The organism is Rickettsiella endosymbiont of Xylota segnis (assembly GCF_964019545.1).
Lineage (GTDB): Bacteria > Pseudomonadota > Gammaproteobacteria > Diplorickettsiales > Diplorickettsiaceae > Aquirickettsiella.
In genome coordinates this window covers 519043-634385 of sequence record NZ_OZ026451.1, presented here as the reverse complement: position 1 = coordinate 634385, position 115343 = coordinate 519043, and the positions used below count along the sequence as shown (strand labels likewise).

The 115343-nt window shown below is 34.7% G+C and carries 110 protein-coding genes and 1 other RNA gene (1 of these 111 running past the window's edge); 29 read left to right on the top strand and 82 right to left on the bottom strand.

Annotation, left to right across the window (positions count from 1 at the left end):
• The 4 genes in view from AACL18_RS02935 to AACL18_RS02920 are tightly spaced (at most 34 nt apart) and all read left to right on the top strand, a layout consistent with a single transcriptional unit that may run on beyond the window.
• Positions 1 to 27 carry the end of a cysteine desulfurase gene (locus AACL18_RS02935; RefSeq protein WP_339051305.1) on the top strand. 1221 nt of this gene lie to the left of the window's left edge, so only the last 27 of its 1248 coding nucleotides appear in the window; its start codon lies beyond the left edge, outside the window; it ends in the stop codon at positions 25 to 27.
• An 11-nt stretch (positions 28 to 38) separates the two neighbouring features.
• Positions 39 to 500, top strand: a complete 462-nt coding sequence (gene sufU, locus AACL18_RS02930) for a Fe-S cluster assembly sulfur transfer protein SufU (RefSeq protein ID WP_339051303.1) — start codon at positions 39 to 41, stop codon at positions 498 to 500.
• Between the two features lie 11 nt (positions 501 to 511).
• Positions 512 to 856: an SUF system Fe-S cluster assembly protein gene (locus AACL18_RS02925; protein ID WP_422395893.1), complete on the top strand. Its 345-nt coding sequence runs from the start codon at positions 512 to 514 to the stop codon at positions 854 to 856.
• Between the two features lie 34 nt (positions 857 to 890).
• A complete protein-coding gene (locus AACL18_RS02920) occupies positions 891 to 1205 on the top strand; it encodes a Rieske 2Fe-2S domain-containing protein (protein ID WP_339051302.1) in 315 nt (104 codons plus the stop codon).
• A 117-nt stretch (positions 1206 to 1322) separates the two neighbouring features.
• On the opposite strand, the gene AACL18_RS02915 is transcribed toward AACL18_RS02920, so the two are convergent.
• The 3 genes from AACL18_RS02915 to AACL18_RS02905 form a co-directional block, all read right to left on the bottom strand.
• Positions 1323 to 1574 (bottom strand): hypothetical protein, encoded by a 252-nt coding sequence (locus AACL18_RS02915; protein WP_339051300.1) that lies wholly within the window; start codon positions 1572 to 1574, stop codon positions 1323 to 1325.
• Between the two features lie 8 nt (positions 1575 to 1582).
• The gene (locus AACL18_RS02910) at positions 1583 to 1879 is read right to left on the bottom strand and encodes a hypothetical protein (RefSeq protein WP_339051298.1); all 297 of its coding nucleotides are present in this window, start codon (positions 1877 to 1879) and stop codon (positions 1583 to 1585) included.
• A gap of 217 nt (positions 1880 to 2096) precedes the next feature.
• On the bottom strand, positions 2097 to 2654 hold the full coding sequence (locus tag AACL18_RS02905; protein ID WP_339051296.1) for a hypothetical protein: 558 nt from the start codon (positions 2652 to 2654) through the stop codon (positions 2097 to 2099).
• Positions 2655 to 2837: 183 nt separating this feature from the next.
• Here AACL18_RS02905 and AACL18_RS02900 point away from each other — a divergent pair, with 183 nt between their 5' ends.
• Positions 2838 to 3728, top strand: a complete 891-nt coding sequence (locus AACL18_RS02900) for a class I SAM-dependent methyltransferase (RefSeq protein WP_339051295.1) — start codon at positions 2838 to 2840, stop codon at positions 3726 to 3728.
• A 144-nt stretch (positions 3729 to 3872) separates the two neighbouring features.
• Here AACL18_RS02900 and AACL18_RS02895 read toward each other — a convergent pair whose 3' ends face one another.
• The 5 genes from AACL18_RS02895 to AACL18_RS02875 all read right to left on the bottom strand — a co-directional run bounded on the left by AACL18_RS02895 (position 3873) and on the right by AACL18_RS02875 (position 8874).
• The gene (locus AACL18_RS02895) at positions 3873 to 4733 is read right to left on the bottom strand and encodes a DoxX family protein (protein WP_339051293.1); all 861 of its coding nucleotides are present in this window, start codon (positions 4731 to 4733) and stop codon (positions 3873 to 3875) included.
• A gap of 25 nt (positions 4734 to 4758) precedes the next feature.
• Positions 4759 to 5580 carry an NAD(P)H-hydrate dehydratase gene (locus AACL18_RS02890; protein ID WP_339051291.1) on the bottom strand — a complete coding sequence of 274 codons (822 nt, stop codon included), beginning with the start codon at positions 5578 to 5580 and terminating at the stop codon, positions 4759 to 4761.
• A 120-nt stretch (positions 5581 to 5700) separates the two neighbouring features.
• Entirely contained in the window at positions 5701 to 6645 is a 945-nt protein-coding gene (gshB, locus tag AACL18_RS02885) for a glutathione synthase (protein WP_339051289.1), read from the bottom strand.
• A 3-nt stretch (positions 6646 to 6648) separates the two neighbouring features.
• On the bottom strand, positions 6649 to 7959 hold the full coding sequence (gene gshA, locus AACL18_RS02880) for a glutamate--cysteine ligase (RefSeq protein ID WP_339051287.1): 1311 nt from the start codon (positions 7957 to 7959) through the stop codon (positions 6649 to 6651).
• Positions 7960 to 8082: 123 nt separating this feature from the next.
• Positions 8083 to 8874, bottom strand: coding sequence for an ankyrin repeat domain-containing protein (locus AACL18_RS02875; protein ID WP_339051286.1), 792 nt, complete (start codon positions 8872 to 8874; stop codon positions 8083 to 8085).
• A 159-nt stretch (positions 8875 to 9033) separates the two neighbouring features.
• Here AACL18_RS02875 and AACL18_RS02870 point away from each other — a divergent pair, with 159 nt between their 5' ends.
• Both AACL18_RS02870 and AACL18_RS02865 read left to right on the top strand, forming a co-directional pair.
• Positions 9034 to 10992, top strand: coding sequence for an APC family permease (locus AACL18_RS02870; RefSeq protein WP_339051283.1), 1959 nt, complete (start codon positions 9034 to 9036; stop codon positions 10990 to 10992).
• A gap of 1 nt (position 10993) precedes the next feature.
• The gene (locus tag AACL18_RS02865; protein WP_339051282.1) at positions 10994 to 11452 is read left to right on the top strand and encodes a DUF721 domain-containing protein; all 459 of its coding nucleotides are present in this window, start codon (positions 10994 to 10996) and stop codon (positions 11450 to 11452) included.
• 129 nt (positions 11453 to 11581) lie between these two features.
• On the opposite strand, the gene AACL18_RS02860 is transcribed toward AACL18_RS02865, so the two are convergent.
• The 6 genes from AACL18_RS02860 to AACL18_RS02835 all read right to left on the bottom strand — a co-directional run bounded on the left by AACL18_RS02860 (position 11582) and on the right by AACL18_RS02835 (position 17783).
• Complete coding sequence (locus AACL18_RS02860; RefSeq protein WP_339051281.1) at positions 11582 to 12226, bottom strand: hydrolase; 645 nt, start codon at positions 12224 to 12226, stop codon at positions 11582 to 11584.
• Positions 12227 to 12472: 246 nt separating this feature from the next.
• Entirely contained in the window at positions 12473 to 13351 is an 879-nt protein-coding gene (gene era, locus AACL18_RS02855; protein WP_339051278.1) for a GTPase Era, read from the bottom strand.
• Positions 13352 to 13479: 128 nt separating this feature from the next.
• Positions 13480 to 14169 carry a ribonuclease III gene (gene rnc, locus AACL18_RS02850; RefSeq protein ID WP_339051277.1) on the bottom strand — a complete coding sequence of 230 codons (690 nt, stop codon included), beginning with the start codon at positions 14167 to 14169 and terminating at the stop codon, positions 13480 to 13482.
• A gap of 29 nt (positions 14170 to 14198) precedes the next feature.
• Entirely contained in the window at positions 14199 to 14975 is a 777-nt protein-coding gene (gene lepB / locus AACL18_RS02845; RefSeq protein ID WP_339051589.1) for a signal peptidase I, read from the bottom strand.
• Positions 14976 to 14998: 23 nt separating this feature from the next.
• Positions 14999 to 16792, bottom strand: a complete 1794-nt coding sequence (lepA, locus tag AACL18_RS02840; RefSeq protein WP_339051276.1) for a translation elongation factor 4 — start codon at positions 16790 to 16792, stop codon at positions 14999 to 15001.
• Between the two features lie 319 nt (positions 16793 to 17111).
• Entirely contained in the window at positions 17112 to 17783 is a 672-nt protein-coding gene (locus tag AACL18_RS02835; protein ID WP_339051274.1) for an alpha/beta fold hydrolase, read from the bottom strand.
• 485 nt (positions 17784 to 18268) lie between these two features.
• On the opposite strand from AACL18_RS02835, the gene AACL18_RS02830 reads away from it, so the two are divergent.
• The 4 genes from AACL18_RS02830 to dapF all read left to right on the top strand — a co-directional run bounded on the left by AACL18_RS02830 (position 18269) and on the right by dapF (position 21414).
• On the top strand, positions 18269 to 18772 hold the full coding sequence (locus AACL18_RS02830; protein WP_339051272.1) for a DM13 domain-containing protein: 504 nt from the start codon (positions 18269 to 18271) through the stop codon (positions 18770 to 18772).
• A 400-nt stretch (positions 18773 to 19172) separates the two neighbouring features.
• The gene (gene lptM, locus AACL18_RS08120; RefSeq protein WP_422395892.1) at positions 19173 to 19316 is read left to right on the top strand and encodes an LPS translocon maturation chaperone LptM; all 144 of its coding nucleotides are present in this window, start codon (positions 19173 to 19175) and stop codon (positions 19314 to 19316) included.
• Positions 19316 to 20569, top strand: a complete 1254-nt coding sequence (gene lysA, locus AACL18_RS02825; RefSeq protein ID WP_339051271.1) for a diaminopimelate decarboxylase — start codon at positions 19316 to 19318, stop codon at positions 20567 to 20569. Before lptM ends, lysA begins: the two co-directional genes overlap by 1 nt.
• Positions 20570 to 20580: 11 nt before the next feature.
• Positions 20581 to 21414 carry a diaminopimelate epimerase gene (gene dapF / locus AACL18_RS02820; RefSeq protein WP_339051269.1) on the top strand — a complete coding sequence of 278 codons (834 nt, stop codon included), beginning with the start codon at positions 20581 to 20583 and terminating at the stop codon, positions 21412 to 21414.
• 43 nt (positions 21415 to 21457) lie between these two features.
• On the opposite strand, the gene AACL18_RS02815 is transcribed toward dapF, so the two are convergent.
• The 10 genes from AACL18_RS02815 to rnpB form a co-directional block, all read right to left on the bottom strand.
• The gene (locus tag AACL18_RS02815) at positions 21458 to 22237 is read right to left on the bottom strand and encodes an N-acetylmuramoyl-L-alanine amidase (protein WP_339051267.1); all 780 of its coding nucleotides are present in this window, start codon (positions 22235 to 22237) and stop codon (positions 21458 to 21460) included.
• A gap of 410 nt (positions 22238 to 22647) precedes the next feature.
• Complete coding sequence (fumC, locus tag AACL18_RS02810) at positions 22648 to 24045, bottom strand: class II fumarate hydratase (RefSeq protein ID WP_339051588.1); 1398 nt, start codon at positions 24043 to 24045, stop codon at positions 22648 to 22650.
• Between the two features lie 136 nt (positions 24046 to 24181).
• Complete coding sequence (gene epmB / locus AACL18_RS02805) at positions 24182 to 25165, bottom strand: EF-P beta-lysylation protein EpmB (protein ID WP_339051265.1); 984 nt, start codon at positions 25163 to 25165, stop codon at positions 24182 to 24184.
• 127 nt (positions 25166 to 25292) lie between these two features.
• Positions 25293 to 27095: a hypothetical protein gene (locus AACL18_RS02800; protein WP_339051264.1), complete on the bottom strand. Its 1803-nt coding sequence runs from the start codon at positions 27093 to 27095 to the stop codon at positions 25293 to 25295.
• Positions 27096 to 27634: 539 nt separating this feature from the next.
• Positions 27635 to 28048, bottom strand: a complete 414-nt coding sequence (locus AACL18_RS02795; protein ID WP_339051263.1) for a DUF807 family protein — start codon at positions 28046 to 28048, stop codon at positions 27635 to 27637.
• A 276-nt stretch (positions 28049 to 28324) separates the two neighbouring features.
• The gene (locus AACL18_RS02790; RefSeq protein ID WP_339051261.1) at positions 28325 to 30079 is read right to left on the bottom strand and encodes a penicillin-binding protein 2; all 1755 of its coding nucleotides are present in this window, start codon (positions 30077 to 30079) and stop codon (positions 28325 to 28327) included.
• 65 nt (positions 30080 to 30144) lie between these two features.
• Complete coding sequence (gene ftsL, locus AACL18_RS02785) at positions 30145 to 30486, bottom strand: cell division protein FtsL (RefSeq protein WP_339051260.1); 342 nt, start codon at positions 30484 to 30486, stop codon at positions 30145 to 30147.
• Positions 30483 to 31418 (bottom strand): 16S rRNA (cytosine(1402)-N(4))-methyltransferase RsmH, encoded by a 936-nt coding sequence (gene rsmH / locus AACL18_RS02780; protein ID WP_339051259.1) that lies wholly within the window; start codon positions 31416 to 31418, stop codon positions 30483 to 30485. Before rsmH ends, ftsL begins: the two co-directional genes overlap by 4 nt.
• 10 nt (positions 31419 to 31428) lie before the next feature.
• Positions 31429 to 31884 carry a division/cell wall cluster transcriptional repressor MraZ gene (gene mraZ, locus AACL18_RS02775; RefSeq protein WP_339051258.1) on the bottom strand — a complete coding sequence of 152 codons (456 nt, stop codon included), beginning with the start codon at positions 31882 to 31884 and terminating at the stop codon, positions 31429 to 31431.
• 182 nt (positions 31885 to 32066) lie between these two features.
• Positions 32067 to 32432: RNase P RNA component class A (rnpB, locus tag AACL18_RS02770), an RNA gene on the bottom strand.
• 165 nt (positions 32433 to 32597) lie between these two features.
• On the opposite strand from rnpB, the gene AACL18_RS02765 reads away from it, so the two are divergent.
• Positions 32598 to 33716: an anhydro-N-acetylmuramic acid kinase gene (locus AACL18_RS02765; protein WP_339051257.1), complete on the top strand. Its 1119-nt coding sequence runs from the start codon at positions 32598 to 32600 to the stop codon at positions 33714 to 33716.
• On the opposite strand, the gene erpA is transcribed toward AACL18_RS02765, so the two are convergent.
• From erpA to AACL18_RS02735, 6 genes are all read right to left on the bottom strand, one after another.
• The gene (gene erpA, locus AACL18_RS02760; protein ID WP_339051256.1) at positions 33713 to 34132 is read right to left on the bottom strand and encodes an iron-sulfur cluster insertion protein ErpA; all 420 of its coding nucleotides are present in this window, start codon (positions 34130 to 34132) and stop codon (positions 33713 to 33715) included. The genes AACL18_RS02765 and erpA overlap by 4 nt on opposite strands.
• Positions 34133 to 34250: 118 nt before the next feature.
• A complete protein-coding gene (locus AACL18_RS02755; protein WP_339051255.1) occupies positions 34251 to 34676 on the bottom strand; it encodes a protein YgfX in 426 nt (141 codons plus the stop codon).
• Entirely contained in the window at positions 34666 to 34914 is a 249-nt protein-coding gene (locus tag AACL18_RS02750; RefSeq protein ID WP_339051252.1) for a succinate dehydrogenase assembly factor 2, read from the bottom strand. The genes AACL18_RS02755 and AACL18_RS02750 overlap by 11 nt, the downstream gene beginning before the upstream one ends.
• 29 nt (positions 34915 to 34943) lie before the next feature.
• Positions 34944 to 35489 (bottom strand): hypothetical protein, encoded by a 546-nt coding sequence (locus tag AACL18_RS02745; protein WP_339051251.1) that lies wholly within the window; start codon positions 35487 to 35489, stop codon positions 34944 to 34946.
• A gap of 37 nt (positions 35490 to 35526) precedes the next feature.
• A complete protein-coding gene (ccmE, locus tag AACL18_RS02740; protein WP_339051250.1) occupies positions 35527 to 35925 on the bottom strand; it encodes a cytochrome c maturation protein CcmE in 399 nt (132 codons plus the stop codon).
• Positions 35926 to 35993: 68 nt separating this feature from the next.
• Positions 35994 to 37058, bottom strand: coding sequence for a GMP reductase (locus AACL18_RS02735; RefSeq protein WP_339051249.1), 1065 nt, complete (start codon positions 37056 to 37058; stop codon positions 35994 to 35996).
• 95 nt (positions 37059 to 37153) lie between these two features.
• Here AACL18_RS02735 and polA point away from each other — a divergent pair, with 95 nt between their 5' ends.
• The 6 genes from polA (at position 37154) to AACL18_RS02705 (ending at position 45307) form a co-directional block, all read left to right on the top strand.
• On the top strand, positions 37154 to 39853 hold the full coding sequence (gene polA, locus AACL18_RS02730; RefSeq protein ID WP_339051248.1) for a DNA polymerase I: 2700 nt from the start codon (positions 37154 to 37156) through the stop codon (positions 39851 to 39853).
• A gap of 321 nt (positions 39854 to 40174) precedes the next feature.
• Positions 40175 to 40456: an RNA chaperone Hfq gene (gene hfq, locus AACL18_RS02725; RefSeq protein WP_339051247.1), complete on the top strand. Its 282-nt coding sequence runs from the start codon at positions 40175 to 40177 to the stop codon at positions 40454 to 40456.
• Positions 40449 to 41630, top strand: coding sequence for a ribosome rescue GTPase HflX (gene hflX, locus AACL18_RS02720; protein ID WP_339051245.1), 1182 nt, complete (start codon positions 40449 to 40451; stop codon positions 41628 to 41630). The genes hfq and hflX overlap by 8 nt, the downstream gene beginning before the upstream one ends.
• A 226-nt stretch (positions 41631 to 41856) precedes the next feature.
• Positions 41857 to 43026 (top strand): FtsH protease activity modulator HflK, encoded by a 1170-nt coding sequence (hflK, locus tag AACL18_RS02715; protein ID WP_339051244.1) that lies wholly within the window; start codon positions 41857 to 41859, stop codon positions 43024 to 43026.
• A complete protein-coding gene (locus AACL18_RS02710) occupies positions 43023 to 43940 on the top strand; it encodes a protease modulator HflC (RefSeq protein ID WP_339051243.1) in 918 nt (305 codons plus the stop codon). The genes hflK and AACL18_RS02710 overlap by 4 nt, the downstream gene beginning before the upstream one ends.
• An 80-nt stretch (positions 43941 to 44020) precedes the next feature.
• A complete protein-coding gene (locus AACL18_RS02705; protein ID WP_339051242.1) occupies positions 44021 to 45307 on the top strand; it encodes an adenylosuccinate synthase in 1287 nt (428 codons plus the stop codon).
• Here AACL18_RS02705 and AACL18_RS02700 read toward each other — a convergent pair.
• From AACL18_RS02700 to AACL18_RS02650, 11 genes are all read right to left on the bottom strand, one after another.
• Positions 45304 to 47172, bottom strand: a complete 1869-nt coding sequence (locus tag AACL18_RS02700; RefSeq protein ID WP_339051241.1) for a thiamine pyrophosphate-binding protein — start codon at positions 47170 to 47172, stop codon at positions 45304 to 45306. The two genes, AACL18_RS02705 and AACL18_RS02700, sit on opposite strands and share 4 nt — an antisense overlap.
• A gap of 67 nt (positions 47173 to 47239) precedes the next feature.
• Positions 47240 to 48250: a 4-hydroxy-2-oxovalerate aldolase gene (dmpG, locus tag AACL18_RS02695; protein ID WP_339051239.1), complete on the bottom strand. Its 1011-nt coding sequence runs from the start codon at positions 48248 to 48250 to the stop codon at positions 47240 to 47242.
• Positions 48235 to 49119 (bottom strand): acetaldehyde dehydrogenase (acetylating), encoded by an 885-nt coding sequence (locus AACL18_RS02690; protein WP_339051237.1) that lies wholly within the window; start codon positions 49117 to 49119, stop codon positions 48235 to 48237. Before AACL18_RS02690 ends, dmpG begins: the two co-directional genes overlap by 16 nt.
• Positions 49120 to 49143: 24 nt before the next feature.
• Positions 49144 to 50073: a glycosyltransferase family 2 protein gene (locus tag AACL18_RS02685; protein WP_339051236.1), complete on the bottom strand. Its 930-nt coding sequence runs from the start codon at positions 50071 to 50073 to the stop codon at positions 49144 to 49146.
• Between the two features lie 10 nt (positions 50074 to 50083).
• Positions 50084 to 51007, bottom strand: a complete 924-nt coding sequence (locus AACL18_RS02680; RefSeq protein WP_339051235.1) for an FkbM family methyltransferase — start codon at positions 51005 to 51007, stop codon at positions 50084 to 50086.
• Positions 50982 to 52049: an NAD-dependent epimerase/dehydratase family protein gene (locus tag AACL18_RS02675; protein ID WP_339051233.1), complete on the bottom strand. Its 1068-nt coding sequence runs from the start codon at positions 52047 to 52049 to the stop codon at positions 50982 to 50984. The genes AACL18_RS02680 and AACL18_RS02675 overlap by 26 nt, the downstream gene beginning before the upstream one ends.
• Before the next feature lie 33 nt (positions 52050 to 52082).
• The gene (locus AACL18_RS02670) at positions 52083 to 52502 is read right to left on the bottom strand and encodes a GtrA family protein (protein WP_339051232.1); all 420 of its coding nucleotides are present in this window, start codon (positions 52500 to 52502) and stop codon (positions 52083 to 52085) included.
• 4 nt (positions 52503 to 52506) lie between these two features.
• Positions 52507 to 53724, bottom strand: coding sequence for an aminotransferase class I/II-fold pyridoxal phosphate-dependent enzyme (locus tag AACL18_RS02665; RefSeq protein WP_339051231.1), 1218 nt, complete (start codon positions 53722 to 53724; stop codon positions 52507 to 52509).
• Complete coding sequence (gene rfbG, locus AACL18_RS02660) at positions 53717 to 54808, bottom strand: CDP-glucose 4,6-dehydratase (RefSeq protein WP_339051230.1); 1092 nt, start codon at positions 54806 to 54808, stop codon at positions 53717 to 53719. The genes AACL18_RS02665 and rfbG overlap by 8 nt, the downstream gene beginning before the upstream one ends.
• Positions 54809 to 54820: 12 nt before the next feature.
• On the bottom strand, positions 54821 to 55627 hold the full coding sequence (gene rfbF / locus AACL18_RS02655) for a glucose-1-phosphate cytidylyltransferase (RefSeq protein ID WP_339051229.1): 807 nt from the start codon (positions 55625 to 55627) through the stop codon (positions 54821 to 54823).
• A gap of 50 nt (positions 55628 to 55677) precedes the next feature.
• On the bottom strand, positions 55678 to 57486 hold the full coding sequence (locus AACL18_RS02650; RefSeq protein ID WP_339051227.1) for a glycosyltransferase 87 family protein: 1809 nt from the start codon (positions 57484 to 57486) through the stop codon (positions 55678 to 55680).
• A gap of 312 nt (positions 57487 to 57798) precedes the next feature.
• On the opposite strand from AACL18_RS02650, the gene AACL18_RS02645 reads away from it, so the two are divergent.
• On the top strand, positions 57799 to 58524 hold the full coding sequence (locus tag AACL18_RS02645; RefSeq protein WP_339051225.1) for a class I SAM-dependent methyltransferase: 726 nt from the start codon (positions 57799 to 57801) through the stop codon (positions 58522 to 58524).
• A 54-nt stretch (positions 58525 to 58578) separates the two neighbouring features.
• Here the strand turns inward: AACL18_RS02645 and rfbB are convergent, their stop codons facing one another.
• From rfbB to AACL18_RS02625, 4 genes are read right to left on the bottom strand one after another with little or no spacing between them, the layout of a single operon-like run.
• Positions 58579 to 59580, bottom strand: a complete 1002-nt coding sequence (gene rfbB / locus AACL18_RS02640) for a dTDP-glucose 4,6-dehydratase (RefSeq protein WP_339051223.1) — start codon at positions 59578 to 59580, stop codon at positions 58579 to 58581.
• Positions 59577 to 60461 carry a dTDP-4-dehydrorhamnose reductase gene (gene rfbD / locus AACL18_RS02635; protein WP_339051222.1) on the bottom strand — a complete coding sequence of 295 codons (885 nt, stop codon included), beginning with the start codon at positions 60459 to 60461 and terminating at the stop codon, positions 59577 to 59579. The genes rfbB and rfbD overlap by 4 nt, the downstream gene beginning before the upstream one ends.
• Positions 60462 to 60488: 27 nt before the next feature.
• Positions 60489 to 61391 carry a glycosyltransferase gene (locus tag AACL18_RS02630; RefSeq protein ID WP_339051221.1) on the bottom strand — a complete coding sequence of 301 codons (903 nt, stop codon included), beginning with the start codon at positions 61389 to 61391 and terminating at the stop codon, positions 60489 to 60491.
• 37 nt (positions 61392 to 61428) lie between these two features.
• A complete protein-coding gene (locus tag AACL18_RS02625) occupies positions 61429 to 62298 on the bottom strand; it encodes a glycosyltransferase (protein ID WP_339051220.1) in 870 nt (289 codons plus the stop codon).
• Positions 62299 to 62405: 107 nt separating this feature from the next.
• On the opposite strand from AACL18_RS02625, the gene rfbA reads away from it, so the two are divergent.
• Together rfbA and rfbC are read left to right on the top strand one after the other, a co-directional pair.
• Positions 62406 to 63278: a glucose-1-phosphate thymidylyltransferase RfbA gene (gene rfbA / locus AACL18_RS02620; RefSeq protein ID WP_339051218.1), complete on the top strand. Its 873-nt coding sequence runs from the start codon at positions 62406 to 62408 to the stop codon at positions 63276 to 63278.
• A complete protein-coding gene (gene rfbC / locus AACL18_RS02615; protein ID WP_339051216.1) occupies positions 63275 to 63823 on the top strand; it encodes a dTDP-4-dehydrorhamnose 3,5-epimerase in 549 nt (182 codons plus the stop codon). The genes rfbA and rfbC overlap by 4 nt, the downstream gene beginning before the upstream one ends.
• Here rfbC and AACL18_RS02610 read toward each other — a convergent pair.
• Complete coding sequence (locus AACL18_RS02610) at positions 63815 to 64621, bottom strand: glycosyltransferase family 2 protein (RefSeq protein ID WP_339051214.1); 807 nt, start codon at positions 64619 to 64621, stop codon at positions 63815 to 63817. The two genes, rfbC and AACL18_RS02610, sit on opposite strands and share 9 nt — an antisense overlap.
• A 27-nt stretch (positions 64622 to 64648) precedes the next feature.
• A complete protein-coding gene (locus AACL18_RS02605; protein WP_339051212.1) occupies positions 64649 to 65785 on the bottom strand; it encodes a glycosyltransferase in 1137 nt (378 codons plus the stop codon).
• Between the two features lie 254 nt (positions 65786 to 66039).
• Between AACL18_RS02605 and AACL18_RS02600 the strand changes: the two genes are divergently transcribed.
• Positions 66040 to 67527, top strand: a complete 1488-nt coding sequence (locus AACL18_RS02600; RefSeq protein WP_339051211.1) for a mannose-1-phosphate guanylyltransferase/mannose-6-phosphate isomerase — start codon at positions 66040 to 66042, stop codon at positions 67525 to 67527.
• Positions 67528 to 67586: 59 nt separating this feature from the next.
• Complete coding sequence (locus AACL18_RS02595; RefSeq protein ID WP_339051210.1) at positions 67587 to 68309, top strand: class I SAM-dependent methyltransferase; 723 nt, start codon at positions 67587 to 67589, stop codon at positions 68307 to 68309.
• On the opposite strand, the gene AACL18_RS02590 is transcribed toward AACL18_RS02595, so the two are convergent.
• On the bottom strand, positions 68302 to 69456 hold the full coding sequence (locus AACL18_RS02590) for a glycosyltransferase family 1 protein (protein ID WP_339051209.1): 1155 nt from the start codon (positions 69454 to 69456) through the stop codon (positions 68302 to 68304). The genes AACL18_RS02595 and AACL18_RS02590 overlap by 8 nt on opposite strands.
• A gap of 113 nt (positions 69457 to 69569) precedes the next feature.
• Between AACL18_RS02590 and gmd the strand changes: the two genes are divergently transcribed.
• The 3 genes from gmd to AACL18_RS02575 all read left to right on the top strand — a co-directional run bounded on the left by gmd (position 69570) and on the right by AACL18_RS02575 (position 75162).
• Positions 69570 to 70535: a GDP-mannose 4,6-dehydratase gene (gene gmd, locus AACL18_RS02585; RefSeq protein ID WP_339051208.1), complete on the top strand. Its 966-nt coding sequence runs from the start codon at positions 69570 to 69572 to the stop codon at positions 70533 to 70535.
• 70 nt (positions 70536 to 70605) lie between these two features.
• A complete protein-coding gene (locus AACL18_RS02580) occupies positions 70606 to 71187 on the top strand; it encodes a hypothetical protein (RefSeq protein ID WP_339051206.1) in 582 nt (193 codons plus the stop codon).
• A 9-nt stretch (positions 71188 to 71196) separates the two neighbouring features.
• On the top strand, positions 71197 to 75162 hold the full coding sequence (locus AACL18_RS02575; protein ID WP_339051205.1) for an FkbM family methyltransferase: 3966 nt from the start codon (positions 71197 to 71199) through the stop codon (positions 75160 to 75162).
• Between the two features lie 203 nt (positions 75163 to 75365).
• On the opposite strand, the gene AACL18_RS02570 is transcribed toward AACL18_RS02575, so the two are convergent.
• The 4 genes from AACL18_RS02570 to AACL18_RS02555 form a co-directional block, all read right to left on the bottom strand.
• Positions 75366 to 77177 (bottom strand): hypothetical protein, encoded by a 1812-nt coding sequence (locus AACL18_RS02570; RefSeq protein ID WP_339051204.1) that lies wholly within the window; start codon positions 77175 to 77177, stop codon positions 75366 to 75368.
• 60 nt (positions 77178 to 77237) lie between these two features.
• Positions 77238 to 79193, bottom strand: coding sequence for a hypothetical protein (locus AACL18_RS02565; RefSeq protein ID WP_339051203.1), 1956 nt, complete (start codon positions 79191 to 79193; stop codon positions 77238 to 77240).
• 61 nt (positions 79194 to 79254) lie between these two features.
• Positions 79255 to 80001: an ABC transporter ATP-binding protein gene (locus tag AACL18_RS02560; RefSeq protein WP_339051202.1), complete on the bottom strand. Its 747-nt coding sequence runs from the start codon at positions 79999 to 80001 to the stop codon at positions 79255 to 79257.
• A 13-nt stretch (positions 80002 to 80014) separates the two neighbouring features.
• Positions 80015 to 80824 carry an ABC transporter permease gene (locus tag AACL18_RS02555; RefSeq protein WP_339051201.1) on the bottom strand — a complete coding sequence of 270 codons (810 nt, stop codon included), beginning with the start codon at positions 80822 to 80824 and terminating at the stop codon, positions 80015 to 80017.
• Between the two features lie 184 nt (positions 80825 to 81008).
• Between AACL18_RS02555 and AACL18_RS02550 the strand changes: the two genes are divergently transcribed.
• The gene (locus tag AACL18_RS02550; RefSeq protein WP_339051200.1) at positions 81009 to 81905 is read left to right on the top strand and encodes a class I SAM-dependent methyltransferase; all 897 of its coding nucleotides are present in this window, start codon (positions 81009 to 81011) and stop codon (positions 81903 to 81905) included.
• Between the two features lie 15 nt (positions 81906 to 81920).
• On the opposite strand, the gene AACL18_RS02545 is transcribed toward AACL18_RS02550, so the two are convergent.
• The 3 genes from AACL18_RS02545 to AACL18_RS02535 are packed head-to-tail and all read right to left on the bottom strand — an operon-like array spanning position 81921 to position 85188.
• The gene (locus AACL18_RS02545) at positions 81921 to 83585 is read right to left on the bottom strand and encodes a CTP synthase (protein WP_339051198.1); all 1665 of its coding nucleotides are present in this window, start codon (positions 83583 to 83585) and stop codon (positions 81921 to 81923) included.
• Complete coding sequence (locus AACL18_RS02540; protein ID WP_339051196.1) at positions 83586 to 84368, bottom strand: DNA-binding domain-containing protein; 783 nt, start codon at positions 84366 to 84368, stop codon at positions 83586 to 83588.
• Positions 84352 to 85188 (bottom strand): DUF692 domain-containing protein, encoded by an 837-nt coding sequence (locus tag AACL18_RS02535; RefSeq protein WP_339051194.1) that lies wholly within the window; start codon positions 85186 to 85188, stop codon positions 84352 to 84354. Before AACL18_RS02535 ends, AACL18_RS02540 begins: the two co-directional genes overlap by 17 nt.
• Before the next feature lie 201 nt (positions 85189 to 85389).
• On the opposite strand from AACL18_RS02535, the gene AACL18_RS02530 reads away from it, so the two are divergent.
• Positions 85390 to 85593: a hypothetical protein gene (locus AACL18_RS02530; RefSeq protein ID WP_339051193.1), complete on the top strand. Its 204-nt coding sequence runs from the start codon at positions 85390 to 85392 to the stop codon at positions 85591 to 85593.
• A 137-nt stretch (positions 85594 to 85730) separates the two neighbouring features.
• Here the strand turns inward: AACL18_RS02530 and AACL18_RS02525 are convergent, their stop codons facing one another.
• The 17 genes from AACL18_RS02525 to AACL18_RS02445 all read right to left on the bottom strand — a co-directional run bounded on the left by AACL18_RS02525 (position 85731) and on the right by AACL18_RS02445 (position 106097).
• Complete coding sequence (locus tag AACL18_RS02525) at positions 85731 to 86777, bottom strand: MraY family glycosyltransferase (RefSeq protein ID WP_339051192.1); 1047 nt, start codon at positions 86775 to 86777, stop codon at positions 85731 to 85733.
• A gap of 15 nt (positions 86778 to 86792) precedes the next feature.
• Complete coding sequence (locus AACL18_RS02520; RefSeq protein WP_339051191.1) at positions 86793 to 87506, bottom strand: transaldolase; 714 nt, start codon at positions 87504 to 87506, stop codon at positions 86793 to 86795.
• Between the two features lie 182 nt (positions 87507 to 87688).
• Positions 87689 to 88285, bottom strand: coding sequence for an SIS domain-containing protein (locus AACL18_RS02515; RefSeq protein ID WP_339051189.1), 597 nt, complete (start codon positions 88283 to 88285; stop codon positions 87689 to 87691).
• A gap of 12 nt (positions 88286 to 88297) precedes the next feature.
• Positions 88298 to 89056: a class I SAM-dependent methyltransferase gene (locus tag AACL18_RS02510; protein WP_339051188.1), complete on the bottom strand. Its 759-nt coding sequence runs from the start codon at positions 89054 to 89056 to the stop codon at positions 88298 to 88300.
• Positions 89057 to 89116: 60 nt separating this feature from the next.
• Positions 89117 to 89842, bottom strand: a complete 726-nt coding sequence (locus AACL18_RS02505; protein WP_339051186.1) for a class I SAM-dependent methyltransferase — start codon at positions 89840 to 89842, stop codon at positions 89117 to 89119.
• Positions 89827 to 90549 carry a sugar phosphate nucleotidyltransferase gene (locus AACL18_RS02500; RefSeq protein ID WP_339051184.1) on the bottom strand — a complete coding sequence of 241 codons (723 nt, stop codon included), beginning with the start codon at positions 90547 to 90549 and terminating at the stop codon, positions 89827 to 89829. Before AACL18_RS02500 ends, AACL18_RS02505 begins: the two co-directional genes overlap by 16 nt.
• Before the next feature lies 1 nt (position 90550).
• Positions 90551 to 91534, bottom strand: coding sequence for a hypothetical protein (locus AACL18_RS02495; protein WP_339051183.1), 984 nt, complete (start codon positions 91532 to 91534; stop codon positions 90551 to 90553).
• Positions 91518 to 92507: a Gfo/Idh/MocA family oxidoreductase gene (locus AACL18_RS02490; RefSeq protein ID WP_339051182.1), complete on the bottom strand. Its 990-nt coding sequence runs from the start codon at positions 92505 to 92507 to the stop codon at positions 91518 to 91520. The genes AACL18_RS02495 and AACL18_RS02490 overlap by 17 nt, the downstream gene beginning before the upstream one ends.
• On the bottom strand, positions 92504 to 93376 hold the full coding sequence (locus tag AACL18_RS02485) for an SDR family oxidoreductase (RefSeq protein ID WP_339051181.1): 873 nt from the start codon (positions 93374 to 93376) through the stop codon (positions 92504 to 92506). The genes AACL18_RS02490 and AACL18_RS02485 overlap by 4 nt, the downstream gene beginning before the upstream one ends.
• Positions 93360 to 94664 carry a nucleotide sugar dehydrogenase gene (locus AACL18_RS02480; protein WP_339051180.1) on the bottom strand — a complete coding sequence of 435 codons (1305 nt, stop codon included), beginning with the start codon at positions 94662 to 94664 and terminating at the stop codon, positions 93360 to 93362. Before AACL18_RS02480 ends, AACL18_RS02485 begins: the two co-directional genes overlap by 17 nt.
• Entirely contained in the window at positions 94661 to 95620 is a 960-nt protein-coding gene (locus tag AACL18_RS02475; RefSeq protein WP_339051179.1) for an NAD-dependent epimerase/dehydratase family protein, read from the bottom strand. Before AACL18_RS02475 ends, AACL18_RS02480 begins: the two co-directional genes overlap by 4 nt.
• A gap of 48 nt (positions 95621 to 95668) precedes the next feature.
• Positions 95669 to 96661, bottom strand: coding sequence for a glycosyltransferase family 2 protein (locus AACL18_RS02470; protein WP_339051178.1), 993 nt, complete (start codon positions 96659 to 96661; stop codon positions 95669 to 95671).
• A gap of 42 nt (positions 96662 to 96703) precedes the next feature.
• On the bottom strand, positions 96704 to 98824 hold the full coding sequence (locus tag AACL18_RS02465) for a DUF6311 domain-containing protein (protein WP_339051177.1): 2121 nt from the start codon (positions 98822 to 98824) through the stop codon (positions 96704 to 96706).
• A 63-nt stretch (positions 98825 to 98887) separates the two neighbouring features.
• Positions 98888 to 100636 (bottom strand): lipid A export permease/ATP-binding protein MsbA, encoded by a 1749-nt coding sequence (msbA, locus tag AACL18_RS02460; RefSeq protein ID WP_339051176.1) that lies wholly within the window; start codon positions 100634 to 100636, stop codon positions 98888 to 98890.
• A 13-nt stretch (positions 100637 to 100649) separates the two neighbouring features.
• Entirely contained in the window at positions 100650 to 102095 is a 1446-nt protein-coding gene (gene tldD, locus AACL18_RS02455) for a metalloprotease TldD (protein WP_339051587.1), read from the bottom strand.
• Between the two features lie 61 nt (positions 102096 to 102156).
• A complete protein-coding gene (locus tag AACL18_RS02450) occupies positions 102157 to 102966 on the bottom strand; it encodes a hypothetical protein (RefSeq protein WP_339051174.1) in 810 nt (269 codons plus the stop codon).
• A gap of 107 nt (positions 102967 to 103073) precedes the next feature.
• Positions 103074 to 106097: a YhdP family protein gene (locus AACL18_RS02445; protein ID WP_339051173.1), complete on the bottom strand. Its 3024-nt coding sequence runs from the start codon at positions 106095 to 106097 to the stop codon at positions 103074 to 103076.
• A gap of 225 nt (positions 106098 to 106322) precedes the next feature.
• Between AACL18_RS02445 and AACL18_RS02440 the strand changes: the two genes are divergently transcribed.
• On the top strand, positions 106323 to 107147 hold the full coding sequence (locus AACL18_RS02440) for a glycosyltransferase family 2 protein (RefSeq protein ID WP_339051172.1): 825 nt from the start codon (positions 106323 to 106325) through the stop codon (positions 107145 to 107147).
• Positions 107148 to 107152: 5 nt separating this feature from the next.
• On the opposite strand, the gene AACL18_RS02435 is transcribed toward AACL18_RS02440, so the two are convergent.
• The 10 genes from AACL18_RS02435 to AACL18_RS02390 form a co-directional block, all read right to left on the bottom strand.
• Positions 107153 to 108376, bottom strand: coding sequence for an O-antigen ligase family protein (locus AACL18_RS02435; RefSeq protein WP_339051171.1), 1224 nt, complete (start codon positions 108374 to 108376; stop codon positions 107153 to 107155).
• Positions 108377 to 108379: 3 nt separating this feature from the next.
• A complete protein-coding gene (locus AACL18_RS02430) occupies positions 108380 to 109135 on the bottom strand; it encodes a glycosyltransferase family 2 protein (RefSeq protein WP_339051170.1) in 756 nt (251 codons plus the stop codon).
• A 112-nt stretch (positions 109136 to 109247) separates the two neighbouring features.
• Positions 109248 to 110339, bottom strand: coding sequence for a glycosyltransferase family 9 protein (locus tag AACL18_RS02425; protein WP_339051168.1), 1092 nt, complete (start codon positions 110337 to 110339; stop codon positions 109248 to 109250).
• A 155-nt stretch (positions 110340 to 110494) separates the two neighbouring features.
• Positions 110495 to 110704, bottom strand: coding sequence for a hypothetical protein (locus AACL18_RS02420; RefSeq protein ID WP_339051167.1), 210 nt, complete (start codon positions 110702 to 110704; stop codon positions 110495 to 110497).
• Position 110705: 1 nt separating this feature from the next.
• The gene (locus AACL18_RS02415; RefSeq protein WP_339051166.1) at positions 110706 to 110957 is read right to left on the bottom strand and encodes a hypothetical protein; all 252 of its coding nucleotides are present in this window, start codon (positions 110955 to 110957) and stop codon (positions 110706 to 110708) included.
• Between the two features lie 621 nt (positions 110958 to 111578).
• Positions 111579 to 112472, bottom strand: coding sequence for a peptidoglycan-binding protein (locus AACL18_RS02410; protein WP_339051164.1), 894 nt, complete (start codon positions 112470 to 112472; stop codon positions 111579 to 111581).
• Between the two features lie 20 nt (positions 112473 to 112492).
• A complete protein-coding gene (locus AACL18_RS02405; protein WP_339051162.1) occupies positions 112493 to 112795 on the bottom strand; it encodes an N-acetylmuramoyl-L-alanine amidase in 303 nt (100 codons plus the stop codon).
• Positions 112796 to 112901: 106 nt separating this feature from the next.
• Positions 112902 to 113387, bottom strand: a complete 486-nt coding sequence (gene mreD / locus AACL18_RS02400) for a rod shape-determining protein MreD (protein WP_339051160.1) — start codon at positions 113385 to 113387, stop codon at positions 112902 to 112904.
• A 9-nt stretch (positions 113388 to 113396) separates the two neighbouring features.
• Complete coding sequence (mreC, locus tag AACL18_RS02395) at positions 113397 to 114194, bottom strand: rod shape-determining protein MreC (RefSeq protein WP_422395891.1); 798 nt, start codon at positions 114192 to 114194, stop codon at positions 113397 to 113399.
• 96 nt (positions 114195 to 114290) lie between these two features.
• A complete protein-coding gene (locus AACL18_RS02390; protein ID WP_339051158.1) occupies positions 114291 to 115331 on the bottom strand; it encodes a rod shape-determining protein in 1041 nt (346 codons plus the stop codon).
• Between the last annotated feature and the right edge of the window lie 12 nt (positions 115332 to 115343).

The window sequence follows — 115343 nt, the reverse complement described above, 5'->3', positions numbered from 1 at the left end:
CACACTTTAAAACAATTGTTTAAATAAGACTTAAGAAAATGATGTCAGATTTACGCGAACTATACCAAGAAATGATCCTAGACCATGGACGCAATCCTCGCCATCATCACACAATGCCGTTGGCGAATCGCTCAGCAAATGGTTTTAATCAGTTCTGTGGCGATCGCTTAACCGTATACCTTAAAATAGAACAGGAAAAAATTACAGGCATTAGCTTTGAAGGTTCAGGTTGCGCCATTTCTATGGCATCTGCTTCCTTGATGTCAGAGATATTATCGGGTAAAACACTTAAGCAAGCCGAAGCCTTATTTGCTAGCTTTCATCAGTTATTAACCAGTGCAGCCACCACATCTGAACAATTACAGGATCTAGAAAAATTAGCGGTATTTGCTGGTGTTAAAGCCTATCCAGCGCGCGTAAAATGCGCAACTTTGGCCTGGCATACCTTACAAGCCGCTTTGAAACAAAACAATGCATTAGTTTCTACCGAACAGCAATAATCGACATACCTATGATGACACTGACACCCTATCCACTGACCGAAGACGCATTAATCACTTTAAAAAATACTATTATCGAAGCACTTAAAGGCATCTATGACCCAGAAATTCCGGTCAACATTTATGATTTAGGACTTATTTATAATATTTTTATTGATCCACAAGCATTGGTAAAGATTGAAATGACTTTAACTTCGCCGGGTTGTCCTGTAGCGCAAACTTTTCCCGGCATAGTGGAAAATGCGATCAATAATGTGGCGGGTGTCAGTGCAACGCAAGTGGAATTAGTGTGGGATCCACCTTGGAGCACTGAAAATATGTCCGAAGCCGCTAAATTACAATTAGGTATGCTATAAAAGTCTTCTGCAATGCTATACTAAAGGAGAGAAAATGACTAATTGGGTTGATGTAATCGATGCTGCCAGTTTTCCAGTGGATACTTATCAAGTATTTGACTGGAATGGCTTATCTTTATTGATTTTCAATCTAAATGGCGAATTTTATGCCATAAAAAATCTCTGTACACACGAAGATCAATCACTTGAAGGCGGCGAGATAGAAGGAGAAGAAATTATTTGTCCTTGGCATGGCGCTGGTTTTTGTATTAAAACGGGCGCTGCAACCCGTGCCCCTGCTTTTACTGGTGTCAAAACCTTCCCTGCTCGATTAATCGATGGCAAAGTCCAAGTCGCCATAGATGTTTAAACTCTAATGTAAATTCGACTTAAATACGATTCTTGATCGCCTGAGTTTTTAATTCTGGTATGCAATTATCACTTTCTGCCTTACCATTAAAAAATAACTGTTTAGCGTGAATGGCTACTAAAGAAGTAACCTGATTGAATTTAGCTCTTTTAATATTTTTATTTTTTCTTTTATATTTTCCAATCGCGATTTATTTTTTGAATTCTCTTTTTCAAGTAATTGAATTTCTTGCTTAAGACATTCTTTTATTTGAAAATCTTCGCAAGAAGATTTACTGGGGTTCTTAAAGAATTCTTCAAAAACTCTCTTTAACGTATGTATAGCCAATTCTAAATTTTGAATAATTGGATGGGTTTCTTTTTCTTGCAATCTTAATTCTAACAAGCGTCTTTCGAAAAGTTCAGGTCTAAATGTATTTCTTTAGTTGATAGTACTTCTATTTTCACTTCTTTGGTTAATTTTATGTAACCATAGTAATGTACTTTTCGATTAATTAATTTAATCTCACCATCAATAAGTAAACGGATCATTTTTATCACTGCTATTTTTTTCATTGCATCTTTTGCCGCTATAAAAATCAGCAAGGAGGCTTTCAAATTATCAACCTCAGTTATAATTTTAACAATTTGTGCTTTTAATTTTAAAATTTTTTCAGCATAAAGTGGTCTCAGCAATTTTTGAGCTATCTTGCTCTAAACTAGGAAAAGATTGTGCTAACTGTTCACTGTTTGCTTGGATCCGGTATGCGACACATGCTCTACTTTTTTCATTTATTATTCCTTTAATAAACCTGCAGGAAAAATTTCTAGTTATTTTCTGTCAATTAGATAACATTTCACTTTAAATGCATATAAAGAATTCTTCTTTTCACTTACTTACATTTTTAATTGGCTAAGTCCTTTGGCCTTTTTCACTAGTAGATGAAGTTCCAGGTTTTAAAACCTCTTTGGAATCTTTTGAAAGTGCATCAAAAAAATCAGATAAATCGGCTGAGAAAAGTCCTAAGGAAGTGCTATTACTCGATTTATGTTTTTTTTGAAGTTCTTCTTGCTTTTTTTCTGCGTCGACATTAGTTTCAGAAATATCCGATAAATCTAATTTGCTTATATCTATTCCTTTTAATATTTCTTTTGACAAGGGTAGTTTTTCTAACTCAACATTGGAGGTATGACTTCCTGATATATAAGGCTTTTCATTTTTTTTAAAAGAAGATGGAATATATAATTCGTCATACTTTTTCCCATTAATATAATATGTTGTTGAACCACCATCTCTTAAAACTTCCCTATTATAAATGTTCACTGTTTCCCAATCGGTGGGCTCTTGCTTCATCCATAACTCTGGATCAGAATCAGTGATCAAAAAAAAAGCGTCGTTTTTGTTGTTAATGTTCGCTTTAAATAAATGAATTGGTTTAGGTTTTTTTTTATTTTCTGAAGATTTTAGCATTTTATTTACCTCTTTTTAATTTAATTTCTTTATCTATAAAAGCTTAACATAATTTATAAATTTCTATATTAACATTAAGTTAAAAATTTTATTTCAGTTGCAAATACAAAGATATTAATTGTTTTATATTTACAAATTTTTTAATTTATTTATAATTTGCTCTCATTTAAAAGGGATTTTAACATGATTAAAAAAGACTGGGATCCTGCCAAGTATACTCAATGTTCTGATTTCCAATATAATGCTGCGATAAAATTTTTAGAGACTTGCTCTTTTAAAAGCGGTGCTTCTATTCTGGATATTGGCTGTGGTAATGGAAAAACAACGCATTACATTGCATCACAGCTTACTTCTGGACAAGTAATCGGGATCGATAAATCCGCTGACATGATAAAATTTGCAAAAACACATTTTAAACGAGATAACCTAGATTTTCAGGTTACCGATATTAAACGATTAAATTCTACAGCTAAATATGATGCTGCAGTTAGTTTTTTTTGCATCCCCTGGGTTACTAATAAAGCATTAGCCTTTCAAAATATTGGAAAAGCGCTGAAAAATGGAGCCCCTATCTATATCCTCGCGGCCGTTTATGAAAAAAGCCAGGCGGAACTAATCACTCATTTGACACAAAAGTTACATTGGCATAAGTATTTTAAAAATTATCAATCCCCTTTTTGCTATTTGAATGATACAAATTATGCTCTTTATGCTGAATTTGTAGGGATCAATGTTAGCTCGGTAGAAAAATTGTATATTCCACATGCATTCAAAAATAGAATAGAATTCCATAATTTTTATTTAACACTGGTGCCGCAAATCTCTTACCTTGTTGACGAAAGTAAAAAAAATAAATTTGCTGACGAACTTTTAGAGGATTATTTTAAAATCAAAGGAAATAGGGAATATAGTGTCACTATTGAAACAATCAAATTTTGCGGACAAAAATCAACTTGCTCAGTGGGTTTAAACCGCTCTATTTCTAGATTAAGTTTTTTTACAACGCCCGTAGCTGATAATGAAGAATATGAACCTCATAATTATCCAAAATTTCTTAGATTAAATGGGGGATAAATTTTCATACCGCTTAATTTTTAAACAAACTTTACGACATCAGTCATATTAACGTGTTCAAAAGCTTTTACACATATTTTTACACAGCTTCATCACAGAAACTGTGAATTGCTCGTTTGGTTTTCTTTCTAATTTGCATGTTCATTAAAAGCTAATTTTTTTATATGAAAGTTTCTTATCCGATTCCATGACTCCCATTAATCTTTTTAGCCAAAAGGGTAAATTAAACTTCCTATCTAAAACACCATCGATAGAAAACTCATCGGCACCTAATACAACATAACTCAGAATAAAAACGCTCCACATAACTGGATATTCCCAGCCTCCACCGGGTAACGCCCAAATAAAGCCCTTTAAAAAATGATGTCCAATAATTGTTGCCATAATTAAATATAAGGAGGTGCCTAGCGCACCAACGCGGGTTAACAAGCCTAATCCTAATGAAATGACGCCTGCTAATTCGCATAAGCCTGAAAATCTGACGAAAAAACTAGGATCGACAACATTTAAGTGTGCGAAAGCGCTTACATCAGCTCGAAAAGGGATGCGTCCGGCAAATAATTTTTCAGCACAATGAGCAATGAGATCAAACCCTACGTATATTCGAATAAAACTAAGATGCCATTCATATGCAGACATATTAAACATTTCTTGAGGTTTCCCCTGCAAGATAATAGGTCGTTGTTTAACATCATGATAAGCAATATAAACAAATAAAATCACTAAACACAGTAGACTCATAATGACAGGGATCATAGGAATAAAACATTTATGTAAACCTAAAATCCGTAACACGGCTAGTACACTAAACGTTGCAAACAAAAAAGGAACGCATAAGTAACGATACATCATACACAATGCTATAATGCCGCATAAACTTAACATAACAATAAAAAAAATCGGATTAGCAGGAACTCCATGCGCAGTAAAAGCAAGTATGATTAAACTTAAAAAAAAGCCAATAATGGCAACTCTAACCAACGCTGAATAGTATTGCTTGTGCATAGTTGCTCCATAAATTAAATTAATCTCAATTGATAAGTTGATATAAATACGGTATTAAATCACTGGCTAATAAACCTCGTTCACCATTTTTTGCCGCCGCCCTATCACCTGCCAGTGCATGTAAATAAACACCACATTCTGCTGCTTGTTGTAAGGTAAAATGTTGTGCCAAAAGTCCACCGATCACGCCACTTAAAACATCCCCCATACCTCCACTGGCCATGCCTGGATTCCCAGCTAGACAAATTCGTAGTGATTTGTCTGTACAGATTAAACTACCCGCACCTTTGAGCACCACAACACCGCCATATTTTTTTTGTAATGCTTTAACTGCCTTAATTCGATTTGCTTGAATTACTTTTACAGTACAGTCCAATAAACGGGCGGCTTCCCCCGGGTGAGGCGTTAAAATCCAATTGTCTGATTTTTTACACTGTTTCGCCAATAAATTCAAAGCATCCGCATCCAATACTTTGACTTGTACAGCCGTTAAAATGCGCGACAATAATTGCTTTGACCAACTTTTTTGACCTAAGCCGGTTCCTAATACGATGACATTGACTTTTTGCATTAAAGGAATAAGGTCTTTGCCAGTTTTAACTGCATGTGCCATGATTTCAGGACGTTCACAGATTATGGCAGTAATCGATTCTGCTCGAGTGGCCACACTTACTAAACCTGCACCTACGCGTAATGCAGCTTCAGCCGCCAAACGCGCTGCTCCTGTCATGCCGTGATCACCACCCACTATCAGCGCATGGCCAAATAAACCTTTATGCGCGTCTCTGCGTCGTGGTTTTAATAGTTGCTTAAAATCTTCAAACTGTATACTTGGGGGTTGTATCAACTTAGGATCCTTTTACTGAATAATCTATTTTTATGCGTCATTACAAACAGCGAGGTACGCGACATCTAGACATTCGTTCGCCATATCAGTGATTTTTCTATACTAGGATAAAAAACAGGATTATGCGTTAGGAAAAATCGCATCGATAAATTGCGCACTGATATTAATATTACATTGCGCATCGATTTCACGCACACCGGTAGGGCTGGTAATATTAATTTCGGTTAAATAATCGCCAATCACATCTAAGCCAACAAGTATTAACCCTTTTTCTCGTAAACTAGGACCTACTTGTTGACAAATCCAAACATCGCGTTCGCTTAATTTAATGGCTTTACCTTTTCCACCTACGGCCAAATTTGCTCGCGTTTCACCGGGTGGCGCGATACGTGCCAAAGCATAAGGAATAGGTTCGCCATTGATCATAATAATACGTTTATCTCCAGCAAGCACTTCTGGAATATAGCGCTGTAACATCATATAAGATTGATTGTTAGTGGTTAAGGTTTCTAAGATGACATTGATATTGGGATCACTGGTACGCAATCTAAATACTGACTGACCACCCATACCATCCAAAGGTTTAGCGATAATATCTTGATATTCCAACAAAAATTCTTGTGCGGCATGAATAGTAGATGTCACTAAACTGGGAGGACAACATTGTGGAAAATTTAATGTAAATAATTTTTCATTAAAATCACGCAGACTTTGTGGACGATTAGCAATTAATACGCCTTGTTGCTCTGCTTTATCCAACAATTGAGTCACATAAATGTACTGCATATCTATTGGAGGATCCTTTCGCATTAATATCACTGATAAACTTGTGAGTGGAGCAATAGTTTCCTTATCATAAGAAAACCAACTTTTTTCATCATCCTTGACCTGCAATCTGCGCATACGCGCATAAGGCTTTTCATTAATCAAAAAAAGATCGGTAACTTCCATGTAAAAAATTGGCCAATGACGTTGTTGTGCCGCTAGCAATAAAGCCAATGTCGTATCTTTTTTTGGATTAATCCCGGCTATGGGATCCATAATCACGCCAAGTGCCTTAAGCATGGTTTACTCCGCTTGCTTTAAAACTTCAGCTTGTTCGCGTGCCGCCGCTAATAAAGCTAATCGTGCAATCACACCGTAAACATAGAACCGATTCGCGCATTTGCCTTTTTGTTGTCCGCTATGGTCTGGAATATTACAGGCTTGCACAAAAGGCAAAGGTTCAAATTGCATACCGGGTGTATTCAGATTATCGCTAACGCCACGACCGGTGTGAACACGATAAAATCCACCGACGACATATTGTCCGAGCATATAAACTACGGGCTCTGCCACTGCAGCATTCCATGTTTCAAATGTATATACCCCTTCTTGAATTATTACCTTATTGATCGGCCGGCTACCTTTAGAAACCATCATATCACTACGTTTTTTGCGGTTGAGTTGTTGGATTTCTTCTACTTCATGAATAGATAACACACCCATGCCATAAGTACCTGCATCCGCTTTAATAACCACATAAGGTTTTTCTTTAATATGATAGTGATCATATTTTTTTTGTGTTGCTTGTAATATTTGTTGGCTTTTTTCTAGCATGCAATCTTCACCTTCGCGTTGCATAAAGTCCACACCCGTACAATATGAAAAATAAGGTGTAATTAACCAAGGATCTATATTTAATAATTCTGAAAATTCTTTGGTCACTTGCTCATAGTGATGGAAATGATTTGATTTTAAACGACGATGCCAACCTAAATTAACATTTGGTAAAATAGATTGTTTTATTCCATGTAATATTTTAGGAATACCATTGGCTAAATCATTATTTAATAAAATAAAACAAGGCAAAAAATCATTAACTTTAATATGATCGCCCTGACGGTGGATGGGTTCTAATGTTATTGAGCCGCCTGACTCTAGCCTAATCTTTTTGTTTGCTTCGATGTCTTCTAATAAGGATCCGATTTTTACTTCAAAACCAGCTTTACTCAAAATATCTTGTAATGTGAAAAGATTTTCGAAATAAAAATTATTTCGAGTATGATTTTCAGGAATCAATAAAATACGTAAACATCCTGGTGCTAAGCGCTCTAAGGTTTCTTGTGCTGCTTGCACGGCCAATGGAATAAAATCTTCACTCAAATTATTAAACCCAGCAGGAAACAAATTTGTATCCACTGGCGCTAATTTAAATCCGGCATTGCGTAAATCGACGGAGGAATAAAAAGGAGCCGGTGTTTTACGCCATTGCTCACGTAACCAATTTTCTATCGCTGTTTGCGCAGTCAGTAAGCGCTGTTCTAACTGATGCAGCGGTTCTAAGCAATGTGAAGCCAGACATGGGATCTCATATCGATTATTTGACGATGTAGTCATCTAGTTAACCCCCGAAAGAAAAAGAACTTTTTTAGCCTATCTTAACTAAAGTACAAAAAAAGTCCTACCCAGGATTGCAAATTTATTTCTCTTTCTATCAATCAAGCCTACGAAAATCAATGTTTATTTGACTAAGTTTGCTATAACTGCTTCTTCTGGCTGCTGCTCATCGATTCGTGGTGAAGTCTTAGAAAAAAAGAATTGGGCAAGCTTTTTTACTTTTTTAGGACTGGGTACCCCTTCGACTGCTCCTTCTACAAAGCCTTGATTCATTGGCTTATTAGCCAGTTTTTGAATTCGTTCATCCCAATAATCAATAAGTACTTGCATAGTCAAGTCAGGTTTCTCAGCCTTTGGATCTAACACAGTCTCTATGAACGCTTTTCCCATAATAGCATCATTATTTTGATCAACAATCCATAAAGGTGTTTCACCTTTGTGATTCGAAATATTAGTTGAGGCACCTTTCTTTAAAAGTAAACTCACAATGGGAAAATAGTCTTTTCGCGTGGCAATATGCAGCACTGTATCACCAACAATATTTTTATTATTAATATTAGCGCCGTTATCTAAGCATTCTTTTACTCGCAATACACCGTTTGGATTAACTGCTTCATGTAATTGACTATCTTTGAATAAAGCATCTAGTTTTTCTAAAAGCTGATCTAGAGGTAATTTATTTATCGGTAATATGAAGACTTTACTCGCCTCTTTTGGATAAAGGATCGCCATAGTTCCGGTTTTAACATCATATTGAGATAAAAATATTTCGACATTATCTTTAATTTCATTAAATTCCTCAATACTTGATATATTTGGAAATTTAAGTTTATAAAATGACGTAAGATCATCCTCAAGATAACATTTTTGTTGAAATACTTTGGTTAATAATTTATTGATGTCCGTGATAAACATATTGATGTCCTTATTTAAAATAATTATTGCAGTAATCCAGATAAACAAGCAAAATTGTGCTCGCATAATTAGTATACACTGAATCAAGTTTTGAGAGAGCGACTTCAAAAACCATGCTTAACCGGCTATAGTAGCTTTTTATTCAGACTCTGCATGAGCATGACTTTTTTTCAACGTCTAGGTCGTTTTTTGCTCGGTAAACCCCGCAATCCTTTAAATCCAAACGCGCAACGCAATATTGCATTAGTAGCCTTTTTAGCCTGGGTAGGTCTCGGTGCAGACGGTTTATCATCTTCTTGTTATGGTCCTGAAGAAGCATTTATTGCTTTAGGCCCGCACTATAGTTCTTTAGGCCTGTACATTTCTATCGCTACGATATTAACCGTATTTATTATTGCGCTGGCTTATAATCAGGTCATTACATTATTTCCTAGCGGTGGCGGTGGTTATAAAGTAGCCACGCAGTTATTAGGCCCCCATGCCGGATTGGTTTCCGGTGCAGCACTCATTGTCGATTACGTCTTAACCATTACCATATCTGTAGCAAGTGGTATCGACGCCTTGTTTAGTTTACTGCCCCATTATTTCTTGAGTTATAAACTGTTATCTGCTGCGTGCGTTATTATCCTACTCATCGCACTTAATTTGCGCGGCATGAAAGAATCAATTAAGGTGCTAATGCCGATTTTTTTAGGATTTGTCGCTACACACTTTTTTTTAATTATTTATGGTGTCATTACGCATAAAAGCACTTTACCTAACGTGTTTTCTGACACCTTAAGTAACACCTTGGAAATGTCAAAGCAAACGGGTTGGCTATTTATTATTGCCCTTTTATTACGCGCATATTCTTTAGGAAGTGGTACCTATACTGGGATCGAAGCCGTTTCCAACAATGTGAATCGACTTATGGAACCGCGTGTACGAACCGGCAAATGGACCATGTTTTATATGGCGCTTTCCTTAAGTTTTACCGCGGGTGGAATTATATTGTTGTATTTACTCTGGCATGCACATCCTGTGCATGGTCAAACCCTGAATGCGGTGGTATTTCATAAGATATTAGGCGATTCTGCACTTGCAAAAGTGATGTTAACCGTAACTTTATTACTTGAAGCAGGTCTATTATTAGTCGGCGCGAATACGGGTTTTTTAGCCGGCCCGGGTGTGTTAGCAAACATGTCGATCGATAGTTGGTTACCAAATCGTTTTCGTCATCTTTCTAGCCGTTTAGTCACACAAAACGGCGTTATTGTGTTTGGTATTGCTGCACTCCTTATTCTTTGGCTGAGTGGTGGTCGTGTATCTTGGTTAGTCATTCTTTATAGTATGAATGTGTTCTTAACCTTTTCTCTTTCAATTTTAGGTCTGTGTGTATATTGGATAAAACACAGAAGTAATGCCTCACCGCATTGGTTAGGACGTTTATTTTTTTCAGCTTTTGCTTTTCTAGTCACCTTTAGCATATTGATCATCACACTGATATCAAAATTTACGTTTGGTGGCTGGGTAACCGTACTGATCACAAGTTTTGTTATTTTCATTTGTCTGTTAGTTAAAAAACATTACACGATGGTATTTAATAAATTACATGATATCGATTTACTGATGACCAGCACACCTTTAAAGGTGCCTAGTGTAGTCACGCCTTTGCAACCTAAAGAAGCTACCGCTGTGATTATGGTGGGTAGACACCGAGGTATTGGTTTGCATAATCTATTATGGATATTGCGCATGTTCCCTAATCATTTTAAAAATTTCGTGTTTGTTAACGTCGGCATTGTCGACGTAGAAAGTTTTAGTGCCAAAAAAGAATTGACCGCCATGCAAAAAAGCACCGACGAAATGTTGGATTATTTTGTAACCTATTGCCAAGAACAAGGCTTAGCGGCAAAGGGCTACACGGCTTACGGCACAGATCCAACCGAAAAATTAACCAATTTATCTAAAAAAATCATTAAAGAATTTCCTCATTCAATCTTTTTTGCCAGCAAATTGATTTTTAGTAAAGATAACTGGATAACTCGCTTATTGCATAATGAAACAGCGATCATGCTACAAAGACGTTTACACTTATTGGGTGTACAACTGGTTATTTTACCCATGAAAATAGATTAATATGATCAAAAAATCCGCTCCGGAAAAAACGCCCGTGAATATCTTGCAACAAGATCCCGAAAGCATTTTAGCGTTCATTCAAAACAAAGTGCAGCAGCTAACTCAACTGAATCAAATCTGGCAAGTTGAAATCCCTGCTGAGCTAAGCGAGCATACGCGTGTCGCTAATTTCCGTGACGGTTATTTAATCATCGAGTGTGATAGTGCAGCCTGGGCTACGCGTTTACGTTATATATTGCCAGATATAACCCAAAAATTACTTAAACATCCTAATTTTCGCGATTTAACGCATATTGAATGGAATATACAACCTTTGTTTCACGCACAGAATACACAATTAAGCCAGCTTCCTCCCACACTATCCAGTGCTAGCGCAGAATTATTAAAAAATGCTGCTGATACTATACCCGTTAAATCTTTACAAGAGGCTTTATTGCGTATTGCTCAGCATGAAAATTGATTTATTTTCTAAGCCTACTATTTTTGTCATTACGAACGCAGAAGGCGCGCAGCAATACATAGCTGGCCACAGCTTCACTGACGTTCTGCCTCCATGACGGTCTATTTTAGTTTTTCTATGCAGAGAAATTTATTTTGGGTTTTTACTAATGATAAGATTTCCGTAAGGAACTAAGCGTTCTTCGTATAAATCAGCTAAAGCTTTACCTTCTGCATGGCGCCAATCTCGCTGTAATTCTGCGGATAAAGCAAACCAACTGGTTAATATAGCCCCTGCATGTACCATGCGCGTTAGTGCAGCATCACGTACTGCCGTATTAAAAGTTCCTGATGCATCTACTACGACATATACGCTATAGCCTTCACTCAACGCAGAGAGGGTTGGAAACGCCACACAAACATCAGTGACAATTCCAGCTATGATAAGTTTTTTTCGTCCGGTTGCTTTAACCGCATCAACAAAATCTTTATTATCCCAAGCGTTAATTTCACCCGGTCTGGCGATGTAAGCAGATTTAGAGAATTTTTCTTTTAAATAAGGGAAAATTGGACCATTAGGACCTTGTTCTTGACTGGTAGTTAATACCACCGGCAACTTATACAATAGCGCAACGTCAGCTAAAGCTAAGACGTTATTCTTAAATTCGTCAAAATTATAATCTCGGACTAACTGAAATAAACCGGTTTGGTGATCAACCAACAATAATGCCGCATTATCCTTTGATAATCGATTATCTCCAGCTTGCTTTTTCGCACAGACATTAGCATCTTGCATTTTTACCTCCATGACAAAAACTTAATACTAGTCAGCTAACAAATGCGTTAAGACTCATTGTAAATGATAGGAGACTATAACACGATATAAAAAATTATCCTGAACTTACGCGAAAAATGAAATTTTGCCGGTAGGGCGAGGCGTCAACTTTTCGAGGAACAGAGTTTATTCAAGGATAAATGCGTACCGCAGATAAAGTTGACAACAAAGCCATACCGCAAAAGAGAGTTTTTCGCGTAAGTCCAGTTATAAACTCCCTTCTTCTTCTGACCATCCTGCTTTTACCTTTACCCAGAGCTCTAAATAAACTTTTTTGCCAAAACATGTTTCCATATCCATGCGTGCCTCAGTGCCAACTTTTTTGAGCAGCTCACCATTTTTACCGATAATAATGGCTTTCTGACTGGATCGTTCTGTCCAAATGATGGCTGAAATTTTAATGATTTTTTTTTGCTCAGCAAATTGTTCAATACTGACCGTTAACCAATAAGGTAACTCTTCGTATAAACTACGCATCAATTTTTCACGGATAAATTCTGCTGCTAAAAAACGTTGACTTCGATCCGTGAACTGATCCGCTGGATAAATAAATTCAGCGATGGGTAACGCAAGCGCTATCACTTTTTCTAATTCATCAATATTTTTATCTTTTTGTGCTGAAACAGGAACGATAGCTAAAAAAGACATTTTCTCAGAACAGGATTGTAAAAAAGGGAGTAAACGAGTCTTATCTTTTATTTTATCTATCTTATTAACAATTAGTATCACTGGATGTTCTTGTTGCTTTATACGTTCTAGAATAGCATCATCGTCAGCAGTCCAACGATTGGCTTCGACAACAAAACCAATAATATCGACATCGATTAAGGCATTAATAGCCGATCGTACCATCGCTCGACTTAAACGACGTTGAGTATTAGGATGTATTCCAGGCGTATCGATATAAATTGATTGCGTCTGCGCTTCAGTTTTAATTCCTAAAATTTGATGCCGAGTCGTTTGTGGTTTAGATGAAGTAATGGTTAATTTTTCACCTAAGATTTTATTCAGTAAAGTAGACTTACCGACATTTGGACGACCAATAATGGCTATGGTGCCACAATGAGTGTCTTCTAAGTGTTTCATACTCTTCGTACTTGAATTTTTGTCTGTGTTGCCGCTCAATTCGCAATCCTCATGGTTATTATATAAAGAATCTCGTTTAACAACGCAGCATTTACCAAAAATTCAATTGCTGTATGTATATCATTGTATTAGGCTTTATAGATTGATTCCAATTCAGCTAAAATTTTTTCTGCGGCTTTTTGCTCGGCGCGACGCCGACTACTGCCTATTCCTACGGCTTTATTAGGCAACCCATGCAGTTGACATTCTACTTTAAAGGATTGATTATGAGCAGGACCATCTAAGGCTAAAATAGTGTAAACAGGTAAAGCTAATTTTTTTGCTTGCAAATACTCTTGTAAACGAGTTTTAGGATCTTTAAGATCTGGAATGGTTTCGACATTTTCCAAGCGATTTTCATACCAACGTAGTATGCAGGTTTCACAAGCCTGAAAGCCACCATCAAGATAAATAGCACCGACAACCGCTTCCATACCATCGGCTAAAATAGACTTACGCTGCGCGCCTCCCGTTTTTAATTCTCCAGCGCCTAAACGTAAATAGTTTCCTAATTCAAATTCTTTTGCGAGATCGGTCAAGGTTTCGCCACGCACCAGATTAGCACGCAAACGGCTTAACTCACCTTCACGGGCTTTAATGTTTTGACGAAATAAAGCGGCGGCAATAACAAAATTAAGTACGGCATCGCCTAAATATTCTAATCGTTCATTATTTTTATTGCCACGAAAACTACGATGGCTAAGTGCATCTTCCAATAGTTCAGGATTCTTAAATCGATAATTTAATTTTTCACATAAGGTTTCTATTTCTGCTCTCACTATGGCCTCTTAAAATTAAAAAACTCCAACTAATGGATATGCATTCCCAATCGATTCCAACGTACCCGGTGCTGCTCGTTATCCCAACTAAAAAATACCCACATAGCTTTGCCGATAAGATCTTTTTCAGGGACAAAACCCCAATAACGGCTATCTAAACTATTGTCTCGATTATCACCCATAACAAAATAATTGCCTGGTGGTACATATACTGAAAAATCCGTCGCTAATTGGTCAGGACGTAAATAAATATCATGTTGCACACCTAATAAATTTTCACGCTTTAACAACACCGACCATTTTTCATTCGCACCATCTTGATCGGTTTGCTTTCCGAGTAAGGTTTGTGGAGCAAGCTGACCATTGATGGTTAAGACTTTATCTTTATAGCTTATAAGGTCGCCAGGTAAACCAATCACGCGTTTAATAAAATAAGTTGATGTATCTCTCGGCCATAAAAACACTACAATATCACCACGTTTAGGTTCACCGATGGAAATGATTTTTTTATGTAATACGGGTAAGCGTATGCCATAACTAAACTTATTTGCAACAATAAAATCACCTATCAGTAGATCGGGTTTTTCTGAACCAGAAGGAATACGAAAAGGTTCGGCCAAGAAAGATCGCAACAATAAAACCAAGAGTAAAATTGGGAAAAAAGAACGCGCATATTCAATGAGCACCGAAGGATGAGCAATTTTTTTTCGTTTTCGTATGGGTGCAAAAATCAGTATATCCACCAAAGCAATCGCACCCGAAATGACTACCGCCGTCGTCAAAAAAAATTCAAAATTTAAGCTCATCATAGTTACTCTATTAATTAGGATTATTTCTTCTCGAGTTGTAACACCGCTAAAAATGCCTGTTGTGGTATCTCCACTCGACCCACTTGTTTCATGCGTTTTTTACCGGCTTTTTGTTTTTCTAATAATTTTTTCTTACGCGAGATATCGCCGCCATAACATTTAGCAATAACATTTTTACGTAAGGCCTTAACGGTTTCCCTTGCAATAATATGACCACCTATCGCGGCTTGTAATGCGACTTCAAACATCTGACGAGGAATGAGCTCTCTAAGTTTAGCCACCAATTGACGGCCTCGATATTGTGATTGACTGCGATGTACCACTAAGGCAAGGGCATCGACTTTATCACCATTAATTAGAATATCCAACTTGATTAAATCCGCTTCTTGAAAGCGAATAAAATGATAATCCAGCGAGGCGTAACCCCGGCTTAAAGATTTTAAGCGATCGAAAAAATCTAAAACCACTTCACTCATTGGTAATTCATAAGCGATAGATACCTGTTTACCCGTATAGAGTAATTTGGTTTGCACGCCACGACGCTCATTACAAAGCGTTATTACTGCGCCTAAATAAGTCTGTGGCACTAAAATATTCGCCAAAACTATAGGTTCACGCATCACCGCAATCAAATTGGCCATTGGTAAATCGGCAGGATTATCGACAAGTAATGTTTCTCCCCGCGTTGTCACTATCTCATAAACAACAGTGGGCGCGGTAGTTATTAAATCGAGACCATATTCTCGTTCTAAACGCTCTTGAACTATCTCCATGTGCAACAAACCAAGAAAACCACAGCGAAAACCAAAACCTAAGGCTTCGGAAGTTTCAGGTTCATAAAACAGGGATGAATCATTTAAACTAAGTTTTTCTAAAGCCTCGCGAAAATCAGTAAAAGCTTCGGTATTGACCGGAAATAAACCGGCAAATACCTGTGGGTGAACGCGTTTAAAACCAGGTAAAGGCGCACTGGCAGGTTTCGAAGTATGGGTTAAGGTATCTCCGACGGGCGCACCATGAATATCTTTAACACCCGCAATAACAAACCCCACCTCGCCGGCATTTAATCCTTCCATTTCTTGTCGTTTTGGCGTGAAAATTCCGCATTTATCCACGATGTAACTGCGCCCAGTAGACATTACTTGGATCTTGTCACCTACTTTAAGCCTGCCATTTTTTATGCGTACTAAAGAAACGATTCCTAAGTAAGTATCAAACCACGAATCGATAATGAGTGCCTGTAAAGGTTCCTGCACATCACCTTGCGGTGGTGGAATAACATGTATGAGTCGTTCTAGCAGTTCTAAAATGCCGAGACCTTGTTTTGCACTTACTCTAACTGCATCTTGAGCAGGTATGCCAATAATTTCTTCAATTTCCTGAATAACGCTTTCTGGATCAGCTTGCGGTAAATCTATTTTATTTAATACCGGTAAAACTTCTAAACCTTGTTCAACAGCGGTATAACAAACAGCCACGGTTTGCGCTTCAACCCCTTGAGCGGCATCCACAACTAACAACGCCCCTTCACAAGCGGCTAAAGAACGCGATACTTCATAAGAAAAATCCACATGCCCTGGCGTATCGATAAAATTTAACTGATAACGCTGTCCGTCGAGAGCAGTATAATAAAGCGTCACGCTTTGTGCTTTGATAGTAATTCCGCGTTCGCGTTCTAGATCCATTGAATCGAGTACTTGCTCGGACATTTCTCTTTCCGTCAAGCCCCCGCAAACTTGTATTAATCTATCGGCCAAGGTCGATTTTCCATGATCAATATGAGCAATAATAGAAAAGTTACGAATATTTTGCATAATAGTGTGATAACGCCTTAAACTATATTAAATGTCGCTTATTTATTCGATAAGGCGAAAGAGTATAACGGATTTATGCTCACAGCAATCGGATTTTTGTCATGTGCCGCGAAGATAGGCAACCCGCAATGTATTCAAGGTACATGAAATTATAAATTGAGCAGCAATACAATCAAAAATTTAAGTGCGAAGCATATACTCACAGCAATCGAATTTTTGACTAGGCGCCGAGAAAATGAACAACCGCAGTGTATTCAAGATATATGAGGATTGCGAATTGAGCGGCAACACAGTCAAAAATTTAAGTGCGAAGAGTATATTATTTTTGTAATCGTTGTTGTAACCATTGCGTAATATCCATAATTTCTTGTGGACAAACACTATGACCTATTGGGTAACGATTAAACTGCACACGGTAAGCTAATTTTTTCAAGCAATTATAAGAAAATTCGCCTAAGGCCGGTGCAACCACATTATCTTCATCACCATGTGCCATAAAAATAGGTGTTGATTTATTCGCGTCACTGGCTTCTTTTTCTAAAAAGTGATGTAAAGGTAAATAGGTTGATAAAGCCAAAATACCTGCCAAAGCATGCGGATAACGTAAAGCAGTATATAATGCCATTGCCCCACCTTGAGAAAAACCTGCTAAAACAATTCGACTAGCAGGAATACCTCGTGCCATTTCTTTTTGCATTAATTCAAATAAACTCTCTGCAGCAGCACGAATACCACTCTCATCTTCAGGCGAACCAAACGTTAGACCATGTATATCGTACCAAGCTGGCATTTTCACGCCACCATTGAAACTTATTGGCCTCACGGGTGCATGAGGAAAAACAAAACGAAAGCCTGTGCTTAAGGCAACAGCTCTAGCCATATTGGCCGAATCATGACCACTGGCTCCTAAGCCATGTAGACAAATGATACTGGCAGAAGGAGTTTGGATCGGATTAAACTCTAAATAATCTAATGGCTTTTGGTTTTCCATTGTGAACCTCATAAAATTAAGACTGTTTTTTACTATATTGTTTAGAATAAAAAATCACTTATATTTTCAGTATATACTGCTCCTTAATATTTTTAAATTTTCCCTATTTGGGTCAATAATGAGCAAGTAAGCATAAAAAACACAGTAATCACTTTCAAATTAGATCGAAATCGTATATTTAATAACCTGCTGCAATTGAATTAGCCAATTCCAATCCTGATTGCGCTCGAAAAAAACAAACGTTTTCATCGATCTGAATTGATGCAAAACAGAAATCAAATAAAGGTCAATCTATAAGTCCAGCCACAGACAAATCTGCGTAATAATGACAGCTTTATAAAAATTAACCATCCCCTAAAGAATGAACTATGGAGGGCTAATCTAAGAAAATAGTAAAAGCTTGAATATTCCATTAAAATATTTTGGATGGGCGGTTAAATGCTCTGTATTTTTAGGGCTCAAACTCAGCATTGTCAGGAGAAATAATGACTAAAAAAGCTAATGTTCGCTTATTCATTGCTTGTCTGCTTGGTTTTCTGGCTGGACTCGCAGCCATGGTTATTGCCTACCCTTTTATTTTTCCACCTCCTATCTTAAATGAAAAACTTATCCATGCCGAAACTAAAACTTTAATCGCTAAAGGTAATTTTATTCATCCCAATCCAAAAGATTTTATCCATTATGGCAAAGGGTCTGTCAATGTTTATAAAGCAAAGAATCAGTATGAGATCTTTCTTAATAAGGATTTTAAAGTCGGTCCTGGGCCTGCTTTCCATATTTTTTTATCTGATGCTAAAAATATTAAAACCAATACCGCCTTTAAAAATTCAAAAAAATATGATTTAGGTATGTTAAAAAGCTTTCAAGGTAGTCAGATTTATTCGATTCCAAATCATGTCAATCTATCCGAAATAAAATCCGTTGTTATTTGGTGTGTTTCATTTTCACAACTCATTACTTCAGCTGATTTAAAAGAAACAACTTTATAATTGAAAAGCAGGTTCTAAACTAATTTATGCTATGCATTCAAGAGGCCTGCATCTAGCGAACTTAGCTAAAAAACTGTAATGTCATGCTCTCTTTTTTATCACGGTAGTCGCATTACCCTCAAGTCTAAAAATATTTCCTTCATCTCCACCCACATAATTTTTTTTGCCGTTTTGTTCAAAAAAATAAGCTAGATTGAACTGGACTTGGTTGGCGGCCGTCATAAGATTAAGTATACTGTTTGGGTTTCACAAAAAAAATCCCCTATAATAACGATAAATTTTTATACTATTTTTCTTAAGTTCTTATCCTCTCATGAGGACTTAATACAAAAATTTTTTATCTAAGGCGAGTTTTTCAAAAAATTATTTTTTTTATAGCTTCTTTTAACTTTTAACCATTATGTCAACAAAATATTATCGATGTATTTTTTATCTAAGTATTGTATTTCTCTTAACCGGCTGCGGACAAATGGGGCCTTTATATTTACCTGATCAAAAACCACCGGTTTATATCCCTCATCATTTTGCTAAATCTTCATCATAATGTCTTTTCATTATTCAAACCGAGAATTACACGTAGAAGAAGTCCCTATTACAAACATAATGGCCGAATTTGGTTCGCCATGTTATATCTATTCACTGGCTATTTTACAGCGACAATGGTATGCATTTAAGCAACTATTGCAAAACTCACAGCAAATTTGTTATGCAGTTAAGGCCAATTCTAATCTTGCCATTTTAGCGAATCTAGCAAAATGGGGAGCAGGGTTTGATATCGTTTCAGGTGGAGAACTCGCTCGTGTCATGCAAGCGGGTGGAGACGTTAAAAAAACAGTATTTTCCGGCGTAGGTAAAACCAGCGAAGAAATAAAAACGGCCCTACAGGCGAATATTGGCTGTTTCAATGTTGAATCCCCGTCAGAATTACTCCGAATCGAAGCCATTGCAAAAGATTTGCATAAATTGGCCAACATTGCCTTACGTATCAACCCTAATATAGACGCAAAAACTCATCCGTATATTACCACTGGTTTAAAAGAAACCAAGTTTGGCATGAGTGCAAATGACGCCTTAACACTTTATCGTCACGCAGCAACATCGCAGTATCTAAAAATCCAGGGTATTAGCTGTCATTTAGGTTCTCAACTCACCACACTCGACCCTTTTTTACAAGCTATTGAGCAGTTGTTAGATCTTACCGAACAATTAGAAAAGGAAAATATTGTTTTAAAAACCATTAATTTAGGTGGAGGTTTAGGGGTCCCCTATCAACAAGAAAAAGTTCCAACGCCGCAAGAATATTGTCAGCAAATTTTAGGTGCATTAAAAAAAAGAAACGCTACATTGCAATTAATCATCGAGCCAGGCCGCATTATTACCGCGCAAGCTGGTATACTTGTAACAAAAGTTGAATATCTTAAAACAAATAGCGATAAAAACTTTGCTATTGTTGATGCCGGCATGAACGATCTTATTCGCCCTGCGCTTTATCATGCTGAACAAAATATATTCCCTATAATCCAACGTTGCGATCTACCTGAAAAGAATTATGATGTTGTTGGCCCTATTTGTGAAAACAGCGATTTTTTAGGTAAAACCCGTCCATTGCTTATACAAGCAGGCGATTTTTTAGCTATTATGGATAGTGGCGCCTATGGTTTTTCTATGAGTTCCAACTATAATTCCAGACCGCGAGCCACAGAAGTTCTGGTCGATAAAAATCAACGCTTTTTAATTCGTTCACGTGAAACCTTAGAGCAATTATGGCAAAACGAAAAGCTTCTCTCTACAAACTAAAAATTTTTTGAATGAAAACTAAATTTACGAAAATGCATTTATTGGGTAATGACTTTGTAGTTATCGATACAATACAACAAAGCTTCAAACCTAGTGGTAAATTAATACGTCAGTGGGCTAATCGACATCGTGGTATTGGCTTTGATCAATTGTTGTTAGTTGAAAAACCTCGACCGAAGTCTATGCATTTTTATTATCGCATTTTTAATGCTGATGGCAATGAAGTAGCACAATGTGGTAATGGCGCATTATGTGTTGCAAAATTTTTATTAGAAAAAAAACTTTGCACAGAAAACACTATCCATCTAATGACCATGAATAATATCTTGGAACTGAATATTGAAAAAAGTGGTAAAGTCACTGCAAACTTAGGTTTACCCATTTTTGATACGGAAAAAATTCCTTTCATCAGTATGTCTACACCGCCCATTCATCCTATCGAAACACCTTTCGGCCGCTTTGATTGTTGTGTTTTATCATTAGGCAATCCACATTGTGTAATACAAGTAAATAGTTTAGAACAAGTACTTGTAGAAGATTTAGGTACATACCTTAATCAACATCCCCATCCTTATTTTCCGCAAGGTAGTAACGTTGAATTTATGAAAATTCGCGATCCGAAACAAATTGATTTGCGTATTTATGAACGTGGTGTCGGAGAAACTCAAGCGTGTGGTAGTGGTGCTTGTGCAGCTGTCATTGCCGGACGTTTGTTGAATCGACTCGCTAAAAAAGTCAATGTCAAATTACCTGGTGGGCTCCTCACTGTACGCTGGGAAGGTGAAGGTTCCCCGGTCTTTTTGCGCGGTAACCCTATTGCTGTTTTTCAAGGTGAAATTGATTGATATTAAATTTATCCGTTGCTATTTTTGAGATCTAGCGAACGAGTTAAAAATACTTTTTAATTAAATTTTCAAGAATTGCTATCGTTTCTAAATCCGGGTTGCCAGAATAATCACTTGGCCTAAAATGCATCTGGAATGCTTGTATAACGTTACGTGTTACTTCGTCTAATGCTCCAGTAATGGCTATATTATAACCGTATTTTTTTAAGTTTGTTTGTAGTTGTTTAATATCTATGTGTTGATTTTTTTTACTAAGCATTGAAAGCTTAACTTCTTCTTCGTCGAACCAAGCGCCTATCCCATTTTTATGAAGTTTTTCCCATGGAAAAAGAGGACCTGGATCTACTTTTCTACCTGGTGCAATATCTAGATGACCAACAACTCGCGTAGGAATAATTTTATAGAGATCAACTATATTTTTGGTCAGTTCAATAACAGTATCAATTTGATAATCTGGAAATGGATACCAAGTTCTATTCCCTTGCTTGTCATCAGTATATCCTAAATTAACAATTTCAATTCCGATAGAAGTATCATTAATGTTGCTTCTGTTTTGCCAACTGCTCACTCCTGCATGCCAAGCACGTTGATCTTGATGTACTAACTGATAAACTTTACGTTGATTATCAATAGGCGTTTCTGGAACTACATAATGTGCACTCACAGGATTGATTGACGGTGGTTCAGGTGTTGCTAAAGTTTTTAATGACCCTTCCAGATTATCCGCTGTATAATGCAAAACTAAAAATAGTACACGAGGATTATGATTAGGAGAAACAATAGTTGAGTCGATAATCAGGTTGTCATTACTACAATAACTCATCTTACACTCCATTATTATTTAATATTTTAATTGCACTGATCAAATAAAAATCTAACATTAAGTTAGTAAAAATACAACTTTTTGCATAGAACAACTAACTTATTTTTCTATAAAAAAAACAGCTTTATAATTATTCACAAGTATTAATTGATGTTCTAAGAATTTACCTCAAAAAAGTCTCACTACTCTGTTGTTAAAATAAGTTGAAGCGCTCATAAAAAATTCATTTAAAAAATTATTCTGAAATTTTTATAGTCGTTCATGCTGTTTAAACAGAAGTTCTGGAATACAAGTAATAAGTAAATATAAAAGCGTAACAATAACTACGCGTACCATTGAAAATTAGTGACCATGATTTATACGACATAGTCGATAAACTTCTCAGTAATCTTATTATAAAATTAATGATTTCACTCTATTTGTCTAGATAAAGGACCTAACATATTTTTCGGATCCACGGCTTTGTCAAATTCTTCAGCGCTAAGATAACCCAATGACAAACAGGCTGCGCGTAAACTGGTTTCTTCATGCAACGCTTTATGCGCAATTTTAGCAGCTTTATCATAACCTATAATAGGGTTCAATGCGGTTACTAGCATGAGTGAATTTTCAAGAAAATACTTAATCTTAGCTTGATTGGCTTTTAAACCTTTAACACAATAATGTGCAAATGATTGGCATGCAGTACTTAATAGATCGACCGATTGTAAAAAATTATAAATCATCAAGGGTTTGAATACATTTAATTCAAAATTACCTTGACTACCTGCCATACTGATCGCCGTATCATTTGCCATCACTTGCACACACACCATGGTCATCGCTTCACATTGTGTGGGATTTACTTTTCCCGGCATTATCGAAGAACCGGGTTCATTCTCAGGTAAAATAAGCTCACCTAAACCTGAACGCGGACCCGAACCTAACCAACGAATATCATTCGCCATTTTCATTAAAGCACAGGCTAAGGTTTTTAGTGCCCCACTGGAAAACACTAATGCATCATGTGCCGCTAAAGCGGAGAATTTATTTTTTGCTGAAGCAAAAGGTAATTTGGTTTCTTCAGCAATAATTTTTGCGGTTAACTCAGCAAATTTCGGATGCGTATTTAAACCCGTTCCAACCGCCGTACCACCAATTGCCAGCTGATAAAGACCTGGTAATGTTTGTTCGATATTTGCCAAAGCCGATTCTAATTGATCCATATATGCCGAAAACTCTTGGCCTAAGGTCAAAGGCACAGCATCTTGTAAATGTGTACGGCCGATTTTAATAATATCTATAAATTCATGAACTTTTTCGTTTAAAGCAACATATAAGGTTTGTAGCGCTGGCAGCAATTGTTTGGCGATGGCTAATACCGCCGCAATATACATCGCCGTCGGAAACGTATCATTAGAAGACTGTGATTTATTGACATGGTCGTTGGGATGAATAGGATTTTTACTACCACGCTGTCCTCCAGCAAGTTCTATAGCGCGATTAGCAATCACTTCATTCACGTTCATATTTGTTTGTGTACCACTACCGGTTTGCCAGACGCGTAATGGAAATTCAGCGTCAAGTTGTCCAGATTTTATTTCGTCGGCAACTTGAATAATCAAATCGGCTTTGTCTTTGGTTAATAACCCCAATTCTTGATTGGCTTTAGCAGTGGCTTTTTTCAAAATAGCAAATGCGTGAATGACTGCCAAAGGCATCTGTTCGTGACCTATGTCAAAATGATGCAAACTACGTTGTGTTTGTGAGCCCCAATAGTGATTGGCTGGGACTTCAATCGGTCCCATACTATCCGTTTCAATACGCATCTTTTTTGGCTTTTCTGACATACAACACCCACGAAGTGACTCAAGGAATTTGGAAAAAATTGGCTGAGAAAGTATAAAGTGTCTGTTTACAATTGGCTAGTTTTTACTGCTACATAATTTTTCAAAATTAACTTGGTTATAACACCGGCAATTTGGATGAAGCACCATCTTGTTCATACACACATTTCGGTACTAAATAACCCGGTAATCTATCACGCAATGTTGTTATCAGTTGCTTCGCTTGTTCTTCGGGCACGGCAAAATGCGCAGCTCCTTGCACTTTATCGAGTAAATGTAAATAGTAAGGTAAAATTCCACTAGCAAATAAACGTTCACTTAAATTAACTAAAGCTGCAACATTATCATTCACACCTTTTAGTAACACTGTCTGATTTAAAACATGCACGTTTTTATGGCGTAATTTTTCTATGGCCTGTTGCACAGAATCATTACATTCATTCGCATGGTTGGTGTGTGTCACCAAAATCGGCTGCAAACGGCTTGCCGTTAGCCAATTTACCAATTCAGCGCTAATACGTTCAGGCAAGACTATGGGCAAACGCGAATGGATGCGTAAAGTCTTTACATGCGCTATACAGGCCAGGTCTTCTACGCACTGCCGTAAATACTCGTCACTGGCTAATAAGGGATCGCCGCCACTAAAAATGACTTCACTGATTGAAGTATCAGATTGGATATAGGCTAAAATATTCTGCCAGGCCTTGCCACCAGAAATATTTTTGGCGTAAGGAAAATGGCGGCGAAAACAATAACGGCAATTTATAGCGCACGCACCGGTAATGGTTAGCAATACTCTGCCATGATACTTATGTAATAAACCAGGTAATGGATTAACGGATTGTTCTAGAAGAGGATCTTGGCTATAACCAAAACTCATTATTTCTTCTGCGGCTAAAGGCAGGACTTGTTGTAATAGAGGATCATAGGGATTGCTTTTTTGCATGCGCGCCACAAAGCTTGCGGGCACGCGTAACGGAAATAATTGTGCGGCTCGTTGCGCTGCAGATAATAAATTAGGATTTAATTCCAATTTGTCGAGCAATTCTGCCGGATCAGTAATAACTTCCTTAAGTAATGTTTGCCAATTTTTTTGTAGCATTTCTTAAATAATTTGAGTAATTTTTATCAGGAAAACTAAACCACTATCTTCCAATTAGCAAGCCAGAGGTGCTAACGCTATAAATTCCTTCACCTATTTACACAAAGCAATTTCTATCACTCCTTAATTAAGGACAGGGAACTGCTACACCATTCAAAGTACATGTATTGGTTAAGCCTACAACAATATTAGCTCCACTGGCTATCGCTGCATTAGTTCCATTAGCAACTAATTGGTTATTAACTACAACAATACTACCTGAAGAAAATGTAAAAAGATCTAAAGCTGGACCCGTGCCATTATTAGTTACCGTAATTTGCATACCATCGCCGGTTACGGTTGCATTACTTAAAGAAGATATTCCAGCACTTGACGATGCTGCATTACTCGTAACTGTAATAACTCCATTATTTAAATTAATCTGAGAACCAGCCCCTACAACACCTGCTGCGTTTGCCCCATTTGCATTAATCACAGTATTATCAACGTTGATTGAGGTTGAATTTAATACATTGAGGCCTATTAAGCTCGCTTCAATCGTATCACCTGTTATACTGGCATTCGAAACATTTAGAAGATTTACTCCAGTAGTATAAGGATTACCGGCACTGCCTATTTGGCTGTTATTAATCATTATATTTTGGCCGCCAGTGCTAGAAATACCATTAGTTGGTGCAACTAAAGTATTATTCAAAATAACACTATCCAATGTGTTATTTCCATTTAAAATAAACCCACCATTAAATGTAGAACGCGCAGCACCAGTTGCTGCGGCACTGTAGTCTCCTGTTCTGGAAAAAACACTTTGACCAACATTTAAGGTGAGTGCATTTCCAATATTATTCGCTGGATAGGTTCCACCATTAAAATAAAACATTGTGTTAAGTAATATAGTGTTTAAACTATCCACGCCCGTTTGTGTAAAATCATTCGGTCCACACGGATTTTCAAACGTGCAATTTGCTATAGTTAAATTACCTCCGGTGTTAGGTGTACCCGTTTGACTAAAAAACGCAATATTATTACTGATAACCTCACTGCTGCTACCGCGACCCATAGCATATAAAAGCGTTTTACTTGGTATCCCTGAACCATGACCTAGATTCGCTAGGTAACGTTCTATGGGATCGGTTAAACGCTCTGATAAACTGGGATCCGCCCAATGCTTTCTCACCCCTCCAAAACTAATGCCTAAACCACCGACTACTTTACTATGCTGATAATTATCATAACTGTAATTTGCGAATACGCGAATATTATCATCAAACCAATATTCTAATCCTGCTGCACCACCTCGCACATTATCCGTATTAGCTATATCAAAAAAATATGCTCCTATATAGCCTTTTAACGGTACTTGATAAAAAAATTGATACCCCACTCTGGCATCTGCGCCATTACCGATTTGTTGGATCCCATTTACTTCATTAAATACACTATTAATTGTTTCGGTATGACCCGTAAAAACAGGGGTGCTGACGATATTAAAGTCTTTTATACCTAATTCATTACTTCGCCCAGCCACCGGAATATACGCATTAATCCGCGCATCCCAACGACTTCCCATCACTTCTAACCCGGGATTGGTTATCCAAAATCCACTGCTATTCTCGACACGGCTATGTCCTGCGAATAAATACCAACCCAATATCGCGGCATCATTCTTGATCCAGCGATAACCTAAACCCACATCACCGTACCATTGTTGATCACTACCGTAGGCGCCTTGTGGATTCACATACAGATTATGTTGTTCGTCGCCATCAAGTGATACCATCAGATCCGCTTGTCCAACCGTATACACACCCGTATATGCTGCCGCTGAAAAGCGCGACGGTAAAGGCTCGCGAGCTTCTATACTTGAAGTAAAAAATATAAAAAAAACAAATATACTAAGAAAAATGAACTGAAACTGCATTTCCTTATGCATCGTCTATACCTTTAAATATTAAGAAATCTTAAAGCTTAAAGCTTAAAGCCGCACAACCGATGGCCATCCCAATAATAGTATAGTTTTTTTAAAAATTAACAACTAGCTGTATTGGTAATGAGCATACAACTAACCGATCGAATGAAATATTAGAGCCTTCCGTTACTTGCAAAGTCAAATCACCTGTAACGGTAATCTATCAAATCATCTGTATTTGCGCAGAATTAGTTGCATCTAGCTATGGTGGATTACGATTTTTTTCCTCTCTAATCGGTGCAGATTTAAATTAGCGCATACATGCCGTGACAGTAACAAACGAGTTAATTATCAAATCTTTATGTATGTATTATTATATACTTCTTACCCCTATAAAAAACTATCCTCGTCATTCCGTTATTTGATAAATAGTAACATTTTAACCCGTTTGTTACGATAGCATTTCCGTTATACCGAGGAATTTATCTAGCTGGCACGACTTCTCTCCAGTTCCCCTTGTAACATTAAAACTGCAGAAAGTGATCTTCAGTCCTAACCAAACTTTACATACCTGGATATCTCTGCATCCTATTTTTTGCTCGAAACGCGACCATTACTACTGATCTATCGACATAACTTAATATCGGGCCCAATAATAATAAAGCAGGAACAATATTTTGTGTTTCGATTTGAAAACTAATACTCCAGGGATATTGGATGGAAGTAGGATTATATACTGCCTTTGGACTCGCAATAACGTTGGTAATTGTTCCGCTCCCTACTGGACTTTGGCATTGGACTGTCACGATAGATGATCCTATTCTGGCTGCATCAATCTGACGACCTGATAAAAACGTTACAGTGTATCTTCCTGGTCCTATCCGTACAATATCGGGCGCCTCAATAGCTTTTTTATTTCCTATGTAATTTAATATCTGACCTGTGGAACCATCAAACGATAAATTAGCGTTTAACATATTATCTCCTTAAAATATAATTTTAAATGGCTAATTTCTGACGACTGCTAAGCCGTACTGGAAAGATTAAAACGATTTTAAACTTTCTCGAAAATTCTATCTTTTAAATGAAAAAGCTAAAATTGGATAATATAGAGTTAAGCTCAGAATAAACTGATAAAATGGATTTTGTTGACATTCATGATGATAATGTATGAGCGGTTTTTTATATTTTATTTATAAGTAATTTCAAAAAACCAAATATTATAATGAGCAGGGATATTATTCGGCAGCACTTTAATCTTGCATGCCAAGTGAAGGTAGCATTACTTTAGGAAGCGGTTGATTAAGACTGGCTAAGTCATCCGGTACAATATTTAACAAGTGTAAAGCATTATTCATCACATGGGAAAAAATAGGTCCAGCCGTATAACCGCCATAATATAAGCGACCTTTTGGATCATGCAAAATGACAGCCACGACTAAACGTGGATGACTTGCAGGAGCGATACCAATAAAAATACTATTATAGCGATGCTTTTCATAACCATGTACACCGACTATACGCACCGTACCTGTTTTGCCTATCACTCTATAACCTGGAACACGCGCTAATGGGGCTGTTCCTCCTTTAGTCAGTACTGACTCCAACATATCCAAAACTTCTCTACTGATAGTTTTATCCATCACCTGTTGTCCTAACGGCGGATCACCTTGAACTTTAAGAAAAGTAACTGGAACTTTGATACCGCCATGCGCTAGCACTGCATAAGCTTGAGCCAATTGTAAAGCAGTGACTGAGATTCCATAACCAAACGATAAAGTGGCCAGTACAAAAGGGTTCCACACTTTAAAGTTTGGCAAACTGCCGGTTCGCTCTCCTGGAAAACCACTTTGTGTAATTTGACCAAAACCCATTTGGTGTAAAGTATTCCACAGATTTTCTGCGGGAAGCGAAAGAATAAGCTTTGACATTCCCATGTTACTCGAGATCTGTAATATCTTAGTTAAATCCATCACACCATTATTATGTTCATCCATAATTCGCTTACCAGCAACAATCATCCAACCAGGTGATGTATCGATTTGACTAGTAGGAGTAAATTGGCCGTTCGCTAGTACACTGGCCATACTAAAACTTTTAATGGTGGATCCAGGTTCAAATAGATCAGTTAATGCACGGTTACGTGTATGGCCATCCTGCGCCGTTAACCTGTCATTAGGGTTATAAGAGGGCCAATTTACCATCGCTAAAACTTCACCGGTTTTAACATCGAGTACAACAACCGATCCTGATTCGGCTTGATATCGTTCAATGCCGGTCTTCAGTTCTCTATACGCAACATATTGGATACGTTTATCGATACTTAATTGTAAGTCATGTCCAGGTCTTGGCTTACGAATGGATCGTATATCCGCCACGACATGTCCTAATCGATCTTTGATAACTTTCTTTAAACCGGATTGGCCTTCTAACCAATTATTATAAGCTAACTCTAAACCTTCTTGACCCTTATCATCTACATTGGTTAAACCAACGACATGCGCCATCACTGGGCCTTCTGGGTAATAACGATGATATTCATTTTGTAAAAATACGCCCGGTATTTTTAGATCCTTGATTTGTTTTGCTAAACTCGGATTCAAACCACGCTTTAAATAAATAAATTCTTTGAATTGACCATGTAATTGTATTTCATGAATGGTTTGCGGATTGATTTGTAAAAAATGACCTAACAAAGAAAGTTGTTGTCGATTAGGTCTAAAGTAAGCAGGATCGATCCAAACAGCATCGACGGGTGTACTGATAGCTAAAGGCACACCCTGGCGATCCAAAATCATACCGCGATGTGCAGGAATATTTAAAGTACGTACTGTTCTTGCATTACCTTGATTACGCAAAAACTGACGGTTAATAACCGTTAAATTGATAAGTCGACCAATTAAACCCAAAGCGATGATCGTTAATATGAAAATCACGATTATTAAGCGCCATTGGTATTTCGTAGCAATAGAAGTAGATTTATTTTTTTTGACCTGACGACCCTGCATGTAAGCTACACCTCTTGCTAAACCAAATTAAGGGCTTGAGTCGGAGGCGAACAGTCGAATAGCATTTAAACAGACTTCGTTAATAAAACCGTGTTTTTCATTTCGGGAATTCGCATTCCTAATTCTTGTTGAGCTAAGGTTTGTATTCGAACGGGCGCCACCCAAGTATTTTCCTCGAGTAGTAGTTGGCTCCATTCTGTTTTTAAATTATCAGAATCTTGCTGGCTTGCTTGTAATTGACTATATAAGTTACGTTGTACAGTTTTTATATAAATAACTGAAAGTGCCGAAGACAAAACTGCTAGTATTAATAAAATGAGTCCTATCATTTTTAAGGAAATAACCCAGCTTTGCCTATGTTCCCATGTCAAGGTACTTTGTGTTAAAGCACGTGCCGCCATATTCATGATATTTTCTCCGCAATTCGTAACACTGCGCTACGCGATCGTGGATTGGCTTTAATCGCATACGCATCCGGTTTAATCCCGCGACCCAAATTTTTTAATTTAGGCCTCCATTCAGCTGGCATGAAAGGTAGCTTTTTTAATTCCACCGCTTCATGAGCATGCTGACGAATAAAACGTTTTACGATTCGATCTTCTAATGAATGAAAGCTAATGACTAACAAACGCCCACCTATCTTCAACACTTCTAGACTTTGTTCTAAGCAGGAATTTAAATCTTCCAATTCATTATTAATTCGAATGCGTATTGCTTGAAAGGTTTGCGTAGCAGGATGTTTATGCCTTTCCCATCGCGGGTGAGCTAACTTCACCACATTCGCTAAATGAACCGTAGTGACAATAGGTCTTAACTTTCGTTCTTCTACTATTGCTCGAGCAATACGTTTTGCATAACGTTCTTCGCCATAATCCTTTAATACTTGTGCAATTTCCTTCTCTTGTGCGCAAGCTAGCCATTCTGCTGCGCTGATTCCTGTTTTCGGATCCATACGCATATCTAATGGCCCATCTCGTAAAAAACTAAATCCTCTTTCCGCTTGATCTAATTGGGGTGAAGAAACACCTAAATCTAATAAAAGTCCCGACACCAGTCCTGTAATTTCTTCGGATGCAGTAATTTCTTTAATACATTTAAATGAACCCTGATAAATCTTAAAACGTTTATCATGACCCCACTGCTGTTGCGCACAAACAACGGCTGCTGGATCTTTATCAATTGCTATTAATCTTCCCTTGTTTCCTAAATGCCGTAAAATTTCTCCGGCATGGCCGCCCCGCCCAAATGTGGCATCAATGTATATTCCATCGGCATCAATAGCTAAATATTCAACCACCTCTGCAAGTAAAACCGGTTGATGCTGTTCTTGTTTTTGCATCACTAATCGCCTACAACGCTAGAGTCTGTAACTCATCAGGTATCTCACCAGGCTTAACCGTTTCTGAAATCCATTGAGTACGATAATCGTCCCATTCACTAGCGCCCCACAATTCAATTTTTCTACCTTGACCTACGACCATAATTTCTTTTTCTAAATGCGCATAATTTCTTAACAGTGCTGGCAATAAAATTCGACCATTCGTATCTAAATCCAAATCCGTTGCATGACCTATCAGTAAACGCTGAATACGTCGTACTGCGGGATTAAAGCTCGGTAAAGCCTGCAATTTTTCTTCAATGATTTCCCATTCCTGTATCGGATAAAGCAATAAACAAGGAGACTCGGTATCGATGGTGAGTACTAGCTGAGGTTCTTTATCTGCAGGTAGCAACTGTCGAAAGCGTACCGGTAACTTGATCCGGCCTTTCGCATCGAGCACTACCAAATTTATACCCCGAAACATAATTTATCCCATTTCTGCCCACATTTACCCACTTTTTGCCACTTAATTACACTATAGGAATTAGAATTGCTTCTTGTCAAGCATTAGCTGGAGGAGCTTGAATAAATGTGTTTTATAAATACAAAACGAGCAGACAGACTATAAATTTGGCGAATTAATTACCTGAATGGTAATAGTTTAGAAAAGAGAGTCAGCCGATAAGCCGGGTTCTGTCGTGGACAGTCATTCATCTAGGATATACGTCACCATACATCTCAAGCGACCTACCCGAACCTAGCGTGGGCCACGCCTAAAAGGTTCCTATTTGGTCTTGCTCCAAGTGGGGTTTGCCCTGCCATCACTGTTACCAACGATGCGGTGTGCTTTTACCACACCTTTTCACCCTTACCTCATTCTATTTTCGCCAAAGACGGTGAAATTAGTTATAGGCGGTATATTTTCTGTGGCACTTTCCGTAGGCTTACACCTCCCAGGCATTACCTGGCACTTTGCCCGATGGAGCCCGGACTTTCCTCTGTAGAAACTACAGCGACTGTCTAGCCAACTCTACTTAAGCTTAGCGTACTATTTTTTGGCTGTGCATTGCAATACAATTAAAAATATTTCGCGAATACAGCTTATTAAAAATCTAGTCTTTTTTTGCATATCATTAATTATTGCGCGTCAAAAGGTATTGATGGTGCGATCGCGAAGCAATTTAGGAAAAACTGTCAATGAAAAAATTGTATATCGGTTTAATGTCAGGTACGAGTATGGATGCAGTAGATGCTGCATTAATTGATTTTTCTAGCGACCGACCCAGCTTACTTGCGAGCTACAAATCTCCTTTACCCAATACTTTGCGTGAAGATCTCACCAAACTATACACTACAGACACAATCAACATTATAAAATTTGCTGAACTCGATCAAAAAATAGCATTAATTTCAGTGGAAACGATAAAAAAATTATTAGCAGAAAGTAAATTTTCTGCCAAAGATATTTTAGCCATAGGTAGTCATGGTCAAACCGTTTTTCATTATCCCCATCTTTCCAATTGCCCTTTTACAATTCAGATTGGCGATCCGAATATTATTGCCGAAAAAACCAGAATAACAACGATTGCAGATTTTCGTCGACGCGATATTGCTGCAGGCGGTCAAGGTGCACCGCTAACCCCTGCTTTTCACAATTCTATTTTTCGCACTGAAAAAGAAGATACTATCGTGTTAAATCTTGGTGGGATCGCTAATATCACTTATTTACCTGCCGATTTAAATGCAACTATTTTAGGTTTCGATATCGGCCCAGCAAATTGTTTACTGGATCAATGGATACACGCTCACCTCCAACAATGGTTTGATGAAAATGGCGTTTGGGCAGCGAGTGCTACTTATGACGAAGCGTTATTACGCCAATTTTTATCCGATCCTTATTTTCAATTAAAACCGCCCAAAAGTACCGGACGTGAATATTTCAATTTTAAATGGATACAAACTCATTTAGCGATGCTAAATCGACATATATCACCCGCTAGTGTGCAAACAACACTTTGTGAACTGGTTGCAATCAGCATTAGCAGAGCTATCCAGACCGTTAAAAGTTTTCATGGCGTCATTTTACTGTGTGGAGGAGGAAGTAAGAATATCTATTTAAGAAAACGGATACAACAACATTGCGAACCGCATCAAGTATTGTTAACCGATGACCGAGGCGTTGCCAGTGATTGGGTAGAAGCTATGGCATTTGCATGGATTGCAAAACAAACTTTAGAGGGCAAATCCAGTAATCTTCCTGAAGTAACCGGCGCTAAAAATGCAACCATACTGGGTGGAATATACTTAAAAGCTTAAGCAACAAAAGAAGAGCCGCAACCGCAAGTGGTTTTAGCGTTTGGATTACGAATGATAAACTGTTCCCCGGTTAAGTCAGATTTATAATCAATTTCTGCACCTACTAAATAAACTAAGCTCATGGGATCCACGAGTAGTTGAACCTTGATAAAATCGCAATCTTCAGCATCTTTTGTAGCGATAGTCTTGCTTATCAGCGTATCATCTTCATTAATAGTCTCATCGAAACTAAATCCATATTGAAAACCAGAACAACCACCACCGGTAATAAAGACACGTAATTTTAGCTGTAAATTCTCTTCCTCAGCGATCAATTCTCCTATTTTTCTGGCCGCATTTTCAGTAAGAGTAATCGGCTGTATCTCTGGGAAGGACGTCTCTGAAACTAAATTTTGCTGTGATAATATTTCTGACATAAGAACCTACTGCGTGAAAATTGCTTAAAAATTATACATTATTCCAAGTGCTAAGCCTATAGCACGAATATTATTTGGCGTAATCGGCTAATTCTTAAAAAGTAACATTAAGGGCTGTTTAGCCAACACCGTGTAATTGCCTATGTAACTGTCTAAAGTCCTTAGGATTTAAACTATCCGGCAATAAAACTAAGGAAATTTTGCTTTTTTTCTTGTCTAAGGAAACAAAGTTTAGTAGGACAAAATAACGGGTACAAATACTATCGTCCACTAATTTGAATAACTTTACTTCACCTAGATTATTTCTCAATTGCCAAGAACCTGAACTTTGTTGCCAAAATTCAATCACTGAACACGGATTATTTAATAAAACATGTTGACAAAAAAGAGTCACAAAGCTCATTAAACAAGCCAAGCTTAATAATAATTTAGTCCACCATGGCCAAGGTAAAAAACATAAACAAGCAATAGCGCCACCATGCACCACTAGGAGAAAAATAGCAAAATAATTAGAGGATTTTAAACGATAGAAATTAGCGGCCACAACTTACCCGTTCTATTAAAATCTGCATCGCTCCATTTTCTATAGGCTGGCGTTTAATTAAATAACAGTAAAGCTCTTGATCCGAATACGTTAATAATTGCTCAAATAACTCTTGATCGGCAGCGCTTAAATTTAGGTAATTTTTATCTAAAAAAGTTAATAAAAGAAGATCTAATTCGAGCATGCCGCGCCGACATTGCCATCGTAAACGTTTTAATTTTTCTTGCAAGTTCTTCATCGCTAAGGAGTCATAGGCTCTAACAAAAATTAGTTCACTAGAATATCACGAATTTGCCTTTGGCTACTATCGCCCATAATGGCATAACCTGCAGCATGAGGAAGTTTATCCTGATAGATTTGCAAAAAATGTTGGAGATATTCGGGGTTAAAAACAATACTTTTTATACCTAAACTGGATAAAGTCACATAATTACCACGTATTCCTAAAGGTGTTTTTCTCAAAAACATTAATTCTAATTCTGGATAAAGCGGATCTGAATCTAGTAAAGTATTTTTGTTAGTTTTTTCAACTAAAGCAAAAATATCACGCGTTTCAAGAATATCATCACGATGATCTTCAGCGGATTTCGCTGGATGCACTACCAAAAATCCTGAATTTTCAGGTAAAAAAGTCGCATAATCTTTATTACTTTTGATACTTAAATCCAACACCAAAGCCCGGCTTATGGCTTTTGATCCCATAAAAAACACTTCTTCACTGGGGAAAAACCGCGTTAATAAGATATAAGCTAGACAGGCTATCGTCACCAACAAAACGGCTATCAATACTTTTAAGCTAGTCATTTTGCTCATTTTATTTCCCTATGTTGCAACAGAAGATGAAAAACTGTTATTTAACGGCTCGATATCGTTCATCATGTTTCGCAAGTACTTGTTTGGCTTGCATAATACCTGCTTGATCCAGACTTCCTTCAATAACCACAGACTGTCCTTCTCGGAATAAATCCGGTAGTACACCTTGATATTCAACCAGAATGTTATGCGACGCATCACTCACTACAAAAGAAACTAACAAATGCTGCTCATTTTGTTTTACCGTGCCTTTTTTAACTTGACCCCCTAAACGAAACGGTCGGCCAGGTGTTAAATGCTGTTCAGCAAGTTGCGTGGGTGTATAAAACAAATTAATGTTTTGTTTTAACGCATAGAGAGATAAACCAATAACAAAACCAGCCACCAATAACATGAGCAAAACGAAATTTAAACGTTTTTTTTGGAGTGCATTCATTGCATTTTTGCTGCCCTAATTTCACAGGAAGTTTCATGAAAGAACTAACGAGATTGTGTCACCACATTCTAGCTATTATTAACCAATTCGTTAACTTGTAACGCCGCAAAAACTTCATTTAATTGTTGAGTAACACGTAGAAAAGTGGTTCGTTTAGAAAGTTCTTTCAAACGCTGTGCACCCACATAGGTACAGGTAGAACGCAATCCACCTAAAATATCAAGTACCGTATTTTCTACCTTACCTCGGTAAGGAACATTTACAGAACGACCTTCGCTAGCACGATAAGCATTCATCTTACCATGATGTTTATGCATAGCTTCACTCGAGCTCATTCCATAAAATCGCATAAACCATTTGCCATTTTCCTCTACTTTTTCGCCAGCGCATTCCTCATGACCGGCCAACATGCCTCCTAGCATAACAAAGTCGGCACCTGCCGCAAACGCTTTAGCAACATCACCCGGTGAAACGCAACCACCATCTGCACATAAAAGTCCACCTAAACCATGCACAGCATCTGCACATTCTATGATAGCGGACAATTGTGGATAACCTACACCTGTTTTCAAGCGTGTGGTACAAACAGAACCCGGACCAATTCCTACTTTGACAATATCTGCGCCAGCTAAAACCAACTCTTCAGCCATTTCAGCAGTCACCACATTGCCTGCAATTAAAGTTTTTTTCGGATATTTTTTTCGTAAGGCACGAATACTATCTACAAAACGTTGCGTATAGCCATTGGCAACATCGATGCAAATAAAAGGACTTGGTGCTATTTTAATTATTTTTGCCAGCATATCGGCATCTTTTGTTTTAATTCCTATTGTTGGAAAACAGTAAGCAATAGACTTGGGGTGTTGATTATAGAATTTTTTCCAATCTTGTAAGCTTGCAAATTTATCAATCGAAGTGAGTAACTTATGTTTAGCTAAACTTTTAGCCATGGCAAAAGTACCGGTATGATCCATATTTGAAGCAATAATAGGTATCCCTTTCCATGAAAATCCTGAGTGTTTAAACGTATATTCGCGGGTTAAGTCAACATCCGCGCGTGTTTGCAAGGTGCTACGCTTCGGGCGAATTAATACATCCTTAAAATCTAATCTTATTTCTTGCTCGATACGCATAATAACCTCATGACTCATTAATTTTGGCTTCTTTATTGACTAGATTGTTTAAGTGATATGACTAGCATAAAGATGGCATATGTTATCATATCATTATGAAAAAACCCTTAGTTTTAGTCGATGGCACTTCTTATCTTTATCGTGCCTTTCATGCGCTTCCACCTTTAAGTAATTCTAGAGGAGAGCCTACTGGCGCCGTGTATGGGGTCATTAATATGCTACGCAAATTAATTAAGGATACTAATCCAGAATATATGGTGGTGGTTTTCGATGCTAAAGGTAAAACATTTCGTGAAGAATTATATACAGAATATAAAGCGCATCGCCCTTCCATGCCAGATGATTTACAACCACAAATAGAACCTCTCTACACCATCGTTCGTGACTTAGGATTGCCGCTTATCATCCATCCTGGCGTTGAAGCTGACGATGTGATAGGTACCTTAGCCTCAAAAGCCATACAACAACATCTACCGGTTTTAATTTCCACAGGCGATAAGGACTTTGCACAGTTAGTCTGCGAAGATATCACTCTAGTAAATACCATGACGAACACACGTCTAGACCATCAAGGTGTCATCGATAAATTTGGCGTCAGGCCAGAACAAATAACTGATTATTTAAGTTTAATTGGTGATGCTGTAGATAATGTTCCTGGAATTCCCAACGTAGGACCAAAAACCGCAGCAAAATGGCTTAATCAATATGGAAACCTTAAATCACTGATAAAAAACGCAGATGAAATTAAAGGTAAAATAGGAGAAAATCTTAAAGCACATCTCGATAAGCTCCCTTTATCTCGTCAATTAGTCACTATTAAAACCGATGTGGATCTGGAATTTGACTTAGAAAAATTCCGACCCAAAGCTCCGGATACTTCTGCCTTAATGGAAAGTTACAAGAAATTAGAATTCAAAGGATGGATTAGAGAATTAGAAAAAAATTTGGATCCATCCAGCCAAACTATTGATAAATCTGAAACCAATCGAACACTTTACTCGTTAATTCTCGACAAAAAATCTTTTCAACTCTTTTTGCAACAATTAACTAAAATAAAAATCTGGGCATTCGATACCGAAACGACGAGTTTAGATGTCATGCAAGCAGAACTTGTCGGCCTATCTTTTGCCATAAAAGGTGAAAAACCTGTTTATATTCCTTTAGCTCATGATTATATAGGGGCGCCCGAACAATTAAATAGAAATTGGGTTTTGCAACAACTTAAACCGCTATTTGAAGATCCTAAACAATTAAAAATAGGTCATAACCTAAAATATGATATGGGTGTTCTCGCCAATTATGGGATCCAGCTGCAAGGATTAAGTTTTGATACCATGCTGGAATCTTATTTACTCGACAGCGCGAGTAATTCACATAGTCTGAATAGCGCAGCAATAAAACATTTGGATCATAAAACTATACATTTTGAAGAAATTGCTGGCAAAGGCGCTAAACAAAAAACGTTTAACCAAATCGATATCCAAGAAGCGGGTCCGTATGCCGCTGAAGATGCCGATATTGCTTTACGCTTACACGAAATACTCAAGCCTCAATTAGATACATTGCCAGGTTTATCTAAAGTTTTCACGCACATTGAAATGCCATTAGTCTCAGTATTATCTCATATCGAGCGTCATGGTGTATTAATCGATGCACAATTATTGCAAAAACAAAGTCGTTCTATTGCGAAACGCTTAATAAAGCTTGAAGAAGAAGCCTATCAATTGGCGGGTAAAACTTTTAATTTAGCATCACCTAAACAATTACAAACCGTATTATTTATTGAACAAGGCTTACCTATTTTAGAAAAAACTCCGAAAGGTCAAGCATCAACCTCAGAAAGTGTTTTGCAAGCACTCGCTATAAAATTTCCGCTAGCTAAAGTCATTTTAAAACATCGTAGTTTGAGTAAATTAAAATCAACTTATACGGATAAACTTCCCCAACAAATTAATGCAAAAACCGGTCGTATCCATACTTCTTATCACCAAGCCGCAGTAGTTACAGGGCGACTTTCTTCGTCTGATCCTAATCTACAAAATATTCCTGCACGCACTAAAGAAGGCCGAAAAATTCGTCAAGCATTTATTGCTCCATCGGGTTATAAAATTATTGCAGCGGATTATTCTCAGATTGAATTACGCATTGTCGCCCACTTTTCGCAAGATAAAGGCTTACTGGATGCATTTGCGCAAAATCTCGATATTCACCAAGCTACTGCCGCAGAGGTTTTAAACATTCCCTTAAATCAAGTCACGCATGAACAACGTCGCAGTGCTAAAGCCGTTAATTTTGGCCTCATTTATGGGATGTCCGCTTTTGGCTTAGCCAGACAATTAGGCATCTCGCGTGAAGAAGCTAAAAATTATATTGATCGCTATTTTGCTCGTTACCCTGGTGTAAAAGAGTATATGGAACGGACGCGCTTACAAGCGCATGAACAGGCTTATGTCACCACGTTATTTGGACGTCGTTTAAACTTGGCTTTCATTAATTCCAGTGATCCTTTACAACGTCGCGCCAGCGAACGTGCTGCCATTAATGCACCTTTACAAGGTAGCGCAGCAGATATCATCAAAAAAGCCATGATCACTATTGACCAAGCTTTAACTCAACATAAGCTTCAAGCACATATGATTATGCAAGTACACGATGAATTGGTATTTGAAGTCGCCGATGCTGATATAAACTCAGCAAAACAACTCATTGAAGATTTAATGGTCAATACCACTCAGCTATCCGTGCCACTCATGGTCGATATTCAGATAGGTTCAAATTGGGACAAAGCCCTTTAACCAAAAAAGGTTTACTTAACTATATTACCAAAAAAATTACCCATTAGGTATAAAATAGTTCGGTCTTTAAGATACAATTATTCTTTTTTTTTCACTATTTTTTGTGGAGATATCTTATATTAGTGCATTGACGGACCTATAGACTACACACTTAGATTCTCTCTGACTCCCCTTTGATTAGACAAACTCTTAACGTTCAGGGCTATGCCCTATGCATTTCCCATGCTAAACTTACTGCGCTTGGTTATAAGCTAAATAAATTTAAGACCAAGGCTTTTTGAGATTATATTTATATTTAAAATTTGCATGGAGAAGCTAATTATGTCTAAAGGGCAACTACAAGATCCTTTTCTAAACGCATTGCGTAAAGATAAAGTTCCGGTTTCAATCTATCTTGTTAACGGGATTAAACTTCAGGGTTTAGTAGAATCATTTGATCAGTTCGTGGTCTTATTAAAAAACTCAGTTAGCCAGATGGTCTACAAACATGCTATTTCAACAGTCGTTCCAGCAAAGAATGTTAAATTAGCAAGTATTGATGAAAGTAATGATCTACAAAGCTGTAATGCAACTGACGAGGAACTAGAAATCAGTAATGCTTGAACGTCCCCAACGCGGTGAGCTAGCACTATTAGTTCATATCTATTTTAAAAAATATGAATCAGAAGAAATAGTAAAAGAATTTCAGGAGCTAGCTCTAGCAGCGGGTGCCCAAGCGATGGCTCTCATCACTGGGCGACAACGTAAAGCACAAGTAAAGTATTTCATTGGCTTGGGTAAACTTGAAGAAATAATCGCCGCTGCAATTGCTCATCGAGCACAATTAATTTTGTTCAATCACGATCTTAGTCCAGCTCAGGAACGTAATTTAGAACATAAATTACAATGTCGAGTATTAGGGCGTACTGGATTAATTCTAGATATTTTCGCGCAACGTGCACGTACCTTTGAAGGGAAATTACAGGTTAAACTAGCTCAACTAGAACATCTTTCCACCCGGCTTATTCGGGGCTGGACACACTTAGAAAGACAGCGCGGTGGTATTGGTTTACGAGGGCCTGGTGAAACGCAATTAGAAACCGATAAACGTTTGATTCGACAACAAATTAAAATTATAAAAAAACGTTTAGAAAAGGTTCGTGCACAGCGTGCGCAAAGCCAACGTGCAAGAAGAAGATCTCAACTACCGCATATTTCCTTAGTTGGGTATACCAATACCGGGAAATCTACGTTATTTAATTGTTTAACCAACGCAACAGTTTTTGTTGCCAATCAGCCTTTTGCTACCTTAGATCCCAGTATACGTCGTATGTCTCTAAACGATGGACAAATAGCCATTTTGGCCGATACAGTAGGTTTCATACGTCAACTACCTCATCATCTGGTCGTGTCTTTTCGAGCAACCTTAGAAGAAACACAACTGGCTGACCTATTATTGCATGTAGTGGATGCCACTAATACAGAGAAGAATGAATGTAACCAAGCAGTAGATAAGGTTCTAAAGCAAATACACACCGATCACATTACTCAATTGATCGTTGTCAATAAAATTGATTTACTGGAGGATATGCCACCGCGTCTAGAACGCAACGCAGCAGGTCTTCCATCTAAAGTTTGGATATCTGCTCAGTCTGGAATAGGTATCGATTTATTACGCCAAGCGATCATCGAATGCCTTACTTATCTAAAAATCAGCGAAAAATCTTATAGGCTTAATCTTCATATCCCTGAACTATCAAATTCTTCATCAGACCATAACGACTTGTCGCTGAATTAATAGTTGCGAGAATGACTCAGCATGCCTAGAATGCTCCTCTAAGGAAATTACAGCTATATATTTAAATAGCTATGATATTTACCTGGATTGTCGCGTTACATGCACGCAATGACCAGTGAGTGTCACCTGGAATGTGGTTAACCGCTTTGCACCAAAAAGAGGTAAACTGTATTATAAAGATCATAGATTGAAAAAAATCTTAAAAAGCTAACAATTGGAGCATATTATGCCCTGGAACGAACCGGGTGATCCCAGCAAAAACAAAGATCCGTGGACAGGACGACCCAAACAGACTCCGCCTGATCTAGAAGCATTTCTGCGTGATTTATATAAAAAAATCGTCGCTTTATTTAAGTTAAGAATATTGCATAAAAAATCGGCGCTTGCCCGTCCTTACTTACCTGCAAAACTTAATGCGAAGACTATGGGTCTGATTTCCGTCTTTTGCTTAATTGTATGGCTTGCGCTTGGCTTTTTTAAGGTCAATACGGATGAATCAGCGGTTATTACCCATTTTGGGGCCTATAGCTCTACGATGGGTGCGGGTTATCACTGGATCCTTAAACCTTTCCAACACGCTACAATAATCAATTCCGGAAAAATAAATAAACTTTCCACTAGCGTTAATTTATTAACGCGCGATGAAAACAAAATTGCGGTGAATATCAATATTGATTATTCTATCGTTGATCCACGCAACTTTCTTTTTGCAACCGCTCATCCTTTAATCAACTTACAAGAAAACATAGATAGCATAGTAAATCGTGTGCTCAGTCAGTTCACTTTAAATCAGCTATTAAGCACTTCACATTTTTCACTGTCAGAACGCATACAAAAACAGCTAAATACTTTGATAAAAGAGCAAACGGGGTTAGCCGTCAAAAATATTGATTTAGTATCTATTCAAGTACCCGAACAATTACAAGCCTCTTTTACCGATGTTACTAGTGCCAAAAGTGATAAAGAACAACTCGAAAAGCAAGCCAATGTTTATGCTACTCAAGTTGAGCCACGTGCACAATTGCTTGCACAACAACTTATAGTCGATGCCAACGCTTACCAACAAGAAATAGTATTAAAAGCTAAAATAGAAATTATTCGCTTTTTAGCATTACTCCCAGCTTATGAAGCTTCACCAACATTGACAAAAAAACAGCTTTATTTGGCCGCCTTACAAACAATGATTGTGCATAGCAATAAACTGCTGGTAGCTAATAATTCTACTATCAATTCCTTAACACACGATCAATCCAATACGACAGCTTCTGTAAACACAGATAAATTAGCCGCTTCGACGAGTCACGATAAGAAAGAAAATACTGATAACAACGAACTTAGCTTTAAAACCAATAACTCTATCCCCAGTAGTTATAATATCTCCGGAGGATATGAATGATCATTCTAAGAAAAAAAATTCATTTAATCCTAGGCTTTTTAGTCTGTATATTATTTATTCTTTATCAAAGCGCTACTATCGTCCCCGAAGGTCAGACTGGTTTATTATTGTCTCAAGAAAAATTGACACCCTATTCAGACTCGATTCTTAAACCTGGCTTACATTTTATAGTACCTTTCTTAATGCGACCCATATTACTGGATAATCGCTTGCAAACATTAGTGTTCAGTGATACCAGTGCTGAGGATAATTCACCCAAAAAATCGATTACCAACGAATATTTTGCCAATTGGCGCATTAGTGATCCCGTACGCTATTACCAACAAACCAAAAATAATTTTCAGCAAATTAAATTATTAATCAGCCAGCAGATAACAACTTTATTTAATGATAAAAAGACGCCTATGCCTTTTAGCCAACTCATCCTGAATGGATCCCCTCAGCAAATAGATTCTGTTTTGTCTGTTGTTAATAAACAGCTTAAAACAGTTGGTATTAAACTTATCACTATTGGCTTTAAACAGTTAGATCTCTCTGCCGATGCCAATGCGCGAATATTAGACAATATGAGTATTGAACAAGAAAATATTGCCATTGCCCAACGCACCCAAGGCAAAGCGAATGCCGAACTGATTCGTGCCAATGCGGATAATTCAGCTAGCTTAATCTTGGCTAAGGCAAAAGAGCAAGCTGCAAAAATTCGTGCTCAAGGCGATGCTGAAGCCGCAAAAATATATAATCAAGCTTATAATAAGAATCCAGAATTTGCTGCTTTTTTTCTCAACCTAGAAGCCTTTCAACAAGGACTTAAACCATCTTCTATGAATAATTTTTTGTTATTAACTACAAAAGATGAACACTTCAAACTAGAAAAAGCTCAAATAAATAAAAGCAAATTCAAATTAATCAGTTAATGGCACATAGAGTATAAAATTAGGCAAAATCTTTCTCTTTAGCTTAATTAGCGCATCAAAGTATTTATGTTAAAAATTTTATGACAAAAACTATCATCATTGTAGGTTGCCAATGGGGCGACGAAGGGAAAGGGAAAATTGTTGACTTGCTAACGCAACATGTTAAAGCCGTCGTGCGTTTTCAAGGTGGACACAACGCGGGACATACCTTAGTGATCCAAGGTAAAAAAACTATCTTACGTTTAATTCCTTCTGGAATCTTACATGCAGGCGTAGCATGTTTAATTGGGAACGGCGTAGTAATTTCACCAGAAGCCCTGCTCAAAGAAATGCAAGAATTAGAACAACAAGGCATCCCTGCGCGCCAACGCTTAAAGCTTAGCGCAACCTGTCCTATTATCTTACCCACACATATCGCACTTGATGAAGCACGTGAAAAAAGCGGAAAAAATGCCATTGGCACCACCAAACGCGGCATTGGCCCCGCCTATGAAGATAAGGTAGCACGACGTGGCTTACGACTCTGTGATTTTTTTCATCCACAACGATTCGCTGAAAAATTAAAAATACTTTTTCATTACCATAATTTTTTACTTGAACATTATTATCAAGCACCCACTGTCGATTATAATAAAACGTGTGCTCATTTATTAATATTAGGTAAACAGTTAGTTCCTTTAATTACTGATATCCCTGCACTCTTAGCAGAGTATTATCAAGAAAAAAAACCATTATTATTTGAAGGCGCACAAGGTACATTTTTAGATATCGATCAAGGCACGTATCCCTATGTCACTTCATCGAATACCATTGCTGGCTCTGCAGCCACCGGTAGCGGTTTAGGAATCCGTTGTTTTAATTATGTGTTAGGTGTTAGCAAAGCATACAGTACACGCGTGGGTAACGGTGTTTTTCCAACCGAGTTACTCGATCAAGACGGTGATAATCTAAGAGATCGCGGGAATGAATATGGAAGTGTCACCAAACGCCCACGTCGTTGCGGATGGTTAGATACAGTTTTATTGCGCCGAGCAATCCAACTAAATAGCGTCTCCGGTTTATGTCTAACTAAATTAGACGTATTAGATACACTAGCCACAATTAAAATTTGCACTGCTTATCGATTACAATCGCAAGTATTAACTGACTTGCCTTTGAATCCAGAAGATCTCACGCAATGTATTCCCCAATACGAAGAACTCCGTGGATGGCAAACATCGACAACACCGATTAAAGAATTTGCTAAACTACCGAAAAATGCACAAGCTTATTTACGTCGTATTGAAGAGCTGGTTGGCGTACCGATAGTCATTATTTCTACCGGCGCTGATAGAGATGAAACCATCGTTTTGGAAAAGATTTTTTAACCACAAACTGAAGTATCTTTAAATTGAGATTTTATTTCTATTGCTTCAGATTTCGGATGTAATCCTATCAACATATTTTCAGCTAATTCTTCTCGAGGAAGAAGTGGAGAAAGATCTTCTAAAGGTGGAGAAACAATAGAACCATCTTTTTGTAAGGCTAATGATAACTTAGGGCAAAATAATTGCTCTGGATGTGTAAATACTTCACAGATAACGGGGCCAGTTAAATTTTGTACTTTTGGGATTTCTGATTCTACATCTTCCCAACTACGAATAACAAATGATGGGATGCCAAATGCCTGTGCTAAAGCTGAAAAGTCTGGACAACTCACACCCGATTGTTTATTAGTACCTGCATACCTACCAGAAAATAATGCTTTTTGGGTATGCTTAATCATAAGATACCCATCATTGTTAAACACAACTATTTTTATAGGTAATTGATGATGGACTATGGTTTGTAATTCTTGCAAATTAAGCATCATTCCACCATCACAATTCAAACAAATTATCTCAGCGTTTTTGTTGGCAAATGCTGCACCAATAGCCGCTGGAAGTGCATAACCCATTTCGCCAAGACCGGTCGATGTAATTAACCGTTGTCCTTTTTTTATAGATAATATTTGATGCGTACTCAACAAAGCAGTCCCCATATCAGTGACTATTATTTGATTATTTGTAAAATACTCTGACAGTTTCTGTATGAAAGTATAAGAATTTATATAACCATCACGATCCTGATATTCCTGATTTAAAATGGGATATTTATTTCGATAATAATTACATTTTTCTAACCATTTGGATTTTTGACTAGATGTGAAATTTGATTGACTAATAGCCAACATAGTTTGCATAAAATCTTTGGCATCTGCTTGTATCGGTATAGACACTTTTTTTCCTAATTTTTGCAGCTCTGTCAAGTCAATATCGACTAAGGCTAATTTTGCATTTCTAATAAACTCATTTAAATCATAACCAATTTGAGGAATAGCTAAACGTGTTCCCACTGCCAAAAGAAAATCACAGTTTTGTAAAATAAAATTAGCGGCTCGTTGACCATAAACCCCCGCTCTGCCAAAAACTAAAGGATGATCGGAGGAAATCATATCAATACCTGCCCAAGAAATTAATACTGGACATTGCAAAAAATTAATAAACGGTTCAACCAAATCCACTGCATCGGCTAAACGAACACCATGCCCTAACCAAATCACCGGTCGTTGCGCTTTGACTATTTCAGTTCTTATATTGCATGCTGTCTGATAAAGGTTAGTGATTTGTAAAGAATTTATTGAACTAGGTTTTGATCCTGGAACTGGTTTATACTGAAATAAATTGGAATCATCTATATCCAATGCTTGGATGTTCATTGGAAAATCTATCCAACAGGGTCCCGGTTTAGCATTTAAGGCATGATAATACGCAGTTTCTAAAATTAATAATGTTTCGTTCGGATTAAGAACTCTGGCAGCATATTTTGTAACCTTACTCACCATAGCCACGGAATCATATCCTTGCACTCCCCAAATCCTTAAAGAGTTATCCCCCAAAGTATATTTAGAATTTTCATTACCTGAAATGACTAAGCAAGGAATAGAATCCATCCATGCGCTGACCACTCCAGTCACAGCATTGGTTGAGCCTGCACCCGTTGTAACAATAGCCGCCGATAAGATACCGGAGATACGATAATAAGCTTGTGCAGCCATACACGCTGCTTGTTCATGATGAACACAAATTATGTTAGTAAATCCTTTCGATGCAATAGAATCAAATAGGTGAGCATTTCCCGCACCAACAATGCCAAACACATGTCGTATTCCCTTTTCTACCAAAAAATTTGCGATAATTTCACTTATTTTCATAAAAACTTTTCAGAATAAATTTAAAATTAAGTTAGGTTAGGTTAGGTTAGGTTAGGTTAGGTTAATATTATTTAGCATGTTTTTTCGCCAAATCACTAGCCACTTCAATGATGATATCCTCTTGCCCGGCTATAATTCTACGTCGCCCCAGTTCAATAAAAATATCTCGGGGATCAACGTTAAATTCTTTTGCAATACGCAAAACAGGTTGTAGAAATCCAGAGAAAACACCTGCAAGCCCACTGATAATACTTAATGACTTTATTGAAGGAATTTCTTTCAATAGTTCTCGTTCAGCTATCTTGCTAGCGTCGAGCATTTTATAAAAATCAATTCCTGTCTGATAACCTTTTCTTTCAAGGATTCCCACCAGCACTTCAAGTTGAGTATTACCCGCACCTGCTCCGAAACCGCATGCACAACCATCCAAAATACTTGCTCCAGCTTCTACAGCAGCTAATGAGTTGGCAATGGCAAGCCCTAAATTATTATGCGCGTGAAATCCTACCGGGATTGAAAGATGATCAACTAAAACTTGTACTCTTTCAATCACATCCTCCGGCAAAAAATTTCCTGCAGAGTCCATAAAAACTATACCCTGAGCTCCATAAGCTTCCATTTTAGCAGCTTGAATAAGCAATTCTTTGCTGCTAAGCATATGTGCCATCATTAGTACACCATAAACGGTTTTTTCGCGCATACGAACAAATTGTATATGTCGTTCTGTGATATCTGCTTCAGAGCAATGTGAAGCGACGCGCACCACATCAACTCCTCCATCAATTGCCGGACGCAAATCTTTTTCAATGGTTGCAAATCCAGGAATAATATGAATACCTAAACGAGATTTTTTAAGATAGGTTCTAGCTATGCTAAGGGTTTCATTATCTGTCAGTTTAGCTATTCCAAGTTGCAAAGAAGATGCACCTAAGCCATTACCATGGCCTACCTCCACGATAGGTATACCTGCAGCTTCTGCGGCGATACAATACTTAGCAATCTGATCCGCATTTAATTGATGTTTTACGGCATGATTTCCATCTCTTAAAGTAGGATCACTGATTAAGATTGCTCGCATTGAATTTCCTTACTCAGTCTACTTAAGGCATATTTTTCTGCTATCGCCAAAGCAGCACAGTTAATAATATCAAGATTTCCAGCATAATCAGGAAGATAATCACCTTGGCCTTTCACTTGTACGATCACAATAATACGCTTATTTTCTATTAAAGGATTTAAAAGTATTTTATAACCCGGGACATAGTTCTGAACTTTTTTCTCAATATCTTCTGCTAATCTAGTAAATTTTTGCATATCTAAATATTTAACTTTAGCAAAAATAGTGGTTTGCATATCGATACAAGGAAATGCAGGATTAAGATTTAAAATTGCTTTAGTTTGCGAAATACCTGTAAAGAATTTTATCGCTTGCTCAGTAGTATGAATATATTCATCTAAATTAACTCGGGTAGCAGGTCCTGCACTTGCTGAAGCAATACTAGATACGACTTCTATATATTGAATTTTCACACCTGAAGCGCTGAGGGCATAAATTATGGGTAAAGTGGCTTGACCACCACAGGTTATCATATTCACGTTTTTATATTGCAAAGCGTGGTCTAAATTTATGATCGGTATGCACATTTCTCCTATTTTTGCCGGTGTGAGATCAATGGTAAATTTATCCAAATTTTTTAAAATCGGAGCATGTGTTAAATGAGCAGCCGCTGAAGTTGCATCAAAGACTATTTCACAGCAATCCAAATTTTTTTGAATATAATCTATTCCAGAAATTGATGTGTTAACACCTAATTGACGAGCTTTTTGTAGTCCTTTAGATGAGGGATTTCGACCAATTAATACGCCGCATTCTAAATAAGGCGAGCGAAGAATTTTCATTAATAAATCAGTACCAATGTTGCCACTTCCTAGTATTGCAACTTTCATATTTTTACTGCAGAAAATAAATTATCAAAAATTAATCCTTTCTTTCTCAATAACTAAAGGACGCTTTAACACCTGATGATGAATGGAAGCAATATATTCACCTAATAAGCCAACAAAAAACATTTGCATAGAAAAAAAGAAAAAAGAGCCAATTAATATCGGTGCAAATCCTAAAGGAAACATACTCCAAAATAATAGCTTAGCAATAATGTAAATAATCGATATAAGCAGACTAATAAATGCCAAAGAAAAACCAACTAAGGACAGAATTCTAAGAGGAAGTTTTGAATGAGTAGTTATCCCCAGCATAGCGACATCATAAAGTCGAAAAAAAGTTCCCGAGGATAAACCTTTTTTGCGTTTTGGTTGCTTAAATTCAATTTCAGCAACATCAAAACCAACTTCTGAAATCATACCGCGGAGATAAGGATAAGGATCATTAAATTGTCGCATAATTTGAATTACAGACTTATCATATAAGCCAAATCCAGTAAAATTTTTTAAAAGCTTTAAATCCGAAATTTTATCTGCGAATTTATAATAAAACCTACGGATGAAAAATTTAAAAAAAGACTCTTCGCTCTGTGATTTAGTTCCAATTACGATTTTAAAGCCATCTTCCCATTTTTTTATAAATTTATTTATTAAATTGGGCGGATCTTGAAAATCAGCTGCCATATAAATAATGGCATCTCCTGACGCTTGTAACAGACCATAGAAAGGTGAACGAATCCAACCAAAATTACGGGAATTAATAATCAATTTTACGTTTGAATCAAGATGGGCTATTTCTTTTAATAAACTAATACTATTATCACTGGAGGAATTATCAATAAAAATATGTTCGTATTGATATTTATTAATATTATTAAAAATATTCTTTACTGTCTGATAAATATCTAAAATATTAGCTTCTTCATTATAACATGGAGTTACCACCGAGATTAGTTGCATAATAATTTTATCAGGATAATCGTTGAATGTGTTGTTGATGCTTATATCGATGTAAAAAAAAGAAGTTAGTCGCTACTGTAGCATCATCCATTTTATTAAATTCGGTTAGTTTATCATTTTGACTGATATAGCATTGATAGCCACAACTCGCTAGTAAACTAATTATATCATTTGGATGATAATTAAATTTTTTCGACCATTTCCTTAACATTTCAGTAAATATTATTGGAGTATGTTTTCTTATAGCTTTTTCTCCTCCCTGAAAAACAAGCAATTCACCACCTTCAACATCACATTTAATAATATCAATTCTCTCAAGTTGTTGAGCGAGTAAAAAATCATCTAAGGAAGTAACCTTTGCCGAAACTTTTTTTATAGAAGTTTCCTCTGCTAAGTTTCTGGCCGAAGCATTTCCAGACATAGTAGGATTAAAAAAAAAGTCGACCTCTTTGTCCCTATCAAGTAAACCAACATTATAAAAAAAAATATTATTCAATTTGTTTATATAAATATTTTTTTGTAACAATTCAAAGGTTTGAGGTATCGGCTCAAATGAATATACTTTTATCGTTTCGTGACGTTTTGCAGCATTAATTGAGTAAAAGCCTATGTGGGCTCCAATATCAAAAAATACCATATCTTTTTTAAGTAAGCTAAAGAAAATATCAGCATCTTGTTTTTCGTAAGAGTTAAAATTTAAAATTTCAATAGGCGTAATTCTTTTATCTAAAATATGACATTGCAGCTTTATGTCCAAACTTTTTAAAGTAAAGATTAAACAATCTTCAAGTATTTCTATGTTTAAAATATCAGTATTTTTGATAAATTTAGAATATTCAAATAAATAGGCATGGAAATCACCCATAGCCTCTACGTAATCTGCCTTTGATAGGTGGCCTGCTTGAAATTTATCCCTGCATGCAATCAAGCTCATAAAAACTCCTAATGGTCCTTAAAAATCCTTCTTCAATTGTAATTTTCGGAAACCAACCCAATGTTTGAATTTTTTTAATATCGGGCGTATTGATTGTAATTTTGCTTTCTAAATAAACAGACTTTAAAGATCTAGTTTTTTTTATTACCTTTAATTCTTTTTCACAAAATAAATCTCTTAATCGAATAGCAAGATCCATAATACTTAAACAACAATCAGGATTACCTATATTGTAGGCTTGTGCATTTTGTCCATTTAATAATAAAGTAAAAAAACCTAAAGTAGCATCAGCTATATAACAGAATGATCTTATTGCTGTACCTGTTCCATAAATCGTAATATCTCTGTTATAAAATATATCTGCGACAAAATCAGCATAAACCCGACCGTCACTTAAACTCATTCCCGGACCATAAATATGGAAAGGACGAGCTATAGTAACATGCAATTGGTATTGATGTGCATAGGAAACACACAAATTTTCCCCCATTCTTTTGCTTTCAGCATAGCAAGATCGGATGTGCGTCGGATCAAGATATCCATAGTTTTTTTCACTAATAGGTGTTTGGGCTAAATCAACTTCTCCGTAAACTTCTCCAGAACTGAAATATAAGAATCCTTCAATTTTTTGCGATTTAGCTAATTCTAATAGATGATATGTTCCTAATACATTAGCTGACAAAGTTCCAACGGGATCAATACCATAAAATTTTGGACTAGCTTGACTCGCAGCGTGAATTATATAATCGATCTTCAAAGATATATCAATGGGTAAACAAATATCTTGAAAAAAAAAAGTTAGATAGCTTCGATTTAAGTAGGATGTAAAACGAATTAAGGTTTTTTCTTTATTTCTAGCAAAAGCTAAAATTTTTATATTATAACGTTTAACCTCGTTTAAATGGCATAGCGTTTCTATCATGTAAGCGGGTAGAAACCCATTTGCACCGGTTATTAAAATAGTTTTATTTGCAAGCCTATACCAAGCAAGTTCATTACAAGATATGCTTTCTATATCATTATTTACAATCTTTCTATTCATTTTCAGTGATCAAAAATACATGGTAATTCGTAATCAACTTGGTTTATTTAAATATTGTTCACTATTATTAGCGGTATTTTTAATAGTAAAGACCTTTTTATTGAGATAAAATGCTATTATTGCCGTAAGAGACATCGTCATCAATCCGGAAATGTAAAAATTATTAATATGTACGTTAATTATTCTAATTAAAATTATATGTAAAAAATACATTATAATACTTATAAATATAAATTTATAAAATAAACCAAAATCTTTATTTTTAAATACAATCCTACCGGTAGTCATAAAATTAAATATTAATCCTAGTGATGCTGCAAATAAAAAAGCTATGTAGTAGCTCATTTTTAAAAAAATAAAAAAAGCGAAAGCCGAATACCCAAAAAGAGTATTAATACCTCCTACAAAAAGAAAAACAATAAATTGTTTTTGATGTTCGATATTTAATTTCATTTTCCTAAATATAAATACTTGTATAACTTTTTTCAAAGTCTTTAAAACTTTCATAAATATTTTTTACCATAGCGTCTGTCATACCATGATGGCTACCAATTAGAATACCTCCGCGCATTATTTGATCGGTATGAGGATACCCTGACTCTATTTCACGCCGCAAAATTTTTTTAAATCCAGGTTGTCGTAAAATATTTCCAGTAAATATAGTTCTAGTTTGAATATTTCTGTTTTCTAAATAGATTTGCAAATCTTTACGATTAAATGGTGCATCGTCTTTCACAATCAGTGGAAAAGCTAACCAAGCTGTTTGGGTATGCGGTAATTGTTTTGGAAAAATAAACCAATCTTTATAGTCAGAAAAAAAATTTAAATGTGAAGTGAATACTTCTTGACGACTTATTATATTTTGTTTCAACTTAGATAGCTGAACCAAACCAAATGCCGCTCCTAACTCAGATGGTTCTAAATTATAACCAATTTCTTCAAAGATAAATTTAGCGTCGTAATCGAACTGTTCAATTTTTTTTTGAAAACGAGTTTGTATACTTTCTGACTCTATATATAATGAAGAACTACGTCCCCAACTCCGTAGTAACATAGCTTTTTCTGCAAAACTTGGATTATTTACACACAACATACCACCATTTCCAGCACAGTTAATGATATGTGAGCCATAAAAACTTGTTGTGCTGACATCCGAATAAAAACCGCTAGCATTTCCATAAAAAGTAGCACCCAGCGTATCGCAAGAATCCTCGATAACAATTAAATTATATTTATCCGCAATTATTCTAATTTTTTTCCAATCGGGTAAATTTCCAAGTAAATTTGGGATCATTAAAGCTTTAGTTTGGGGACTGATCATACTCTCTATCTGATCAACATCAATATTAAATGTATCTAATTCAACATCGATAAAAACTGGAATTAATCTATTTTTAATTAAAGGTGCTACCGTAGTTGAAAAAGTTAATGCGGGTGTGATTACTTCAGAAAATTTCGGCAACTTTAATATTTCTACCGCTAAATAATTTGCCGAAGAACCCGAATTAAGCATAATTCCAAATTTTTTACTAAACAATTTTGATACTTTTTTTTCCATTTCTCGAACTGCTTGCCCCATCTGTGTTGAACGACGCAATACAGAAACAACAGCATCAATTTCTTCTTCTCCATGGACCGATTTTCCATAGGGTACATGAATAAATTCCTTAGCCATGCAATGTTTCCTTAACTATTTCTTTTTGTAATATCCTGCATTCATTACTAAATTGGTTAATTTGGCTTAGTGTCTTTTCAAGCATATTTACTCCATCTTGATAGCCGGAAAACCATTCTACGGTTTTTTTAAGCGCTATTTCTAAATTCCATACCGAAGTCCAATTCAAATGTTCTTTTGCTTTAGTGCAATCCAATTGTAAGGTACTCGCTTCGTATAGATGCTTATTTTCATCTTTGATCCACCTAATTGAGCTATTGCAACTTTCAATAAGATAATCAGTAATCCAGCTTACAGATTTTATATCCTCCAAATCTGGTCCAAAGTTCCAACTTTCTGAATAATTTTCTGGTGATGAATATAAGAGTTTACTCAATGTTAAATAGCCGTAGAGTGGTTGTAAAACATGCTGCCAAGGACGTAAAGCATCTGGATAGCGTAGTAAAATATCTTCTTGTTTCATGCAGGCAATGAGTACATCCGGGACTAAACGATCCTTAGCCCAATCTCCGCCTCCTATAACGTTCCCAGCTCTTGCTGTAGCAATGCCTACACCTCGTTCTTTAAAATAGACATTCCGATAAGTTTGAGTAATTAATTCGGAACACGCCTTACTATTACTGTATGGATCATAACCACCTAGCCTGTCTTTTTCGTTAAATTTCTTATTTAACTCGGAGTTTTCATAGCATTTATCACTGGTAACATTGACTATAACTTTGACAGACTCTGTCAATCGTGCTGCTTCTAACAAATTTATTGTACCCATAACGTTTGTTGAATAAGTTTGTAAAGGAGCTTGATAAGAATGTCGTACTAGTGATTGAGCAGCCATATGAATAATAATTTCGGGTTGATATTTTTGGATCACAGCGTGTAAGCTTACATAATCTCGTATATCATTTATGATATTTATCATTCCCTTCTGCAGCTGTGATATTTCAAAGAGATTAGGAGAAGCGGCTGGAGCTAATGAATAACCTATTAGGTTAACACCTAGAGATTGCATCCATAAAGATAACCAGCTGCCTTTAAAGCCAGTATGACCCGTTAATAATACTGTTTTTCCCTGCCAAAATTCCATATTAATTATCAATTAGGTACAAATTGTGCTTTCCTTCCTATGAGATTTATTTTCCCAAATTTTCCAGGAGGCGCTACCTGAAGCCCAGACTTCTTCTAAAATATTTTTATCACGCAATGTATCCATAGGGTGCCAGAAATCATGATGAAAAAAAGCAGATAACTCACCCTCTTTCGCTAAGGTCTCCAAGGGTTGCTTTTCCCATAATGTATTGTCGTTATCTATGTAATTCAATACAAGAGGTGATAAAACAAAAAAACCTCCATTAATCCAAGCACCATCTCCTTGAGGCTTTTCTTTGAAAGCAACAACTTTTTTATTAGAAATATCTAACGCTCCAAATCTTCCGACGGTTTGCACCGCTGTTAAAGTAGCTAAGGTCTTTTGAAGTTTGTGAAACTGGATCAATGCATTAAGGTTGACATTCCCCAACCCATCTCCATAAGTAAAACAAAAATCTTCATCATCCAGATAAGGAGCAATTCTCTTTAGTCGTCCTCCTGTCATGGTATGTTCACCCGTTTCCACTAAAGTAATTTTCCAAGGTTCTGCTTTATTCTGATGGATTTTAGTCTGATTTTTAGTCATGTCAAAAGTCACATCTGACGTATGTAAATAGTAATTAGAAAAATATTCTTTAATGAGATAGCCTTTATAGCCTAAACAAATAATAAAATCGTAGATCCCGTATGCTGAAAATATTTTCATGATATGCCATATTATAGGTTTACCACCTATTTCAATCATAGGCTTAGGACGAAAACTAGTTTCTTCGCTAATGCGAGTTCCTGCTCCACCGGCTAAAATAACAGCTTTCATAAAGAATCCTTAGTACTAAACATTTTATCTAAGCAACATTTAGCTAGATATTAAATATTTTCAAATTTTAAGCGAAATGCGAAGTCAGAATTTTGTTGCTTTCCATCTACAATAGCAATACCATTTTTGTAAACTTTCTTGGCCGAAGCCCACCAAGTAATGGCATTACCCCTTAAGCTTGCTGGAGAAGTTAATCTTATTAAATAAGTATTACCCGTTTGAATTCTGATATTGGGTAACTTGAAAATCTCCCAAGCATTATCTTTTAAAACTTTAGCAGAACGTTTATTTATATAAAGTTGTTTATAATTTTTAGTGAGTACTTCTAATTGAATTTTTTTAGTATTTTCTCGTGCAAATGTGGATAAAAACAAATCAATCTGTCTGAGGTTTGCTCCTTTTGCTTTAAAGCTTTGTTCAAAAATTCTATCAGCAGTTAACTCGCCAAATATCTTCTCTCTAACAGGATTTAAAATATATTTATCGGAATTTTTTAAATTTAATATAAATGTAATCGTCGCTGGAATAATAAAGATAAGTATTCCTATATAATATCGCTGCCGAACTTTAGTGTAAGAATAATAATTAGATTCAACTGTGTTATCGTTAAACAAAAACTTATATTTAAGTATTAAATTTAAAACTAAATATCCCCAAAATAGAGAAAGATATACATATGCACTAAAGCCTTTAAATATATTAAATAAAGCACTCATATTCTGGACTTGTGTAAAAGAGATATGAAATAATTTACCCTGAAACATACTTAAATCAACATTGTCTTGGAAATATAAAACAACATAGGCGATAAAAAATAACATTCCGCATAGATCGAAAAGTAAAAATTTAGATATTTTACTTTTTTGAATTAAACATGTTGTTAATACCATAGCTGGGGTTATGAATAATAACCATTGAGGATGCCAGGCAATAAATAAAAATGGATATATACTTGAAAAAAGGAAAATATTAGCTGCCACTTTTTTGTAATTTTTAGCTACATCTAAATAAAAAACAATACCAGCTAATATAATAAATATGGCAAATATATAATATATTTTTTGAAAACTAACTTCTAAAGCACTTAGGAAAACTCTACCTATAGCAGAAAATTCCAATACACCAGAAATATAAGCAGGTGAATGCAAATAACACATCTGAACTAAAAAAATTGGGAGTAGAAAAATTACTCCACATATTAGCAGTTTAAATATTTTTTTTTCAAAAAATAAAAGTAAAGGGACAAAAACAAAAAAAGGGAAATATTTAAATGTAATTGCTAAACCGAATAAAAAAGAAGCTAAATAAGGTTTCTTTTTTATAAAAAACAAAAAACCTAATAAGGTGAGAAACGTATAAAAAATATCATATTGAGAAAAAATAAACTCTGAAAAAATTGCTAACGGAGAAGTTAACCAAATCCAAGTAGAATACTTTCCCCATTCTTGATCATTTTGATAAATTTGTGTAACACGATAAAAAAGCATCCCCGTTGCAATGTAAACTAAGAAGGTTAAAAATTTAAGCCAATAAACTAAATAGGGCGTAAAATAAAAAGGCGATTTTATTAATCCTATAAATTTAAAAGGGTAAAGCCATATAGCAAACACAGCAAATATCGATGGGGGGTAACTAGCAAAAGGTAGAATTCCTTGTCCTTGAATTTTTTCGCAATTCTCATAAAACTCTAAAGGATTTCCATATAAATAGTTTAGAGAGTTCCATCCAGTGGCGAATATATCCCCTTGAAAAAAAGCAAAAAAACAGAATAAAAGTAGAATTCCTCCAAGAAGGTAATCGATTTTACTTAATTGAAAAGATGGGAATATAGTTTTTTGATTCAATTGCCAAAGTTCCATTTTATTAAAAAATGCGTATAAACATAATCCGAGTTCTTAGCTGCTATATGTTACAATCCTTAGGTATTGAGTACAATAACTTTTTTATTAGATTTACATTTAATATCTTTTATCTACATATAAATGAAAGTAGAATATGTATTTCCTAAATGCAGGTACCTTATAAGTTAGTTTTTTTTTATTCACCGGATGAAGAAAATGATCAAATATTTTAAAAAGATTCTAAAGAGGAGTGCCCAACTTCCGAAAAGACTGACTAATTTTTTTCCTATTTTAAAAAAACCTAATTATTCAATCTTAGATGAAAGAATAATGAGCATCAGAGATATTTTCTATCAACACGAGCAAAATGTATCAGATAAATGGGTTAACTATTTTGATATTTATGATGAATGTTTTAATCGACATATCGGTAACAATGCAAATGTTTTAGAAATTGGCGTACAAAATGGCGGTTTTTTACAAATTCTTAGTAAATATTTAAAAAATGCAACACTCTATGGTGTAGATATTGATCCTAGAGTGCTTAATCTAAATCTTGAATCTAATATACATATCTATAATTTTGATATTACCGATAAGCATACCCTTAAGCAACAATTTAAAAATATTGAATTTAATATTATCATTGATGACGGTTCTCATATCTGCTCAGATATTATTCAAACGTTTAAATTATTTTTTTCAAAATTGAAACCGGGTGGAGTTTTTTTAATAGAAGATTTACATACATCGTATTGGCAAAGTCATGGTGGATCCTACTTAGGCGCTGACTCAGCTATTGAGTTTTTCAAGAAATTTGCTGATCTACTTAATTTTTACCATATTAAAGAACAACACTTCCAAAAAAATCTTTCTTCAGACGATCGATATATATTTCAATGGCTCCGATCTATCTATTTTTACGATAGTGTTGTCGTTATACATAAATTACCAAAAGCCCGAAAAACACCGTATGAAAGAATCATGGTAGGTAAAATGGATCCTGTTGTTCCTGTGATTAACATAGCTAAAGAGGAAGGTTGGTATCAATATTAATAATGATCAAGTTATCCCTAGTTTTAGGTAATACGGTAAATTAAATGTGTTTTTCTATTGATAAGCAGTTATGGTTTTTAAAATTCCTGAAGAAAATGTTTCTTTAGGTTGCCAAGCTAATTCTTTGTTTATTTTTTCAGCATTGATCGCATAACGCCAATCATGCCCAGGACGATCTTTTACAAATGATATAAGATCCTTATATTCAAAGTTCACAGATCTAATTTTTCTTAACCCATCAAAGATGAAGTTTATAACTTCTAAATTGCTTAATTCAGTATTGCCACCAATATTATAGCTTTCTCCTAATCTGCCATTTCGAATCACACTATCGATCCCACTACAGTGATCTTCTACATAGAGCCAATCACGTATATTTGAACCATTACCATAGATAGGGATAGGTTTTTGTCGTAAGCAACAATCTATAATAGTTGGAATAAACTTTTCAGTGTATTGCAGAGGACCATAATTATTTGAACAATTAGTTATAGTAACAGGAAGCCCATAAGTATTATAATAAGCGCGTACCAGATAGTCTGAAGACGCTTTACTAGCAGAGTAAGGAGAATTTGGTCGGTAAGGCATAATCTCAGTAAATGCGGGCTCATCTTTCTGTAAGCTACCATATACTTCGTCGGTAGAAATATGGTGAAATCGGCAATCACGCTTGCTTAAACCCAATTCTTCCAACCAATATTTCCGACATGAATCTAACAAACTGAACGTGCCTGAAACATTAGTTTGTATAAATTTTTCGGGTGTATTAATCGAACGATCAACATGTGTTTCAGCTGCAAAATGAACAAGCGTGTCTATCTCAAAATTCTTCAATAATTTCAACACTAAATCTCTATCAAGTATATCCCCTTGTACAAAGTGATGTTGTTCTGGCAAAATTAAATTTTTTAAATTATTTAATGATCCTGCATAAGTAAGTTTATCAAGGTTTACAATAAATGTTTCCGGATAATGATTTTGGTAATAATGCACAAAATGACTGGCAATAAAACCTGCACCACCAGTGACTAAAACGTTCTTGGGTGTATAAGTCATAATAAAATTTTAATCACATTGGATAAACCGTCAGACCAATTATTAGGTTTAATGTTAAAAGTTTGTGTGATTTTTTGACAAGCCAGCTCAGAATTAAAAGGCCTATGTGCAATACTGGGATATTCTGATGCCGTAATAGGTATAATTTCTTTTAGAATAAATTGTTGATGTTGTTTTGCTTCATTCACTATTTTCTTAGCAAATTCGTACCAACTTAGAGGGGGTGTTCCAGTATAATGGTAAGTGCCCCAATCAGTCTGCCCCTTATCTAGACACTCTATTATTTTTAGTAACGCCTGGGCAATATCTCCCGCGTAAGTCGGAGCGCCTTTTTGGTCAGTAATAATCCTTAATTCATTTCGCTCGCTAGCTAAGCGAATAATAGTTCTCACAAAATTATTACCGAACGCTCCAAACACCCAACTGACCCGTAAAATAATATGTTTACACCAGATATCTCTTAAAAAATTTTCGCCACTTAATTTACTTTGACCATAAGCAGACAAGGGTCGGGCTTGATCTTCTTCACTATAAGCATTTTTTTTTTGACCATCAAAAACATAATCTGTAGAAATATGCAATAAAGGTATGTCGTATTTTTGAGCGATTTTAGCTAAGTTTTTAACCCCCAATGCATTTATACTAAAAGCAAGCTCACTTTCCTTTTCAGCTTTATCAACCGCCGTGTAAGCTGCAGCATTAATAATATAATTTGGTTTAATTGTTGCTAAAATATACTCAATTTGTGCAAGATTTGTAATATTAAGCTGTGTCCGTGTGACAGGATATATTTTTAAGTTAAGATTTTTCGCCGCATTAACAATTTCATTACCTAATTGACCATTTGCACCTGTTAATAATATATTTCCAGAATAAGACATCAAAATAATCCTTATGTTTAACTTATTTCAGTAATTTTTTTTTATAAAAATCCCATCTTTTATGCCTCGGATTGCAGCTAATAAACTTTTTTTAGATTCAGGAACAAAAGGAATTTTTTTAATTTCCAATATATTTCGAATCAATATAAAAAAACGAAAATCCAGGGGATATTGTTTTTCTCGAAAAAGCAAAAAACTATTTCGTATAGAATAATAATACCGAAGTGGATTTTGATAATGGATAAGTCTATTTTTGTTTTTTTTAATTTCACCAATAGTATGCTTAACCTGAATATTTTTTACCATTTCAACATGATAATCTTTAGAAAGTGCGCGCAAACACCATTCCAAATCAACTAAATCAATAAAATACTCTTTCTTTGGATAACCAATATTCTTTAAATATTTAACTAAAACTAACATACCAGAACTAATAATAACATTATTTAATCTTATCAAATTATTTATTTTTATTGCAATTTTAAATTTTTTTTTCAATATATTTTTCACAGTGAATTTATTGTTTTTCTCTTGATGCCAATCATAAGTTCTAGGATCTTTCCATGAAGGTCCAATAGCTACCAGACGAGAATATATTTTTTGTAATTGATAAAATTCTAATATCATATTACTAACAAAAAATTCAGGAAGTTGCGTATCTTGGTCTAAAAATAGTATAAAATTATAATTTCCCTTTTCAGCAAGTTTACACGCGTAATAATGCGCGCCCGCTATACCCACATTTTGTGCGCTTTTATAAAAAATTATTTTTTCTGTTTTTTTGTAATTCAATAATTGGAAATTATCTGAATTATCAAATAACAAAATTTTAGCCTGTTGATAAATACAACAAATACGAATAAGCTCTGATACTTTGGATGGATCGGGGTTATAAAGTACAATATTAATTAAAACTGTAGGGCCAGACATTATTTTCCTTAATTATATTACCTATTGAACTATGCAGTTAAAATCGCTTTATCAATAAAAATCCATCTTTAATACCCCGACCCGCTGCAATTAAACTTTGTATAGGTTTCGGAGAAAAAATTATTTTTCTTAATTTAAATAAGTTCCCTGCTAAAATAAAAATCTTATGGGATAACAAAATATTTTCTTCATGAAATAACAAAAAACTATTGCGTATAGAATAATAATAGCGAATGGGTTGTTCATATTGAACATTTAACTTCTTATATTTCTTAACTTCACCTATTCTATGGCTCATTACAACATCAGAAGACATTACTATCTGATAATTTTTATATAAAGCACGTAAACACCATTCGGTATCGACTAAATCTATAAAATATTCTTTTTTTGGATAACCAATATGTTTTAAAGTAGGAACCGAAATCAACATCCCGGAACTAATTAACACATGTTTTAGATTCGGTGCTTTGAGTAAATATCTAAGCTTATTTTTTAATGCTCTGGTTTTTGAGTTTACAAGATCAGGATCATGCCATGTTGGTCCAATGGCGCAAAGACGCGGATGTATTTTTTTTAATTGATAAAAGGCCAAAATCATGTCATGAATAAAATTATCTGCTAACTGACTATCCTGATCAAAAAATAATACAAAATCGAAATTTTCTGCTTCTGCCATTTGACAAGCAGTATGATGTGCACCACCTACACCAACATTTTTTGCACTTTTTATTAAGATAACATCCTTATCTTTATTGAACTCAAACACTTGGGAATCTTCGGTATTATCAAATAATAAAATTTTTATTTTTTCATATTGAGAACAAATATTAATTAGATTCAAAACTTTGTTTTTATCTGGATGATAAAGAACGATATTAATTAATACAGCAGGTTTAGACATCATGTTCATCAGCTATTTTAATGAAGCTTAATATACCTTACACTAAGCGAAAATTGAAGCGATGGAATTAGAATTTGCTTTTAAACCCATACTAACAAGGAAAGTTATCTGTGAAAGGTATTATATTATCCGGTGGTTCTGGTACGCGTCTACATCCTATAACTAAAAGTATTAGTAAGCAGTTACTTCCGATTTATGACAAACCCATGATTTATTATCCACTCAGCGCTCTAATGCTTGCGGGTATTCAGGAAATATTAATCATCACTAGCATTGAAGCCTTGCAGCAATACCAAGGTTTATTAGGAAACGGTCAACAATGGGGTATCAATCTTAATTATTTAACGCAAGAAAATCCAGAAGGATTAGCTCAAGCTTTTATCATAGGTGAAAAATTTATTGGCGACGATTCGGTAGCACTTATTTTAGGCGATAATCTGTTCTATGGAGAGAAATTTTCCGAAACTGTCAAATCCGCTGCTGGAAAACAATATGGCGCGCAGATTTTTTGTTATTATGTCAATGACCCAGAACGATATGGAGTTGCTGTGTTTGATAAAAAACAAAACTTGATTGATATTGAAGAGAAACCAAAACTTCCTAAATCCAATTGGGCTGTCACAGGTCTTTATTTTTATGATAATCAAGTGATTGATATTGCTAAAAATATTAAACCCTCGCAGCGTGGCGAATTAGAGATAACCGATGTTAATCTGAAATATTTATCACAAGGACAACTTGCTCATCGATTGATTAGTCGTGGTAGCACTTGGTTAGACACGGGAACCCATGATGCTTTATTAGAAGCATCACATTTTGTTCAAGTCGTTGAAAAGCGCCAAGGTCTTAAAATAGCTTGTTTAGAAGAAATTGCTTGGCGAAAGGGTTTTATTAATGCTGAAACTTTAGAGATTTCTGCACGTAAATTATTAAACTGTAGTTATGGTAATTATTTACTCGATATTATTAAGCGCGAATTATGAAAGTTATTCAAACCCCTATTCAAGATTTACTTATAATTGATCCTAAATCTCATCACGATGATCGAGGCTTTTTTTTTGAAGCTTTCCAGTCAGAACGTTATCAGCGATTACTGAAAAAAAAAATTAATTTCGTGCAAGATAATCTATCTCGTTCCACTAAAAATGTTTTGCGGGGGCTGCATTATCAGATCCAACAACCACAAGATAAATTAATCACGGTCATCCGCGGCAGTGCTTTCGATGTGGCTGTGGATATCAGAACCGAATCAGCTACTTTCGGTCAATGGTTTGGTATTATTTTAAATGATGAAAATCATTATCAACTTTTTATCCCAAAAGGCTTTGCTCATGGGTTTTGTGTACTAAGTGAAATCGTCGATTTTCATTATAAATGCAGTGATTACTATAATGCAGAAGCTGAACAAGGCATACTTTGGTCAGACCCTGGCCTGGCTATAAATTGGCCTCTCAAAACCCCCTTATTATCAACTAAAGATAAAAAATATAATTGCTTAAAAAATATTCCGTCTGAATTATTATTTTAACAACCATTTCCAGGAATAGTATAGCGCTGATTTACTCGCAATCCATGCCATACGTCTGTTTTGATAAGCCGCACGCCGCCATACGTGTTTAATTCTAACAGTAGGTGAATAGGCTATTTGGGAAATTTTTGCCATACGTCGACCCAAATCAGAATCATCATAGTACATAAAGAATTTTTCATCGAACCCTCCTAATTGTTTGAGTAACTCCAATCGACAGAACATAAAACAACCCGTGGGATTACTTAATTTAAACATATTTTCATTATAATTTTTATCTTGCATCTGAAATTTACTTAATTTTTTTTGAAAAATTTTCTTTAAAAATACAGGGGCAAAACGCCGTAAAAAACTAATCCAAAGACTTGGGTTATGCCGGCACAGATATACACGTTTTTCATCCATATCGTAAACATCTGGGACTAACATACCCACATGCTTATGTTGCTGCATAAAATCCAATGCATTTTTTAAAGTATTCGGCATCATGTATACATCATTGTTGAGAATAAGATGGTAATCTGCCTTGCTTTTTAAAATTACTTGATTATGCCCGTAACCATAACCTCCATTTTTAGCCGAAAACAAATAGTAAATCGGTAAATTTGGAAAACATTTTTTTAGTTCTATTTCGAAACTACAATCTTTATTTAATTCTAAAGCACCATTATCTACTAATGTAATTTCATAACAAATATCATCAGGAATTGAACCGATAAGGCTTGAAAGACAATCTTTTATTTGTAAAAAAATTTCTTGGTAAACAACGATACTGATAGAAAGTTTAATTTTCGGCATAAATTTCTCTTATATTGTATTTTAAAATTAATTTATAATAATTTCTTGATAAAGATTTTTTATCTGTTTAACCATTTTTTTGGTAGTAAATTTCTTATTAGCATAATAATAAGCCGCTCTCCCTAAAGATAGACGTAATGCAGGTTTTTGATATAGTTTGCAAATTGCATCCGCAAGTGAAGTTGGGCAACGCGGAGAAACGACAAAACCCGTTACACCATCTTGATTCAAATTACTTGCTGCATGAGTCACATCGCAACAAATAACAGGTTTTGCGCAAGCCATCGCTTCCAATTGGGCAATTCCAAATGCTTCACTTTGATCAATCGATGGCAAGCAAAACACATCGCAAGCATGGTAATAAGCTGGTAAATCCTGCTTTGTGATTTGACCCAAAAAATAAACGCGATGTTCAAGTTGAGAATTTTTGACTTGTTGCTGTAATTTAGAGGTTAATGGACCTTCACCTCCTAATAATAAAATAATATTTTTAGGTAATTGTTTCATTGCTTCAATTAAAAAACAAAAACCTTTGTAAAAAACATGTCTACCTAAAGCAAATATCAGAAAATAACCAGAATATTGGTATTTAATTTGATCAATCCTTTCATGATATTTATTGATTAAAAAATAATCAAAATCTACTCCGTAAGGAATAATATGAATAGTATTTCGGTCTCTAGCAACTTTAATTTGGCTAGAATGTTCAGCCAAGTAAGGAGTGGATACAATTACTGCGTTGGCTTGTTTTAATAAGCGATTGACGAAGGGTTGATATATCTGTAGTAATTTTTTTTGGTGTATAACATCGCTATGCCAGCTGATAATTCGCTTCACTGAGAGAGGTAAAATTTCCGAGGCTAGGTGTGCCATAGGATTAGGCAAATGTAAATGAACAATAGAAAACCGATATCGCTGATACAGTTTTTTTATATAGTAAGGCATAGTAGGACAAAAAGGGGTTCGGGCAAAAATACCCATTAAGGCTGCACTATATTCAATGTATCCTGCTTGTTCGGTTATTTTGTTCTTAAAAGTGTTATTAGCAACTAAATTGCACAAATTAAAATCGAGACTTAACCCCAGCAGTAACATATCAACAACCGTCTCGATACCCCCGGCTCGTTCGCTGGAGAATTTACCTAAATGTAAAACGTTTTCCATAAAATCATTTCAATCATTCACTCGTTTGAACACAGCAGATATATTGATATACTAAAAAAGCTGTGTTTCAATGGTCACTTAAAATTGTTTGGGTATTTAATTTTTAGACACTGGGACCAACCTTTTACTCAAACTAGAAGATGGTGTTCAATAACCCTATATATAATCCTAGGATCAAAGAACAAGGATAGCGCTTAGGAAAAGAAAAGCAAATACTCTCTGTTAAAGCTACTAAAATTCAAGGATGAAATAAGATGCTTATCCCCGTTGTTTTGTCAGGTGGGAATGGGTCTCGTTTATGGCCAGTTTCCCGTGAAGCACACCCAAAACCTTTTATCCGACTTAATAATGATCCTTATTCATTAATACAAAAAACTTATCATCGCGCTATCAACATACCTAATGTAGAAAAAATCATTACCGTCACTAACTTTGAATATTATTACCAAAGTAAAAAAGAACTTATCGATTTGGGTCAGGCCGATATAGCAAAAAAATTCAACTTTATATTAGAACCTTATTCTCGAAATACCGCAGCGGCTATTGCTTTCAGTGCGTTATTTGTAAATGAATTTATCGGGCCTGATGCTATATTATTAGTATTACCTGCTGATCATATCATTTTGAATCAAGACAAGTTTAACTTAAATGTAGAAAAAGCATATCAGCTAGCAAAACAAGAATTATTAACTACTTTTGGGATTATTCCTCACAAACCCGAAACAGCGTATGGATATATTCAATATCTGGAATCAACGGAGTTGGATTACGCTTATGAGGTTATAAATTTTCATGAAAAACCTATGCCTGAAGAAGCACAATCTTTCATAGAACAGGGTAATTATCTTTGGAATTCTGGAATTTTTTGTTTTAGTGCTCAAATATTTTTAAAGGCATTAAAGCAGTATACACCAGAGCTTTATTTTAAGATTGTAAATTGCTGGAAATTAAGTTTTAAAAAAAATAACCCCTCACAGGATAAGCTAAATTTAGATGAACAAAGCTTTTGTAGATTAGAAAATATTTCGATTGATTACGCATTAATGGAAAAAGCTAAAAACATTGCTGTTATACCTGCTGATTTTGGTTGGTCTGATATAGGTTCTTGGGATGCGTTAAATACATTATTACAGCCAGAAGAAAATGGCAATCGAATACTAGGCAACGCCTGTTTACAGGAAACTTATAATACAACAATTTACAGTCAAAATTCACCAGGAAGATTAATTGCTGCGATTGGAATCGAAAATTTAACTATTGTAGATTCCAGTGACGCTTTACTTATTTGTAAACATACACATATTCAAAAAGTTAAGCAATTAGTAGAGAAATTAAAATTAAATGGACACGAAGCTTATCGCTATCATCAAACGGTTTATCGACCCTGGGGACACTACACCATATTAGATCAAGGACCCAATTATAAACTAAAACGATTAACTGTACATCAGGGTGAAAGTTTATCCTTACAATTGCATCAACATCGTAGTGAATATTGGGTAGTTGTATCCGGAATTGCCACAGTTGAAAATAATCGCGAGAAAATAATACTAAAAGAAAATGAATCAACATTTATTGCATTAGGAAATAAACATTGCTTAAGTAATTTTAGCAATAAGGATTTAATTTTAATTGAGTTACAAATTGGCAGTTACTTGGAAGAAGACGATATTATTCGATTTAAGGATAATTATGAACGTGAAAATAATATAGATAAAAAACAAACTAATCTTTGCTTGTAAACTTTGATATTAATCTAATTAATTTAGAAAAATGTAAAAATTTCTCGGAGAAATTAAATATGCAAGAAAAAAACATAGGCACTTTTAGATCAGATGTTATTGAAAATGGCGGCTATCGCTACTCTAAAACTGAAAAATTATCAAGTAAATTATCCAGTGCAAGAACAAGCAAAGCTATTCATCAAGTTTTAGGTCCCTTAGAGGGTAAGCGAATTATAGATATTGGGTGTGGTGATGGGATATTTACTCAAGAACTTCTTGCATTGAATCCTGCGTTTGTGACAGGAGTCGATCCTAATGATGCGGCTATTTCGGTTGCAAAAAAAAATATGGCGCACATAAAAAATATTGAATTTCATGTAATGGATGTCTATCAAATCCCCCCCATTAAAAAATATGACATAGTCATTATACGCGGAGTCTTACATCATTTGTATCAAGTTGAAAAAGCTATCAAAATAATATGTAATATTGCTGATGAAGTTATTGTTGCTGAACCGAATGGCTATAATCCAGTGCTGAAAATTATGGAGAAAGTTTCGCCTTATCATATTCTTCACGAAGAAAAATCATATGCCCCTAGGCAACTAAACAAATGGTTCAAAAACAACGGCGGAATCATAATTGAATCCCTATATGTTGGATTCGTACCTTTATTTTGTCCAAATTTTTTAGCTAAAATATTAAATTTCTTTGAACCATTCTTGGAAAAAACACCTTTACTTCGCGCATTCTCATGTGGCCAATATATACAAAAAATTCAGCTGAAAAGTTTTAACTAGTTCCAAAAGAATTGAGTGTTTTACGGTAAACAGCAATTGTATTTTCTATACAAGATTCCCAAGAAAACTTAGCCGCCTGTATAGGACCTAAAAATTTTAACTTATCACGTAAAGTTGAATCATCTATTAATTGCTTTAACTTCTCTGTTATTCGCTCAATATCAAATGGATTTACCAGCATAGCTGCATCTCCTACTACTTCTGGCATTGCTGACTCAGTACTGGCAAGTGTAGGTATACCACTAGCCATCGCCTCCAATAAAGGCAAACCAAAACCTTCGTATATGGAGATGTAGATAAAACCATGTGCACCTGAATATAAATAAGGTAAATAGGCTTCTGGCACATAACCCAAACAATACAATTGTTTTTTTTCAAGCAACGAGCGTATTAATTTATCAAAACGGTAGTTCTTCCAGCCTTTGCTTCCTACCAAAACTAAAGGATATTTATTTTTTTGATTTTCTGGTAAAAATTTAAAAGCTTGAATTAAACGTTCTAAATTTTTTCTTGGCTCTAAAGTACCGACACTGAGCAGATAAGTTTTTTCTTGTAAGTTAAAATGAGTTAAAAAATCAATTATCTCATTAAATTTTCTTGGTCGAAATATTTTCGAAACCCCATGATAAATGCGCGTTATTTTATAAGATGGAATTTTAAAAAAATTAATAAGTTCATTCCGATTAAAGTCAGATCCTGTAATGATGTGATCTGCATTATGAATACTTTCAGGTAAATGATGTATTAAAAATCGTATTCTATCTTTAGGGTGATATCTTGGGTAATGAATATGAGATAAATCATGAATCGTACAGATTTTTGGTCCTCGATATGGTTTTAAAATGTAACAGGGTTCATGATAAATAAATTTATCTTCTACAAGAGAACGTGTTTTATATGTAAAGTGAGCATTTCGATAAGCGACTAAGCAATCGTAAGAAGGTGGAAAAAATTTTATAATTTTTTTTAAGCCTTCATGAAAAATAATTTTTTTAGTTGCTAAAAAGTTAGAATTATTTAAAGACGGAATACATGTGATTTGGCTAATTTGACTATTTTTTAGCAACCCTTCAAGCAAATGTCGAGCATACCAACCAATACCCGTTAACGGATAGCGTAAACTTTGTGTATTAAGAATAATATTCATATTTAATGATCATTTACCATTTTTAAACCCTATTATAGCTACAGGATTCTTGGATAACAGTAGTATTTTCAAGAAGACTTTGTTAAGATTCCTAATCTTTCAAAGGACTGAAAATGACCAAAAAAGCATTAATAACTGGGATAACTGGACAAGATGGAGCCTACCTCGCACAATTCCTCTTGGCAAAAAATTATCAGGTTTATGGCTTAATTGCACGCCGAACAAGTGATAGTCTATGGCGTTTACGTGAATTAGATATTGAACACAACGTTAAGCTGATTAATGGTGATATGATGGACCCAGCTTCTTTGGTGAGAGCCATGGAAGAATCTGAAGCCATTGAAGTTTATAATCTAGCTGCGCAAAGCTTTGTAGGCACCTCGTGGGAACAACCTAGTTTAACAGGTCAGGTGACCGCATTAGGCGTCACTCATCTTTTAGAAGCTATTCGTTTAATTAATCCTCAAACTAAATTTTATCAAGCTTCCAGCAGCGAAATCTTTGGTCTAATACAAGCCGAGCAACAAAATGAAAAAACCCCCTTTTATCCTCGTAGCCCTTACGGAGTTGCAAAACTCTACGGACATTGGATAACGATTAATTATCGAGAGAGTTTCGGACTACATGCTTCAAATGGTATTTTATTTAATCATGAATCTCCTTTACGAGGTATCGAGTTTGTCAGTCGGAAAATTACTAGTGCAGTAGCTCGAATAACAAAAGGTGATTTAAAGAAATTATATCTAGGCAATATAGAGGCTAAACGCGACTGGGGTTACGCTGGTGATTACGTCGAAGCCATGTGGCTAATGCTACAACAAGAAAAACCTGATGATTATGTTATTGCAACAGGTCATAGCCTAAGTGTAAGAGATTTATGTAAATTAGCATTTTCTGAGGTAAATTTAAATTATCAAGACTACATAGTTATTGATCCAAATCTTTTTCGACCTGCCGAAGTTGATATTTTGTTAGGAGACTCTAGAAAAGCAAAACAACAATTAAAATGGGAACCAAAAACTGATATAAAAAAATTAATATCCATGATGGTTCATACTGATATAGACAGGTTAAATTAAAGTTTTCCTAAAACTTATATATATAAATATGAATCAAATTTTTTATGCATTTGATCTAAAGTCAGAATATATGAAGCAAATAAATTACTTAAATGAAATAAAAAAAAATATTAGGTATCATTTTTTAAAATTATTTATTTTAGTTAAAATAAAGATAAAATTTATTTTGACAGAATCATTACGCTATTCCTTGAAATTATTTAAATTTATAATTCCTTATAAATTAATAAAAAATTATATACCTTATTCTATAAAGATTAAAATAAAAGTATTACTTTCAAATTATCCTAGTTTTACGAAAATAGTAAAATATATTCTTTTCTGGCTAAAAACTGATAAAGAAATGAAATCAGACTATTTTATTTTATTTTATAAGTTTTTTATAAAAAAATTTTTTTTGCCAGTATTAAAAATTTTACTAAGCAATTCAGAAGTTCAAAAAATTCTACATAATGAACTCAAACAAAACCACATCGTTCAATTTTATTTGAACAAAATAAAATCTGATAAAGATTCAAATAATTTTGTTAATTATAAAATAACAAATAATAAAGAATTTTTAATCAATACAAATTCTGATTTATCTTTAGATGTGGATGAGATTTACAATAAAATGAAGTTTTTTTCTATTTATTACAACATTCAAAATTAAAACTTTTTCATGAAAATATTAATAGATCTACAAAGTCTACAAGGAATAAGTCGTAATCGAGGTATAGGTCGGTATAGCCTATCCGTAGCTAGAGAACTTATTCTTCAAGCAAATAATCATGAAGTCTATTTGTTATTTAATGCAAATATGCTTGAAATGGAAAATATAAATAAGTTATTTGAAGGCTTAATCCCTCAACATAGAATCAAAATATTTAAAACACCAAGAGTAACATCAGGCCATCACGACTTAGAATTTTGGAAGCTTAAAGCAGCTGAAAAAATAAGAGAACACTATATTTCAAATTTATCTCCAGATATCACATATATTACAAGCATATTTGAGGGTTGGGTAGAAGATATCCCAATATCAATAGGGGAATTTAGCAATAAGGGCTTAACGGCAGTAACGTTATATGATCTTATTCCATTTATTAATTCCGAATCATATATAAAAGGACATAAGGCCTCACATTTTTTTTATCAGAAAATGCAATATTTAAAAAAAAGTCAATTATTAATTACCATATCAGAATCCGGAAAAAAAGAAGCAATAGATCACCTTGCATTCCCAAGCGATAAAATAATAAATTGCTCCGTAGGTCTAGATCCAAAATTTAAGAAATATACCATTGACAGAGAAAAAATATCGCAATTAGAAATTAGTTATGGGATTAATAAAGATTTTATTTTCTATATTGGAGCTTTAGATTCCAGAAAGAATGTTGAAGGGTTAATTAAAGCATTTATCTTATTGCCAAATAGAGAAAATCTTCAGTTGATTATAATAATAAGCGCTGAACAGGCTGTTACCCATAATTTTAATAATTTCTACAAAGAAAAATATAAACTAAAAGAGAACGAACTCATACTAATAAGTTATGTATCAGAGGAAATTTTATTAACTCTCTACAGTACCTGCAGTGTATTTGTATTCCCCTCACTGCATGAAGGCTTTGGTTTACCTATAATAGAGGCCATGGCTTGTGGAGCTCCGACGCTTGCGTCAAATATAAGTAGTATGCCTGAAGCCATTGGATGCTCAGAAGCTTTATTTGACCCTAAAAATCCTCAATCTATAGCAGAAAAAATCCATGAGGTATTGGCCAATAAAGATTTTTGTAACTTTCTTAAAAATCACGGAGAGCAACAAATTAAAAAATTTACTTGGCATAATACAGCCAAAAATATTTTAAATTCATTTGAGAAATTATATGAAAAGAATACCCAAATAAAATTTTGGGAATATAAAAGAAAAAAAATGGCCTTTATTTCTCCATTACCTCCTGAACAATCAGGAATAGCAGATTATAGTTCTAAATTAATACCTGAATTAAATTGTTTCTACAACATAATTTTAATAACTGAGCAAAATGATGTAAGTGATTTATGGTTAAAATCAAATTTTCAAATACGAAATGTGAAGTGGTTGATAAAAAATATAAATTCATTCGATATACTTCTATATCAACTTGGTAATTCATCCTATCACCATTACATGATAGATTTGATTAGTATTTATCCAGGAATTATCGTATTGCACGATTTTTACATAAGCGGCCTTTTAGATTGGATCAGTGATTTTTTTCCAAAAAAAAACTCAATTTTCAATCAATTTCTTTTATATTCGCATGGTATTTCAGCTCTAGTTTATCAAGCAGCCGAAGGACGAATCGAGACTCATAAAAAATATCCATGTAATCTTTTAATTTTAAAAAACGCAATTGGATTAATTGTACACTCGCAATACTCTATCGATTTAGCAAAGACATGGTATGGAATGCATAGCACTAAAAAATTTCAATTAATTAATCATCTTGCACATGAAAATGAAAAAGTATCTGATCAAGATAAAAAATTATTAAAAAAAAAATTAGGTTTTAAAGAGAATGATTTTATAATTTGTTGTTTTGGAAATTTAAATCCAAATAAATTAAACCACCGAGTAATAGCAGCTTGCTCTAACAATTTACTTAAGGATGACAAACTAAATCTAATTTTTTTAGGAGAAAAACCGTATCCTGATTATCATAATACACTTATTGACCTAGTTGATAAGTATAATTTAAATAAACAAATTCAGATTTTAGGTTTTACACATGATCAAACTTTTAAAAATTTTTTTGTCGTTGCAGATATTGCAATACAACTTCGTACAAATTCGAGAGGCGAAACCTCAGGTTGCCTTTTGACTTGCCTATCTTATGGTATACCCACGATAGCTAATGCGCATGGAAGTATCAATGAACTTCCAAATAACGTAATAATCAAATTACCAGAAAAGTTTTTAGATTCAGAACTATCTGCCGCAATTGATTCATTATGTTATAATATTAGAGTAAGAACTGAACTTTCAGAAAAGTGTGTTCAATATATTAAAAATAATTGTCACCCGGCTATAATTGGCCAGAAATTCTATGAAACAATTGAGCATTTCTTAAAAAATAACCAAGTATCGGAAACCGCTCTAATTAAGGATTTAATTAAAAGTAATTCCACCCACATTAAGCAACAAGAATTATTAAATTTTTCTGAAATTATTGCTGCAAATCGGCAATCCCCTACCTCTCAACAACTATTACTAGATATTTCTTACTTAATAGAAAACAGCAAAAATTCAAAGTTAAATAAGATTTCTGAACTAATTCAACAATTCGTAAATACATCTTCACTTAACTTTAGGCCAGAATTTATCTATTTTGATAAGAATAAAGAAAAATTTTTTTATGCATATGAGTTTATTTTTGGGTTGCTCGACTTATCTCTCCCAGCAATAAAAGATCGACCGGTTAGCGTGTATGAAAATGATATTTTTGTATCAATATTTCCAACAATTGATGATGAAAAATTTTTGGAAATTTTTACCGCTAAAAATATTAAAGTATATTTATGTATAATCGAAAAAATTCAATGTCAAAAAAAATTTTTATATGAAATAGCCGAAGCTTGTATTTTTTTCAACAATCAAGATATTTACAGTTTAAAAAGCTTTTTAAAAGAGAATTATATTCGAAGAAGTAAGCCTTTGAAATTTGCAATTATTGATGATGTAAATAGTGGTAATTTGTCTCAAAATATTTTTGAGATTATATCAGACAACGAATGGCAGGGAAAATTGAAAAAAACTGACATAGTAACCCCAAGAATATTTTCATTAAATCGCGATATTTATATTAATAAAATTAAATATAACTTTGATGGTGACAAAAAATACTTAAGTGGTGCACCTGAAGATTTTGATGCAATAACTTTGGCTATTTTCCAGAATTTTTGCAAAACAAATTCATATGTTCTAGATCTTGGAGCTAATATAGGTTTTACTGCTATTGCTTTAGCTGATATTTGCACTGATGGGAAAATTGCTGCTATTGAACCTTTAGAACCTACTTTTAATTTTTTAAAACAAAATATTAGCAGAACAAATAAAAAGAATATTTCTCTACACCAGTTTGCCGTAGGGAATAAGAATGCTGAAATAACTATGCAAGCAACTCAAGATTTTTTAGCAGGAGCTTTTATTTCGGATCAATATCAAGCGGATGATAAACATTTTACATACCATGTAAAAGTTAATTTATTAGATGAAGTTTTTGAAGATTTTAATTTTAATAAACTAGATTTTATTAAAATGGATCTTGAAGGCTATGAAGTGCATGCCCTTGAGGGTGGATTAAAAACCTTAAAAAAATTTAAACCCACAGTTTTACTAGAAATGAACCATTGGTGTTTAAATGTTTTTCACAGAATAAGTTTGCCTGAATTTCAGGAAAGATTACGTAATATATTTCCATATATCTATGCAATAGAATACCCGAATTTTTTAGATTTTACCTGCAGAAACAATTTTTATCATATTGCTCATGAACATCTAACAACAACCTCAAAATATTTTAATTTAATTGCTGGCTTCAATCAATTAGAGATTGTTAATGCACTTTCAAAAACTATGGAAACCCTTCGTAAGCTTCAAAGTTAGCATAAATAGCTATCTAACTTTTAAATTATTTTACAATTTATTTAAGCTTATTCCCCGTAGATAGATGTTAGAAGTTCCATTAGTGTAAAATCTAATTTCGTAAATATTATTATCTAATTCTTTAGGAACTACAAAGTTTTGACTAAATGTTCGATATGTATTATTAGTTGCCATTAAATCAAAATTCTTACTAACTGAATTTCCTAGACCTGACGAAATATCACAAAACCCAATCTTTTTATGAGTAGGTAAATTACTCTTGTAGACAATGTGAACTTGATATTTACCCGGCGTAGTAAAGTTACATAAGGTCCAAAACTAACAAATCCTTGTCCATCTCTTGATTTAACAAAACGTTCTATGGATTCTGCAGGAGAACTATTTGAAAATTGGGTAGGAAGTAAATACGCAGGCCAATAAAATGAATCACCTTTAATTTTTAAAACAGGTATTTTAAAACTATTATCTTTATAAACAAGTATTTTTTTAGATCCACAAATTATTTTTTTTTGTGGAGTTCCATTTATATTAATAATATCAGTTTCATTTAACTCAATTGCGTTGGGAGTGGGTATCATAGAAGTTACGTTCATAATAACAAAACTGTAAGCATTTTTACTATTTATTAGCTTTAAATTGCTTGCAATACTAAAAGGAGCTAAATTGTTAAAAACAGACGTGATATAAATTTTCTGGCGACTAAACATAGTAAATGGTCTAGCTGTCCAATAATTAGCGACACCATAATGACCTTGGTTTTTTAACGCTTTATCAATGCAGGCAACTTCATACGGATAAAAGTCTTTTTTAATTACGATTTTTTTACGCTCTGTAATTAAATAAATTATACTTAATATTATGTACAAAAAAGCAAGTGTTTTAAAAAAAATAAATGCATTTATATTTTTTTTAAACAATAAAGCAATAAAAAAAAATGTCACGATTGGAAAGTAGAAAAAGGGTTCTAAATGCCTGACGGCTAAATCTTTATCCAATACAATGAAACTAACGATATTTATTGCTACACTAAAAAAAATTATAACAGTCAAAAATATATTTTTTTCAACGTTAAAAAAAAATTTTTCTTCAATTTTTTGTCTTATAAAAATAATTTTAATTATAATGAATGTAATTACAGAATAAAAAAACACATACATACAGGTTATGATTGAATATTGGCTAAAAACTCGCCAGCTTGCTTTAAAATAGAGAAGTTTATGTTTAATAAAGTTATAAGAAACATTGCTAGTTTGCGACAACGTTATTAAGTCCCATATTTTAGAGTTGGTTATTACTTTATTAATAAATAAAAATCCACAAATAAAAAATAAAATTGGAACGATCGAAAACAAAAAGACTTTTTTTGTACTTGATTTTTTGTTTAAATATAGGAATAGGTATGCTACTAAAATTGGCATCAGGAATTGTATTAAAAAAAGCACATCTGACATTCCCATTATTAATGAGATACAATTCGTTAGAATTAAAAACATAATTGTACTATTATATTTATTGTTATTTATAATTTTTATTTGTAGATAAATATAAAACATACCTACAATAAATCCACCCATATATTGTCCTAGCACCATCAAGAATACATATGGTTCCTGCACGTTAAAGGAAAAAAATAAAAAAATTACTATAGAGCTTATCGAAAAAATTAAAGTGTCTTGTTGTTTAAAATATTGACTATAAATAAGCCTTATCATTAAATATAATAGAAATGTATTTAAACAGGCGATTATTAGAAATTGAAAATACACTTTTTTAGTAAAAAAATAGGCGATATAATATATTAGCCAATCTGGAAAAAACATACCTGTAGTGGCTATTATCCAATCCTTAATAATTCCACCGTGATCTAAATCATTAAACATATCAGGAATAAAAAGTATATCTGAGTTAAAAACCAAACCTATCCAATTTTGGTTTAAATAAAAAATAGTTGTTGCACTAATTATGATTAATATTGCCGTTAGCTCTAACAGCCAATAATATTTTTTATTACTCATTTAAATTGTCCCTTTTTTAAAATTGTCGTTTGTAAAAATTTTCTAAAGGCTTTTTTACAGTTAACTTCTGACTAAAGTAATATTTTCAAGCTCAAATGTTGCACCCCCTAGAAAAAAGACTCTAATTTCAAATTTATCTTTATTGTTTTGTGATTTATTGACTTTAAATTTTCCACTTATATCATTAAGTTTACCTTTTGATCCATAAATAAAGCTTTTAGTGATTTCGCCAATGGTATTACTATATACATCATAAAAAGCAATTCTTGTTTTTGGAGAAGCGTCGCTTTTATAATGAATATAAAAGTGATACTTTCCTTCAGGTAAAATGATATAAGGTCCGTAACTTATAAAAGTTCTTAAATCATTTGGTTGTGCAATGCGTTTATTTTCTTTTTTTGAATTTGGAATTAAGCTGGGTAATAAAATTGCCGGCCAATTATATGAGTCTCCGGAATGCATAAAAAGAGGTTTTTTTATTGGCCTTAATGAGTCTTCAGGATAAATAAGTATCTGTTTGTTTCCACATTGGCTGATTTTTTCTGGAGCTCCATAGGTTGCGTACACTATATTTGGAATTAAATCAAAAATTGGATTGATATGCGAAAGTATTACAAAATTACTCGGTTTGGCTAGTATTGTACTGTTAATTTCCCAATACGTTGGTTCTAAAAATACTGATACGGGCACTACGGTAATATTTTTTTTACTTAATAATGATAAAACATTAGCATCCCAATATTCCGCTATCCCATGTGCATTAGCTGGTAGAACTCGATCAATGCAACTTATTTCTGTAGGATAATAACTAAATTTTGGTTGTAAATTTTGCTTAAAAAATGCTGGCGTTATTTTTATCAAGCAATAAAGTAACGTTATTAAAAATATTGCTGTAAATATTTTTTTTAATATTAATTTTGTTTCAAAAATAGAGAGTGGAAGAAAAAATAGCAAACATGGGAAGTAATAAAGAGGTAATAAATATCTATCAGCCACTCCATGAATTAACATTAAAAGCGCTAAAATATTAGTTACTATACAAGAACATATAAAAGTACTTATAAAAAATGTTTTTTGATTTATATTATTTTTATGTACTTTTTTTAATATTCCTACTAGGAAAATAGATATTATACTTGAATAAAATAAGATGAAAATATACCATGGAAGGTGAATAAATATCGATTTAAATACTTTTATTAATTCTAAAAGTTGAAAAATTATTGTTTTACCAGAAATATTTTTTATTGATGGATTATCTAAATAATTAAATAATACTTGATGTGGTACCATATAATTAGATAAAAAATTTCCTAACATAGTAGGTATAAGGCACAAGCTAGATAAAGTTACTAATTCTTTTAGTTCTATCCTTTTTTTTACATAGAGTATTATAAAAGCAAGAGTAAGTGGTATTGAAAACTGAACAATAAATAATAAATCAGAAGCGCTACATGCAAAAATTAAAATAACAAAAATACTACACAAAACTTTGAAATTACCATTAGCTTTTGTATTATGCACTAAATTTATTGTTATTGTTAAGAGTAGTAGTCCTATTATGAATTCCGATTCATGTGCTGATGGTATTAAAAAGGTATTATAGGCTAGAAACTCTCGAAGACTTAAAATAACTAAAAGACTTGTCACCAATAAAGAAAAAACAATTGCCATTTTTCTTGTGAAAAAATGCCTATATAAATATTTTACTATACAATATATTAATACTATTCTAATCCATTTAAAAATAAGAAACTCGAAGTAAATGTTTTTAGTAAGTAATACAATAAAAAAAAACAAAAAAGCATCTGGAAATAAATGAGGCGCTGGGCTAAGAAACCAATCTCTATAGTGATTATTATTTACTAGCAAATCTTTGAATAAGCTCGGTAAAAGTATTACATCTGAATTAAAAACTGATATTATGTTGGATTGACTTAAATAATACAAACTAACTAGTATTAGTAAAATTAAAAGCCAAGTATATTCTACGAAATAAAGTACTTTTTTACCCACTTAAATAAATCCATTAATTTAAATTATAAAAATTACTGAAAATAACCTAATTATTCTTTAATTAATTATTGATAGCCATATATTTTTCAAATCCTTCTTTCATGGAGCCAAAATATTTAAGTTTTCCTTTTTCTAAGATCACAACCTTATTGCAAAGCCTTTGAATAGTTTCATTACTATGTGAAGCCAGCACCATAATACTGGATTGTTCAATGAACTCAGCCAATCGTCCTTCTGCTTTTTTCTTGAAAGTTGCATCTCCAGCCTCTATCATCTCATCCATCAACAAAATATCTGGTTTTATACATGTAGCTACAGCGAAAGCTAAGCGTAATTGCATACCTGCTGAATAAGTGCGGATAGGCACAGACAAATAATCACCTAATTCGGTAAAATCAGCAATTTCCTGCATCTTGGCTTGAATTTCTTCTCGACTAAGACCTAGCAAAAGACCTCTTACTAAGATATTTTCATAACCAGTTGATTCAGGATTAATACCTAACATGACGTTCAAAAGCGGAGATACTCTACCTTGAATGTTTATGCTTCCTTGATTAGGTTCATAAATTTTAGCCAGCACACGTAATAAAGTACTTTTTCCTGCACCATTATGGCCAATAAGACCCACTCGATCACCGTGCTCTAAAGTGAAGGTAATATCATCTAAAGCCTTAACAATAACCGTATGTGCTGTTTCCTTACGCAAAGCACCCCCTGTTAGGCGTAGAAACTGCTTTCGAATTGAACGCGCATTTAAATGATAGATAGGAAAATCAATTGTTAAGGAATCAAGCTTTATTAATGCCATGGAAATATACTCATTATAACCAATAGGCAATTCTGGGGCGGTAGCGGCTAAATATTATAAATGCAGAAAAAACACCTAATATAGTCAACGTTAAGGTCGTAACTAATGTATAGTGTGAGGGCAACGTGCCTAACAAAGGGTTTCTAAATAATTCCATAAATTGTGCAAAAGGATTTAAGTCAATAATATAGTGATAGCGAACAGGTAAAATACTTGGCGACCACATGATGGGAGTCATGAAAAATACTATTTGTATTAAACTGGCTACTAATATGGGTATATCTCGAAATCGCGTGCCTAAAAGCGCAAGTATAGTACTATATGAAATTGCATTGATCCAAAGTATCAATAAACTAATAAATATAAACAATGTATTAATATTAATTTTAAGGTGAAAAAAAAATATCAATGGAATTAATACTAAAATGTTATGGAAAAATATAATAAAATTTCGCGTCACAGATTGAAACATAAAAAATGAGTAGGGTTGTTTCATTTGTTTTATAAATTGATCAGCATTGACAAAGGTCATCGTTGCATCATTAACAATCAATGAAATCAAATTCCAACCTAAAATACCTGTTGCCAGAAAAGGATAATATAACGCTAAATCAATCTTAAATAAGTGGCCATAGAGTACACCCATGGTATAGATAGTGATCGCCATGCTGATGGTAATCCAGAACGGGCCCAGTGTAGAACGGCGATAGCGAAGTTTCACCTCATGCCAAGCAAGTAATAGCCAAATTCGCCAAGATTTCAATCCATCTGAAATATCCTCCCAAGCAAGATGATATTTTTCATAAAATGTGGATTTAGCCATAATTCTGCTATTATATTTTTTAATATAAAAATTTTAAACCACGAATATACTCAGCTCAACATAACCCGTCAACTGCTGTTGTCTTGAAAATTGTTTCCATTTCATGGCTTTATTTAAGGAAAATTTTTTTCTGTAAAATGCTAAAACTTGTCACTCAAGTTATCTATCTATAAAGGAATAAACGATGGAGTTACCCTTTCAATTGCCCCCACTTATGCAAAATGGTCCTTATCCACTATGGACCGGCCATGATTTTCAGATTGGGAGTGAACGAACTAAAATATTACATTACAGCACTAATAATTCTGGTTGGAACGATGATTTAACTTCATGTCACGAAAATACTGCCGGAGATAATCATTTTATCGATAAAGCTTCTCGAAATTACACGCTTTCTGAATTAAAAAAAAACTTGGTTCCATTAACCATGCCTATCATTTTAGAAATAGGTTGTTCATCTGGCTATATGTTACAAAAAATAAAACAATTGCTCCCTCAGGCTATGCTCATAGGTGCTGATGTAGTTTATAAGCCACTTTTAGAATTATCTAAGCAACTTACCATTCCATTGCTGCGCTTTGACATATTGCAATGCCCTCTCCCTGATAACTGCATAGATGCTATCGTCCTATTAAACGTTTTAGAGCATATTGAAGACGATCTCTCTACATTAAAACAAATTTACCGAATTTTGAAGCCTAATGGCGTTCTTATTCTGGAAGTACCCGCAGGTCCACATTTGTATGATACGCATGATAAAATCTGCATGCATTTTCGCCGATATAAACTTTCAATGCTCTGCGAATTAATCACAAAACAAGGCTTTAAGGTAAGCAATCGTTCTCATTTAGGCACTTTTATTTATCCCGCTTTTTTCTTGGCTAAGTTTTGGAACAAGAGATTTCTGTCAAGATCAGTTGCTGAACAACGTCAATTAGTGGAAAAAGAAATTCGTCAGACCAGTAAAAATAAATTACTCTCTACTCTTATGGACTTGGAATTAATATTAGGAAAGTGGATTTCATACCCGTTTGGCATTAGATGTGTCGTATCCTGTACTAAACCAATTTCTAGCCCTTAATTTTTTCCAGAAATTTTAAAAATTCGATGGTAAATTAGCACTTTCCGTTAAATGCTTATGTTGTAATTTGGCCGCTTCAACAAAACCTACAAATAAAGGATGACCATCACGTGGATTCGATGTAAATTCCGGATGAAATTGACAACCTATAAACCAAGGATGGTTTTCCAGTTCGATCATCTCCACCAATGTTCCATCTTCAGAACGGCCGGAAACTATTAATCCAGCCTTTTCTAAGCAAGGTAATAATTGATTGTTAACTTCATAACGATGTCGATGGCGTTCAATAATACTATCGCGACCATATAACTTTCTGGCTTTGCTGCCTTGTTTTAGACAGCAAATTTGGCCACCTAAACGCATCGTTCCACCTAAATCAGAATCTTTATCGCGTTTTTCACGTTGACCATCGGCTGTAGTCCATTCTGTTACCAAAGCTACGACAGGATAAGGTGTATCCGCATCAAACTCTGTACTATGAGCATTATTTAATCCTGCTACATGTCGAGCAAACTCAATCAAGGCCGTCTGCATACCTAAACAAATTCCTAGATAAGGGATTTTATTTTCACGGGCATACTGTGCAGCTAGAATCTTACCTGCTATTCCACGTTTACCAAAACCACCCGGGACCAGAATTGCGTCTAAAGGCTCGAGTAGCTTTACGCCCTGCTGTTCTAAAGCTTCAGCATCAATGTAGACCACATTCACATGCGTATGTGTTTTAATTCCTGCATGCACTAGAGCTTCGCTCAGAGATTTATAGGAATCTGCAAGACCCATATATTTACCGACCATGCCAATTTTCACTTCAGCGGTAGGATTTTCTTTAGCAGCAACCACCTCTGCCCAAGCTTTTAAATCCGCAGGAGGGTAATCTTTCAAACCAAAACGTTGTAATACCCTTTCATCCACACTTTGTTGATGTAATAACAACGGTACTCGATAAATATTATTCACATCGGGTAATGAAATAACGCCAGACAATTCAACGTTGGTAAATAAGGCGATTTTTTCTCGTGCATGTTCGGGGATTTCTTCTTTTGATCGACAAATAAGCATATCGGCCGATATGCCTATTGAACGTAATTCTTTAGTGGAATGTTGAGTCGGTTTTGTTTTGATTTCACCTGCAGTACTAATATAAGGGACTAAGGTCAAATGAATAAATAACGTAAATTGAGTACCTAGTTCGATACGTAATTGACGAATCGCTTCTAGGAATGGTAACGATTCAATATCCCCTACCGTACCACCAATTTCGACTAAAGCAATATCCGCTCCATGCGCGCCTTTTAATATCGCTTGTTTAATTTCATCAGTAACGTGCGGAATAACTTGCACGGTACCACCTAAATAGTCACCGCGGCGTTCTTTACGTAATACCCGAGCATAAATCTGCCCCGCTGTAAAATTATTGTCTTTAGTCATTTTAGCGCGTACAAAGCGCTCATAATGACCCAAATCCAAATCAGTTTCCGCGCCATCTTCTGTGACAAAAACTTCGCCATGCTGATAAGGACTCATCGTACCGGGATCAAGGTTCAAGTAGGGATCCAACTTTAGCAAGCTAACTTTAAGCCCTCTTGACTCTAAAATGGCCGCCAAGGAGGCTGCAGCAATACCTTTTCCCAAGGAAGAAACTACACCACCCGTAATAAATATATATCGTGTCGCCATTTAAGAGAGTTTAACCTCCGAAAATAAATGATTATTTAGCCAAGTTGCTAATAAATTAGCCACAAAGCTTGCTGCTTGGGATTCAACCATAAAACCTTTATCATAAACTGCTTCACAGACATCCGCAAAGCAAGAACCTTGTTGTAGGAGGTTTAATACTAATGCTTCGACCTCGGTTAAAGCAACTGCGTAGGACTGTAATTCTTTACGCCAGACCACGCAATGAGTCTTCGTCATTTGTACGTTCGGTACCGATTTTTCTTGGACTAAGGCTTGCCAGATCGCGTAGCTATTATAATTAAAGCAAAAATATTGTACCGAGGGATGAAATTTAAAACACAAAGACGGCCAATTTTGTTCTGCAATATTCGTTAAAGCTTCAAAATTTAAGAAAGAAGCATCAGCTGCTTCTAAACTAACAATTAAGGCTTTAATCAATTTTGCTAATTCACTTAAATGGGGCTGTTCAGAGTAAGGGGTATATTCGCCTAAAAATTGCGCTAAAGGTTCACTAAACATTGCTATCGAATAAAATTGTGATGGATACGCATCGATAAAGGCTTCTGCCAGCTCGGAGAAGGCTTCATCACCTAATAGTTTAGCTAGCAATCCGTATTCTTGATGTAAAGCATCTATCAAGCGCCAATCATAAGCATTACTATAGACAGCTAAGCGCTCGTGTATCGTGCCTCTAACCGGCATCACTAACTGGTTTAAAATTTGCTCATCTTCACCCATGACATGGGTTTGCAAACTCTGTTGCAAATTAGCTAATGCAGACATTTTCTTTCCAAATGTTTTTTGCTATCTTTTTGGCCTGTTGTAATTCGTCGAATAAAATAGGAAACTCAGGTATATCATCATCACGTTCTATCATGGTGGCAACCCTGCCATATCTTTTGACTGCTTGTGCATATAGCGACCAAACACCATCGATAATGGGTGCATCGTGTGTATCAATAATATAATCCCCACAATTTTTATGTCCCGCTAAATGAAACTGACGTACTCTATGGATAGGGATTGCATTTAAGTAGTCTAATGGATCGAAATGATGGTTCACAGAGCTGACATAAATATTATTAATATCAAGTAAGATTAAACAATCGGCTTGTTCAGCGATAGACGTTAAAAATTCCCATTCAGGGACTTTAGAATCGCAATATTCAATGTAACTAGAAACATTTTCTAATAAAATCTGTCGGCCTAAAAAATCTTGTACTTGTTTAACCCGATCAACCACATGTTTTACCGCTTCTTCAGTATAAGGTAAAGGCAATAAATCATGCATATTTAAGCCATCAATTCCCGTCCAGCATAAATGATCAGAGATCCAAACCGGTTGTATTTTATCAGCCAATATTTTTACTTTTTTTAAATATTCCATATTAAGCGGATCACAACTTCCTACTGATAAAGAAACACCATGCATAGCTAATGGATAAAATTCACGAATACGATTAAGATAATGAAGAGGTTTTCCGCCGGGTACTAAATAATCTTCAGTTATCGCTTCAAACCAATCTATTTTAGGTCGATGTTCTAAAATGTAAGAATAATGTTGGGTTCGTAAACCAAGACCAAAACCTAGAAAAGCATCCATCGTCAGGAATTAACCTATAAAAAATCTCATAACAAAAAAAAGCCGCGTATTGTTACGCGGCTTCATTCTACACAGTCATACAGCTAAAGAATAGCCATACTAATAATTAATTATTATCCATTCATTTGGCTGGTTGCATTTTCAGCAGTTCTGCAACGACGATGGTGACGGCGGTGATGTCTTTTTGGAGGACATACTTGCTTGCATCGGCTCATACATTTACATGTATTACATGGAGCGGCACAAGGTGGTGCACAAGGTGTTTCACAGATTGGTGTATTTTCTGGAATGTTTCGCGCACCTGTTGCACAACCAGATAAGAATATAGCGGCTGCAGTAGCAGCAATAATTAAACCAGACTTTTTCATGATCATGATCATCTATCCCCTGTATAAAAATGGATAAGAAAAATTTTTCTGTCACTAATCCACTGCTTATAGCATTACACTATAGAACAGCTAGTGACACTTAGTTTTTATACATAATTGTAAAAGAAAGCAAGTATTTTTTAATTTTCAGTTAATAAACGCACAAAAAATAATCTATTTTTTATTTTTTATAAACGAATTGCGGCAATTATTGACAACAAAAAAATAAATAATAAAAATTAGTAAAAAACTCATAAACATAATGCTTTCATTAAACTGATAATAAAAAGCGCACAAACCAATTAAACCTAATACAAAATTTGTACAACCGAAAAGTATATTAATTTGTAGAGGAGAAAAATTTACAGCTAATAATAAATGATGACCATGTTGTCTATCTGAAAAAACAACCGATTGGCCTTTTATTAACCGATATAGCATGACCGCTGTAGCATCAAATAATGGCATTGACATTATCCATAACATGGTCACTGGCGTTATTGGCCGAAAATTGCTTTGTGAAAGTTCTATTAAAAACCATACTAAACCAAAGCCTAACAACATACTTCCAGCATCACCCATGAATACCTGTGCATGCGCGCGACTGAAAAAAGGAAAATTAAAGCAAAGAAAACCTAGCACACTAGTAACCATTAGCAGCAAAATACTTGCAGCAGAAAAATGTTGGGTAAACATAGCCGCAAAAATTAATAAAATTAATTCCACTAAGACTAAGGTTCCTGCCAGCCCGTCAATACCATCTATCATATTAATGGCATTAATTATTCCCAATCCGGCAATCAATGTCACGATTAAACTGGTGTAATGACCTAAATAAATATCTTTAAAAAAGATCAGATTGCCCAGATGTGTAATATAATTATTTCCCCAAAAAATCATCAATAATACTGCAGCAATTTGTGCAAAAAAACGACTTTTTGGTGATAGTTCTCGAAAGTCATCTAACATGCCAACAAAAACTAATAAAGCCGATCCAGCAATGAAACTACGATAACTTTGTAGAGAAATAGGCAAGGTTAATAAGCCAACTAATAAACCCATTAACATCGCTAAACCACCTATCAAAGGGATGTTGCCTTGGTGTTGTTTTCGAATATCGGGTGTATCGATTAAATCCAGGCGTAAAGCTAAAGGGCGTAATAGAACAACACCAAATATAGTAATGCAGAAAACAAGTACTGCGGATAGAAAATTAAACATTTTTATCTCATTTTCTTATAATACAAATTCAGCCTCTATAGCATCCTTTCTAAACATTTTCACTGTAGCCAAAGAAACTTCGTTTAAATCTCTACCTATCCAATCCAATTTTTTTAAAATATCATTGGTCAATGTGATAACATGACAATGACTATTTTCAGCTTGTATGATATTAAACACTTCTCTAGGACTTGCCCAAATTAGCTGTTGATTCGGTCTGTCTTTTAAAAATTCGGCAGACTTAGTCATCAAGGGTACTGGATCAATACCGGTATCAGCAACCCTCCCCGCAAAAACCGAAATATAGGCGGGCGTAATATTTCCCAATATTCGGCTTACCTGTACTACTTGTTCATACGTAGTCAATGCAGTAATATTTTGTTTGACCCCTTGCTGAGCGAGGTCTTTAATTAACTTGAAAGTAAATTTACCATAAGTATCTGTAATTGGGATTTTAACATAAACATTTTCTGCCCATGCATTGATAGCCAATGCTTGGCGTCTCATTTCAATCAACTCATCTGAGAAAACTTCAAATGAAACAGGTCGATCTGGAATCACCTGTAAAATTTCTAAAGCAAATTTTTGATAATTGGTGATGCCGGATTTTTTCATTAAAGTGGGATTGGTTGTAAATCCCTTAATTAAAGTGTTTTGATATAAATCAAACATGGTTGCTATATCTGCTCCGTCAGCAAATAATTTAACAGTTAAATCTTTGAGTTTCATCCAATCTACTCCTTAACTGAAGAAAAAAGATTCCTGAATCAATCTGAATTTACGCCAACACATTCTGGAAATACTCGTTAAATTGTTAAACAAAATTATCATGGTGAATAATTAAAATGTGTTAAACCTGCAACTGACAAAATTTTTTATCTGCGTATTGTTTTTAGCCGGCCATAATGAATTTACACCGGCACAGATTCCCATTTTGTGGTTGTGACTTTTAATTTGGGGTGTGCAACCATTAGATGCCATAGCACAGCTTGGAAGGCCTCTGCATGCGGTGTAATGTGATCCACATTAACTGTTGGAATTAATACATAGGAATCAGCAAGTTTTGCAGTATAACCTCCGTCCCTACCCAAAATACCCACTATTTTACAACCTTGTTCCTTCCCGTAATCCAAAGCAGCGATGAGATTAGGACTAATATTTTTTTGCAAATCGCCTCCGCCTACAGACAAAACAAATAACATATCCTTGGCAGATAATTGACTCGCTGCCAACCAGTTTGAGAAAACCGAACGCCAACCATCATCATTTGTCCGCGCTGTTAATTCAGCAATGTTATCAGTTGGAGTATAAGCTTCGATTCCTACAATTTTCCTAAAGTCATTCACAGCATGTGAAGCATTCGCCGCACTACCGCCTACACCCAAAAAAAACAAACGTCCTTTTTTTTCTCTTATTTCTAGTAACAAATCTACTATTTGTTCAATATGATTTAAATTTAACTCATTAATTATAAATTTAGTTTCTGATAAAAATTTTTCTGCAAACATATAAAATCCATTTTAATCAAAATAAATAGGTTGATCTGTAATCTCATCTAGTTTTTTTGGCTTAAAATTCAGGCCTATAGAAATATTGCACCAAGTATAGGGTAAAAATTTTAAAGGAAAGAACTCACGTGATACTAATTTAAAATAAGGTTGAATTTCATCTAAAATTTCTTGCGGCACGTTGACATGTTCTCGTTCAATAAACCATTTATAGGTTTGTTGATATCTTTTTTCAAAGATTCTTTGTACAGAAATTTTTCTTCCAATCGAATACCCAAATCCACCTTCACAAGGAATGACTACAGAAAAAACACCCTGTTGTTTATGGCACACGCGATAAATTTCTTTAATGGCTTTAGGTAAATTCGGAAGATGCTCCAAGACATGGGAAGCAATAATCCGATCAAACTCATGATCGGGCGCAGGAATTTTTTCCTGACAATCTCCTACCCAAATTTGAATATCAGGATGCTTATTCCGTATACCTTCAGCCATATTTTCTCTCAATTCAAGAGCAACATAATTTTGTCTCTGCAAATCCGAAAGTTGTTCATGAAAGATATGCTCACCTAAACCTGCTCCAATTTCTAAAGTTTTAGTAAAAGTTGCAGGTCTAGTTTTAATTATATAATTATTATTAAAACGTTCGAGAAATGAAAATTTCTTGGGAAAAATAGTATATAAATATTTCATGAAATCATCACGTATCCATTTTTGTTCTTCATTTAATTCTGAAAAGATTTTAGGCCATTTATCATTACCTACTTTCATAAAAAAGTGTTCCATTTAAAATATTTAAATATAAAATGATATTATATAAACCAATAAAATTTATTGGTTTAATATTGGCTTAAAAATAAGCCCTATACAAAGATTACACCAAATAAATGGCAACCAATTAAATGGAAAAAATTTTTGAGATTCTAATTTAAAATAAGGAGTAATTTCTTCTAGGATTTCTTTTGGAACGTTGACATGTTCGCGTTCTATAAACCATTTATAAGATTGCTTATATCTTTTTTCAAAAATTCTTTGCGCAGAAATTTTTCTTGCGAATGAATAGGCCATTCCCTTCTCGCAAGGAATAACTACAGCAAAAAAACCGTTTTTTTTATGACACACTCTATAAATTTCCTTAATCGCTGCAGGCAAATTAGGTAGATGCTCCAATACATGTATGGCTAGAATCCTATCAAACTCATTATCTTGAACTGGGATCTTCCTCTGACAATCGCCAACTATAACTTGTATATCAGGATGATTATTTTTTATTTGTACTGCCATATTTGCACGTAATTCAAAAGCAACATAATTTTTACGTTGTTCATAAGATAAAGTTTCGTAAAAGAGATGCTCACCAAGGCCTGCACCAATTTCTAATGTTTTTATAAAATTAAGTGGCTTATTCTCAATAACATAATTATTATTAAAATTTTCTATAGAAATATATTTTTTAGGTAATATGGTATGCCAATAATGTATGAAATCATTACTGATCCTTTTTTGTTTTGCAGTTAATTCTGGAAAAATTTTGGGCCATTTTATATTATCGGACATAAGGATGCCTTTTTTTCTTTCATGAGTTTTTTAAATTCACTTAAACCGTTGAGTGAACCTATTTCATAAAAACGCTGAAAAACTTCATAGTGAGCTAATTGATTTTCTTCAACGAGCTTCCGGTAAAGATCGCTCAAATCACCGTAAAAGTCATTATTAAGGAAAATATTTTTTGCAAACAAAGATAAGCCATAATCAATATGGCTCATATTATTGGTTTTATTTTTTTTATCATATTTAATAATTTGAGTTCCAACTAACTCTATGTTACTGACATCACCTATATCATTATTTTTAAAAATGGTCATTAAAACAGGTTTTTTTTGTTCTTCAAAAATCCTCTGAATATTTTTATAGTCGACTATTAAATAACTATCACCATATAACACAAAAAAATTTCCTTCTATTAGGGATAATGCATTCTTTATGGCTCCAGCTGTGCCTAATAATTTTTTACCATCGTTCGCATAAGTTACTGACAACCCAAATTGCTTACCGTTTTTCACATATTCTCGGATCAAATCACCTAAATAACCGATACATAAAATCACTCTTTCGAACCCTTGGCTTTTTAGTAACCGTAATTGATGTGCAATAAAAGGTTCTTCATTCACTATAATCAAAGATTTAGGTGTCTTTTTAGACAATGACCCTAATCGCGTTGCTAAACCACCGGCTAAAATAACTATAGGAAATAATTTATTCATTTTATGATTGAGCAATTAATTTAGTCCCTTCAAAATCGAAGCGAAATCTCACTTCTTGGAGGCCAGCCTCTCTCATCTTTCGCCGTAATAGCACTTTATCTTTTGCAAAAAACATCAAGAATCCTCCTCCACCTGCACCAATTAGTTTTCCCCCTAAAGCCCCATTATTAAGAGCTAACTCATACCATTGGTTAATTTTTGTATTACTCATGTTTTTAGATCGGGTTTGTTTATGTGACCAATGCTTATTCATCAAGGCAGAAAATTCAATTAAATCTCCTGCTTCTAAAGCGGTTTTACTTGCAAATGCAAGTTCTTTAATGAAATGTAGATGCTCGATCATTTCTTGATTATTATTTTTACTTTTTTCGTCTTGTTCTTTTAGAATAGTTGATGCAGAACGAGAATAGCCAGTAAAAAATAACAATAAATTATCTTCCAGTTGATAGAGTGTATCTAAAACTATTTTTAAAGGATTGGCACTAACATTACCCTCTGGGGAAAATTCAAAACATGTCAATCCACCGTAAGCCGCTATATATTGATCTTGTTTTCCAATAGGTTCCGCGACTCGTTCTAATTCAATATGACAAGCTTGTTCTGCTAAATCCTGGGGATGAACTAAATTTTTTTTGTAGGCATGAAGATTTTTTAAAAGCGCCGTAGTAAAACTACCTGATGAACCTAAACCGGTACCTGCGGGTATATCAGCCATACTAGAAATTTCTAAATGCGAAGCTTCAATTCCAATATATTTTAACGATTCTCGAATAATAGGGTGTTGAATATCGTCAAGTTTATTAACTTTTTCTAAACTAGAATATTTTATAATTAAGTTTTCTATAAAAGTTTGATGTAGCGTGATATAGACATATTTATCGATCGCAGCAGCAATAAGAAACCCACCATGCTTAGAATAATAAGAAGGTAAATCAGTACCTCCTCCTCCAAGAGAAATTCTTAACGGACTACGTGTGATAAGCATAACCCGATCCTTGCGCTACCTTTTCTACTATCGTTAAAGCAGCATGAGCATCCTTTAGCCCAGGATTTGCTTGGTGTCGATGTTTAATATCATCTATTAAAGCAGAAAACTCTAACTGCCATGAATCATCACCCATAGGATATTCCCAAATATATGTTTCGGGAGGGCCCATGTGTGGCAACATTTTATAGTAACTTAAACGTTCTACGCCATAACTACCCCCTAAACCTTGAATTTCTAACTTAGCTTTTTTTCCGTAAATTTCAAAAGAAAATAAATTCTTCCATTCTGTACAACTGGCATGCAGGAAAGCAGTTTGTTTTGCGGTTGTTTTTAATAAAATAAACCCGTTATCATCCACTGGTCTATCCCAGTAATAAGTATGTGCAAAACCCTCTACTTCAGCAAATTCGCCTAAAAACCAACGTGAAAGATCAACTAAATGTATTCCCTTATCCAATAATTCACCACCACCAGATAATTCAGGGTTAGAACGCCATTCTTTATCGTAACCGATTCGACCACCATGACCATAATGACCTCTAATAAACATTAATTCACCCAATTCACCTGCTTTGTATATTTCATAGGCTTTTAAAAGTGCTTTATGGTAACGATGATTAAATCCAACTTTCACAATAACATTAGATTTTTCCATAGCTACTATAACCGGTTCCAACTCCTTACTAAATCGCGCACCAGGTTTCTCAATTAATACGTTTTTTCCAGCTTTAATTGCAGCCAAACTAATTTCGGTTAATACTTCATGTGTAGTGGCTATAATGACTATATCTATCTCTGATTTAGACATAACCTCTTCCCAATTTGATAGCACTTTACACCCGGGGGTTTGACTTGCTAAATTTTGTGCACGCTGCAAATTTTTATCCACACAATATAATAAATGTCCACCTTTTAAACACTGAGCTCGCTTATTACCAATCAAACCACAGCCAATAATAGCAACATTCATGATAAATCTTCCTCATATTTTTTACGAATTTCAGGTTTAATTCTACGTAAAGTATAAATATCCGTCATAGCAATTTCTGGATAGTATTCATGTAAATTATTCCAGGGATCCCAAACCGCACTAATCAATTTCCCAGTAATACCATCTGCTGCATCCGAAGCAAGATATACAGATAATTCTGCTGCTAATTCCGGTGAAGATCCGCCAGTTTTTGCTTGCTCAATTGATACTTGATAAAACTTATGTCCCACATTTTCTGGCCCAGCACTTAACACTTCATCTAAAAAGCCCGTATTTAACGCGCCGGGTGAAATAGCCATCACATCAATGTTAAATGGCAGCAACTCGTTGGCAAGAGTTTCTGAAAAACGTACAATGCCTGCTTTAGAGGCAGCATAAGCACTAAAGTTGGGCATAGGTTTAGTGGCCCCACCACCTGATATGATAATAATTTTTCCCTTTTTTTGCTTTTTTAGTAAAGGAATAACAGCTCGGCATTGCAGAACCGTACCTTTTAAATTAATATCTATTGCATCACTCCATGCTTGCCAATCAAGTGATTCGAGCGGTCCCTTAGGCCCATAAACCCCAGCATTTGCCACTAAAATATCTACGCCCCCCAACTCCTCTTCAGCAATTTTAATTAAATATTCGACTTGCTCAGGTGAAGCGACATCAGTAGGAATAGCAATAACTTTGTTATTAACAGATGCAATACCCTGTAATTCAGCCTGTTTTTTTAAAAGTTGGATTCTATTTCTCGCACAGATCACCACACTAGCGCCAGCTTTCACATATGCTTGCGCAATAGCTGATCCCAAGCCTTTACTAGCGCCGCTAATAATGGCTTTTTTATTCAGTAATTTCATTATTACATCCTACTCTAAAATATTTAATAGCTTTTTTACCCTCTAGTTGCTTACTTAAAAAACCACTCGTATCAAATATGTAAGGTTTTCGCAAATCTGTAGCTAATTGTTCAATTTGAATATTCATAAACTCTGGGCATTCAGTTCCAAGAATAATCGCATCGGCTTTATCAAGTGCAGAATCTATATCTGGTTGCAAATAGATGATTTTTTCTAATTCAGGTACTAAACTTTTTATGGTGGGATCATAGGCATTTACAATCACACCTTGTGAGCTAAGCCATAAACTAATATTAATGGCTAAAGAATGTCTTAAAGAATCCGTTCCGTGTTTATAGGCTAACCCTAAAATAGCCATTCTTTTTCCTTTTAATTCACCAAAATTTTCAGTTATTTTTTTTTGTAGCCAGTTTTCATGTCTCTGATTACTTAATAAAATTGCTTTAAAAAAATCAGCAGCAAAGTGTACTTTTTCACTGATTTGCAATATATAATTAATATCTCGCGCTAAAGTTCCTCCAGAAAATGCTCCACCGGGCGCTAAATAGGCTTTAGCTCCTATCCTAATATCTGTCTTTAATCCCAATGCAACAGAATTAGCATCTGCGCCAAAATATTCACATAAAGTTGCTAATTCATTAATAAAAACAATAGAAGTCGCTAAAAAAGCATTGATAGCATGTTTAGTCATTTCAGCAGATTCAATAGACATCCAAATTATTTTATCCGCTATAGGCTGTAAGAGATTTTTAATAATAACTTTATTTAATTCGGAACGAGTACCCATAATGATACGATCCGGATGCAGAAATAACTCAATCGATTTACCTAGACGTAAATTCTCGGGGGAATAAACAAAATCAAGCTGTTTGTCTTTATAATTTTGTTGGAAAATATTCATTATTTCTTGAGTAGTCCCTACCGGTATTTGCGAAGAAATAATAACTAATGCATTATTTTTAAAGTATGAAAATAATTTTATTAGTCTATTCTTAACTTCATTAACATCCGCCTGGCCTAATTCATTGATCGTGGTATCGTAAGTTATCCAAATTATATTAGAATCTCTAAGATCAGAAGAATCATTGGTGAAATATAATGCGTTTGAATTTTTTGCAGTACTCATAATTTCAGTTAAGCCAGGTTCATATATGGGTGCGATCCCTTGTTTTAAATGAGTAATAAGTTGAAGATCTTCATCATAAGCAACCACAGTATGACCAAATTTAGTAAGACAAGCTGCTGTAACACAACCAAGATGCCATAAGCCTATTACAGCAACTTTCATACTCTGACCTCCATTAACCATGCATTTTTTCTTAAATAATCTAAAGTTTTAATTATACTTTCCTGAATGTTAAACTTAGGCAGCCATCCTAATTCACGAATCTTTTTACAATCCAAAAATATAAAAGGATTATCTCCTATCCATCCTCGTTTTCCTCCTGAATAGATTAATTCGGGTGAGATATCTAAAGCTTCTGAAATCCACTTAACGGAGTCCTTTACCTGACAGTAACCATTTACACCTAAATTAAATATATTAATTTTTTCATTAGCTTTTTTTAAAGTTAACAAAATAGCGTCAATACAATCTTGTATGTATAAATAAGATTTAGATTGATCTCCATCACCTAAAATTTTTAATTGTCTGGGATCATTTTCTAACTGACGGTAAAAATCAAAAACGTGGCCGTGTGTATAACGTTCGCCTAAAATAGATACAAAACGAAAAATATAGGCTTGTATATCAAAAGCTTCGCTAAAAGCTTGAATTAAACCTTCAGCCGCTAGCTTCGAAGCACCATAGAGTGATGTTTGTATCGGAAAAGGAGCATTTTCAGGAGTGGGTATGATAGCAGCCTCACCATATACAGACCCTGTTGAAGAAAAAATAATTTTTTTTACACCAGTAATACGCATAGCCTCTAATACATTAAAGGTCGCAATCGTATTCTGTTGCAAATCTTTATTAGTATGATTAATACCATTTTTTACATCTGCATTAGCAGCAAAATGGAATATTCCATCACATGCTGGAGGAATACTTGCTAGTAAAGTTTTTTGGTCGAGGCAATCTCCTTGAATAAATTTAAAGGTTGAAAACTGCTTTGCAACCTGCAAAAATTCTACAACACCTGTTGATAAATTATCATAACCTATAACTTCATGTCCTTGGATTAAGAGACGATCGACTAAATGGCTTCCAATAAATCCCGCACAACCAGTTACAAAATATCGCAATTTAAAATCCTTATTAAAATTCAAGTAATTAAATACATTTATAGTTAATTAATTAGATTTAATTTCCTCAGAAAGTTTTTTTAAAAAAACCGACGGATTATTATCAATAATTTTATCTATAATGTAGATAGGTCGGCGTTTAACTTCATCATAAATACGTCCAACATATTCTCCCATTAAACCTAAGAATAATAATTGAATACCAGAAAAAAATGTTATTGCTAAAATTGTTACAGATAATCCGGGAGTTAAATTAACCCCAGTAATTTTTTGTAATACAAAAAAACCACCTAATAGGAAACCAAAAGATGCTGTGAGAAAACCTATAATAGACATAATTTGTAAAGGACGCGTACTAAAGCTGATAAGACCATTAAGCGCTAACTTTAATGCTCCTATATATCGATTATATTTACTTTTTCCAAACAACCGAGGCTCCCTATTAAATTCAATAAAAGTTTGTCGAAAACCTACAAAAGCAACGAGCCCTCTTAAAAAACCGTGTTTCTCATGTAATTGACGCAGTTCTTCAATAACTCGGCGATTCATAATTCGAAAATCACCCGTGTTTCGCGGAATAGGCACTTCACTTAATTTGGCTATTAACATGTAGCCCAAATAAGCAATGGTTTTTTTAATCCATGACTCTCCTTTTCGTGAACGTCTTGTTGCATAAACAACGTCATAACCCTCATTTAATTTATTATACAAGTCTTTTATTAATTCGGGGGGGTCTTGTAGATCTACGTCAATTACTACGCAGGTTTCTCCTTTACAATTTAAAATACCAGCTATAGTTGCTGCAGGCTGTCCAAATTTACGAGACAATAGAATTAATTTAATCGCAGAATCATATTCCATTTGTTTTCTTATAATTATTTCAGTCAAGTCGGGCGATGGATCTAGGCAAAATAATATTTCATAAGATGTTGTCATGCTTAGTAATAGGGGTTGGATTCTATTTAAAAAAGGAAGAATATTTTTTTCTTCTTTATAAACAGGTACTACTATAGATAGTTTGATCTCTTTATTAAATTTCATCTTTGAACTCTACTCCTTGTTAATAGCTATATAACCTAGAAATTATAGAATTGTTTTAGAGTCTAATCTGAAAGAAGAAATGAAAAGACCTAACATACGGGAGTCGCCATTTATCTTTAACATAGCTGGTGAAATCGGTTTTTTATAAATAAATTGAACTTTTAATAAATCATTAGTATTTATTAATGTCTTAGGTATTTCAATTTTATTCTCGTATGAGAAATTATTAAGCTTATACTGCAACTTCCCTACAAAATGATTATTCACTAATACATCTACGGCTAGATTAGGATGTTTTTCAGTAACAAAAGGTATAGCATGAATGGTTAAAATTAAATTAGACTCAGGGAGTTTTTCAAAAATTAGAAAGAACGTAGAATTATCACCTTCAGACCAAGTACCTTTACCCTCGGGTATATTCCAGCCATTAAATAAAATTAAATAGTCTTTAAAATTACTTTCACTTGTTTCCAGAGAAATATTGGTTCCCAACTTGTATAAATTAGATCGACTCCAGCTTAACTTTTCTTCATCAGTAGATTTATCCTTCCAATTTGGCAATAATAGAAAAAAACCATCCGCTTCGACTACTTTATATGGAAAATTTATTTGCGAATTAACAATAATTTTTCTTAATAGTTTTTCTTTTATAACATACATTGTATCCTGATCAAGTTTTCCGTTAATTATATTATCCATCAATTTAACTTTAATTTTATAAGCTTTTTTAAAATCAATGCGGGCAAAATAACCTATATTTGTATTTAATTTATTTAATGCTGCATAATCAATTAATGGCAATAATTTCCAAAAATATTCTGGAAAAATATACACTAGATTTTTATATTTCTTTTCTGCTTCTGTCCAAATGTTTGACTTTAGAGGAGAAATATAATTATTTTTTGGAGTAAAATAATCTTTGAAATGCTTATAAATATTTGAAGAATCAACAATTTGCAAGCAAAGGCAAATCAGAATTAGTAATTTTATATTTAATTTTTTATAAGATTCAATTGTTATATAAAACACGCCTAAATAGATCAAATAATACATAGGCAATATCATTCTTCCAGAAGCTCTAAATACACAGAAAAAATCAGGTAACCTATAACTTAATATTTCATGTTGCCCCAATGCAATTCGATTAGATAGAGCAAATATCATTAATAAAACACTTACTGTTAGCAAAGGGAATATTCTCTTTAAAACGATAAGGTATTTTTTTTTGTCTAGTGCTAAGAATTTAGCCAGTCCCAATATCCCTAATATAAGCATTCCAAAACCTAAATAGCTAAAGCCTTCATAATCTCCCGGAGTGTTTGGTTGCTTTGATAAAAAACGAGACCAGCTATTATAAACAACATCGGATGGATCAAAAAAAGACAGTAAGTTCATTCTGAAATAACCCAAACCAGCGCCTTCAAAACCACTATGAATACTAAAGTAACCTGCTTGCCACATTACTAATATAAGAACTAAAATAGTTAAAAAAGCATATTTTATTATTTCCAGGTATTTCAATTCATTTAAAATTATTCTTTTTATTAGATCACTTCCCCATATTGCCAATAACATAAAAAGAAAATAAGCATGCACTAAGCTCGTGATAATTAACACACTAAGCCAAGCATATCTGCGAAAACTTGACGATAAATAGAGCCATATTCCTGCTAGAATTAGCCATTGTCCCAAAAATGATGAACTGCCATGCAAACGCCAAAGAAATGCCGGTGCTAAAACAAAAAAAAGACTTCCAAATAATTTTAACCAGCGATCATTGGTGATTTTTTCTAGCAATTTCCAAGAAAAAATCGCTTGTAAGATAAAACATGAGAATATCCACAATCCAGAATATTGAAAAGTTGTTGGTAAAAAACTAGAAATTAATTTAAAGGGGAAAGCAAAAAGGAAAAGAGGCTCTGAATAGATTATCGATCCTCCCATTCCCATACCATAGGGATAAATAGCCCCTAAAGGATTTTGAAGTATCGGTGTATGTCTAAAAAATTGCCAAGCATCGAAGCTACTTGTATTATCGCCATGTAAAAAAAGCCAATCTATGTTAGTTGGCCAAACTATTTCTCCTCCTGTTATTAGAGTGAACGCAGCAATACCGGATAAAATAGGCATCCATAAATAAAAGTATTTTTTTAATTTATCCAAGAAAAAAATCCATTTAAATAATCATCGTCCATAATGATTTCTGTATTTTTAAAATAAATTTAACTAATCTCTAAACTGCATACTATAAAGTTTGGCGTAATAACCATTTCTTTTGAGTAGCTCTTGGTGTGTCCCTCTTTCAACAATACAGCCTGCATCTAACACTAAAATTTGTTTAGCTCTCTCTACAGTGGAAAGTCGATGTGCAATAACCAACGTGGTCCGATTATGCATAAGTTCTTCTAATGCAGCTTGAATATGGCGCTCAGCTTCGGTGTCCAATGCAGAGGTCGCTTCATCTAAAATTAAAAATGGGGAATTTTTAAGTAAAGCGCGTGCAATTGCAATCCTTTGCCGTTGACCACCTGATAGTAACACACCATTTTCACCAATTAAAGTATCAAGTCCTTGTGGTAATTGCTCGATAAACTCCATGGCATGTGCTGCCTTAGCCGCACGTATTATCATAGATTCGCTCACATCGCTTAGTTGCCCATAAGCAATATTATGTGCAATGGTATCATTAAATAATGTCACATGCTGCGATACTAGAGCAAATTGACTACGCAGATCTTTTAGTTTTAATTCACGGATATCCACACCGTCTATTAAAATTTTTCCTAAATAATTATCATAGAAACGTGGCAATAAATTCACCAACGTAGATTTTCCGCTGCCGGAGCGGCCAACCAAAGCAATGGTCTCACCAGGATTAATTGTAAAACTAATATCTTGTAAGACAGGTTGGTCAGATAAATAGGCAAAACTTACATTTCGATATTCTAAACAACCTTTTAGTACGTTAAACGTATGCGTACCAGAATCAAGTTCATTTTTTTCATCTAATAAATTAAAAATGCTGCCGGCAGCAGCAATTCCACGTTGTATGATGCTATTTACTGCGGCTAAATTACGCATCGGTTTTAGTAATAACAACATGGCACCTACCATGGAAGTAAATCCACCCGCAGTAATATGTGTTAAATGTGAAATGGCTAAACAGATAGTGACTACCGCAATAGCGCCAGCAATAAGTTGCACACCTGAACTGGCTAAAGAATTAGTGACCACGACTTTTAATTCGCGAAATCTATTTCTTTCTAGCAAGGTTTGAAATTTTTTAGTTTCATATTCTTCGCCGCCAAAGGTACGAATCACTTTATAGCCATCGATAACTTCTTCTGCCACTTGCGTCATTTCACTCATAGAATCTTGAACCGCATTATTCAAACTTCGCATACGGCGACTGGAATAGCGCGCTATCCAAATCATAGTCGGTACGGTAATAAAAAATAATAGACTCAATTGCCAACTCGCCATTATCATCACGGCAATCAATCCAAGCACAAAAAAACTTTCTTGCACTAGAGTAATTAAAGAATTGGTACTTGCAATGGCTATCTGATCGACATTATAAATAATGATAGAGAGCAATTGACCCGATGTCGTATTATCATAAAATTTAGCTGGTAACCGTAACAACTTATTAAGTATGTCCTGGCGTATATTCATTACCACACTTCTTGCAACACGCGCTAAGCAATAGCTTGAGGAAAAATTTGCTCCACCACGTAATAAAAAAGCAAAGATTAAAATGAAAGGCAGATAATGTATAAAATGCTCATCTTTATCGACAAAACCTTTATTAAGTAAGGGTTTTAAAAACCAAATAAGTCCGGCATCGGTACTGGCCAATAAAATAGTGCCAATAATACCTAATAAAAACCAACCCCAATAATAGCGAAGATAGTGGAGTAAACGTCGATAACTATAAAAACCTGTGTGATATTGCGATGTCTGTTGTTCTGTCATATTTTTTTCTTAATTAAATGGCAGTACCACCTACTGTTAAAGCATCTATTTTTAATGTGGGTTGTCCGACTCCGACAGGAACGCTCTGACCTTCTTTACCACAGCTGCCAATACCGCTATCTAGTTTTAGATCATTACCGATCATAGAAACTTGCCTTAACACATCAGGGCCATTGCCAATTAAAGTGGCGCCTTTAACCGGCCGTGTTATTTGACCATTTTCAATTAAGTAAGCTTCACAGGCAGAAAATACAAATTTTCCTGAAGTAATATCCACCTGACCTCCAGAAAAATTCACAGCATAAAGCCCTTTTTTAACCGTTGCTATAATTTCTTCGGGGACATAAGGACCGGGTAACATATAGGTATTGGTCATGCGCGGCATCGGTAAATGCGCAAACGATTCGCGGCGACCATTTCCTGTCGATTGCGTACCCATCAAGCGTGCATTTAATTTATCCATCATATAGGCTTTTAAAATACCTTTTTCAATTAAAACCGTGCGCTGTGTTGGTGTGCCTTCATCATCGATAGTGAGCGATCCGCGTCGATTAGGAATCGTTCCATCATCGACTACGGTACATCCTGCAGAAGCGACACGCTCACCTATTCGACCTGAAAATGCTGAACTTCCTTTACGATTGAAGTCTCCTTCTAGACCATGTCCTACGGCTTCATGCAATAAAACCCCAGGCCAACCAGGACCTAACACGATGGGCATCGTACCGGCAGGTGCTTTTACTGCATCTAAATTCAGAATAGCTAAGCGGACCGCTTCTTTTGCTAACTCAGTGGCCACCTGATCTTTAATAAAATAGCTATAATCGGTGCGACCGCCACCACCGGCAAAACCTTGTTCGCGCAAACCTTTATCTTCTGCAATTACACTAATATTTAATCGCACTAAAGGTCGAATATCGGCTGCCATACAGCCTTCACTATTAATCACTAGAACCACTTCTTGTGCACCCACTAAACTGACATTCACGTGTTTAATGCGAGGATCACAAGCACGCGCCACTTCGTCAACTTCACGGAGCAAGCTTAATTTCTGTTGTTCAGTCCAGGAAGAAATAGGGTTAATTGGTTGATATAATGGCTTTATAAACGAATTTTTCTGCCAAGCATGGATTTGGCCATGCTGCCCAGTTCTAACAATACTCCCCGCCATTGTCGCCGCAGATTCCAAAGCAGGTAATATAATATCATCTGAATAAGCAAAACCTGTTTTTTCGCCGCTGATGGCACGGACACCGACACCACGCTCAATATTAAAACTACCGTTTTTAACGATACTATCTTCTAATACCCAACTCTCTAACTGAGTTGCTTGAAAATAAAGATCGGCCATATCAACTTTAGGCGTTAATAATCGGCCTAAGATGATTTGTAACTGATTTTCAGTCAGTCCAGCGGGGTCTAACAGGGTTTCACGGGCTAAAGTAAGACTATTTTTCATCATGTTCGTCATCCTAACTTAGCTGAAGTCAGGATGCAATTTTAGTGATTTTAACTCATGTTTAATAGCTTTGCCCTTTTCTAAAATTTGTAGATGGTTGAGGAACATACTTCGATGAGTCAAAGTAATTAATACTAGAAAAAATAAAAAGATCACTTTTTATCTGAGAAGCTAATTTTTTCGAGTCGATTTTTTTTAATAATAAAGTCGGATCAATGGTTAGTAATTCTGTTTTTAAATATTGATGACTACGAAAACCAAGATAAACTGTACTTTTCTCGTCAATAAAATCTTTAACTTTCAATAATAAATCGGTTTTAAACTCTTTCGGACTTTCTTTAATGAACCTCTCTAATTGATCATATCCGATAATTTCACAAACAAAGCATTCCGGATCACTAAAAAAATTAAAAATTTTAAAGAGATGATCTAATATTTCTTTGGGCTTTGCTTGCTTATTCTCTACTAAAGTTACAAAAACCTGCAACAATTTTGGAAAATACCATTTATTCCCCTCATGATGAAATTCAGTTCTATTAAAATATTGCTCTAGATCTTCAGCTTTTAATGCCTTTAAAAGAGTATCTGGAGATAACTTTAACCAAATTGATAGAAATTTTATCGCATCAGAAAAACTGCGATTGATGTTTATACATCTTTTTAAAAAAAATTCCAGATAGAAATCAAATTCCTTTTTCATTTGTTCCTTAGAAGTTTTATTTAAAAAAAAATATTTCTCCAATTCATTCAATAATTGATTAGTTTGTCCATCCCCAGAATGGCAATCTAAGCAATAATACTTATTAGATTGCTTTTTCCACTTTTCATCATAATATTTTTTAGAAAATTCAACAGTTGAAAGCGCAAACATTATTACCCTTTTTATTCCATTAAAATGATATGACTCTGAAAAAAGCGTTAATTTAACTTAATAAATTTTCTAGGTAAACCATCTTTTACAATTGTTTGAATTTTAAATTAAACAGAAGTTTTAACCACATCAGGTTTACTCCAAGATCCAGTTATGTGATACGACGTCTCAGCAATTTTCTGTACGGTTGAACCTAATACCGCATTAGCTAACCAAGCCACTACCCCTGCAACTGGGCCACCGGCCAAACCAACTATCACGGGTAAGCTAGAAGTAAAATGTGGAACCACCTTAATAATCAAATCATAGTCTTTATTCAACATACCAATTCGGCCAGCGATACTTATTTTCGCAACCGGTCCTTCGATAGTGACATCGCGAGTAATAGCATTACCATTTCGTAAAATAAAATTACCTTGTATATTTGTAAAATCAAAACCTTTGGTTTTTAAATCACTAAAATCTAGCTGCAAACGTTTGGTTAAGCTTTGTATACTTAAAAAAGTAAGCAACCGACCAAAATTTAATTTAGCTTCGTTACTGGATCCAATATCAACAATCTGACCATTAGTTGCAGTAAAAGAAAAATGACCTTTAAGTTTAGTAAAACTAAACTGATAGGGGGCACCTTGCCAATGCAAATTAAATCGCATATGTGCCTGTTCAGCGGCGATACTCGCTGGTAACCCCCAACTTCTTAAAAAATTGCTTAAATTCATACTGTCTAACTGGCCTATCAGTTCAGTCGAGCTACCGTCTTGAGTATGCCAGGCGCCATTAGCTATCAAGTGATAATTTGCATTTCCAGCATTTAATTCTCTCACCAACACGCCACCTAATATTGGATTTAATTTCAATTGCACAGCTCCAAAATTAATCTCCTTATAACGTACCTCTCTTGCGTTTAAATTAATCTTAGGTAATTGTTTGAAATTCCAACCATTAATCTTATTAGATTCAATCGATGAATCTAAATTAATAATGTCAAAGTTCGCCAGAATGGGTTGTAAATTACTATTAGGAATCAAAACATTTCCTTTCGCCGTTTGATTATCAATACTAAAACGCCAACCACTTTGTTCGGGTTTTAAATTAGTCAGGATATCATCATAATTTATGGTAATTTGTAGATTCGGTGTCGAACGAATAGACAACTCTATAGGTTTTTTCCATAATATTCCTGTCAATTTTTGTGCCGATACTCCATCCTGATTAAAGCTAAAAGGTCCGGTTAACTGATCTAATTGAATATCATGCGCAGGAATTTTCAATTTAGCATTTTCTGTGTGAGCAAGACCCAGTAATTTTAATTTTTGTTTTCCTGTTTCAAGAGGGATAGCTATTTGCATACTAAGCTGCAAAGGACCTATCAGTATTAAGTTTTTTAATTGACTCAATGTTCCATGAGATAATGGTGTAGCAATTAAAAAACGTTGACCTATTTCTAGACGAGTATGAATCTCATCACTAACAATATGTAATACGGCCTGTACATTTTTCTTAATAATTGGAATATTAGCTTGTATATTCTTTAAGCTTGTACCCAGCAACTCTGCAGTATCGATTAAAATTTGCATTTGCCGACCAACAAAAATAAGTTCGCCATTAATTTTTTGCAAGTTAGGCCAAGCTCGTTCGTAATCTAAAGTAGCGTCTTTTATTTGTGTATCAATTAAAAAAGTTCCATTATGTTGGTCAAAAGGAAATTGATTCAAAGGGCCTTGCAATACTAAAGTTCCTATACCTGACCCTTTAGTAATAGCTATACTCAACCAATGTAAAAGTTCTGAGCCTAATACAGTTTGTGGCAAATAATAACCAATATGTGCTGTATTATGTATTTTTACGTGCGCTAGTAAACTAATCTGCGATTGAATAGCGCGTTTTGGAACTAACAAAGAAAATTGTGAATTAACCGATACCTCCTGATTGGCTGCTTCAAATTGTGGAACTTGAATTACCCACTCCCCATTTTTTTGCTGCCAATTCAATTTGCTTGTTAGACTATCCAAATGTATCGGCGCTTTAAATAGTTTACTAAAATCTAGGCTGCAATCGTTAGCATGCGCAATGAGGTTTCCCATGCTAGGTGTCATATGCAAATAGGCATCTAGTCCTTGGATCCCTGGGATTTTTTGCCAAGTTTGCATACCGAAATTATGAACAATAGCGTCTATGCTCCAATTCTGTTGCTGAGTAGTTTGCCAAAGTATATGCGCCGAAAAAGGTGAAAAAGAAATGGCGGCTTGTTTATTAAATTTTATTGATACTGGGTGTAAATTAGTGAACAATCCTTGAAATTGTGTAAAATGGTCAGAGTCCCAATCGGCCCATATTTTAAAATTTGCTCTCGCGTTTTGCAGTTGCCAGCTTGGCTTCCATAGCTGTAACCACCGATCCAGAAAAACATTTTGGCCATGTAAAAAAACTGTTCCGCTCAGATGGTTCTGGGAGGATAATAATGGGGGACCACTCAGATTAACTTTAAAACTTAATTCAGAAAAGTTTTCTTGTAAAAAACTTAATTGACCACTTAATTGATGTTGATCACCGCTATTTTTTAATAGCAGATTTATTTGCATTGGTGACCATACGCTACCCGATTTCGGATAAAATTTTAAGCCCACATTTTTTAAACTTATTTCTGGTTCAGCTAAAACCCAAGCGATTAATTCATTTATGCCATTCGAATTAAGCTCAGAAGATTGATTAAACAATGTGCTAATACCAGAGAAAACCAATTGACCATCTTTAGTTTGATGCGCAACTAATTCAATCCCATTCACACTTATAGGGCCTAATTTTATTCCTCCATTGACTAAACTATTAAAAATATCGATACCTATATTAAGTTGTTTAACGCTTAATATAGGATGGGTTTGAGTATCATCCCAAATAATCACGTCTGATCCGTGAAAAATGGGCGTGAGACCCTGCCAAGCCACAGAAAATTGCTTGATTTGTACCGGCTTGTGCAATACTTTAGCGGCTAAGTTGGAAATTCCTTGCGCTTGTTTATTCAAATAAGGGGTTAAAATTCGGCCTGCAATAACCACCAAAGCAAAAAAAACGATACTACTTGTTAAAAATACGATGAGTAAGCGCGCTAGTGAATACAGGAAGTGTTTCATTCGATGAAAGCCAAGAAAAATGAATATCGAGTGTTAGCAGCTATAAAAATATCAATATTTAGAACTGTTAAAAACAACTAAATAACTGTTTTTAAGATGATAGCAACATCAGTATGCCCCCTATTAGCTTCTCGATATGCAATACGTATATACTCATTATACTTTAAAAACTTAAAAATTTTTGTTTTTTTTAACGCAAATGTTAATCAGCTGATGAAGAGCGCCATGTTATTAAAATCACCCACTATTTCTGTCATTGTGACTACTTACAATCGTCCCGATGCATTACATTTAGTTTTATCCGCCTTAGCACAGCAAACACAACTACCCAATGAAGTCATCATAGCCGATGATGGATCAACTGATGCAACTCGACTATTAATTGACCAATTACAACACCAACTTAATTATCCTCTCAAGCATGTTTGGCAACAAGATGAAGGCTTTCAAGCCGCTAAAATCCGCAATAAAGCGGTTCTACTTGCAAATAATAACTATATTATTTTTCTGGACGGCGATTGTGTCCCCTTTCCAGATTTTATCGAGCAACATCGCTTATTAGCTGAAACTTTTTGGTTTGTTTCTGGTCACCGACTCTTACTTGAAAAAAAAATTACACAAAAAATCCTGAAAGAATTTTTACCTATTTATAAAGACTCAGCTCTACAATGGCTATCACATTATTTTCATCGCCATTCAAATCGTTTATTTCCTTTATTACGTATCCGATTTAATAAATTACGTAAATTTCAAGCAAAGCGATGGCAAGGAGCAAAAAGTTGTAATTTAGGTTTATGGAAAGAAGATTTTTTGACCGTCAACGGTTTTGACGAAAGCTTTATAGGATGGGGATATGAAGACTCTGACTTAGTTATACGCTTGATCCGCGCAGGCATTAAACGTAAAACAGGAAAATTTGCAGTACCTGTTATTCATTTATGGCATCAACAAAATGATCGCGAAAAAGAACAAATAAATCTTAATTTATTAAAGCAAATAACCGAAAACCAACGAATTCATGCAAAAATTGGGATAAACAACGTAAGTTAATTAGTTTACATGATAGCTTCTTCAGATTTATAAGATAACTCTGCAAAGAATAAAGCGGTAAAAATAACATAAAAACAACCTTGAGTCGCGTCCATAAGCCATGAATTAAACAATGCCCCTACCGCGATAGACACCAAAACCGCTTGCGCAAAATATTGACGTAAGCCTTGCAAGCGAAAGCTACTCCAGGCATGAACAATAAACATGGCTAATAAAATAACAAGTCCTAATAAGCCAAATTGCACAGCAATATTAAGATATTCATTATGTGGATTTCGCGTAGCAAATTGTTTATCGTGTGTGACTGCTAAATAGTCCTGTGCAAAGCTTCCAGTGCCAGTTCCTATCCAAGGATGTTCTTTTAATAGTTTCATACTATTATGATAAAACTGTAAACGTAACCCTACTGAAGTGTCAAAGCTTCCATGTTTATATTGTGTAATTTCACTATGCATTAAATTGAAACGTTCTTTAAAATTAGCAGGTAAAAATAACAACCCACAACATAAAAAGATTGAAATTAATACTCCCGCTAGCAATCCTTTCCAGGCAAATAGTTGACTAGCCAATAACAACAACAAACTAAAAAGCACCACATAACCCGATCGACTTATATTAATAAATAATACATCGTAAACCGCAAGTAAAAACAATGCAGCAAACAACCAGCGCCAAGTGTTTTTCATTGAAAATGTAAATAAAGCAAAGCCATAGCTAGTAAATGCTAATAAAAACCCTGTAAAAATATGATCTTTAAAAACACCAGAATCTGAAGCAAAGCGATGTAGTAAATCCCAATGTCCAAAATATTTGATCAAAGAAAAGATCAGCGTCAGGCTAGATGCTAATAAAAAAGCAAATAAAGCAGAATATGCGGTTTTTTCATGTCGAAATGAACTAAATAAAAAAAATCCTAGCAAAAATTTACTATATTTTGTTAAAGTATGTAAGGCTAGCGACCATTGCACCGTGGTATAGCTAAGCCCTAAAAGAAACAGCGCAAAAAATATAATAAACATCAAAGCCATTGGATTATGGCGTAGAATAAGATATTTTTCATGCCAATTTCCGGCTAATAAACAACAAAGCACTGTCGCCGTGAAAAAAACCATCAATGCAGCGGTTGAGATGGGCAATACAAATGCAGTCAGCACCGCAAAAATTCGACTGAGCCCTTGAAAATAATCTCTGACAGGACGACGAGAACAACTTAGTGAATCTGCAGACATGATTTATCCTAATTCATAAAGATATACTAATTTTACATAACGATAAAAAACACCTAATGCATTGGAAACTGCCAATATAAACCCTTCACGACCATCCAAAAAACCTAAACGTAAAAAATAACCGCGAATAAAACACCATTTCGCATGCAAAATTGCTTTTAACAGACTAGATTTTGTGTGTTCTTGATACGACTTTTGCGCAGCAAAGCTAGAATAATGTTCTAATTTCAGTAATACTTGGCTAATAGTTTTCATGGTATCATGAAAAATCACTTCTTTTAGATTTCCTACATTTGAATATCCATGCAATTTCTCATGAATGATCGTGGGTGTAAATCGAATAGATGGTAATCGACGGAATAATCTAACGACTTCATCTCTGCTCCAATCACCATATCGAATTTTTTTCCCGCAAAAAAAAGATATTCTTTTTATAGCATAAGCATCATATCGATCATCGGTTTTTGAGATAATTCGTTTTATTTCTTCTATTAAGCCTGAACTTAAGGCTTCATCTGCATCGATAGACAATACCCATTTACCTTGGGCTTTATCTAAAGCCCGATTCTTTTGTTTACCAAATCCTGGCCAATCAGTTGAAAAAATATTCTGCGTATATGGTCGACAAATCTCCAAGGTATGATCTTGGCTTCCTGAATCCAAAATAATAATTTCATCAGCCCATTTTATTGATTCCAAACAACGCTGGATATCCTGTGCTGCATCTTTAACTATGACAATCACACTTAACGCTAACATATAATTTTTTTAAACCCTTAAAAGCTAGCAGCATATAACATACACCTACTCAATAGGTAGCTTTAGAAAGATGTTCACCTATCCACTTTAATGTTTTACTAAGAGAATGAAACTAAGTAGCAAGGTTTTCCGGATCATTAATAAGTCGTTTGACTTTATTAATAACTCGTTGTGCAGTTAAACCTTCCAAACAGCGACTCCGGCTGTTTATGTGTTGATCACAGCCTTCTTGAAAGCAAGGAACGCATACTCCCGAACCTTGCATTAAGTACACATTATTCCGATGCTGCGATCCTACTCGAACAAATGGATTATTTAAAGCCCATGTTTTAGGCCAAGGACCCCATTTTACAGGGTTACTTGGGCCAAATAACGCCATAGTTGGTGTACCTAACGCAGCCGCCATATGTGTCACTACCGTATCTGGGCCAATATAAATTTTAGCTTTACTTAATAAAAAACCGAGTTGATTTAAATTTAAATTGCCCACCATATCAATTGCACCTTGTGGTAATTCATCCAACAATTCCGCGGCCATTTTTTTTTCTGATTCGTTTTTATCTCCAGTTAACACAACCGTATAACCTATTCCTAATAGCCAATTGGCTAGGCCTATCCAACCTTCTTTAATCCATTCTTTATAAGAAAATTTAGGACGTAGATGTAAAATAGCTATTTTTTTATTCATATCAATGAGCTGCGTTACTTTCTGGGAATCTTTTTCCTGCCAAGCAATAACAATTTCTGAACAAGGACTTATCTGTAAAATTTCTGCCAATCGTAAGTTCATTAATACGGTATGCGTAGAAATACTATCAAATTCTACGGCTTTAGAGAGTAACAAGCGTTTCCACCAGCGACTCTTATCAGCACCTAACATGCCTACTCGATAGTTAGCTGCAAAATAAGCATAAAGTATGGCTCTATCTCCAGGCAAGGTGGCCACAGACATATCGTAAACGCGAAAAATTTTTTTGATTAATTGATAATGTTGAAAAAAATCAGGGCGCTCATCAATGCTAATAATGTTTTCTATATCTGGATTTGAATTAAGAATAGATTCAGTGCCTTTAAAAACCAAAAGATCAACTTTTGTTTTTGGCCAATGATGTTTAAAGGTCCGAATTAAGGGTGTAACAAGTAAAACATCGCCGATACGGCGAATACAAACAATTAAGAGCCTTCCTGGCGGTGATTTTTGCATATCCTTGCTAATATTTTATTCGGCTAATCTTTGCAGAGAAAAATTCAAAGTGTTTATCATTTAGTGTTAAGTCCCCATCCATTGAGTGCTTAATTTAAACGTATGTAAACACGAAAACATCAAATCGTGCACTATTTTATAAAAAATTTCAATCTTTAAGAATTATTTTTAGAGATATCGACTTTAACATCACCGAAGCATTGTATGTTATAAAATTCATCTTTTAAATCTTTAAACCACTTTACACGAGAATCAATACCAATAATTTCACGAATAATTTGAAACATTTCTGCATAATGGTTATTACAACCAAAATCATGCTCAAATTCTGTACCATCAGATAATATAATCTTTACTTTGCTCATATTAAGCCTTTTTAAGATAGGGTTTTGTAATCCTCTGTGCTGAGGAACGACCTGTCGCTAAAGTAATGTGTATTGGCAATATGGTACTTAAATTGTCCATAAGCCATTGATTTAAACAAGCATCTTCCCCGCTTAAAGAGACATCAATAGGTCTTTGAATATGAGCAGCTATTTTTGGTGCGATACGTTTTTTAAATGCTGCATTTCCTGAATAACTTAATAAACTACGCTTATTACTCGCTTTACTAAACATATATCCCCCTTGGAACCATTTTCTTTAGATTGCTGGGTAACATTTTGATTTTAAATAAAATTGATTATTGGAATTAAGCAATCTAGGTACTCAATCTACTCAGTAGGCTTTAATAGCACTTTAATTTGACTTGAGTTAAGCTTATATTTGTTAGATTTTTGCAGCATTAATTTTTTTTGAAAATTTTGAAGCATAAGTTATAAAATCCAGTCCCACTAAATATAGTGTTAATTTTATTTTGAACAACTATATATAGTATTATGCATTTTACTTACGTTTTTTTATACAATCACGTATAACAATTTTAGCAAAAGTTTGCATTATCCACAAGTTTTCAAAGGCTTTTTCACAGCTTATACAACAAGTTACACACTGATAAGTAAATTATTAACCATAAAAAATAATTAATAATAAGCTTGTTAGATGAAAAACAGATAGACTCTCAGTAATTGGTTTTTCGGCAAGTGCCGCATACAGGCAGCAATATGGTCTATACAGATATATAAGGTTTGCGGATTGCGCGGCAACACAGACAAAAATTCATATGCGAAAAGTATACTTAGAAACAAACAATGTTGATCAAGTAAAATATGATCAACATTATAATGAAGATAATGATGGTTAACCAATTACACAACAATTAAATACACTCACTGTGTCACCCGTATCTACGTTTGCTCCATCTTTAAAGAAAAAACTAGTTTTTTTTTCATTAGAAGGATTAAAAGAACGCGGATATTCTGATTGCTTATCTGGATAATATTTTTTAATTAGCGCTTCTAATATACTAATAGTTTTTACGGTGGGCACTCCCGAGTAATGTTCAGGTTCAAACTGCATTTGAAAAGTTCTGATTGCATTTTGAGTTTGCTCATCGAATTGACCAGTCGACGTTACTTCATAACCATAAATTTTTAAATTATCTTGTATCCATTTATAATCAATTCCATTTTCAGCATTAATGTTCTGCTCAATACTTAATCTTTGCTCTTCATCAGGCCAAGCACCTATACCTCGTTTAGCTAACTCTATAAATAAACATGGGCCTGGATCAGTTTTCCTGCCCAGCGCAATAGCCATATGACCTGTTATAAGTTGAGGAGGTATTTGATAGTATATTTCTCCAGTTTTTTCATCTTTTATTATTAGTTTAGGCTCAATTCCTTCTTTAATAAGTTTTGCAATAGTCTCAATTTGATAGTCGGTGTATTCATCCCTGATTAGCTTGCCTTGCTGCGCCAATGGAAAAAGATCTTTTTGAGCAAGATTAAGAAAAGGATCGTTTTCAACTCTCCATTCTTTCGTTAGTTGCTTATATTTATCTTTTTGTTTTTGTGATACGTTTTCTTGATAAGCTGCACGGTCGTCCGGTGGCACTAACCCACGTCCCATATCAGCTAAAAAGGCTGTTAATAATTCTTTACTTTCTAACAGCTGCAATAAACTTTCATCCTCTTCTTTTAAAGTTTGAATAATATATGCTTTAAGTTGATTTTCAACTTGATAGGTAAACAATACTTCTCCAGAATCCCGTTTTAAACCATAGCATAGTTAACTATTTCGATCCCTATTGAAGTATCATTCAAACCGCTTCTGCCAGCAAAATTACTGACACCTGCGTGCCAAGTACGATCGTTTATATCTGCAAATCTATAATATTCGTATGTTTCTTCACTCTCTATAATAGGTTGCTTTGGAATTAAAAAATGTGCTCCAACGCCGCCGCGAGTCAAAGTTTCCACAGAATCTTTTTCTTCTAAAACGGTATAATGCAATACGATAGATCGCTGGCGCCTATCAAAATTTTGCTTATCCGCAAATATAAATTTTTCTTTCATGAATATAATCCTAATTTTTGCTTTAATTCAAAATATATCTTACATAATATTTTTCGAAATATAAATAAAAAATATTTAGAATAAATAAATTTTTATACTAAAAAAATTAATGACGCATATCTAAAGGATTTATTCTCAGCACATTATTCATTAATGGCCAAACTAAGGCGCTCACTAATAAGGGAATCCAAGCCCAACGAAAATCAACCGGAAATCCCAGCCAGTTTTGTATCAAAATCAGCACAACCTGATAGATCAGAAGCATAACAAAAATAAATATTATTTGTTGCGGCAAGGGGAACATACGAAATTGCAAATGAAAACGATAAGCTAAATAAGCAACTACGCATAAAGCCAAACTATGTTCCCCCAAGCAGCTGCCATATAAGACATCAATAAATAAACCGAGTATCCAGGCTAAAGTAAAATGAATATGCTCCGGCAATACCATAATCCAATAAATTAAAACCAAGGGTAACCATAAAGGAAAAAATAAAGTCAAAGCAGGCGGTAATGGAATAATATTAAGTATAATCGCCGCAAAAAAACTAATCGCAACAAGAAATAAGGTAGAAAAATAAAGTGGTTTCATTCCGCTATCCTATTTTTTAAGCGCTTGTGCGATGGTTTTAACTTTTGAACTAACTTCCGTAGTCGGCGTATTGGCTGAAGAAATTAATAATACTGGCCGATTTCTACTTAATTGTGAACTCGGATCAACCTGTATACTAGCAAATTGTGTAGCAACATTCGTGTTAACGACACTGACGACACCTACAGGATAGCCTGCTGGGTAACGCCCACCTAAACCTGAAGTAACTAACAGATCATTTACTTTAATATCCACAGTACCAGGAATATCTTTTAATAAAAGTTTCGCGAGTCGTCCTCGACCCACTAAAATACCACGCACATCACTACGCACATCTTGAACAGGAATCGCACTACGAAAATCGGTTAGTAATAGTACACGACTGTTTAAAAAATCGACGTTGACGACTTGACCCATCACACCATTGGCATCCAGCACTGGCTGACCTACTTTAACACCATCCGATTGTCCTTTATCGACTATCACTTCATTCAATAAAGGATCAGCATTAACCAATAATAGTCGTGCCAAACGAAAATGTTGTTTTTTTAGATGTTCAGTCGCAGCTAATAATTGATTCAATTGCCTATTTTCACTTTCTAAAGCCGCAAAACGTTGTAACTTAGCTTGTAACAAAACTTGTTGAGTACTTAAAATCGTATTTTCAGCTTGTATTTTTTGTCGTGTTACAAAATTGCCCTTTATATTGTTGAATAGTTGCACCGGAGCATCTACCATATACTGGAAAGGGGCTACCACGTTATTTAATACACGACGTAACGACGGTAAATAATGATGATAATCCAATAGAATCAATAACAGAGATAAAAGAACAAAAAAAACTAACCTTAACCCTAAAGAGGTTTTTCCACGGTTAAATAATAGTTTAATAACGCTTACCTGCTAATCTTTGACTAAAAAATCCCCACCCATTTCATCGATAATCTCGAGCGCACGACCACCACCTCGCGCAACGCAGGTTAATGGATCTTCTGCTACAACGACGGGCATACCGGTTTCTTCAGTAATTAATCGATCTAAATTCCTTAGTAAGGCACCACCGCCAGTTAAAACCATTCCTCTTTCAGAAATATCTGCAGCTAATTCAGGGGGTGTTTGTTCTAAGCCAGTACGAATGGCTCCAATAATATTGGATAATGGTTCTTGCAAAGCTTCTAAAATTTCATTGCTATTCAAAACAAAAGCTCTGGGAACACCTTCTGAAATATTACGCCCACGCACTTCAATTTCTCGTACTTCAGATAGAGAAAAAGCGGTACCAATTTCGTGCTTAATTCGCTCTGCGGTGGGTTCGCCAATTAAGCTTCCATAACTACGTCGAACATAATTGACAATAGCTTCATCAAATCGATCTCCACCAATACGAACTGATTGTGAATAGACCACTCCGCCTAAAGAAATAACGGCAACTTCCGTAGTTCCGCCGCCAATATCTACCACTAATGATCCGCGAGCTTCATCAACTGGCATGCCTGCGCCAATAGCTGCAGCCATAGGCTCTTCGATCAAATAGACCTCTCTGGCACCGGCACCTAAAGCCGATTCACGAATAGCTCTACGTTCAACCTGTGTTGACCCACAAGGGACACAAACCAAAATTCGAGGAGCAGGACGTAAAAAACGATTTTGATGCACTTTACTAATAAAATGCTGCAACATTTTTTCAGTCACATAAAAATCAGCAATCACACCATCTTTTAGGGGTCGTATCGCACTAATATTACCAGGAGTACGCCCTAGCATACGCTTAGCTTCCCAGCCTACCGCGAGTACGCGACGTTGATTGCCCTCTTCTAAACGGATAGCGACTACGGACGGTTCATTAAGAACAATTCCTTCGCCACGAACATAAATTAATGAATTTGCCGTGCCTAAATCTATGGAAATGTCTTTAGAAAATAAACCGCGGAATTTGCTTAGCATAAAGTTGACCAC

Coding starts and splice junctions, on each gene's coding strand:
- sufU (WP_339051303.1), top strand. CDS start 39: ATGATGTCAGATTTACGCGAACTATACCAAGAAATGATCCTAGACCAT.
- AACL18_RS02925 (WP_422395893.1), top strand. CDS start 512: ATGATGACACTGACACCCTATCCACTGACCGAAGACGCATTAATCACT.
- AACL18_RS02920 (WP_339051302.1), top strand. CDS start 891: ATGACTAATTGGGTTGATGTAATCGATGCTGCCAGTTTTCCAGTGGAT.
- AACL18_RS02905 (WP_339051296.1), bottom strand. CDS start 2,654: ATGCTAAAATCTTCAGAAAATAAAAAAAAACCTAAACCAATTCATTTA.
- AACL18_RS02900 (WP_339051295.1), top strand. CDS start 2,838: ATGATTAAAAAAGACTGGGATCCTGCCAAGTATACTCAATGTTCTGAT.
- AACL18_RS02895 (WP_339051293.1), bottom strand. CDS start 4,733: ATGCACAAGCAATACTATTCAGCGTTGGTTAGAGTTGCCATTATTGGC.
- gshB (WP_339051289.1), bottom strand. CDS start 6,645: ATGCTTAAGGCACTTGGCGTGATTATGGATCCCATAGCCGGGATTAAT.
- gshA (WP_339051287.1), bottom strand. CDS start 7,959: ATGACTACATCGTCAAATAATCGATATGAGATCCCATGTCTGGCTTCA.
- AACL18_RS02875 (WP_339051286.1), bottom strand. CDS start 8,874: ATGTTTATCACGGACATCAATAAATTATTAACCAAAGTATTTCAACAA.
- AACL18_RS02870 (WP_339051283.1), top strand. CDS start 9,034: ATGACTTTTTTTCAACGTCTAGGTCGTTTTTTGCTCGGTAAACCCCGC.
- AACL18_RS02865 (WP_339051282.1), top strand. CDS start 10,994: ATGATCAAAAAATCCGCTCCGGAAAAAACGCCCGTGAATATCTTGCAA.
- AACL18_RS02860 (WP_339051281.1), bottom strand. CDS start 12,226: ATGCAAGATGCTAATGTCTGTGCGAAAAAGCAAGCTGGAGATAATCGA.
- era (WP_339051278.1), bottom strand. CDS start 13,351: ATGAAACACTTAGAAGACACTCATTGTGGCACCATAGCCATTATTGGT.
- lepB (WP_339051589.1), bottom strand. CDS start 14,975: ATGAGCTTAAATTTTGAATTTTTTTTGACGACGGCGGTAGTCATTTCG.
- lepA (WP_339051276.1), bottom strand. CDS start 16,792: ATGCAAAATATTCGTAACTTTTCTATTATTGCTCATATTGATCATGGA.
- AACL18_RS02835 (WP_339051274.1), bottom strand. CDS start 17,783: ATGGAAAACCAAAAGCCATTAGATTATTTAGAGTTTAATCCGATCCAA.
- AACL18_RS02830 (WP_339051272.1), top strand. CDS start 18,269: ATGACTAAAAAAGCTAATGTTCGCTTATTCATTGCTTGTCTGCTTGGT.
- lptM (WP_422395892.1), top strand. CDS start 19,173: ATGTCAACAAAATATTATCGATGTATTTTTTATCTAAGTATTGTATTT.
- lysA (WP_339051271.1), top strand. CDS start 19,316: ATGTCTTTTCATTATTCAAACCGAGAATTACACGTAGAAGAAGTCCCT.
- dapF (WP_339051269.1), top strand. CDS start 20,581: ATGAAAACTAAATTTACGAAAATGCATTTATTGGGTAATGACTTTGTA.
- AACL18_RS02815 (WP_339051267.1), bottom strand. CDS start 22,237: ATGAGTTATTGTAGTAATGACAACCTGATTATCGACTCAACTATTGTT.
- fumC (WP_339051588.1), bottom strand. CDS start 24,045: ATGCGTATTGAAACGGATAGTATGGGACCGATTGAAGTCCCAGCCAAT.
- epmB (WP_339051265.1), bottom strand. CDS start 25,165: ATGCTACAAAAAAATTGGCAAACATTACTTAAGGAAGTTATTACTGAT.
- AACL18_RS02800 (WP_339051264.1), bottom strand. CDS start 27,095: ATGCATAAGGAAATGCAGTTTCAGTTCATTTTTCTTAGTATATTTGTT.
- AACL18_RS02795 (WP_339051263.1), bottom strand. CDS start 28,048: ATGTTAAACGCTAATTTATCGTTTGATGGTTCCACAGGTCAGATATTA.
- AACL18_RS02790 (WP_339051261.1), bottom strand. CDS start 30,079: ATGCAGGGTCGTCAGGTCAAAAAAAATAAATCTACTTCTATTGCTACG.
- ftsL (WP_339051260.1), bottom strand. CDS start 30,486: ATGAATATGGCGGCACGTGCTTTAACACAAAGTACCTTGACATGGGAA.
- rsmH (WP_339051259.1), bottom strand. CDS start 31,418: ATGCAAAAACAAGAACAGCATCAACCGGTTTTACTTGCAGAGGTGGTT.
- mraZ (WP_339051258.1), bottom strand. CDS start 31,884: ATGTTTCGGGGTATAAATTTGGTAGTGCTCGATGCGAAAGGCCGGATC.
- AACL18_RS02765 (WP_339051257.1), top strand. CDS start 32,598: ATGAAAAAATTGTATATCGGTTTAATGTCAGGTACGAGTATGGATGCA.
- erpA (WP_339051256.1), bottom strand. CDS start 34,132: ATGTCAGAAATATTATCACAGCAAAATTTAGTTTCAGAGACGTCCTTC.
- AACL18_RS02750 (WP_339051252.1), bottom strand. CDS start 34,914: ATGAAGAACTTGCAAGAAAAATTAAAACGTTTACGATGGCAATGTCGG.
- AACL18_RS02745 (WP_339051251.1), bottom strand. CDS start 35,489: ATGAGCAAAATGACTAGCTTAAAAGTATTGATAGCCGTTTTGTTGGTG.
- ccmE (WP_339051250.1), bottom strand. CDS start 35,925: ATGAATGCACTCCAAAAAAAACGTTTAAATTTCGTTTTGCTCATGTTA.
- AACL18_RS02735 (WP_339051249.1), bottom strand. CDS start 37,058: ATGCGTATCGAGCAAGAAATAAGATTAGATTTTAAGGATGTATTAATT.
- polA (WP_339051248.1), top strand. CDS start 37,154: ATGAAAAAACCCTTAGTTTTAGTCGATGGCACTTCTTATCTTTATCGT.
- hfq (WP_339051247.1), top strand. CDS start 40,175: ATGTCTAAAGGGCAACTACAAGATCCTTTTCTAAACGCATTGCGTAAA.
- hflX (WP_339051245.1), top strand. CDS start 40,449: ATGCTTGAACGTCCCCAACGCGGTGAGCTAGCACTATTAGTTCATATC.
- hflK (WP_339051244.1), top strand. CDS start 41,857: ATGCCCTGGAACGAACCGGGTGATCCCAGCAAAAACAAAGATCCGTGG.
- AACL18_RS02710 (WP_339051243.1), top strand. CDS start 43,023: ATGATCATTCTAAGAAAAAAAATTCATTTAATCCTAGGCTTTTTAGTC.
- AACL18_RS02705 (WP_339051242.1), top strand. CDS start 44,021: ATGACAAAAACTATCATCATTGTAGGTTGCCAATGGGGCGACGAAGGG.
- AACL18_RS02700 (WP_339051241.1), bottom strand. CDS start 47,172: ATGAAAATAAGTGAAATTATCGCAAATTTTTTGGTAGAAAAGGGAATA.
- dmpG (WP_339051239.1), bottom strand. CDS start 48,250: ATGCGAGCAATCTTAATCAGTGATCCTACTTTAAGAGATGGAAATCAT.
- AACL18_RS02690 (WP_339051237.1), bottom strand. CDS start 49,119: ATGAAAGTTGCAATACTAGGAAGTGGCAACATTGGTACTGATTTATTA.
- AACL18_RS02685 (WP_339051236.1), bottom strand. CDS start 50,073: ATGCAACTAATCTCGGTGGTAACTCCATGTTATAATGAAGAAGCTAAT.
- AACL18_RS02680 (WP_339051235.1), bottom strand. CDS start 51,007: ATGAGCTTGATTGCATGCAGGGATAAATTTCAAGCAGGCCACCTATCA.
- AACL18_RS02675 (WP_339051233.1), bottom strand. CDS start 52,049: ATGAATAGAAAGATTGTAAATAATGATATAGAAAGCATATCTTGTAAT.
- AACL18_RS02670 (WP_339051232.1), bottom strand. CDS start 52,502: ATGAAATTAAATATCGAACATCAAAAACAATTTATTGTTTTTCTTTTT.
- AACL18_RS02665 (WP_339051231.1), bottom strand. CDS start 53,724: ATGGCTAAGGAATTTATTCATGTACCCTATGGAAAATCGGTCCATGGA.
- rfbG (WP_339051230.1), bottom strand. CDS start 54,808: ATGGAATTTTGGCAGGGAAAAACAGTATTATTAACGGGTCATACTGGC.
- rfbF (WP_339051229.1), bottom strand. CDS start 55,627: ATGAAAGCTGTTATTTTAGCCGGTGGAGCAGGAACTCGCATTAGCGAA.
- AACL18_RS02650 (WP_339051227.1), bottom strand. CDS start 57,486: ATGGAACTTTGGCAATTGAATCAAAAAACTATATTCCCATCTTTTCAA.
- AACL18_RS02645 (WP_339051225.1), top strand. CDS start 57,799: ATGAGCATCAGAGATATTTTCTATCAACACGAGCAAAATGTATCAGAT.
- rfbB (WP_339051223.1), bottom strand. CDS start 59,580: ATGACTTATACACCCAAGAACGTTTTAGTCACTGGTGGTGCAGGTTTT.
- rfbD (WP_339051222.1), bottom strand. CDS start 60,461: ATGTCTTATTCTGGAAATATATTATTAACAGGTGCAAATGGTCAATTA.
- AACL18_RS02630 (WP_339051221.1), bottom strand. CDS start 61,391: ATGTCTGGCCCTACAGTTTTAATTAATATTGTACTTTATAACCCCGAT.
- AACL18_RS02625 (WP_339051220.1), bottom strand. CDS start 62,298: ATGATGTCTAAACCTGCTGTATTAATTAATATCGTTCTTTATCATCCA.
- rfbC (WP_339051216.1), top strand. CDS start 63,275: ATGAAAGTTATTCAAACCCCTATTCAAGATTTACTTATAATTGATCCT.
- AACL18_RS02610 (WP_339051214.1), bottom strand. CDS start 64,621: ATGCCGAAAATTAAACTTTCTATCAGTATCGTTGTTTACCAAGAAATT.
- AACL18_RS02605 (WP_339051212.1), bottom strand. CDS start 65,785: ATGGAAAACGTTTTACATTTAGGTAAATTCTCCAGCGAACGAGCCGGG.
- AACL18_RS02600 (WP_339051211.1), top strand. CDS start 66,040: ATGCTTATCCCCGTTGTTTTGTCAGGTGGGAATGGGTCTCGTTTATGG.
- AACL18_RS02595 (WP_339051210.1), top strand. CDS start 67,587: ATGCAAGAAAAAAACATAGGCACTTTTAGATCAGATGTTATTGAAAAT.
- AACL18_RS02590 (WP_339051209.1), bottom strand. CDS start 69,456: ATGAATATTATTCTTAATACACAAAGTTTACGCTATCCGTTAACGGGT.
- gmd (WP_339051208.1), top strand. CDS start 69,570: ATGACCAAAAAAGCATTAATAACTGGGATAACTGGACAAGATGGAGCC.
- AACL18_RS02580 (WP_339051206.1), top strand. CDS start 70,606: ATGAAGCAAATAAATTACTTAAATGAAATAAAAAAAAATATTAGGTAT.
- AACL18_RS02575 (WP_339051205.1), top strand. CDS start 71,197: ATGAAAATATTAATAGATCTACAAAGTCTACAAGGAATAAGTCGTAAT.
- AACL18_RS02570 (WP_339051204.1), bottom strand. CDS start 77,177: ATGAGTAATAAAAAATATTATTGGCTGTTAGAGCTAACGGCAATATTA.
- AACL18_RS02560 (WP_339051202.1), bottom strand. CDS start 80,001: ATGGCATTAATAAAGCTTGATTCCTTAACAATTGATTTTCCTATCTAT.
- AACL18_RS02555 (WP_339051201.1), bottom strand. CDS start 80,824: ATGGCTAAATCCACATTTTATGAAAAATATCATCTTGCTTGGGAGGAT.
- AACL18_RS02550 (WP_339051200.1), top strand. CDS start 81,009: ATGGAGTTACCCTTTCAATTGCCCCCACTTATGCAAAATGGTCCTTAT.
- AACL18_RS02545 (WP_339051198.1), bottom strand. CDS start 83,585: ATGGCGACACGATATATATTTATTACGGGTGGTGTAGTTTCTTCCTTG.
- AACL18_RS02540 (WP_339051196.1), bottom strand. CDS start 84,368: ATGTCTGCATTAGCTAATTTGCAACAGAGTTTGCAAACCCATGTCATG.
- AACL18_RS02535 (WP_339051194.1), bottom strand. CDS start 85,188: ATGGATGCTTTTCTAGGTTTTGGTCTTGGTTTACGAACCCAACATTAT.
- AACL18_RS02525 (WP_339051192.1), bottom strand. CDS start 86,777: ATGTTTAATTTTCTATCCGCAGTACTTGTTTTCTGCATTACTATATTT.
- AACL18_RS02520 (WP_339051191.1), bottom strand. CDS start 87,506: ATGAAACTCAAAGATTTAACTGTTAAATTATTTGCTGACGGAGCAGAT.
- AACL18_RS02515 (WP_339051189.1), bottom strand. CDS start 88,285: ATGTTTGCAGAAAAATTTTTATCAGAAACTAAATTTATAATTAATGAG.
- AACL18_RS02510 (WP_339051188.1), bottom strand. CDS start 89,056: ATGAAAGTAGGTAATGATAAATGGCCTAAAATCTTTTCAGAATTAAAT.
- AACL18_RS02505 (WP_339051186.1), bottom strand. CDS start 89,842: ATGTCCGATAATATAAAATGGCCCAAAATTTTTCCAGAATTAACTGCA.
- AACL18_RS02500 (WP_339051184.1), bottom strand. CDS start 90,549: ATGAATAAATTATTTCCTATAGTTATTTTAGCCGGTGGTTTAGCAACG.
- AACL18_RS02495 (WP_339051183.1), bottom strand. CDS start 91,534: ATGCTTATCACACGTAGTCCGTTAAGAATTTCTCTTGGAGGAGGAGGT.
- AACL18_RS02490 (WP_339051182.1), bottom strand. CDS start 92,507: ATGAATGTTGCTATTATTGGCTGTGGTTTGATTGGTAATAAGCGAGCT.
- AACL18_RS02485 (WP_339051181.1), bottom strand. CDS start 93,376: ATGAAATTACTGAATAAAAAAGCCATTATTAGCGGCGCTAGTAAAGGC.
- AACL18_RS02480 (WP_339051180.1), bottom strand. CDS start 94,664: ATGAAAGTTGCTGTAATAGGCTTATGGCATCTTGGTTGTGTTACAGCA.
- AACL18_RS02470 (WP_339051178.1), bottom strand. CDS start 96,661: ATGAAATTTAATAAAGAGATCAAACTATCTATAGTAGTACCTGTTTAT.
- msbA (WP_339051176.1), bottom strand. CDS start 100,636: ATGACAGAACAACAGACATCGCAATATCACACAGGTTTTTATAGTTAT.
- tldD (WP_339051587.1), bottom strand. CDS start 102,095: ATGAAAAATAGTCTTACTTTAGCCCGTGAAACCCTGTTAGACCCCGCT.
- AACL18_RS02450 (WP_339051174.1), bottom strand. CDS start 102,966: ATGTTTGCGCTTTCAACTGTTGAATTTTCTAAAAAATATTATGATGAA.
- AACL18_RS02445 (WP_339051173.1), bottom strand. CDS start 106,097: ATGAAACACTTCCTGTATTCACTAGCGCGCTTACTCATCGTATTTTTA.
- AACL18_RS02440 (WP_339051172.1), top strand. CDS start 106,323: ATGTTATTAAAATCACCCACTATTTCTGTCATTGTGACTACTTACAAT.
- AACL18_RS02435 (WP_339051171.1), bottom strand. CDS start 108,376: ATGTCTGCAGATTCACTAAGTTGTTCTCGTCGTCCTGTCAGAGATTAT.
- AACL18_RS02430 (WP_339051170.1), bottom strand. CDS start 109,135: ATGTTAGCGTTAAGTGTGATTGTCATAGTTAAAGATGCAGCACAGGAT.
- AACL18_RS02425 (WP_339051168.1), bottom strand. CDS start 110,339: ATGCAAAAATCACCGCCAGGAAGGCTCTTAATTGTTTGTATTCGCCGT.
- AACL18_RS02420 (WP_339051167.1), bottom strand. CDS start 110,704: ATGAGCAAAGTAAAGATTATATTATCTGATGGTACAGAATTTGAGCAT.
- AACL18_RS02415 (WP_339051166.1), bottom strand. CDS start 110,957: ATGTTTAGTAAAGCGAGTAATAAGCGTAGTTTATTAAGTTATTCAGGA.
- AACL18_RS02405 (WP_339051162.1), bottom strand. CDS start 112,795: ATGAAAGAAAAATTTATATTTGCGGATAAGCAAAATTTTGATAGGCGC.
- mreD (WP_339051160.1), bottom strand. CDS start 113,387: ATGAAACCACTTTATTTTTCTACCTTATTTCTTGTTGCGATTAGTTTT.
- AACL18_RS02390 (WP_339051158.1), bottom strand. CDS start 115,331: ATGCTAAGCAAATTCCGCGGTTTATTTTCTAAAGACATTTCCATAGAT.